Source organism: Faecalibacterium sp. Marseille-P9590 (assembly GCF_017377665.1).
In the GTDB taxonomy this organism is placed as follows: domain Bacteria; phylum Bacillota; class Clostridia; order Oscillospirales; family Ruminococcaceae; genus Faecalibacterium.
The window spans coordinates 1-113,379 of sequence record NZ_JAFREF010000009.1; the positions used below are offsets into that span (position 1 = coordinate 1).

A 113,379-nucleotide genomic window follows, 5' to 3' on the forward strand; every position below is an offset into this window, starting at 1 on the left:
TTCGATTTCGTTCTTATTGGCTACCTGTGCTATTGACTTTGCTTAATTGGTCTACAATGGTGTTGGTTCTGAGAAGTTCACAGCCAGTGAGCGATACAGATGACCAAGCCTATACTTCTTCAGACCGCTTGCCAGTGCTTCCGACATTGGCAGCAGTTGAACGTGTTTATTCTTTAGATTCCGAAATGTAATCGTTCGGTCATCAAAAGATATATCCTGCATCTGCATTTCACAGACTGTTGCTTCTCGTGCTGCTGTTCCCAAAATAAAGTTGATGATAGCCCAACTGCGCCAGACAACAAAGCTGTCCTCACGTTTCGGCGGCTGAATCAGTGCACAAAGTTCTTCCTGCGTGTAAACGTCCTTGATGGTTTCTTGTGCCTTTACCATCTTGATTTTGAACGGTGCTATTTCGTCCTGCTCCATGCACCAGTAAAGGAACACTTTCACCGAACGGATATAGTGGTTGACGCTGTTTGCAGTCATTCTGCTATCCGTCAAGTGAATAACATACCGCTTGAATCCTGCCTCATTCACGGCTAACCGTTCATCTGACAGAAACTTCAAAAACCGTGTAATATCATACCGATAGCCGTTCAACGTGGCTTCTGCCGTGCCAGAATACTTCTTATCGTCCAAAAAATCTTGCTTTAGATTATCAAACCGGACTGCATTCTTCTGAATCTTCTTCATTTTTGTACCTCTGACCTCTAAAATTTTTGAAAAAATCATAGGTACAAGCCCAAAAAGCCTATATAAAACAAAAAAGACAACGAACCGTTTCTCTCAACGATTTGTCGTCCTTTTGGTGCGCTCGAGGGAACTCGAATCCCTGGCCCTCTGATTAAAAGAGCCCACCGGGCAGAACACTCTGATTTTAGAAGTTTCGAGTTTACGTCGTTTTTGCGCAAAGCATCGTGATTTTCTGCCCGGCAATTTCTGCACCCTTTGTCGTATTTTGCAAGTCAGAGTGCCCCTTGCATCCCTTGAAACCGTGCAAAAACAGTGCAGAAACCGTGCACTTACTCTGGGACAAATAAAAAATGATGATTTTTGATCCATGACTTGGTGGCGATTTGAGTGACCGCAAGGGTAAGTCAGAAATACGGGAAGCATAATGCCCACTCGTCTGAGGAGTTCTCAGGGGAGTGGGCAGTTCTGTATAATGGCATTTTGTATATGTCACTTGCCACTTTTAGCATGGAGGTTGCCAGTTTTTGAGATGAAGTTGACTCTTTTAGCATAAAGGTTGCCATTTGGGGAAAGAAGTTTCTGCTTTTTTATATGGCAAGTTTCCGCACTTTCCACACTTTCCGTACCCCATGAGATATGAACACCTGCCAAACTTTTTCAGGGGTTGCTACTTTTTTGAGGTATGGTTGCTAAACCTTGCGCAAAGGATGCTACATCTTAGTCCAAGGTCGCTAAACATAGCGCACAGAAAATCCCGCAATAATATAATTAAACTTATGATAATTCGGATTATATTATTTCTTGTAAACTGCATCTTCCTGAATCAGAATCAGGTTGGAATTCTCCGCTGCCATTTCCACCAGTCGATCTGTAAAGCCGCTCTTGGAGAACAGCCCGTACACAATTTCGTAGCCCTTAAACGCCGTTGTAAGTTCTTTGGACTGCCCCTTTTCCTGCAAAGCAGAGTAGACCGCCACATCCACAGGTTTCGCATGGTACTTGCACTCACCGAGGAACAGCCGCTTATGCTGATTATCCACCGCAGCAACGTCGATCTCCGTATCGCCCTCATTATCATTTCGCCAGTAAGAGCCAATGCGTGAGGGCGCAAATTCGATCTGCCCCTTTCGGCACAGTTCCGCAAAGATATTCCGGCAGATGCTCTCATAAGCGAAAGCCACAAATTTTTGCTTGAAGTCTTTGCCCATCTCGTCCAGCACGATCTGTTGGTTATCCAGTTCCAACTCTCCCTTGAACGGGTACACATAGCGGAACCAGAAGCGGATGAAGTTGTCCGAAACATAGTACAGGCTTTTCCGGGAACGCTCTGGATTCTTTTCGGTGATGGGAACGTTCTTGATAACAAAACCAAGGTCGATCAGTGTTTTCAGGTACGGCGTAATAGCTGACGTGTCCTGCTCCATCGTCATACCGATCTTGCTCAGCTTGTGGTTGCCGTCCGAAATCGCTTTTAGCACGGAGAAATAGTTGATAGGCGTCTGCACTTCCTCGTTGAGCAAGAAATCCGGTTCTTCATACAAAAAGCCATTTTTCGACAGTACCACACGCCGAATCTGCTCCACCAGCGGCTCGTCCGTCTGGAAAAACTCCATATATTTCGGTACGCCGCCCGTGATGGCATACTGCTCCACAGCCTGCTCAAACGACAGGTTCTGCGCCGCATACACATCCGTAAATTGCAGCGGCATCAGCCGAATCTGTGCCGTTCTACGGCCATAGAGCGGGCTGTCGTATGCCAGAGCGTGTTTTTTCATCATGCTGATGAGGGAACCGCAGAGAACCAGCATCACGTTATGGTCTTTCAGCACTTCATCCCATGCGTTTTGCAAGATGGACGGGAAATCCGGGTTCGTCTTGACCAGATACGGAAATTCATCAATGACAAGCACCTTTTTCTCGTCCGGGTGGTCATCTGCTACCACTTGGAATAAATCCAGCCAGTCGGTGAATGTGACCTTGCTGAGCATGGGGTTCTTAGTAGTGCGGGAAAGCACTCCGGCAAACCGCTTCATGCTCTGGGCTTCACTTTCTGTGGTTGCCAAAAAGTAGAACGCGCGTTTATCTTTGATAAACTCTTTGATCAGCGTCGTTTTTCCAACACGCCGCCTGCCGTAAATCACCACAAAGCCGCTGCCGTGCTCTAGCTCCGCATTCAGCGTTGCCAGTTCGGATGTTCTGCCGATGAAGTCCATACCGTGTACCTCTCGCTTAATATAATTTGAATTATGATAATTTCAATTATATTATAGCTGCTCTGCACAAAACCGTCAATAGGACGAAACATCGAATTTTCAACATCAAATTCATACAATGTAGAAAACTCCGGGCTTCCCCCTTTTGCAGATTGAACCGATCCCGAAGAAACGGTATAATAACAGTATAACAAATTATTGTTTGTCGGGCTTATTTTCTCGACACGCAGGAGGAACATACATGGTAACCGGAGAACTGAAAAGCAAAATTGACAGCCTGTGGGAAATTTTCTGGACGGGCGGCCTGACGAATCCCTTGGATGTGATCGAGCAGATGACCTATCTGATGTTCATTCACGACCTCGATGAAAGCGACAACACCCACGCCAAAGAAGCCGCTATGCTGGGTCTGCCCTACAAGAGCATCTTTGCGGGCGAGGTGCAGGTCGGGGAGCGTACTGTGGACGGTACACAGCTCAAATGGAGCGTTTTCCACGATTTCCCGGCAGGCAAAATGTACTCCACCATGCAGGAGATGGTGTTCCCCTTCATCAAGAATCTGCACGGCGACAAGGACAGTGCCTACGCCAAGTACATGGGTGATGCCATTTTCAAAGTGCCCACGCCGCTGATGCTGGATAAAATCGTGACCGCCATGGACGGAATGTATGAGCAGGCGGCGCAGCTTTCCAACACTGACATTCGCGGCGATATCTACGAATACCTGCTTTCCAAGCTGGCAACGGCGGGTGTCAACGGTCAGTTCCGCACGCCGCGCCACATCATCCGCATGATGGTTGACCTGATGCAGCCCCGCGCTGATGATGTGATTTGCGACCCGGCCTGCGGCACGGCTGGCTTCCTTGTGGCCGCTGGCGAATATCTGCGTGAAAATCGCAAGCAGGAAGTGTTTTTTGACCGCAAAAACAAAGACCACTACATGAACCACATGTTCCACGGCTTCGATATGGACCGCACCATGCTGCGCATCGGTGCTATGAACATGATGACCCATGGCGTGGACAACCCGTTCATCGAGTACCGCGACAGCCTGAGCGACCAGAACCCCGACAAGGACAAATACAGCCTGATTCTGGCAAATCCCCCATTCAAGGGCAGTCTGGACTACGACATTGTTTCCACCGACCTGCTCAAGCTCTGCAAGACCAAAAAGACTGAGCTGCTGTTCCTCGCCCTGTTCCTGCGAATGCTGAAGGTCGGCGGACGCTGTGCCTGCATCGTCCCGGATGGAGTTCTGTTCGGCTCTTCCACTGCACACAAGGCGATTCGCAAGGAGATCATCGAGAACAACCGTCTGGAAGCCGTAATTTCCATGCCCTCCGGCGTGTTCAAGCCCTATGCGGGCGTTTCTACCGCTATCCTGATTTTCACCAAGACCGGCCACGGCGGTACGGATAATGTTTGGTTCTATGATATGAAGGCCGACGGCTTCTCTCTGGATGATAAGCGCAGTCCAACCACGGAAAACGACATCCCCGATATTATCGCTCGCTTCCACAACCGGGAGGCTGAAGCCACCCGTGAGCGCACGGAACAGAGCTTCTTTGTGCCGAAAGACGAGATTGCGGGCAACGACTATGATTTGTCCATCAACAAGTATAAAAAGACCGAGTATGTGCCGGTGGAGTATCCTTCCACACAGGAAATTATGGCACAGCTGCGTGATTTGCAAAAGAAGATTGACGCAGAGATGGACGCTTTGGAAGAACTTTTGAAATGAAACAATTCTAATTTGGTGAGGAAACGATGACCACAGTAAAAATGGTGAAACTCGGCACTTTGATAAAGCCTGCTAAGCTCCAAAAGTGCGGAAATGACGATTATCCAGTGCTTTCGATGACCATGCACAATGGCTTGGTTTTCCAGAGTGACAAGTTCAAGAAATCAGTTGCATCGCAGGATAAATCCACTTATAAAGTTGTGCATCGCAATCAGCTTGTTATCGGCTTTCCGATTGACGAGGGTGTTCTCGCAACGCAGCGGATCACAGATGCCGGAATTGTAAGCCCTGCCTATGGCATCTGGGATGTTGACCAGACAAAAATCATCCCTGAATTTTTGGAATATGCGTTACGCTGCAATCGTGCGATTGACTATTATAAGGCAAAATTGCGTGGTTCAACTGCGCGCAGAAGAAGTTTGCCAACCCCGACACTGTTGGAGTTAGACGTCCCACTTCCTGATATTGAGCAGCAAAGGTTGGCATTGACAACGATTCGCCATGCAAAAAATGCTTTGGATAGCCGTCAAGCGCAGCTTACCAAGCTAGATGAACTTATCAAAGCTCGATTTGTGGAGATGTTTGGTGACCCCGTAACCAATCCTTTTAATTGGCCAACTGTTGAACTTGGGCAACGGTGTGAAATAATAACTGGAAATACGCCATCTCGCGCAGAGCCAGAAAATTACGGGACATTTATTGAATGGATAAAGTCAGATAATATTAACACTCCATCAACATTCCTCACTCCGGCTCAAGAGTACTTATCAGAAGTTGGTTTCCAGAAATGTCGTTTTGTCGAATCAGGCAGCCTACTTATGACGTGCATTGCAGGAAGTCTTAACTGCATTGGAAATGTTGCGGTAACTAATCGAAGAGTTGCATTCAATCAGCAAATCAATGCGATTACCCCAACTTGCGATAATGTTTTATATCTTTATTGGCTAATGATTCTATCAAAACCTGCCATTCATAAAACCATCAACATGGCACTTAAAGGTATCTTGAGTAAAAGTCAACTTTCTTCAATTAAATTTCCATTTCCGTCAATCGAATGCCAAAACCAGTTTGCCGCCTTTGTAGCCGAGGTAGACAAATCAAAAGTTGAAGTGCAGAAAGCCCTTGACCAGACACAATTACTCTTTGACAGCCTGATGCAACAGTATTTTGGGTAACTCCCCCAGTCGCCTTACGGCGACAGCCCCCTCAAAGAGGGAGCCTTAAAACGTGGCGGTCAGACAAAAGCCTACCTCCTTGAGGGAGGTGGCACAGCGCAAGTTGTGACGGAAAGAGTGATTTCCAAGATGTCCTTGCCCTATCAGAAAAAGCTGATTCCCCGCGCACAAGAGTTGAGAAAAAAGGCAACAAAACAGGAAAGCCATCTACGGTATGACTTTCTACACAATTATCCCGTTCGATTTCAGCGGCAGAAAACGATTGATTCGTTCATCGCAGATTTTTACTGCCATGAAGCACGATTGGTTATAGAGCTAGATGGCTCCCAGCATTATGATGAGCAGGGATTGGCATACGATAAAGAACGGTCGGCAATTTTTGCAGAATACGGTGTAAAAGTCGTTCGTTTTTCCAATTTGGAAGTTGAGAAAAATTTTCAAGGTGTCTGTACGGCCATCGACCTAACCGTAAAAGCAAGAATGCAAGCCTTAATTTCCACTTGACGACAGAAAATCTCTTCAAAATCAGCAAAAAGCCGGTATATTTTATTGAACCATGTCGCCTTTTGTTCAAAATGTTGTATAACGATAAAATTCATGATATAATGATAAAAATCGAATTTATACAATATGAAAGGAGCCTTTACGATGAATCAATTTTGCAATCAGATGTTTAACCCAACTTATGTGAACCCGAATTACTATCAGTCGATTCAATCACAAGCAATGTGGCAGTACCAGCAGAATCAAGATGCACAAGTTCAAAAGGCTGTGAACGCAACACACGATTTGATTGAAGCAGCTCGTAATTTGGATTCAAAACATCAGCAACAAGCATTTTATGCTTGTTTAGCAGTATTAGCTTTTGAACTTGGGTGGAACAACTAAATCTCTATATAACTATATGAATTTTCTTTCTGATAATCTTCGGCAATTTTTGAATAAAACTTAGAGTTCAAATAAGTTGAGTGAGCATAAAATTTCACTGGGAGAGACGTAATCAATGGGTGAATTAAACATCAATGAAGTAAAGTTTATCAGAAATATAGTAAAAGAGAGTAAGCGAACAGCCAAAATGGAATCTTGTCCGATTTGCGGAAAAATACAAACGAGCTTTTGTAATTCACATTCAATTCCTCAATTTGTTCTGCAAAATATCGCATGTAATGGGATGTTGCTTCAACTGTACACTTTTTCTTCCAATATATGGATGCCTGTATCAGAATTGGAGGGTGGAGAAAGGGGTATCAAGAATTCGGGAACGTTCCAATTTATTTGTAGAGACTGTGACAGTAAATATTTTTCGGATTATGAAAATGCAATTCGTCTTTCAGAAAGACCTACAAATAAAATGATGGCTGAGATCGAAGTCAAGAATTTTTTGATGATGCTTTATAAGAGAAACTATGAGACTGTCCTTTGCAAAAAAGTTCATGAAATGTGGAATGGAGCGAATATATCATATACACAAGCGGCACAAAAACATGATATCGTCGACTATTCAACAATGTTAAATAGAGCAAAGCGGATAATCGAAGGAAAAAGCTCAGAAGGATATAAAATCATTTTCTGGAAAAAGATTCCACATAAAGTACCGTTTGCATGTCAATCATCTATTGTGCCTTATAGGTCAATAAGTGGAGCAATTGTAAATGACGTTTACAATATAGAGAAATCCAATTTAGTAAAAGATTTGCACCTATATATTTTTCCATTAAGAGACTATACTGTAGTTGGACTTTTCTGTATTGAAACTGCACAAAAGCGATACTCAACGTTCAAAAGAGAGTTTGAAAAATTGAATGCAACTGAAAAAGAACGATATTTATGCTATTTGGCTTTTGAGTATACCGAAAATATTTTTATGTCACCAGCTGTCAATAGTAGCGTTCTAAAAAATGAAACATTGAAAAAACTTGCATATGAAACAAATGGGATTCCAGCAATTGGAGTTCATACGCCAGAAATAGATTTTTATAATAGCATGATTTATAAAAAAGTGGACTGGGAAAAAGTTCCTAATCTATTGGACAAAAAATTTGCAATTCAATAATTAAGTTGTAAAAAGGAGCCCCCACCATGACCAACTTTGACTTTCTGAAGGATGACCCGCAATTTTCCGGCTTTGCGGATGCCGCGATTGCTGCGGAGAGGATTCTGCCCATTGATGCGGCCACCGCTGTGCTGGACTGCCGCCGTGCCATGGAATTTGCAGTCAAATGGATGTATTCGGTGGACAGCTCCCTCGTCAAGCCGTGGGATGATAAGCTCATCAGCCTGATGAGTACAGAAGAGTTTCACGACATTGTAGACGATGATTTGTGGCGGCGGATGGATTTTATTCGCAAGCGCGGCAATGATGCCGCCCACGGAAGCCGCAGCATCAGCCGGGAACAGGCGGAACTTTGCCTCGAAAACCTGTTTCTGTTCCTTGATTTCGTAGCGTACTGCTATGGAACAAGCTATCAGGAAAAGAAATTTGACGCTTCCCTGCTCACACAACAGCCTGCTGCACCCGTTGCACAGCCCGCCCTGCCGGATGTGGATTTGGATGCACTTATCAAAGAAAACGCTGAGCTCAAGGCGCAGCTGACCGCCCGCCGCGAAACGCAGCAGCCCACCTATGTACCCAAGCCGCTGGAACTTTCGGAATACAAGACCCGGAAACTGTATATCGACTCCATGCTCACCGATGCCGGGTGGGTCGAGGGCAAAAACTGGGTCAACGAGGTCCCTCTGCCCGGGATGCCCAACAAGAGCGGCACCGGCTATGCAGATTATGTCCTGTACGGCGATGATGGCCGTGCACTGGCTGTGATCGAAGCAAAGCGCACCTGTAAGGATGTTGCAGTAGGCCGTCAGCAGGCAAAGCTGTATGCAGATATTCTCGAAAAGCAGTTTGGCCGCCGCCCGGTGGTATTCCTGACCAACGGTTTCGACACCCGCATTGTGGACAATATCTATCCCGAGCGCAAGGTCGCTTCCATTTACTCCAAGCGCGACCTTGAAAAATGGTTCAATCTGCAAGCAATGCGCACTAGCCTTGCCAATGTGGATGTAAACAAAAACATTGCCGGACGGTACTATCAGGAGGGTGCCATCAAGGCTGTTTGTGACAGCTTTGGCCGCAAGAACCGCCGCAAGGCTCTGCTTGTTATGGCAACAGGCTCCGGCAAGACCCGTACCGTCATTGCACTGGTGGATGTATTATTGCAGCATGGCTGGGTCAAAAACGTGCTGTTTCTGGCTGACCGCAACAGCCTTGTGACCCAGGCAAAGCGCAGCTTTGTCAACCTCCTGCCGGAGCTTTCCGTAACGAATCTCTGCGAGGACAAAGACAACTTTACAGCACACTGCGTGTTCTCGACCTATCAGACCATGATGAACTGCATTGATTCCGTTCACGATGCAGAGGGCAAGCTGTTCACCTGTGGCCATTTTGATCTGATCATCTGCGATGAAGCACACCGTTCCATCTACAATAAATACCGCGACATCTTCCACTATTTTGATGCGCCGCTGGTTGGCCTGACCGCCACACCCAAGGATGAGATCGACAAAAACACCTACGAGATCTTTGACCTCGAAAACGGCGTGCCCACCTATGGTTATGAGCTGGCGCAGGCCGTCAAGGATGGCTTTCTGGTTGATTTCCTCTCGGTGGAAAGCGAAGTCAAGTTCATGAAGAACGGCATCACCTACGATGAGCTTTCGGACGAAGAACGGGAAGCCTACGAAAACACCTTTGAGGATGAAAACGGCAACCTGCCGGCCAGCATTGATGCATCTGCTCTGAACAGCTGGTTGTTCAACAAGGACACCATTCGGCAGGTCTTGAATGTCGTTATGCAGAACGCCTTGAAAATCGACTACGGCAGCAAAATTGGTAAGACGATTATTTTTGCCAAGAGCCACTACCACGCAGAAGAGATCCTCAAAGTGTTCAATCAGGAATATCCGCACATGAACGGCTATGCTATGGTGATCGACAATCGGCTCAATTATGCGCAGAGTGCCATTGACGAATTCTCTGACCCGAAGAAATTGCCGCAGATTGCCATCTCGGTGGATATGCTGGACACCGGCATCGATGTGCCGGAGGTACTGAATCTGGTCTTTTTCAAAAAGGTTCTGAGCAAGGCAAAATTTTGGCAGATGATCGGTCGCGGAACCCGCCTGTGTCCGGGGCTTCTGGATGGTGAGGACAAGAAGAAGTTTTACATTTTTGACTTCTGCGGAAATTTTGAGTTCTTCCGCATGAACAAAGGAAACGCTACCCCGAACATGATTGCCGTTCAGGGCGCGATTTTCGGCCTGCAGTTTGAAATTGCGTATAAATTGCAGGATATGCAGTTCCAGACCGAAGAACTGAAAGCGTTCCGGACTTCACTGGTGGAGCACATGGTCAGTCAGGTGCAGAAGCTGAATCGTGACAATTTTGCGGTCAAGCAACATTTGAAATATGTCGAGTTGTATGCGGACAAGAACAGTTACAATGCGCTGACCTATGCAGATACCTTGATTGCCCGGGAAGAACTTGCCCCCTTGATCGAACCGGAGCCGGACGACCCGAAAGCACTGCGTTTTGATACATTGCTGTATGGCATCGAGTTGGCATATCTTGCCGGGAAGCCGTATAATCGTGGCCGCAGTGAGTTGCTGAAAAAAGCAAAAGCGGTTGCGAGTGTGTCCAACATTCCGGAGATCGATCAGAAACGCACGCTGCTCAAAAAAATTATCCAGACCGACTATATCAAAACTGCCGATGTGAACGAGTTTGAGCACATCCGAAAAGAGTTGCGTGACCTGATCAAGTACATCCCCATCGAGCGTGTACGGTACACCACAGATTTCTCTGACGAAATTCTTTCGACAGAATGGAAAGAAGCCGAGCTGGAAAACGATGATCTGAAAAATTATAAGGCAAAAGCCGAATATTATGTACGGCAGCATCAGGATAATTCAGCTATCGCCAAACTGAAAGGCAACATCCCGCTCACTGCCGAAGATGTCAAAGAACTCGAAAAAATTCTTTGGAGTGAGGTCGGCACAAAAGAGGATTATGAAGCCGAATATGGCACAAAGCCTCTGGGCGAGTTCGTGCGGGAAATTGTTGGCCTTGATATGGCTGCGGCGAAAGCTGCATTTTCGCAATATCTGGATGGTGCTAACCTCGACAGCCGACAGATTTACTTTGTCAACCAGATTGTCGAGTACATCGTACACAATGGCACGATGAAGGACCTCTCTGTTTTGCAGGAGCCGCCTTTTACAGATCAGGGAAGCATCGTAGAGGTCTTTACAGATTTGAGTGTATGGCTTGGTATTCGCAAGACCATTGAACAGGTCAACGCCAACGCAATCGCAGCGTAATAGAATATCTTCTAAAACGGTAAAGTGGATTTTATCCGCTTTGCCGTTTTTCTTTTTGTCTAAAATTGTGAAATTTTCAAAACTGTATTCCAAAACGGTCCTGCGGATTCCTATTAGTGTAGAGGCTTTCAAAATCTTTTGTAAAACGGCTTTCCGCTAGTTCTATAAGTGGATAATGAACGAAATCTATATTCTAAAATTAGGCAGTTCAACAAAATTTGAAAATCTGTATGCCAAACACCCATTTTAGAATGTTATAGGTATAGGTGGTTGTTTGAAAAAGTGAAAATTTTCAGAATTTTCATAAGCCCCCTGTTTAAAAACACCCCTTTAAGTTTGTATAGGGTGTAGGGACTACTTTCAGAAACGAACCCCTTTGCATTTTGGAAAGTCCACAACTTCTTACAAAACCACACTGTACCTTGACAACAACATGATCGGCTGCAAGCTACTATGCTTTTTCGGAGAAGTGCCGCCACGACAAGAGCGCACCAAGAAGAAGCCGTACGCCGGAGGAAATCGGGCAGGAACAGCTTGCGGGCAGACCGACACCGAAGAAGAACCGGGCAAGCTGGCAGAGAGGACTTCACAAGTCTTGTCTGTCAGGTTGTTCGGCGCAAGAGTACAGAGATCGCAGATCTTTGCGCGGGTCAAGGGCGGCAGCCTTGCCCAGTGGATGTGATGCCCTGCGTCATATCCTACTGGGTATTATCTGGCGCATAGCAGGCGGCAGATTTGCAGCTCCGCTGCACCGCGTTGCCCCTACCCCGCGCACGGCACTCTCTGCGTGACCCCAGAAAGGAGAGATGGTCGCTGAAACTGACCCGACACAATGGCCGCGCCGGAAAGCACGGCACTTATAACCCAAAGCACAATGACCGCAGTTTTGAAATTGCCAACAGCGAGCATATCGACCCGGAACGTGTCCAGCAAAACATTTATTGGGATTGTTATAACGGCATCCGCTCTGCTCTGCAGCCCAAGAGTGAGGAAAGTCTGGCCGACACTTTTGAAGAAGTCGAAAAGCTCTACTACAAACTCCATTACACCAACTTCACCGAAAGACAGAATGAGCGCAACGCCAAAATCCGGCACACCGAGCGAAACCGCTCCACCGAAGATTTGCTCGCCAGCAAGAAAACCTGCCCCGAAGAAAGCATCTATCAGCTTGGAACTCTGGAGAGCCACGCTTCGCCCAAAGAACTTTTTCAAATCGCCACAGAATTTATGGATGAGTTCCATGAGCGTTTCGGCAAACACGTTCACATTCTGGATTGGGCCTTGCATCTGGATGAGGGGACTCCGCACATCCACGAACGCCATGTGTTTGACTGTGAAAATAAGTATGGCGAGATTGCTCCGCAGCAGGAAAAGGCATTGGAAGCACTGGGTTTTGAACTGCCAAAACCAGACAAGCCCCTTGGACGCTACAACAACCGCAAAATCACATTTGATGCAGCCTGCCGCACGATGCTGTTTGAGATTGCCAAACGCCATGGTCTGGAACTGGACGAAGTGCCGGAATACGGCGGACAGGCTTATCTGGAAAAGCAGGACTACATCCTGAAAAGGCAAAATGAACGGATTGCAGAACAAAAGAAAGAACTGCAGGAACAAAGTATTCAATACGTCGGATTGCTGGAAGACTGCCGTAACCAGCGAGATGAATATGCTGAACTATTCAATCAGGCGATAAGGCAATCTGAAGAGATTTTGAAAAACAATGAAAAAATTAAAAGCCAGGAGAACGAATTAGAAGAACTGTTTTCGCAATGGGTAGATGTAAATGATTTGTTTAATGATGCGGTAAATGGTTCTTATGACCAAGCGGTCCTTGCGGTTTCCGATGTTGGATTAAACAAAGCATTACAGGAAACTGTAAATGAAATTGATCAACATTTGGAATGGTTAATGGAACCAGAACGAATTGCAGACTTCCGCACCAGAAAATATGCAGAAGAACAAATACTCTGCCTGCGGAAAAATATCATTGGGGCAATCAAGAGCCTTCTTTCAAGAGGGACGCAGTTCTTCTATATCCCAGAGGTGAAAAAAGCGGCCATGGAGCAAATCAAAGAGGATTCCCGTCCGTCTGTTCTACAAAAGCTGCATCAGAGGCAGGAAGAAATCAATCAGCGTGAGCAGACATGCACCAAACTGAAGAAGCGCAGTCATGGCATGGAACTGTAAAGGAGGCCAACTTTCAAGAACAACAATTTATTTGAAATCGTAAAACGGAATATCACTACTCGACAGGCCGCAGAAGCCTATGGCTTTCAGTCCAACCGCAGCAGCATGATTTGCTGTCCATTCCATGCAGACCGCAATCCCAGCATGAAAGTGGACTCTCGGTTTCACTGCTTTGGCTGTGGAGCGGATGGCGATGTGATAGACTTCACCGCAAAACTGTTTCAACTGTCCCTGCTACAAGCGGCTGAAAAGCTGGCTATAGATTTTGGACTTTCTGCAACAGATAATTTTCAACCACTTCCCTGCAAGCCGGTGGAAAAACCGCTAAGTCCGAAAGAACAACTTTACAAAATCTTGTGCAGCTATCGTACCCTGCTGGCAGATTGGCGCATGGCCTATGCACCCAAAAATCAAGAAGCATCTCTGCATCCTTGTTTTGTAGCAAGTCTACACTATGCAGACCGTGTGCAATATCTGCTGGATATTCTTTTGCTGGGAAGTCTACCTGAAAAGCAACAATTACTCAACGGAAAGGAAGTGACTGCTCTTGGAAAAGCAATCGAACGATGCAAAGAAACCGAAAAAGCAGCATAGTGCACCCGCCCGAAACTGGGTGGGTGACAACGGGAAAATCATTGAACCATTGTTCGCAGATTACTTTTTGAGCCTGCACCCCATGCGCTGCTTTCAAGGCAGATTGTTCACGGTGGATGGCATGATCGAGGATGAAGCCTCATTGAAAAAGAAAATCTATGAGCAGATTCGCTATTATGCAACCACCAGCGTAGCGCGGCGCATTGAACATATCATGCAGGCCATCAAGCTGGCCTGCGCATCCGAACCGCCGGAGATTCAGACAGACCGCATCCATGTCCGAAACGGCACATACTTTGTGGACGGTCACTTTACCCCTGAAAAAGAATACTGCATGAACCGACTGCCCATCGCCTATGTGCCAGAAGCACCAGCACCGACACGCTGGCTGCAATTTCTGAATGAGTTGCTGTACGAAGAAGATATTCCGGCCCTGCAAGAGTATATCGGCTATTGTCTGCTGCCTGTCACCAAGGCACAGAAAATGCTGCTGATGGTCGGAAAGGGCGGCGAGGGAAAATCCAGAATCGGGCTGATTCTTCGAGAATTGTTCGGCAACAGTATGTACACGGGCAGTCTGCAAAAGGTAGAAACCAACCGCTTTGCCCGTGCAGACTTGGAATACAAACTGCTTTTGGTGGACGATGACATGAAAACTGGGGCCCTGCCGCAGACCAACAACATCAAGACCCTTGTTACACTGGAAGATAAAATCGACATTGAGCGCAAAGGACAGCAGAGTGTGCAGGGTACGCTGTATGTTCGGTTTGCCTGCTTCGGAAATGGCAGCTTACACGCACTCTATGACAAGTCTAACGGTTTCTATCGCCGCCAGCTGTTGCTCACCACTAAGGAAAAACCTGTTGGCCGGGTAGATGATCCTTTCCTCATTGACAAGATGCGGGGTGAAAAAGAGGGTATCCTGCTTTGGGCATTGGAGGGGCTGCATCGGCTGATTCGGAACAACTATCAGTTTACCATCAGTGAACGCACCGCCGCGAATCTGAAAGAAGCGATGGAGCAGGGCAACAACATTCTGGGCTTCCTCAAATCTGAGGGCTACTTTGAAATTCGGCAGGGGGCCAAGTGCAAATCCACGGATTTCTATAAAGTCTATGAACGCTGGTGTCTGGATAACCTGGAAAAGCCACTGGCAGCATCCACCTTTATTCACCATCTGAAAGACAACCAGAAAAGTCTGGGCATCGTTTATGACGATAAGTGCATCGGCACAAACAGGGGCTTTCACAATGTAGACGTTGACCTGTTTTTACCCGTTGATGTTCCCAGTCCGTGGGATTAAAAAATAGAATCAACTTGAAAAAGCCCTGCTCAGCCTGCTCACAGTGTGCAATAGGCGCAGGATGAGCAGCGTGAGCAGGTGATTTTGAATTTATATCAAAAATAAAACATGGAGGTTTTGCCTATGAACAAATCTCGGCCTGTTGCGACCGAAACTGTGAAATCTTTGAATTATACGAAAAATATCTTGCAGACCATTCCGAATAACGATAAAATGGAAGTGGTCACTCAAACCAATGCCGTCAAGTCTCCGACTGACAGCCTGAAAGCCACAACACTGGTGTACACGGTGGAAGAGATCGCACAGATGCTGTCCATCAGCCTGCGCTCTGCTTACAACCTGTGCAACAGCACTACCGAATTTCGTGTTCTTCGGGTCGGCGGAAGTATCCGCATCCCGAAAGACAGTTTCGATGCGTGGCTCCGGGCAGCTTGAAAAAGGAGATAACGTATGGCATATATTACGAAACGCGGCAGCTCCTATGGTGTCCGCTATACTTACCAAGACGAGCAGGGTAAAAACTGCAACAAATGGGAAAGTTTTTCTACGAAAGAGGAGGCAACAAATCGCAAAAAACAGATCGAACACGAACTTGCAAACGGAACGTTTCTGATTCCGTCCACCATCACCGTCAAGGAGTTTTTGATGGAGTGGCTTCCCAAGCAATGCAACAAGCACAAATGGGCACCCTGCACCTATCAATCCAATCTGGGTACCGTCCAGAATCTTATCATCCCGTACATCGGCGATATGCAGATGCAAAAGCTCAAGCCCTACCATCTTGAAGACCTGTATTCTACCCTCAGCAAAACGCCCTGCGGCCAGTATTATGAGGGCAAAAAGCAGGTTCTTTCGGAAAAACAACGGCAGCGGTTTCTCTCCGGCACAACCATCCACGAGGTACATCGCCTGCTGCGAACAGCGTTTCAGTATGCGGTGGAGTGGGGCATCCTCGTCAAAAGCCCCGTTCCGGTGGACAGCCCCAAAAAGTCAATTCAAGAGCGTGCTATCTGGGATGCAGACGAGATGTGGGCCGCACTTGCCAGCATGGAGGACCCGATTCTGCATCTGGCAGTCCATCTTACGCTGGTGGGCGCACTGCGAGAGGGCGAAGTCGCTGGCCTGACCCCGGAAGATCTTGATTTTGAGGGAGCAGACGGTACAGGCACGTTCCGCATCAACAAGTGTATGCAGCGCGTCCAGAAGGCATCGCTGGCAAAAACAGGCAAGGACTGCATCTTGCAGGAATTTGAGGATAAGCGTGAGGGCAGCACCACAACGCTGGTGCTCAAAAAGACAAAAACAGCATCCTCCAACCGCACCATCTTTATGACCGCCGTGCTGAAAGAGGAATTGAAGCACTGGCTAAAGCGTCTGGAAATGGACGAAGCTGTTAACCCGGAACGCTACCGCAACAGTGGGATGCTCCTGCGCTTGCCCAACGGTTTGGCGGTAGAGCCGATCCTCATCCGCAAGAAGTTCATCAAGTGGCAGGACGAGCACCCGGAGTTCACCCGCATTGTGTTTCACGGTCTGCGGCATTCCAGTGCCACCTATCAACTGATGATCTCCGGCGGTGATGTGAAAGCGGTGCAAGGCACAACAGGCCACGCCAGTGCCAATCTGCTGGTCAACACCTATGCACACATCCAGCAGGATTCCCGCAAGAAGCTGGGTAAAAGGTTCGAGGAAGGCTTCTACAAGCCGGGAGCAACACTTGTGCAGGCTGCTCCGGTTGAAGCAGAACCGACTATCTCCGTGTCGGCACTGTTGGAGCTTCTGAAAGACGCAGACCCCTCTGTAAAAGCGCAGCTCCGCTTGGCTCTGCTGACCTGAATTGCAAAAAATAGCACGAATTGCAGAGTAATTCACGGACTTACTCTATCTGACACGAAAAATACGGACCGTGCAAAAACCGTGCAGATACCGTGCAAATGGCGCATAAAAAGAAAATCCCACGAGGAATCTTGCGATTCCTCGTGGGATTTTGGTGCGCTCGAGGGAACTCGAATCCCTGGCCCTCTGATTAAAAGAATCCAAGGCGCATCATTCGTCAAATTTCAAAAGTTCGAAGAAACGTTGTTTTTATCGTATCATCGCAAAACGTTCCTTTGCACACACCGCATTATTTGCATACAGTGTAATGCTTTGCAACCGTTATTCAGCTATTCAGGTGTGCAAAAAGTGTGCAAAAATGTGCAGACGGGCAAAACAAAGCCCAATGGACAAATCAACCACCGGTTTTATGGCAGGGTTTAGGACATCCGAACAGACACCGTTTGATATAGAAATGAGGTTCACCATGAACAAACTGCTTTCCTGCCGCTTCAATATGGACACCAACCGGGTGGAAGCCCGGTTCGAGGATGGCACCACTCTTGCCATCGACTGCATCGCCGTGGAGGACGAGTATGGCAACACCCCGGCACAGCGGGCAGAGCTGGACTGGCTTCTGTGGAACAAGCCATTGGAGTATGCACAGCTTGTGCTGGGTGGTGAGATAGAGCATTATCTTTCCCTCAGTTGCGACCACGGCAGATTAGAAGATTAAATCTTCATCATTAAAATCCCCTGTTTTCCACAATGTGCTACGCCATGTGAAAAACAGGGGATTTTCTTTATTGCGCCAATTATTCGCACATTTTCTCTAATAGTTCTCGTAATTCTGTGCTTTTCAATTCTGGCACTCCACCGTATTCTCGATTCAAGTATTTATTACGGATATTGTTGGTTGCATAGGTACGCTTTTTATAATCTGTAATACACTTTATCTGTTTATCCCATGGAAATTCCGGATTCATTTGCAAAATATAAGTCGCAGTTCTTGCAAAGTCTGCCTCCATCAGCATGGTATTGTGAGTCGTCATAATTAGCTGTCCCTTAATCATAGGCTGAATCGTCTCTAACAGATTTTGAAACAACAAGTCATGAATATTCGCTTCTGCTTCATCTAAAATTACAGTTTTTCCCATGCACGCTACCAGCAAATAGCACAATATTCTTAGTAACTGTCGATTACCTGTTGATTCCCGTTTGAATTCTATGCGGCGATAGCTATTGGCAATATATTTTTCTTCCATCAACTTATAGTAAATCAGCTCACCCACATACTCTTTTTCGTAGGTGACACAACGAATACTTGGATCATACATTGCAAAGAAATGTGAAAAAAATGCTTCTACTTGATCAAGTTCATGTTCTCGTTTGAGAGAGATTTTACCCGACAATGGCTGATTCAAAACCTTCAATTGTGCGTGTAGACCTTCCCAACTTTTGTCTCCCATAGATACCGTGCAAGATAAATTTCGGAATTCATTCAGAACCACATTGAAATTCTCTGTTATGTTATCACGTCCGAACGAATTGGATTTATCCTTCATCTCGTAAATTAAAATTGCCAGGAGCGAATGTTTTCCCCAATAGCGTTTTGCCATTTCTTTTACATCTGTCAAAAATTCCTTTCCCTGCTCTTTTTCGACAATTGAATCATTTATATTGATGCCTGTAACGCTACAATCAAAATACAGTCCGCGGCGACGGTTAAGAACAAATTCCAGCCGTTCATGAAGAATTTCATCTTGCCCAAACTCCACTCGATAGCAGCCGTTATTTCCATCAATATTAAATTCGTATTCGGCAATAATAGGATTTTCACAATCAGCCATTTGGTAATCTTTAATGATGGCAGACATATCACGTAACCTTTGTCGTATGTGCTCCCGCATTTCCTTTTCCATATTTTCATCTTGGAAAATAGCACCTTGCGCTAAAATGCGTTCATAGGCCGCTCTCGCATCCATTGTGCGTGTCAGTTCTGGCAGCAGAACAAAAGCAGACATTAAGTTGGACTTGCCCGCACCATTTTCTCCGTAAAGAATAGCAAGATGCTTGGCCGTATTTCCTTTTTCCGTTAAATCCAACTCAATGTGGTCAAATGATCGAAAGTTCTCCAGTGTTATCTTCGTAAACATTGTTCTCTCTCCTTTGCCACCAGTATCTCACACCTTGCCCGAAATTTCAAGTCTTAATCTTGCTTTGTGTGAATTTAACTCGTCATTTCGATGAGCATATTCTCATTTTTACTAATTATTTTCCGAAAAGCCTTGACAATCATTTCTTTTGGAGGTACAATGCAGACAAGGGGTTAGCACTTGGGCTCTCCAAGTGCCAATCTTCCGTTTCGGGCATGAAAAAAGACGCCTGCCAGGGCGTCTTCTTTCCCAGCTATTCCAACGGATTGCCGGCTTGATACTTCTATATCATTGGCATTATACCATAAATCAAGCCTTCCTGCAATCGGAATTTTCTGGCAAGTCATGCTCGGTTGCGGCATTGCACCGTTTTTCGTGCCGTTGCCATCACTGCACCTGAGGAATTCCTTTTAGGTGCCCGGACAACTATTTATAAGGAGCTTAATTTATGGTTGTAAGATTTTTTAGCGCACGCAATTATTCCGATTCCAGTAAAAACAATGGCGACTGCATCCTTCTGGATAGCGGCACCGAACTAGTCATCTACGACTGTGGTTGCGAAGAACACGCACGCCGGGTTGTTCAGTATATGGATACTCACGGCTTCAAAAAAGCAAAGTTAGTACTATCTCATAACGATGCCGATCACTTCGATGGAATCCCCTACCTAATTGAACATGGTGTTCTTTCGGAAGTCTACACTCTTCTCTTGCTAAAGTACAAAGATGAGCTTTTGGATCGGGTCAACGATAAACGTCGCACGCGGGAATCCATCGCCAATCGGATTGCGGAAATTTATAACAATATCTATTCGCTGTCTGCACAAGTGGAGCTTAAAGACATTTTTACCGATACTGCGGTATCTGCAGGAGTTTCTATTCCAGGTCCAGGAAAAGAATACTCTTTAAATGCCGTTGCTAAAAGGATTGATAGTCGAGAAAGTGACCTTATCGACAAGGAAACAATTGTAAATGCTGTCAGCACTCAGCTATCTGTCGATTTTGGCTCCGGTAATCGTTTATTGCTCACCGGCGACAGTAGTTTTACTGCGATTGAAGATTCAGTAAAGTCACATTCTGCTATTCAGCTTCCTCATCATGGAAAACTAGAACAAGCCGAGAAGATTTTTGCCTGCAAAAATAATAGTACTATTTACTATGTTTCTGATAATACTGGAAACTCAAACGGTGGTTCTGATAATTTGAAAGCCATGCATCCTCGTGGACATGTGATTTTCTATACGGAAAACGGAGACCAGACTTGCACAGCTTCCTCCTTTGGCACCACTTATCCTGTTCGTTCCTATTTCTACGGGTTTTGATTATGAGGTATTTACTACATCAGAGCCAGTTCAAAGAACTGCATGCTCGTCAAACCTATTTGTATGACATCTTCCATCTGTATTTTGTTCCAACAAAATCAGAGGGAAACTTTATTGTCCTTGTTCCGCTAGGAAGGAATTATTCCAATATACTTTTCATCACCGGACATACAAACTTTGTTTGGGAGTACATGCTTTCGCATATCCATCAGCTCCCTGAACGTCGTGTTGTTATCACTAGCTGTTTTGGGAACATTTTCAGAAAATTTGCTCGTGACTGTGAAATATATGTTCCTAATTTTTGTCAGGATTTGTGTCCGCTACGAAGCGGCATTCCTTATGGATTTCAATTTGATATTTCCGATGCCGAGCTTTGTTTCTACAACACACCTGGGGCCATAGAAAAACGCATTCACGCAGCGTATAAGCAGCTCTTATAAGGAGAGTATATGAAATTAGATTTATTTGACTCTTATAATATTCGTGTACGTCTAAGCAGTAGCATTATAATTTTTGCTCCCCTTGTGCTTACCGTATTTCTATGCTTTGATGAATTGTTCTCATTTATCTCATCCTCTGTTTTGGTTGCAATTCTTTTGGCGTTTACCAACTGCCTTCCAATTTTTCAAAGATATATTTGTCAGAAGAGAGTTGCTTTCAAAAACTATGCTGTAGAGTTTCTCCTACCTCATGACAATACACTTAACCCTGTCACAAAAAAGCGCTACTATAACATCCTCGTTAAAACAAATGTGGCATTTGCAGCTTTTCAATCCCCTAATGATAGTGAAGGTTTTCGTCAATGCTGCGAAAGTGCGGTTCGGTATTTAAGGGAAAAAACCAGGAATTCCCCTCTAGTCATAGAAGAAAATATCAACTACGGGTTCTATAAGACTCTTGTTTCATGCAAACCACTTGGAATTGTTTCATGCATAGTATTGGGTCTTTTTGTCGCCATATATTCATTACTTTACTTTAAAAATCTTTCCTTAATACCAATGAGGAATTATCTCGCATTCTCTTTCAACATTATCTTGCTTATATTCTGGATTTTTGGGATCAGGCAAAGTATTTTGGAAGACACCGCAAAGCAGTACGCCAAAACACTGCTTTCAGCTATTGATTCTCTTTAACAAAATCATCTTTATACCACCATATTGTATCTTTAAAACGCCTAACCATTGCAAAGCACCTGCCATGGTTAGGCATTTTTATTTAGTCAAACTTATTCCCCTGCCTTCGACAAGCGGTCATACAGAACCACCGTGTCCTGTGTTTCGATATGTACACGCTCCTTCTTCAGGAGGGTTCGGGGACGTTGGTTTGCGCGGTAGTCGCGACCGCTCTCTTCAAAAGCAGAACAACACAGAAAGTCACATATCGCATTGCCGGAAAGGGATTCACGGATAATGAATACAAAGGCAGTTGGTTCAATCTGGCTGGAAATCAAGTAATCCGCTTTGATTTTGGTCACGAACGGATAGAACTGGGGCATATAGGAAAACAAATCGAACTCCTGTTCCAGTGTTTCTTTCAACCGCACCAGTGCCAGCAGACGCGGTTTCACATACTCCTGATAGAGTGTACCCTTCTTTACCTTGTCGTAGGTGATCTTGCCGGATAGAATCATATCCACTGTTTTGCGCGGGCTATACCGGGGAAGGGCAATATCTTTCAGGTAGTGGAATCCAGCAAGGTGAGGGAAGTCCTCTGGTGAAAATGTCAGCTTGATCTCGTGCAGTTCACCCTTATAGCCGTAGGTGAAAACATAGTGGTACTCAGTCAGTTCTTTCCAGACTTCTGCTGCCCGATACAAAATATCTTGCTGTTCGTCCTGCACGTTTTCACCTTCCCTCAAAAAAATAGAAGCCCTGCCGAAAGGCAAGGCTCCTATTAAGCGTTTTCTTTCGATTCATCGAATCTATTCGGCTTGTGGTTATCGCTTAACCCACGGTCTGGCTCCACAATCGGCTGATACCGAACCAGTCTACTGTTTCATCGCCACCGATAGCTGGTCAATGCCGCTATCCTCTAGCTTTATTATACCACAAAAGGACGTAAGTTCAAGCACTTAAATTCAAAAAACACTCAATCGTATTATATGCAAGTTATACTAGATGGTTCCTTATGGTATCGGTTCATCTAATTTCGACTGTAGCGCCAACTGCTTCAATTTTTCGTTTGATTTCCTCGGCTTCACCCTTGGAAACCTTCTCCTTGATAGCCTTTGGAGTGCCATCAACAATGGCCTTTACCTCTTTCAAATCCAGATTAGTAATATCCTTCACCAGCTTGATGACTTGCATTTTGGTAGTACCCGCCCGCACAAGGATTACATCGAATTTTTCTTCGCATTGGGGTGTTGGCTGTACGACAGGCATCGAGGATTGCTCAAGCAAATCTGATTGCTCCGTTTCTTCACTTTCAGACGTTGCAAAAATCGCAGCTCCCGCTTTAAGTTTTATAATTTTATTTGTCAGTTCAGAAATTTCACCATTCAACTGGTCAAGTTGCATATTCAGTGGTTTGAGTTCCTTTTCCGCTTCAAATTTCTCTGAAGCAACTACCTTTGTCAACTGCTCCATTTCCCCGGACAGTTCTTTTAGCTGTTTCTGAAGCCGTTTTTTCTCTTTTCCTTGGAAGAAGCCGAGTTTTTGAATACGCTCTTTCAGCTGCTCTGCTTCACTGTGTTTTTGCTCGCGCAGTGCAAAAGAGGGAAGGTTATTGAGACTTTCCTTCTTGCTGTTAAGTTCACTTTGGACTTCACAATGTCTTCTTGTAAGCTCATCTCTTTGAGCTTCCAGTTCTTCAATTTGTGATTTCACTTCAGGGTGAGCTACCCAATACTCGGCAATTTTTTTCTGCTCGGCCTTCCGTCTGGCTTCTTCGACTTTTTGAGCAATTTCTTTTTCGGCCGTTCTTACTTCGGAAATGCCACGATTCCATTCGTCAATTTCATTTTGACGAAGCTTCTTAGCACCATCTGCAAGATACAGATTTCGATTATAGTGTTTATAGCCACCGTCAAAGCTCACTTCGTAAGATTGACCATTCATGAGCTCAGTCTGAATATGAATAAGATTATTATAAATCTGTACTTTCAGATCATCTACTACCTTATTGCCATTTTCGCTACCACATAATACAAGCGCAAGTTTGAGTGCATCTATCAAGCAATTGCCCTCTTCAAGAAAATTTTTGAACTCGTAATCGGTGGGATAGCCTTCATCGCCTTTGTAGTTACTATATACATCATTCCATGCATCGCAGATTCCATTGTTGACGATTCGTGCATAGTTTACATTCCCGATAGCATCCACTTTGATATTCGCTTTAGCTAAGAAGTTCAAAGTTGTTGTAATAATTGAGGATACATCACTCTTCAAACCTTCCACATCGTGTACACTCGGATGAGGCTTAAAACATTTGATTCGGGTCATGAGCATCGCCGCTTGTAGCTCGCCCAAACGCAATTTGCATTGTTCACCCAATGTGTCTTTCATATCTTCTGGACAATTCTCAAGTGCCTTAGAAAATGCGTTGATTGTTTCTCCAACGCGATTGTTACCAAGCGTGGATTGCCATCCGACAGCCCTTCCTTTAATAAGCCAAGCCTCCCAGTTGGCCGTATCCATCTCAATGATTTTATTGCAATATTCATCAGCTTCCTTGTTATTGCCTGCGTCGATTGCATTTCGAGCCATGTCCAGATAATTTTCGATTGCCGCCGAGTTATCAACCTTGACTGTACCGGTAACTTCTACGGTACCTTCCACCATCATCTTTTTGGCTTCTTCAATGGAGTATTTGCAACCGCAGGTCTGGCAGACAAAAACACCATCCTGCTTGATTAAATCCGTGCTTCCGCACATTTCACAAGTCAACCGCTTCATTTACATATCCTCCAATTATTTCAGAATTTTGCATTTCCTGTTTCGTTCATCAAGCAGCAAATTAAGATCTTCTATGATTTTCATTTTATCATCCGAAGATTTCAGATTTTCAACTGCAAGCGATATTTTATCTTCCAAAACAGCCAACTGTTCATTGCTCATAGGATCAGAGAAACGTATCTTTTCAGCAAGCTGCTCTAGTTGCTCTTTGGTTTTTGTATCTTTCTCTGCACTTGCAAGAATTTCAATATCAACTTGAAGATTTTTGATATAGAAAACTTTTCCTTGAACTTTCTGCTCAACTTTTTCAATCTCTGTTCGCCCCACATCAGCTGCAATCATAAAAATTGCAGCCATGGCGGCGATAACAGTGCAAATCACAAGAGCAGACCATGTTGGAAGTTTCTCCGCAAACACAAATATGAAAAGAACAGCAATCTGAACAACAAGGTACACAATGCCAATATGGACAATGGGAAAACCTAGGAACTTGCTTTTCAGTTCTTTATGACCAAAAGCCCTTTTCCATAAGACAATCTGTGCCGCAAGCGCAACTACCGTAAAAATATATGCAATCCAAAAGGCTGCGCTTTTAGAAGTAGGAATCGCCAGCGAAACAACGGTTATAAGGATGAAAATGATTCCTATGAGCGCATATCCTTTTACACTGTTCTTTTTCATTTTCAACCCTCTCTCTTTGCTCCACATTTCGGGCAGAACTTTCCGGGCTTTATAAACTTGAACCCACATTGAGGACAAGTATCTGGCGATGTTTGAGGTGCTCCGCAGTTATCGCAGAATCGTGCGCCCGGTGTTAATTCCGCTCCACATTGGTCACAAAAGCGATTACCTTCACTTGGCGGCGGACTTCCGGCCTGAGAAGGTGTCGCTCCAAAGGCATTTTGAATCGAATCTCCAACGATTCCTCCTACCACGCCGCCTACACCAGCCATCGTACCAAGCCCGACACCCATATTCGTGAACTGACCCACTGCTTCATTTGATGCGACCTTCTCAGCCACATCAAATCCACGCTCTTGCTGATAGGTGTATCCTTCAATCTTCCGCTTTTGCGCAATACCCTGCGCTTCTATCACCATTCGCTGGGAAGCCGTCTGCTGATCAATCACCCCGACCTGTTGACGCAGCTTTGCGTCCATGATATCCGCATACTGGCGGAAATGCAGATTTTTGAATTTTTCGTATTGTGGTTCTCCGTCTGGCTTTACGATCGTGGTAACAAGGAACTTGTTCAGATTGATACCATAGTCAGCAAAATCCGGAATAAGCCGCTTGTGCAGCTCTTCCGAAAACTCCGTAAGATGAGCATCCGCTTCAAAGATATTGATTGCATTTGCTGCCATTGTTTGGGCAATGTATGTTTTTACCCTCGTCATAAGGAATGCCCGGAAGAACTGAATCAGCTTTGCCTGTCCTAAAAAGGCTTCCGTGCCAACCAGTTTAATGAGCAATTTTCTGGAATCGGACACACTAAGCGACATTTCACCGCTGGCACCAATCGAGATAGGAAATTTGTATGTAGGTTCGAGGTACTGGACTTTGCTATCTGTACCCCACCGAATTGCCATTTGCTCCGTCTTATTTATAAAATAGACTTCACAATGGAAAGGTGTCTGTCCTCCTGTTGGAAGATTGGCGACTTTACGGATAAGAGGGATGTTTTCGGTTTCAAGGGTATACCGACCAGCACCAAACAAGTCCAGTGCCTGACCGTTCATAAAGAAAATGGCTTCCTGCGATTCATGAACGATCAACTGTGTAGACGTATTGAAATCTTCACTGGGGTGCTTCCATACGAAGGTGCTGTTATCACCTTCGTATTTAATGATCTGCGCGATTGACAATTCCATTCACCTCCGCTGGCATCTTAGCTTTCCAGAACTGTTCTGTCGTTTCAACTAGTTCTTTTTCATTTTACCACATTGTATCTGTATTATCAATCTAGGTTCCGGGCAAAATAAGGTTTTGTATATGGAACCTTCTTCTTTGTTTCCATGTATGATTTTTCATGAGGTGAACAAAGTGGATTATGCCCTGTACATTCGTCAACACATTACGGAACTCCGCATGAAACGAAATGTTTCAGAATACCAGATGAGCCTTGACTTAGGCCAAAACAAAAATTATATCCAAGGTATCAGTTCTGGAAAAGCATTGCCTTCCATGTCACAATTCTTCAATATCTGTGACTATTTCAATATTACGCCGATGCAATTTTTTGATACCGAGAGCCTGCATCCCGAACTCATTAGTTCAATCTTATCTGAAATGCGTACTTTAGACGAAGAAGACCTGACTCTTTTACTTAGCTTTGCACATCGGATGAGCCATAGCAAAGGCTGATTCTGCATGACCGCCATGCAACAAGAAGTCACACTTCTACCGCTTCACTGCAATAAAACTTGCAAAACCATCTTGACGCACTCCGCAATCCATGATACTCTTTATCGCAAATCCCACCAATTTTGTAGAAAAGTACAGAGCGGCGAGGATTTATTCCCCATGAAGATTTTTACCGCCCCGCAACACACCCGATTCATTTTGCCGCCGATTCACCCGACAAAATTTTTCGCTTGTCTTGCAGGGCGGTTCTTTTCTTTTATAGGACAGGAACTGCGAACCTTTCAACAAACCATGACAAGGAGGCGACCCGAAGCGTGATCTATCGAGACAATTTGTTTCTCAACGCCAGATTCCAAGAGGCTGTTCAAGCTGCCCATGACCAAGATTGGCAAACCTTTGAAAAATATTCCTTCTACGATGCCAAGATGATGGAAGACCTGCTGTACAAATGCGAACATCTGATGCCTCTTGAAATCAAATGTCGGTACGCCTTACAACATTATTACAGTCACGGCGATCATTCTCCCATCATTCGGAAGTATGTCCGCCGAGCCAAAATCATTCGTCCTGACAACTGGCGCGATGCTCTGCCGGAGAGCGTAAGAGACATTGAGATGTTTACCGTATATCGCGGCGGCATCGGCAGCATTGAGCGCGCACCGCTTTCTATTTCATGGTCGCTCTCTTACGATGTTGCTGAATGGTTTGCACACCGCAGTGAACTTTTTTACCGCTGCCCCTGCCATGTATATCAAGGAACAATTCACGCCGACAAGGTGATTGCATATCTTCCAGAGCGCAGTGAGTTTGAAATTATCCAGCATCGGAATGTCAAAGACGTGCAGGAAATCACGCCGCTGAGAGGGTACAGTCCTCCATTCAATGCCTTCAAATCATCAAAAAAATGGGTTCACAATGAAGAGGAAAGCAACCGCTATTTCAATGAATGGTATCAATCGCAGAACTGCTGAATTTTATGTTGCTTCAAATAATAAGTCCTACTATCACCGCTTTACCACAATAAATTTTGCAAAACCATCTTGACGCGCCCTGCAATCCATGATACCCTCTATCGCAAATCCCACCAAATTTGTAGAAAAGTACAGAACGGTGAGGGTTTATTCCCCATGAAGATTTTTACCGCCCCGCAACACACCCGATTTGTTTTGCCGCCGTTTCACCCGACAAAATTTTTCGCCTGTCTTGCAGGGCGGTATTTTTCTTTTGGGAAGCTGCACCTTGAATTTTTCATAAGCCGTCTGAACGAGATACTGCGCCATGACCTCACGCTTTCTGTGGGCGAGCCGGACAACGCCGCTGCAAAACAGGGGCAGGAACTGCGTTCGGTGTGAACGGTGACCATGAGCAGGGGCTTTGCCTTTTCACACGTTTTGCTCTGCAAAATTTTCAACGTGCATTGCGGTTCGACTTCTGAAATTTTCAGTGTTGCACGGAAAGGGCGAAAGCAAGTATCGACCTGTGGCCACAAATTTTCAATGCTTGAAAATGTTCTGTCACATGGTCTGCCACTTGTTGGGGAGTGCCTTCCCCAAACCCTGCTCCAGCATTGCGCTGGTTTCAGCGCAAAAGCGGCGTGTCGCATTACATAGCCCTCTCCATCCCGGAGCGGGCATTTATCATTTTCACAGGAGGTCGAATATGGCTGAAATGAAAAGTCCGAACGTACACGCAAAGAAGAACCGCAATGATACGCCGCGAAAACGAAAGACACACATCATCAAAGTCCGAGTGACCGCAGAAGAAAAACTGCGGATCGCATACGCCTGCAAAAAACTCCACCTCACCCAATCCGAACTCGTCCGCCGCGTCCTGTACGGCGTGAACGTCAAGCACACCGTTGTGGTGGCGCAGGGCGGCGAGGATGCACTGGCGGCGCTTGCCGCCTTGTCTGCCCAGTGCAGCAAGGTGGGAAGCAACCTCAACCAGCTTGCACGGCACTTTAACTCCGGCGGCAAAGACACCGAGCAGCTCCGGGCGCAAATACTGGAGGAACTGTCCGCGCTCACGAACTTTCGGCTGAAAGCCGAAGAAACGGTTGGTGAACTGTATGGCAACCATCAAGCATTTGACCTCGAAAAACTCTAACTATGCCGCCGCCGAAAGCTATCTCACCTTTCAGCACAACGAGTACACCGGTCTGCCCATTCTGGACGAGAAAGGCAGACCCAAGCTGCGGGATTCGTACCTGCTCGACACCCTTGAGTGCGGCGAATCTTCGTTTGCTATGGCCTGCCTGATTGCCAACCGCAAGTACGGCAAGAACGGCGGGCGGGAGGACGTGAAGACCCATCACTACATTGTGAGCTTCGACCCGAAGGACGCAGTGGAGAACGGCCTGACCATGGAATGGGCGCAAGCCCTTGGCTTGCAGTTCTGCAAGGACAACTTCCCCGGTCATCCCGCCATCGTCTGCACCCACCCGGACGGTCACAACAGTGCGGGAAACATCCACGTCCACATCGTCATCGGCAGCTTGCGTGTCCGCACCGTGGAACGGCAGCCCTTCATGGACAAGCCATGCGACTGGGAAGCGGGCAAGAAGCACCGCTGCACTTCTGCCATGCTCCGGCACCTCCGTGTCGCAGTCATGGAGATGTGCGAGCAAGCCGATCTGAACCAGATCAATCTGCTGGAAGCCCAAGGCGACCATGTTTCGGAGCGCGAGTATTGGGCGCAGCGGCGCGGACAACGCCGTCTCGACCATGCCAACGCCAAACTTGCCGCCGAAGGGCAGCAGCCCACCCAGACCGTCTACCAGACCGAGCTGGACAAACTGCGAAAGCAGATCTACTCCGTGCTGAACAAGACCACCACCTTCGAGGAATTTTCTGCATTGCTCATGCAGGAATACGGCATCGCCGTGAATGAGAGCCGAGGCCGGTTGAGCTACTGCCCGCCCGGTCGGACAAAGTTCATCACTGCCAAGAAACTGAGCAAGAAACTGGAAAAAGAGCAGGTGCTGACCGCCCTCTCCCAGAACATCAAGCTTGCCGCCATCATCCAGCCCAGCAGCGAGAAGAAGCCGGATAAGATCAGGAAACTGGTTGACATTCAGGCGAACGTTGCTGCAGGCAAGGGCATCGGCTATGAGCGTTGGGCGAAAAAGTTCAACCTCAAACGCTGGTCGCAGACCTTGTGTCTCCTGCAGGAGAAAAAGCTGCTCAGCGAAGATGCCCTGCACCAGCGCATTGCCGAACTGCAAACCCAGCACGACGATGCACTGGCGGTGGTCAAAGACTTGGATGCCCGCGTGGTCTCCCTCAAGGAGCTGCGCGGGCATCTTGTGGTCTATCGGCAGTACAAGCCTCTTGCACAGAAGCTCCAGACTGTGCGGAATCCCGCCAAGTTCAAAGAGCAGCACCGTGCAGAGCTTGCTGTGTACGAGGCCGCTTGCGCCTATTTCAAGGCCAACGGGCTCAGGACGCTGCCGGACCTCAAAAAGCTGGATGCCGAATACCAGACCCTTTCCTCGGAGAAAAACAGGTTCTACACCCGCTACAAGAAAGCGCAGATCGAACTGCGTGAACTCCGCACCGCACAACAGAACGTGGAAGCCTTCTTCCGCAAGGAGGAGCGCGGCCACGCCGTACCGCAGCAGGAGGTCAAATGAACAACACTCTGACGGATCGATGTGTGAATAAACCCAACCTCACCCACGCCCCTCACCGGGCTTCGTCCTTTCGCCTGTACCCCACCCATTGGGACGGAGGGTAGCACCTCTGTCTTTTCGGACGTAAAAAACGCTATCTCGACCCGGCAGGCAGCGGAGCTATACGGCTTCGCCGTAAACCGGAACGGTATGATGTGCTGCCCCTTCCACGGGGATAAACACCCCAGCATGAAGGTGGACAGCCGTTTCCACTGTTTCGCCTGTCAGGCAGATGGCGATGTGATCGATTTTGTCGGCAGACTTTTTCAACTTTCTCCCTACAAGGCTGTGGAAAAGTTGAAGGATGACTTCGGCATGGCACTTGCCGACGGCAAGGTGCGGCTTGCTCCCCGCAGACCGCCCACCGTCCGGCAGCAGCTGCTGGACTATTACCGCTGTCTGCAGCGTTGGCGGGTCCGATACTCACCGCAGTCACCCACAGAAGAACTTCACCCCTGCTTTCTTGAAGCGATAAAGAACCTTGACATCGTTGAATATTATCTGGACTGTTCGGTGCTCCCGGACCCGCAGACCGAAAACGAGCTACGGAAGTATTGGGAGGGATTGCATGAGCGACTGGAAAAAGAGGAACGAAGATTGGCGTGATGAGGACGAACTGGAAGAAGAGGAAGAATGCGAATGCCCTTGGGTAGACAGTAAGGGCAAAGTGCGTGAAACCGCTTACTGCCAGTACCTTTTAGAGAAACACCCCATGATGTGCCTGAAACAGAAGCTGTTCGACCAGAACGGCGAGGTAGACGAGGACGCACTGCTCTACGAAGTCCACAGCGACCTCCGTGACTTTGTGCTCGACAACCTTGCCAAGAAGGAAAAGCAGGTTCTGGACGCACTCCGTATCGAAACCTATACCCCTGAATGGAAACCCCAGCTTGACCGCATCCATCTCCAGAACGGAACCTACTTTCTGGACGAGCGGGGATTTGTGCCGGAAAAGGAACTCTGCCTGAACCGGCTCCCCGTGGAATACCAGCCCGATGCCCCCGCACCGACCAAGTGGCTGGAATTTCTGGACGGTCTGCTCATCCCGGAGGACATTCTGACCTTGCAGGAATATCTCGGCTATCTCCTGATCCCGTCTACCAAGGCGCAGAAGATGCTGGTCATGACCGGCAAGGGCGGCGAGGGAAAATCCCGCATCGGCTTGCTGCTGAAGAAGCTGTTCGGGGAAGCCTCTCACTCCGAATCCATCCTCCGCATCGAAACGAACCGCTTTGCCAGTGCAAATCTGGAGTACAAGTTGGTCATGGTCGATGACGACCTGAACATGGTGGCTTTGCCCGAAACACGGAACATCAAGTCCATCGTCACCGCCGAGGACCGTTTGTGCATCGAGCGGAAAAACAAGCAGGCTGTCCAAGGCCTGCTGTACGTTCGTTTCATCTGCTTCGGCAATGGCAACCTTGTGGCCGCTCACGATGACAGCGACGGCTTCTGGCGCAGACAGATCCTCATCACGGTGAAAGACCGTGACCCTGCCCGGGTGGATAATCCCTTCCTCATCGAAGAGTTGTCCGAGGAGCGTCCCGGCATCCTGCTGTGGATGCTGGAGGGGCTGCACCGTCTGATGGCGAACCGCTATCAGTTCACCATCAGCGAGCGCTCCATCCAGAACCTTGAAGCAGCTATGGCGGACAGCGACAACCTGACCCAGTTCATGCAGGCCAGTGCGTATGTCCGCTTCAAGCCCGACACCGAGGAACGCTCCACCTATCTCTACCGCGCCTACACCAAGTGGTGCGAGGATAATCTGGAATCGCCTGTTCCGCAAAAGAAGTTCAGCCAGTTCCTGCTGAAAAATGCAGGGAAGTATGGTCTGACCTTTTCCAAGCACATCGAGGGAAAGTACCGCGGCTTCCGGGGCGTATGCGTCCACCCCGCTTTTGCTGCGGCATAAAACACACGAAAAGTGAAATTCTCCCGCCCTACGCGCCCCAAATCAGTAGTTTTGACTTGTTATCGCTGTTTTCTCCGGGCGCGTATCTGCCCTTTTCGGGCGGATGTGGGGCGGCAACACGCCCTTCGGGGCGGGAGAGAAGGCAAGATGCGCCCCAAAAGGGCGCATACAATTCAGCCATGCGCCCTATAAAATCAACACAGGAAGGTACTTTTGTGCGGTTTGGGGCGCGTGGGGCGCGTAAATTCAAGTTCTCGCACTTTTTTGGGCTGCTGCTTCGGGTCAGGAGCGGCAGGCCCTTACATATTTACCGGCCCACAGGGTGCAGCTCAACCGGAACTGCGCCGGGTCTGGAGAAGTGCAAAGGAGACATGCCTATGACGAATGTCCGCAAAAATTCCACCAAACTGACCTGTGAGGACTTGAAAATCGCGCCCGAATCCCCTACAATGAAATTGTCCGAAACCCCTGCCGTAGAACCTTCTGACCAGACCAGCAAAACCGTCCGACATGCCCCGCTCGTTTACCGGGTGGAGGAGATCGCCCAACTGTTGGCGATCTCCAACCGTGCTGCGTACAATCTGTGCAACACCACGAAAGATTTCAAGGTGATCCGCCTCGGTACCAGCATCCGGGTGAGCAAGCAGAGCTTTGACGATTGGTTTGCAGCGGTCTGAGGGAGGGAACATCTATGGCATCTATTCTCAGGCGCGGAGATTCCTACTCCGTTCGTTTCAAATACAAAGACCATGCTGGCCGGATCTGTGAAGGCTGGGAGAGCTTCAAAACCAAGAAGGAAGCGCAAGACCGCAAGATCTCGGTAGAGAAAGAACTCTTGGACGGTACGTTCCTCATACCCGATGCAATGACGGTAGCGGAAATGCTGTACAAGTGGCTTCCCATTCAGTCCAGCAAGCACAAGTGGGCACCCAAGACCTACACCCACACGGTAGCCATGATCCAGAATCTTGTCATACCCTATCTCGGCAAGAAACAGATTCAGAAGGTTCAGACGTATGACCTCGAACAGTTTTACGCTACGCTGAGCCGGACACCGCGCGGACTGTATAAGCAGGGTGTCAAGCAAACGCTCACCGACAAGCAGAAGCGGCAGTTTCTGACGGGTGCTTCCATCCGGGAAGTCCACGCCATGCTCAAGACTGCTTTTTCCTATGCCGTTGAGTGGGGTCTGCTCCTCAAGTCACCGATTCCGAGAGAAGCCCCGAAATCGACCTCGGAAGAACGTGCCATCTGGGACGAAAAGACCATGCTTGCTGCGTTGCAGACCATGACCGACCCTACGCTCCACCTTGCTGTTCATCTGAGCATGATCCTCTCGCTGCGTGTCGGAGAGATCCTCGGCTTGCAGCCGGGAGACATCGACTTCGATGCAGCGGATGGACGTGGGACCATCACGGTCGGCAGGAGCTTACAGCGCACCGAAAAGGCTGCACTGGAAAAGACCGATCCGAACCAGATCTACCACATCTTCCCCGACCAGCGTGAGGGCAGCAGCTCCGCACTGGTGCTGAAGAAGCCGAAAACCAAGAAATCCAGCCGCACCCTTTATCTGACGAGACCCTTGAAAGATGAACTGCTGGCTTGGCTGGAAAAGCTCCGGCAGGAAGAGCTTGCCATGGATGGCAGATATCGCAACTGTGGCCAGCTCTTCCGCCTGCCCAACGGTATGCCTGTTGCCCCGGAAGCCCTTTCTAAATGGTACCGCGCATGGCGTGCGGAGCACCCGGAGTTTGAGAAGATCGTGTTCCATGGTCTGCGCCACTCCAGTGCCACTTACCAGTTGATTGAATCCGGCGGCAACATTAAAGCCGTGCAGGGCAACACCGGTCACGCCACCACCGGCATCCTGATGGACACCTACGCCCACACGCAGGACAAGCCCCGGTTGGAGCTGGCTGAGAAGCTGGAAGCAGACTTCTATTCACAGGACATCGGTTCCCCCAAATCCGGCTCTGTGCCGGTAAAAGAAAATCTGCCGGACAGCATCCAGATCACCCCGGAAGGGATGCTGAAAGTTGTCCGACAGATGAACCCCGAGCAGCGGCGTGAGTTTACCCGCCTGCTGTTCGCCTGAAAAAAGTATGGAAAAAACGCTCACAATGCACAGAATGCAGACAATGCAAGGAAAAACACGGCTTTCCCGCCGGTGTGCAAAAAGTGTGCAAAAGTGTGCAGAGCCCCAGAAAATGGAAAATCCCACGAAGAATCTTACGATTCTTCGTGGGATTTTGGTGCGCTCGAGGGAACTCGAATCCCTGGCCCTCTGATTAAAAGTCAGATGCTCTACCGGCTGAGCTACGAGCGCATATTTTCAGATTTACAGATACTGCCGAATAATATTACCACACCCGCGCCAAAAAAGCAAGAGGAAAGCGCAAAAAAGTGCCTTTCCGCAGCACACAGACCCCCGCCGGGAAAGCACCCGTTCCTTTTATAAAAGCCAGTTTTACTGTCACCTCTCTGGGACGCGAATATTCTGGCGGCAACTTCCTCTTTACAAATGGGGCGCGAACCAGTACAATCAAAGCAGAACGCACGGTCCCGGCTCGTATGCGGCGGGGCTTTTTGATAGGAGGCTGTTTTATCATGAAAATCTCTCGTCGGTCTGTCCTTCATATTTCCGGGCTGGCAGCGGCAGCGCTGGCCCTGACCGGCTGCTCTGCGGCTGGAAGCGCCGCGCTGGGCGGCAAGCTGCCCGGCCTGCTTAAGGGTCTGGCAAAAAAAGGGGAGACCGCTGCTTCGTCGGAAGCTGCCAGCGACATGGCCGTCACCCCGCCGCCCGAGGGCGAACAGCTTGACCCGGCCGTCGGCGTCATGCCCGAGTACGACGCCGACATCCTCACCGGCGACGAGCGCAGCACCAACAGCCGCCCGGTGGCTGTGATGGTGAACAACATCGCCAACTCCCAGCGCCAGAATGCCCGCCCCCAGCGGGGCATCGGCAGCGCCGACCTGCTCATCGAGGCCAAGGTCGAGGGCGGCATCACCCGCCTGTGCGCCGTGTTCAGCGACGCCGACAGCATCCCCGAGGTCGGCCCCATCCGCTCAGGCCGCGACCAGTTCCTGCAGCTGCTCATGCCCTGGGACATCCTCTACTACCACGACGGCGAGAGCATCTTCTGCACCCAGTTCGTCAGCGTGTACGGCTACTCCGGGCTGAACATCGGCGGCAAGAATTATTTCAAGACCCCGATCCACCCCATCGTCTCCCACCGCAATAACCGCGGCCGCGATGTGGCCTACGAGCACACCGAGTTCACCTCCGGCAAGGAGATCTGCAAAGCCGCTTCTGATGCCGGCATCAGCCTTTACGCTCCCAGCGAGGGGACTTTCTTCCACTTCGCCGACTACCGCACCGACGAGGTCAACAAACTCAAGGGTGAACCCTCGGCCAAAAAAATCACCATCGTACATTCGGAGAGCTACCGCACCTCGTTCAGCTACTCCGCACTCAGCCACACCTACGCGATGCAGATGTACAACTCCTCCAAGAAGGCCACCGAGAACACCGTCGATGAGCTGACCGGTGAGCAGCTCACCTTCGAGAACGTCGTGGTCTGCTTCGCCGACATGGACGCCTACGCAGGCGACTCCCATGACGTGCAGGAGGTGCAGTACATCAAGGGCGGCGACGCCTACCTCTTCACCCGCGGCGGCGTGCAGGTGGGCCGCTGGGAAAAGACCTATCCCACCAACCCCCTCAAGCTTTACACCAAGTCCGGCGAAGAGATGACCCTCAACCGGGGCAAGACCTACTTTGCACTGGTGGACAACGACGAGCTGAGCAATTTCAGCTACCAGTAAGCCCATGAGGGACATGACAATGAAACGCATTCGAACTGCGCTCTGCCTCATTTTGGCCGCCGCGCTGCTGGCAGGCTGCGCCTTTCTGCCCAGCGACAGTGAGCCGGAAACGCCCGCTCCCACCGACCCGCTCACCGGCCTTGCCCTCGAGTGGCAGGGCCAGCGTCCGGTGGCCGTGGCCATTGAGAACAGCACTGCCTCCACCACTCAGTGGGGCCTTTCCTCGGCGTCGGTGGTGCTGGAAGCCCTCACCGAGGTAGGTACGTCCACTGAGCTCTGCCTCGTCTATCCGGCGCTGGCCGCGACCCCGAAGGTCGGACCGGTGGCCGCCGGTCAGGACATCTACTGGCGGCTTCTGGTGGGTCAGCAGCCCATTCCGGTACAGCGGGGCGGGGGACAGTTCGACCAGAACTTCCTCGATTACTATTCCATCCGGGCCGTGGATGCTCTGGAAGCCGGGCGCACCGCCTTCGACTGCGGCAGTGAGTGGAGCAACGCACCGCTGTGGTACACCAGCGGCGAGGCCATCTCTAATGTCTTGGACGAGCTGAGTATCTCCTCTGTTCTGACGGAATCCCGGGTGACGAACGTCGTATCTGCTGCGTCGGACAGTGCTTCCTCCGGGGCCGACGCAGTGCTGTCCCTCCCTGCACTTCTTCCGCAGGAAGCAGACGGCAAACTGCCGGACGCCACCGCGCCGGACGCGGTGAATGTCCGGGTCTGCTTTGACGACGACAACGCCACCGGCTTTTCCTACGACGCCGACAGCGGGCTTTACCGGATGCTCCACGCCGACGGCACGCCCCAGCTGGACGCCAACAACGGCCAGCAGGCCGGGTTCGATAATCTGCTGGTGCTGTTCAGCGCCTCCGAGCTGCGGGACGACGGCAGGACCTACGACTACGATTTGAGCATGGGCGGCGGCGTCTGGCTCAACGGCGGGCATCTGTGGACCATCACCTGGACGCAGGGCCGGGACAACACGCTGCTGCTTTACGACGCCGATGGCCGCACCATGAACATCGAAGCTGGGACGAGCTATACCGCTCTTGTCACCAGTCTGACCGGACAGGAGCTGACGGTCACAAATTCCAGCGGAGAAGAGATTCTTGGATAAACAAAAAGACTTCTGCATTTCACCGTGCAGAAGTCTTTTTTGCATCTTCTCGCTTGCCGCGAGGGGCAAATTGATTTTCCGTCAAGTTACGTTCTCTTTTGCGTGCCAAAAGAGAACCAGAAAAGCACCCGCTACTTTCGAAGCGCGGGAGGCACGAGAAAGGGGCTGCTCGCCCCTTTCAGACCCCGAAGGAGAAGTCGAAGTGGAAAAATGCTAGCCGCTTCGCTAAACGCATTTTTCTCACTTCTCCGATTTGCTGCTCCGCAGCTGGTGTTACGTCCTACTGAACTTATAAATCTACAACGCTTCCGACTTCCGCAGGCGTCGCCGGCACCGGTCCGAGGCGGACGGCGTCGGCGTCCCGGCGCACCACGAACTCCACCGGCTGTCCGGCGGCAAAGGCGGGGCGATAGCTCAGCTCCAGCGTCTCCCAATCCTCCGGGACAGCGCAGAAGCAATGGAGCATCGCGCCGCGCCCGGCGGCGAGGTTGAGCGTAAAGGCCGAGGCATCGGCGGCGTTCTCCGCGTAGAGCGGTGCCGCAAAGCTGCCGCAGGGGATGCTCTCGCCTCCGCAGCGAGCGGTCACACCGCTGTCCAGACTGTAAAGCTCCTTCAGGGTCGAGACATCCCGGCTGTGGAGGTAGCTTGCGCCCACCGGCAGGGTGCGGGCCGAGAGGTTCTCCACCGAGAGGTAGACCAACACGCCGCCCAGCCCGGGTGCAGGCGCATAGCCTAGCAGCTCCACCGCCGCCTTGCCGTCCAGCAGAGCAGGCTGGCCCATCACGCGGGGCTGTGCCGCAGCCGCCGAAACGCCTGTGAGCAGGGCAGCAGCCAGACTGACCGCACCCGAACCGGCGCATTTCAGGAACGACCGGCGGGAAAGAGACTGAGACATCGGGGACTCCTCCTTGCAGCGAGAAAAATCATTCACTTTATAGAGTATCGGTTTCTTTGCCCCCTGTCAAGGGTTTGAAAGCGTTCTGCCGCAGGTTTTGCGTTTTCTTTGCTGATTTTGTACCAAAAGAGTACAAAAATGCCGCCCGGCGGCAAAATCGCAGGGCGGCAGAGCGTTCTTTCTTATTCGAATGCTTCATTCTCCTCGGCTTCCGCCTGACCCCGCAGGGTGTCGGCATAGCCAAAGGGGACGATGTCGATGGCCTCCACCAGACGGTCGCGCATCCAGAGCTGAATGTCGGTCTGGACGGTGTAGCCGCAGCCGGGGTCAGCCATCCACTGCTCGGGGTGGCGGGAGGGGAGGGCGCGCTGACTCAGCATACTCATGATGACGCCGCCGTGGGTCACGCAGGCGGCCTCGGTGACGTCCATCCGGATCATATACTCGAACAGTTTGAGCAGCGTCTCCGAGCAGCGGGCATGGAACTGCTCCGTGGGCTCTGCGCCCTCCGGCACAAAGCCGGAGCCCGGAGTGATCCACTTCTTGAAGTCCTCGTTCTTCACCAGCTCCTTGACGGGATGGTTCTCAAAGACGCCGAAACCGGCCTCCCGCAGGTCATGCACCGAGAACTGGTGGGTCGCATTCGGGAACAGGATGTTGGCCGTCTCCACGGCGCGCATGAGCGGGGAAGAGAAGACGGTATCCACCTGCGGATACTCGAACCGCTCTTTCAGCTCGGCCAGCTGGGCGCGGCCCTCGTCACACAGGGGGATGTCCGTGCCGCTGCCGATGTAAAGGCCCTGTAAGTTGCCGGAAGTCAGGCCGTGGCGGATGAGATGGAGCTTAAAGGTTTTCATGTAAAAACACCTCTTATGAGCTATCTATTCCTGTGCTGATTCGCACAAATCTTGCTTTTCTGCTGATTTTTCCGGCATCATCAGACACTAAATATATGCCGGTAAGGTTTATTTTAACATAGATATGGTAGAAAGAGCAACCCCTTTGACAAAAACGCCGAATTTCCGGCGGAAAAACCGTCACTTTTTCGCTTTACAAGTCGTTTTCCATTGTGTATAATCAACGTGCTGTAAACCAAAAATCAAGGAAGTCCTATTTTTATCTGAGGAGCCAAACATCATGGAGTTCAATCGTATCATCAAACTGCTGCGCAAGGAGCGCGGCATCACCCAGAAACAGGCGGCAGAGGATCTGGGCGTTTCGCAGGCCCTGCTTTCCCACTACGAAAAAGGCATCCGGGAGTGCGGCCTGGATTTTGTGGTACGGGTGGCAGACTATTATAATGTCTCCTGCGACTATCTGCTGGGCCGCTCGGCAGAGCGCAACGGCATGATGCTCTCGGCAGAGGACATCCCCAACCCCGACAAGATGAAGGACAACATCTACCACGGCAGCGTCCTGCCCACGATGAACAAAAAGCTCATCTCCAACAGCCTGAACGTGCTCTACGCCAAGATAGGCGAGTGCCACAGCAAGGCCCTGACCACCGAGGTGAGCGCCTACCTGATGACCGCCGTGGCCAAGATGTTCCGTCTGCTCTATTCCGCCGAGTCCCACAATGCCCCCAGCATGTTCAGCGTGGACGCCCGGCGCTGGCCCGGCTACTCCGACGCTGTGATGCACTCGGCTCAGGCCAATGTGGAGGCCCTGCTGGCCGGCGAAGCGCTGCCCGGCGGCGAGGGCGTGGCCGACCCGTCCTGCCTCGCCATGACCACCGAGAGCCTGACCCGGGAATACCCGCTGTATACTCCCAGCCTGCTCAATCTGGTCAAGACCAGCGAGACCCGCGCCCGGGAACTGACCGGAGAGGACCGCACTTAAGTCTCTGTGAAACTAGTGTAAATTCTGCCGTTTTTTGCTTGCATCTGCGTGCAAAAGATGTTATAAACAAGATAGAACATTTTCATCGTACTTCATAATAAAGCGAATTCAAGGAGGGACACATCCATGTCCAATAAAATTTCCCGCCGCACCTTCCTCAAGTGTACCGGTGCCTCCGCAGCAGCTCTGGGCGCTGCTGCCATGTTGGGCGGCTGCGGTTCCAGCACCAGCAACGCCATCGAAGTCAAGGTCGGCGACAAGGTCAGCAACTGGAACAATCTGGGTGTCCAGCTCACCAGTGTCTTTACCATGACCAACACTCCCGACCTGCCCGACCACGAGTATGTCGCTGTGCTCGTCACCGCTGTGAACCGCTCCGGCGCTACCACGTTTGAGATCGGCGCACAGAACCTCGCCGAACTGGATGCCGCCTATCCGCTGGACGATGAGGCTACCAAGCTTGATGTCGCCCGTCAGTACTTCCACGCTCTGGCCGCCTCCACCACCGATTTCACCGCTGTCTGCGACGGCGCTGAGGCCGAGGTCGGCGCTTACATCCAGCTCTATGATGCCGCCGCTCAGAGCTTCTCTGAGTCCACCAATCTGCCCCCGCAGGGCGCAGGCTACATCCAGCTGATCTGCTGTGTCCCCACCGGCTGGCAGAAGCTGAGCGTCACCTTCACCCCGACCTTCGTGGCAAACAAGAGCCTCACCTTCTCTCTGAACTCTTCTGACCTGACGCAGGTCTAAGGCATTTTTCTGAGACGAAATTCCGTCATAAAGGGCAGAGCTTCCCCACAAAATTTTTGTGAAAAGCATTGACATCTGCTCATTTTTCGCCTATTGTATAGGCAAGACGCCCTTCGGGGCAGTACAATGATTTCTGTGTTTCTACATAAAGGAGGAACGATCATGTCCTTAGAATTCAACCGCCGCTCTTTCCTGAAGTACAGCGCCGCCGCTGCCGTGGCTGTGGCTGGTTCCAGCCTGCTGACCGGCTGTGGTGAGGATGAGTATCAGAAGACCGGTAAAATCGGCAGCACCCTGAAGCTGATGGGTACCTTCAAGACCTATAAGAGCACGGACGCTCCCACCAAGGCACCTGCTTATACTGGCACTACGTTCACCTGCACCGTCAACATCAAGTGTACCACCAAAAAGGTTCCTCTGTATGTGACCAATGAGTGCTTTGAGCTTACTGTGACCCGCGGTAAGAATGAGAAGAACTACGCCAAGCAGTATATCACGATTACCGACCCTGAATTTGATCTGAAAGAGAGTGAGGGTGCAAAGGACTTCAAGCTCACCATCACCCCTGTCGATATTCAGGATGGCGACAAGGTCGAGCTGAAGTACTGGCCCCGCATTCAGGCCAGCAGCGGCAACAGCGGCTACACCCGTGCTTTCTGCACTTGGAAGATGACTGCCAAGAAGGATAGCGTCACTGGTAAAATCACCCTTGAATAATCTATTTTCTGCACTCTGCGCCCAAGGCTCACGCCTTGGGCGTTTTTGTTTGCCCCTCTCCGTCATTCTGCCAAAACGCAAGCAAGGATTTTTAGTGGTTTTGTGTCTTGTGCATAAGGTGCTTTTCCTGCTACAATAAGAGCATACCAACCGGGGAGCGCAGCGGCCGGACAGATGTGCCGCCGCGCTGTTTCCTTTTGAGGGATGGGCGTCCTGCCTGATTTCACAAGAACAGGAGTGTGCAGTTATGATCAATATGGTAAAGCTTCCCACCAACAAAAGCAGTCTGTTCCTGCGCGTGGCAAAGGGCCACTTCGCCACCAGCCACAGCCACATCAACTACTACATCGACGTCACCACCCAGAAAGCCCGCCTCTCGGAGGCGAAGGCTGTCGCCAAGGAGCTGGTAGCTGCCTATCAGCACAGCACCATCGTGGACACCGTGCTCTGTCTGGACGGTACACAGGTCATCGGCACCTGTCTGGCCAACGAGCTGACCAAAGACGGCTTTGCCAACATGAATGCCCACCAGACGATTTACGTCATCACCCCCGAGTACACCAGCGGCAGCCAGATCATCCTTCGCGACAACCTCGCCCCGATGGTCAGGGGCAAGCACGTCCTCATCCTGTCGGCCTCCATCACCACCGGCTACACCGTGCAGGCGGCCATCGAGGCGGTCAACTACTACGGCGGCACCGTGGCGGGCCTGTCGGCCATCTTCGCCACCACCCACGAGTGTCTGGGCATCCCGGTCACCTCCATCTTCGACCCCTCCAGCCTGCCCGACTACGCCAGCTTCGACAGCCGCGACTGCCCCATGTGCAAGGCCGGCCAGCACATCGACGCGCTGGTGAACAGCTTCGGCTATTCGGCCCTCTGAATCTGAAATTTTCCTCCCTCTTTCTCCCCGCCGTGCAGCTGCATGGCGGGGAGTTCTTTTATTTTTTCATCTTCGGAAACACGAAGGAATTATGCCGGTATGCTATAAGCAGTTCTATGGTCATGAAGCACCAGATGACCGGCTCGCAGAGGATGACCGCGTTATACTCAAAGCGGGGGATGAAGAGCAGGACGAAGACGATCTTGCCCAGAAACTCGATGACGCTGGACAGCAGGGGCAGCACCTTCTCGCCCATGCTCTGCAGAGCGTAGCGGGTGGAGAGCAGCATTCCCAGCACGGCGTAGAAGGGTGCGTTCCAGACCAGATACCGCGCGCCGTTTTCCAGCACCACCGGTTCCGAAGAGCCGGACACCAGCTTTACCATCCACTCCGCACCCACACTCATAAGCAGGATAGCCGCCACAGCCACCACGACACCGTAGAGATAGATGTCCCGCATTCCGCGGCGGACGCGGTCGGGATGGTTCGCGCCGTAGTTCTGGGAGACGTAGGTCGAGCAGGCAGAGGCCATCGCCGTCAGAGGCATATCCGTAAAAGCGAAGAGCTTTCGGGCCGCGGTGTGGCCCGCGATGACCAGCGTACCGAGGCCGTTGATGCCGTACTGCAAAACGACGGAGCCCGCCGAGACGATGCTGCTCATGAGGCCCATGGAGATGCTCTGGCTGAACAGCTCCCAATAGAGGCGGCTCTCCACATGGAAGTGCTTTTTCTCAGGCAGGAGCAGCCGGGCGCTGCGGAAGACATACAGGATGCAGAGCGCCACCGACACGCCCTGAGAGATGACCGTCGCCACACCGGCACCGGCCACGCCCATGCCCAGCGCAGCGATGAACCAGAGGTCGAGGATGACGTTGAGCACCGACGAGAGGATGAGGAAGACCAGCGGCATGAAGCTGTTGCCGATGGCCCGCAGCAGGCCGGCGCAGAGGTTATAGGCAAACATGACGATGACGCCGAAGTCGATGATGATGATATAGCCGTAGGCGTCCTCTAAAATTTCCGCCGGGGTGTCCAGCAGTTCCAGCAGCGGATGCAGGCCCACCGCACCCGCCAGCGTGATGACCGCCGACGCGATGATGCCGATGACGATGGAACCCGCCACGGTCTGTTTGAGCTGGTCATCGTCTCCAGCCCCGTAGGCGCGCGCTGCGACGATGGCGAGGCCGTTGCCGATACCGATACCAAATCCAACCAGAAGCTCGTAGATGGCCCCGCAGGCGCCAATGGCGGCAAGGGCGGTATCGCCCAGCACATTGCCGACGATCATGGTATCCACGGTATTATAGAGCTGCTGGAAGAGGCACGACACCAGAATGGGCAGCATAAAGATGAGCAAGCTCTTGAAGATGGGGCCGTTCATCAAATCGACGTTCCGGTTGAAGAATGATTTTTTCGCAGGGGACTGGGTCATAAGCGTTCCTCCATAGTCACAAAAAGGAGCTGCTGTACAGGTACGACCTCTCAGGCAGCGCGTCAGCGCTGACGGAGAGGTTGATTCCGCTGTACAACAGCCCTTTTCAATATTTTCAGATCATTACAGCTCCTGCGTCTCGAAGCCGTTGACGGTCAGCACTTCCACACTCTTGAAGCCTGCGGCCTTGACGGCAGCAGCAGCCTCGTCGAAGCCGAAGGTCAGGCTGTCCACATCGTGGGCGTCGGAGGTGATGATGACCTTGCCGCCCATCTTCTGCCACTCGCCCAGAAGCCATGCGCCGGGGTAGAAGTCCTTGCGGTAGCCGCGGTAGACGCCGCCGGTGTTCACTTCCAGCAGGCAGCCGTGCTCTTTGGCAGCATTCAGCGCCTTGAGGGCTGCGGCCTTATAGCGGGGCGACTCTTCGTCGAAGAACTCACCGGCAGCGTTCAGCTTCTTGATGAGGTCGATGTGGGCGAGGATGTCGGGGCCCATGGCCGCCACCTTCTCCACCTCGGCGAAGTATGCTTCCACAGCGGCTAGAGGGTCGCCGTCGAAGTCGTCGTAGATGCAGTCGTGGAGATCCTGGGGACGGAAGTCGATCTCGTAGTATTTGCCGGTGTTCTTACCGTAGAGGTGGTGCGCAGAACCGATCCAGTAGTCGTAGCCGGTGCGCTTGTCCTCGCTCAGCAGGTCCCACTCGATGCCGCAGAGGATGTCCACCTTGCCCTTGTACTCGGTCTTGAGCTTGGCAATGGTGGCCTTGTACTGGGCCGTGCGGCTGGGGCTCATGCAGTATTCACGGTCGCGCTGGGTATAGCTATGGCCCGTGAAGCCCAGTGTGGTCAGCCCCTGCGCACACGCAGCGGAGGCCATCTCCTGCAAGGTGTTTTTGCCGTCGCACATCGTCGAGTGACAATGGACACTGGACTTCTTATAATCTGCCATAGTGAATCACTGCATCCTTTCCTGTTTGACCTTGTGGTCGATAACGTGTCGTTTTTCCAGCTCGCGGGTGATGTCCTCCACCGTGATGCCGGCCTGCACCATCAGCACCAGCACATGGTATGCCAAATCGCTGATCTCGTAGACCGTCTCGGCCTTGTCTTCCTTTTCGCCCGCGATGATGACCTCAGTACACTCTTCGCCCACCTTCTTGAGGATCTTTTCTTTGCCCTTCTCGAACAGATAGGTGGTGTAGCTGCCCTCTTTGGGGCTGGTCTTGCGGCCCTTGATGAGGTCATACAGCCCCTGCCAGCTGAACTGCTTCAGCTCCGGGGAAACATACACTTCGTTGAAAAAGCAGCTCTCGGCACCGGTGTGGCAGGCGGGGCCGCTCTTGACGACCTCAACCACCAGCGCGTCGGCGTCGCAGTCGGCGGTGATGGACACCACACGCTGGACGTTGCCGCTGGTCTCGCCCTTGCGCCATATCTCCTGACGGCTGCGGCTCCAGAACACCGTCCGGCCCTCCGCGATGGTCAGCGCCAGCGTCTCGGCGTTCATGTAGGCGAGGGTCAGCACCTCTTTGGTGTAGTGGTCCTGCACGATGGCCGGGATGAGGCCCTTTTCGTCAAATTTCAGATCCATAATGTTTCTCCTTCCCCGCAGGGGGACAGCTATAGTTTAGCGTATTCGGCGGGCAAACGCAAGGGCTCAGAGCCGCATTTCCACGCCATTTTCGTTTAAGTATTCCTTTAGCTCCCGGATGGTGAGCAGCTTCTGGTGGAAGATGCCCGCCGCAAGGCCCGCGTCGATGCCTTTATGATGGAACAGCTCGAGGAAGTCTTCCTTTTTGCCCGCGCCGCCGCTGGCGATGATGGGGACGTTCACCCGGGCCGCCACGGCGTCCAGCATCTCGAGGTCGAAGCCGTTCCGGACACCGTCAGTGTCGATGCTGTTGAGGCACACTTCGCCTGCACCGTTGTCCACGCACCATTTGATCCATTCCAGCGCGTCCCGGCCAGTGTCTTCGCGCCCGCCCTTGGCAAAGACGCGGAACTGGCCGTCCACCCGCTTGACGTCGGCGGAGAGGACCACGCACTGGTCGCCGTACCGCTTGGCCGCTGCCGGGATGAGGCCGGGGTCTCTCAGTGCGCCCGAGTTGACGCTGACTTTATCGGCACCACACTTGAGCACCCGGTCGAAATCGTCCAGCGTGTTGACGCCGCCGCCCACCGTGAGGGGGATGAAGATCTCGCTGGCCACCCGGGTGAGGATGTCGGTGAAGAGGGCGCGGCCCTCGGCGCTGGCCGTGATGTCGTAGAACACCAGCTCGTCGGCACCCGCCGCGTTGTACATCCGGGCCATCTCCACCGGGTCGGCCACATCCTTGATGCCCTCGAAGTTCGTTCCCTTGACGACCCGTCCGTTCCGGACGTCCAGACAGGGGATGATGCGTTTCGTTATCATGGTCTTGCTCCTTACTTCTGCACCAGCGCGACGCAGCGCCCAAGATCCAGCGCACCGGTGTACAGGCTCTTGCCGAGGATGGCGGCGGCAGTCCCCATCTCTTCCAGTTCCAGCAGCTCCTTTTCCGAGGAAATACCGCCGCTGGCCGTGATGGCCACGCCTGGCACTTCTTTTGCAAGTTGGCGGTAGAGGGCAAGGTTGGTGCCTTTCATCGCGCCGTCGCAGGCAATGTCGGTGTAGATGATGGCCTTGCATCCAGCCTCAGCCAGACGCTGACAGAAGGCCACGCCCGGCTCAGCGCTGACGTCCTTCCAGCCGTGGATCGCCACATAGCCTTCCTTGGCGTCCACGCCCACGGCAATTTTTTCGCCGTACTTTTTCAGCATCCGGGCCGTGAAGTCAAAGTTCGTCACGGCCACACTTCCAAGGATGCACCGGCCCACGCCCAAAGAGAGATATTTTTCAATGCGCTCTTCGGTGCGGATGCCGCCGCCTACTTCGATATACAGGCCGCCCTGCTTTGCCAGCGCGGCGATGGTGTCGTAATTGGAAAGGGTTCCGTCCTTTGCGCCGTCCAGATCGACGACGTGGAGGTTTTTTGCCCCGGCTTCGAGAAAAGCCCGTGCCTGGGCGCAGGGGTCTTCGCCGTAGACGGTCATCCGGTCGTAATCGCCCTGCATCAGGCGCACGACTTTGCCGCCCCGCAGGTCAATGGCTGGGAATAGCTGCATTTTCGTTTCTCCTTATAATTCCGCAAATGCTTTCAGCAGCCGCAGCCCTGCGTCACCGCTTTTCTCCGGGTGGAACTGCGTTCCGTACACCTTGCCCGCCTTCACCACGCCGGTGACGGGCAGGGAATAGTCGCTGACGGCCAGTGTGTTGGCGGCGCAGTTTTTTCCGTAGTAGCTGTGGACGTAGTAGAAATACTCGCCGTCCCTGACGTACTTGAACAGCGGGTCGTCCCGCAGGATGTGGACGGCGTTCCAGCCGATCTGCGGCACTTTCAGGCTCTTGTCGCCGAGGTCGGGAGCCAGCGGGCATACCTGCCCCGGCACGAAGCCAAGGCCGTCGTGTTCGCCGTACTCGTAGCTCTTTTCAAACAGCAGCTGCATCCCGAGGCAGATGCCGAGGAGGGGCTTCTTCGCCGCTTCTTCCTTGATGACCGGTACAAGGCCGGTGGCCTCAAGTTTTGCCATCGCGTCCCCGAAGGCGCCCACGCCCGGCAGGATGAGCCGGTCAGCGGCGCGGATGTCGGCGGCGTCCGCGCTGACCTTCGCTTCCAGCCCCAGATGGGCCAGACTCGATTTCAGGCTGAACAGGTTGCCCACGCCGTAGTCGATGATGCATATCATACCAGCAGTCCTTTCGTGGAAGGAATTTCGTCCCGATGGGCCGCATCGATGCGGACGGCATCGGCCAGCGCACGGCCAGCGCCCTTGAACGCGGCCTCAAGGATGTGGTGGCTGTTCTCGCCCGCGAACTGAACGAAGTGGACGGTAACCGGCACGCTGCGGGCAAAGCCCAGCCAGAATTCCTTGGCGCACTCCACGTCGAAGTCGCCGACTTTTTCGGTGTTGCAATGGATGTCCCAGTTCAGGGTGCAGCGGCCCGAGATGTCCACGGCGCAGAGGATGAGGGCTTCGTCCATGGGCAGATAGAAGCTGCCGTACCGGTGGATGCCCCGCATATCGCCCAGCGCCCGGGCGAACGCCTGCCCCAGCGCGATGCCCACATCCTCGGTGGTGTGGTGATAATCCACCTCCACGTCGCCGTGGCAGGTGAGCACCAGATCAAAGCGCCCGTGCCGCGCAAACAGCTCCAGCATATGGTTCAGAAAGCCGCAGCCGGTGTCCACCTGATACCGGCCTGCGCCGTCGAGGTTCAGGGTCAGCTCGATCTGGGTCTCGTTGGTGTTCCGCTCGATGGTCACTTCCCGCATGGCTCAGCCCTCCAAAATTTCATCCAGCGCCCGCAGAAGGGCGGTCATGTCGTCCGGCGTGCCGATGGTGATGCGCAGCCAGTTCGAAATACGGGGTGCGTCGAAGTGGCGCACCAGCACGCCTTTTTCTTTCAGTTTCAGGTAAAGTTCGCCGCCGCTCTTTTTGTCGGTGGAAGCAAACAGGAAATTGGAGCGGCTGTCCAGCACGGCAAACCCCCGCGCTTCCAGCTGCTGCTTTGTCCAGCCCCGCGTCTCCACGATAGCGGCGCGGGTCTTGTCGAAGTAGTCCGTATCTTCCAGCGCGGCCTTGCCCGCCTTCAGGGTCAGCCGGTTGATGTTGTAGGGGTTGAGGCTGAACTTGACCCGGTTGAGGTCAGCGATGAGCTTCGCATTGCCCATAGCGAGGCCCAGCCGCGCACCGGCCAGCTGACGAGACTTCGAGAAGGTCTGGACCACCAGCAGATTTTCGTACTCGTTGATGAGCGGCACACAGCTCTCGCCGCCGAAGTCCACATAGGCCTCGTCCACGATGACCACATGGTCGGGGTTCGCCTTCAGGATCTCCTCGATGGCGCTGCGGGGCAGGGCCAGACCGGTGGGGGCGTTGGGGTTAGCGATGACGATGGTCTCGTTCAGGCCGTAATAGTCTGCCGGGTCGAGGGTGAAATCTTCTTTCAGCGGGATGATGTGGCTGGGAATGTGCATCAGCCCGCACCAGACTCCGTAGCAGCCATAGGTGATGTCTGCATAGGCCAGCGGGTGGTTCTCGTCGCAGAAGGCCCGCAGGGCGAAGAACAGGTTCTCGTCGCTGCCGTTGCCGGGCATGATCTGGTCAGGCTGTAAGTCGAAATGTGCCGCCGCTGCCCGCAGCAGCTCGGCACACGCAGGGTCGGAGTAGAGGCGGAGCTTTTCCACCTCGGCCTCGCTCACCGCCCCCACCACGGCCGGAGAGGGGAGATAAGGGCTTTCGTTGGTGTTCAGCTTAATGTACTGCTGGTCCTGCGGCTGTTCGCCCGGGGTGTAGGGAGTGACAGCTTCCAGCGTGGGAGAAAGAAAACGGCTCATGTTTGCCAGCCTCCGTTTTTATTGCAATTTGACCTCTCTGCCAAAGGCTCCCCCATTAGGGGAGCTGGCGCGAAGCGCCTGAGAGGTTTATTCATATCTTATGGTCACACTGCGGGCGTGGGCGTGCAGGCCCTCCCGCTCAGCAAAGTCGGCGATGCGGGGCGCAGCCTTTTCCAGCGCCTCCCGGGTGTAGTAGATGAAGCTGGACTTCTTGACGAAGTCGTCCACGCCCAGAGGGCTGGAGAAACGTGCCGTGCCGCTGGTGGGCAGGGTGTGGTTCGGGCCGGCGAAGTAGTCGCCCAGTGCCTCGGGGACGTTCCGACCGAGGAAGATGCTGCCTGCATTTTTGATTTCATTCAGCACGCTGAAGGGGTCGTCCACACAGACTTCCAGATGTTCGGGTGCGATGATGTTGCAGGCTTCGATGGCCTTGCGTAAATCAGAGCAGACGATGATCTTGCCGTTGTCGTCCACGCTGGCGCGGGCGATGGCGGCGCGGGGCAGCTGGGGGATCTGCACTTCCAGCTCTGCCTGAACGGCCTTGGCCAGCTCAGCGCTGTCAGTGACGAGGACGGGGCTCGCCAGCCTGTCGTGCTCGGCCTGACTCAGCAGGTCGGCGGCCACCCAGGCGGGGTCACAGCCGCCGTCGGCCAGAACCAGGATCTCGCTGGGGCCTGCTATCATGTCGATGCCCACCTTGCCAAAGACCTTCCTCTTGGCAGTGGCGACATAGATATTGCCCGGGCCGACGATCTTATCCACCGCCGGGATGCTCTGGGTGCCGTAGGCCAGCGCGGCCACGGCCTGTGCGCCGCCGGTCTTGAAGATCCTGGTCACGCCTGCGGTGGCCGCAGCGGCGAGGATGACCGGATCGATCTTACCGTCCTTACCGGCGGGAGTCGTCATGACGATCTCCGAAACGCCCGCCACCTTGGCCGGGATGACGTCCATCAGGACGGTGGAAGGATACGCCGCCGTGCCGCCCGGAACGTAGACGCCCGCCTTCTCGATGGGGGTGTATTTCTGGCCCAGCACGATGCCGGGCTTGTCGTTCATCACAAAATTTTTATGCACCTGCTGGCGGTGGAAGGCCTCGATGTTGGCGGCGGCCTCCCGCAGCGTTTCGAGGAAATAGCCGTCCATATTCGCAAAGGCTTCTTCAATTTCCTCCTGCGTCACCTGGATGTTCTCCAGCTTGGCACCGTCGAACTTGAGGGCGTATTCTTTCAGGGCCTCGTCGCCCCGGGCGCGGACATCGGCAATGATGCCGTCCACCACGTCTTCCACATTCTTCTCCGCGCGGATGTCACGGTTCAATATCTCTTCGGGCTTCAGTTCATCGAAGTTATACAGCTTTATCATTTTTTCTCCTCCTTTGCGGCAAGGGCGGCACGCAGCTTTTCGAGCATCTCGTCCATTTCGCGGTGCTTGAACTGGTAGCTGGCCTTATTGGCGATGAAGCGGGCCGAGATGGGCATGAACTCCGTCACCACCCGCAAACCGTTTTCCCGCAGAGTCGTACCCGTCTCCACAATATCCACGATGACGTCGGACAGGCCCAGGATGGGGGCCAGCTCAATGGAGCCGTTCAGCTTGATGATGTCGATGTCCCGCCCGATGGATGCATAATAGCTCTTGGCGATGTTGACGAACTTGGTTGCCACCCGCACCGGGCGGCTGGGGTCGTCTTTGTAATCTGCCGGGGCGGCGACGCACATCCGGCACTTTCCGAGGCCGGTGTCCAGCAGCTCGTAGACATCGGCAGACGCTTCCGTCAGGATGTCCTTGCCCACGATGCCCACGTCTGCCGCGCCGTGCTCGACGTAGATCGCAACGTCGCTGGGCTTGACGAGGAAGTACCGGATGCCGGCGGCGGGGTTCTCCACCACCAGTTTGCGGGTGGCGTTGTAGTCTTCGGGGCAGCCGTAGCCGATACCAGCCAGCAGGTCATAGACCTTGTCACCGAGACGACCCTTCGGCAGAGCTACGTTCAGCATGGTCTTTTCGGTTTTCTGCTGCTGTACCGGCGGGAGCGGGGCGCTCAGGCGGTCCAGCTCGTCGAGATAGACCGCAAAGCCGATGGCCCCCGCGCCCGGGGTGAACTTCTGCATCAGCAGGTCATACCGCCCGCCCTTGAGCACCGGACGGGGAAGCGACTCCAGATAGCCCTGAAACACAAGGCCGTTGTAATATTCCATCTCACCGGCCAGCGTCATGTCCAGACGGATGCTGCCGCCTGCACCAGCCAGCTCTTCGGTGATGGCTTTCAGCTCGGCAGCGGCGGCTTCCATCCGCTCGTTCCGGCAGGCGGCTTCCACACGGGGAAGCACATCCTCACAGCTGCCGCAGAGGCTCATCAGCCCCGCCAGCGCGTCGGCGCCGGCCTCATCCATCCCGGCGGCGGACGCCGCCGCTTTCAGCTCGTGGAGGTTTTTCGCTTTCAGCTTTGCCAGCAGGGCGGCGCGGGAAGCTTCCGGCACGTCCAGCGCATCCAGCAGACCGAACAGGTAGCCCATGTGGCTCACTTCCAGCACCCACGGCTGGCCCAGCTGCTCGAGGGACTGTGCCGCCAGCGACACCGCCTGCCGCACCTGTCCTTCGCCCACATCGCCCAGCATCTCAAGGCCCATCTGGCCGATTTCCTTGAAGGTGTGGCTCTCCGCCGAGGGACGGTAGACATTTTCGTGATAGTAGTAGCGCAGTGTCTCGCCCGGCGCGGGCTGCGCCGTCTTGGCAATGGAGAGGGTCACGTCAGGTTTCAGTGCCAGCAGCCGCCCGTCCAGATCGGTGAAGGTGATGACCTGCTCCGATGAAAGGAAGCTGCGGTTCTCCTGATACAGCCCGTACTCCTCGAACCGGCCCATGTGATATTTGCGGCAGCCCGCCGCCTCGTACAGCGCCCGCAGCGCGAAAGAGGCCTGTTCCTTCGGCTGTAAGCAGGAGATGTCAAATTTCATACCTTTTCCCTCACTTTTCACCGGGCGCTTGCCCGCCCCGGCCCCTGCGCCCCGCCTTTTCCCGGGCGCTTTTGTCTTATGATAAGGTTATTTTACTTTATCCAGATAAAGTTGTAAAGTGTGAAAGTGACCGTGTTTTCATTTTTATGATACGATTTTTCTGTGCGTTTGTACAGAAAGGCGAAATGATTTCACGAAAGCCCGCTTTGAGATGATGCAGGCGCAAAAAAGGAGCCGCCGCACAGCGTTTTCCGTGCAGCGGCTCCTCGCCGTTTTATTCTCAGCCCAGCAGTTCCAGCACGCCGCTCTTAGGACGTGCGCCGACGGCCTGACGAACCAGCTTACCGTTCTCGAACAGCAGCAGGGTGGGGATGCTCATGACGCCGAACTCGGCGGCCAGATCGGGCTGCTCGTCCACATTGACCTTGCCCACCTTGACGTCGGTGCGCTCCTCGGCCACCTCGTCCACGATGGGGCTCAGCATCCGGCAGGGGCCGCACCAGGCGGCCCAGAAATCGAGCAGGACGGGCTGAGCGCTCTTCAGCACCTCGGCCTCAAAGTTTTCTTTCGTGATGGTGATGACTGCCATATCGTTTCCCTCCATAAAGAGTGTTTTTTCATCTGACAGAGACAGTATACCCCAAACTCCGGCGTTTTTCCGTGAGCAAGTCACATAAAAAGCCCGGGGCAGGCATTTTCTGCTCCGGGCTCTGGAAATTATTTTGCGATTTCAGGCTCAGATGTCCTTCAGGGCGTTCTTGCCGGCGACGTAGCCGTAGTACATGGCCATGGAGTGGCTGACGCCCTTCAGGCCGATAGGGTACTCGGTGGCAAAGCGGTTGCCCTGGATGTTGCCGGCGACGTACAGGCCGGGGATGACATTGCGGTCGGCGTCGAAGGTGTGGCAGTCCTCGTCGCTCTCGAGGCCTCCGATGCAGACCAGCAGCAGAGCAGTGGTGAACTTGTCGGCGTAGAAGGGGCCGTTCTCGACTGCCCACATACGAGAAGCGGGCTTGTGGAAGTCCTCATCGTAACCGGCCTTTGCCAGCTCGTTGTAGCGCTGGATGGAGTCCAGAGCGGTCTGCTGGGCGGCAGTATCGTCCGGGTAGATCTTTGCCACCAGCTCTTCCAGCGTGTCGGCCTTCACAGCGCGGCCATCGGCCACAGCAGCTTCCAGCTGATAGGGGCTCTTGTAGTTGCGGTAGGTGGTGTTGTTCTTGGGGCCTTCGTCCTCGCTGGCGTAGTCCTCATAGTAGCAGGCACCGCCGTGGGCTGCGGGCATATAGGGCAGCTGCTCAGGCCAGTTGGAGTCGAAGATCTGCCAGCTCTCGCGGTTCTTCTGCAGCTCGATCTGGTTTTCCAGCTGCTGGCCGGGCAGGTCCTCGTTCATGAAGCGCTTGCCGTTGAGGTCGAGGTTCAGGAAGCCTGCATTGCCCATGACGCCTACGCCGGCGAGGTCGGCGCCGCCGCCCATGTGGTGGATCATCGGGGCGTGGCTCTGCTGCACCTGAGCGCCGGCCCACATACCCAGCTGGATGCCGTCGCCCTGGTTGGTGAAGTTGCCCTCCACATCCACATTGGTGAACAGGCACTGGATGTTGTTCTCAATGACCTCGGGGCAGAAGTGCTTGAGCATCTTGGTGTTCTGGGAGTAGTCGCCAGTGGAGAGGATGACGCCCTTGGAGGCGTTGCACTTGATGTACTCGCCGGTAGCGGCATCGCGGGCGTAGAGGCCCACGCAGCGGCCATTATCCATGATGAGCTTCTCGACGAAGCAGCCGTAGAAGGTCTGGACATTGCCGGTGTCGATGGCTTTCTGCATATTGGCCTCGACGGTGACGTGCTGGTCGGGCTTGAACTCAACGGAAGTGGGGTAGCAGGGGAAGCGCTCCTGCTTCCAGTCGTAGTGCTCGGGCAGCGGGTAGAAGATGGGGATGATGAAGTTGTCCGCGCTCTCGTCGGGGATAGCGCTGCGGGTGGTCTCGGCGTAGTACAGGTCGGGGTTTGCCTCCACCCACCAGTCGAAGGCGTCGCCGATGTTGTGGGCCCACTTGCTCATGATGCTGCGCTTGCAGCGGTAGGTGCTCTCCACCATGTGGGAGTCGATGATGTCGTCGATCTGCTCGCGGGTCCAGGTGTCGCGGCCCCACTTGGCCTGCACCTTGCCGTTGATGACGGCGTACTCGCCGCTGCGGCACTGGGGGCCGTCGGCCTTCTCGAAAGCAGCCACCAGACCGCCGTCCTCAGCGACGCTGCGGCAGGCGGCAACGCCTGCGATGCCGCAGCCCACGACTGCCACATCCACGTCAACGGTCTTGGCGACCTTGCTCTCGTCGATCTCCGGCTCGGTACCCAGCCAGTCCTCATCGGAGGAAGATGCAGCAGTGTCGCCGCCTGCGGTGTGGACGCCCATTGCCTGCTCGATGCAGCTTGCGGCGGCCTTCTTGACGGCGTTGGTGGTGACGGTAGCGCCGGAGATGTTGTCGATCTCGGTGCTCTGAGCAGCCATCAGGGCGTCCTTCAGGGTGGGGGCTGCCACGCCGCCGATGCTCTCGGTCTCGTTGGAGGCGTCAATGACCACGTCGGTGATGGCGGTCTCGCTGAAGGTCATGGTGACCTTCACCTCACCGATGCCGGTGGCGGTGCCGGTGTAAGTGCCGGGGGTGTAGATGGCCTCGCCGGTGGAGGCGGCAGTGCTGCTGGAAGAGCCTGCGTTGCAGGCGGCCAGTGCGCTGGCGGTAACGCCGCTCATAGCGGCAGCGGCGGCAACCTTCAGGAAGCCTTTACGAGAGATCTTTTTCATCTGGAATGCTCCTTACTCTTTCTTCTTTCGACGTTTTCAGGTAGAAAATCGTTCTTCCGAGAGATAGTATAAAATATAACGAAGTAAAAGGGAATTAAAAAATCTTAAGCATCCTGATAAAAAAGCTTTATAAGTGTCCTATTTCCTGCTATACTGAGGCCGTAAGGATGTCCCGCCGCCGGAAAGGAGTTTTTTTGTCATGAACGAGCACCAGCTTCTCTGCTTTCTCACCGTGAGCCGGACGCTGAATTTCTCCGCCGCCGCGCGGGAACTCTACTGCACCCAGCCCGCCCTGAGCTACCAGATACGCAGCCTCGAAAAGGAGCTGGACGCCGCACTGTTCCGCCGCACGACGACGCAGGTGGCCCTCACCGAGGCAGGCCGCGCCCTGCTGCCCCATGCGGAAGACCTCTACCGCGGCATCCTCAACGCCCGCACGGCGCTGAAAGGCTTCGGCACCCACCACACCCTGACCCTCCGCCTGCCGCCGGTGCTTTTGCAGCGGGACCCCATCTACCCCATCCTGATGGCGAGGCTCCACGCCGCGCTGCCGGGCTATGAGTTCAAAGTGGACACCACGCCTGTCCCCTCCAGCTACCACCACATGCTCTGCACCGAGGCAGACGCGGCGCTCTACCTTCCCTTCGGCCCGCTGCCGCCAGAGATACGCTGTGAGACCATCATCGGCAACCGGTTTTACCTCATCGCCGCGCCGGAGCACCCATTCTCCGGCCAAAGCAGCGTCGAGCTTTCTGACCTTGCCGGACAGCAGATATTTTACGAGCCCCTCTATCAGGATATGGTGGATTTCGCCCAGAAGCAGCCGGGGATGCCCTATTCCACACCGGTCTGGCGGATGGTGGAAAACTACGAGTCGGTCTACGCCGAGCTTCTGGCCGGGCGGGGGATGTTCCTCTGCCCGATGATATACCCGGCTTTCCCTGCCGGGTGGCACATCCCGCTGCATCTGTCCATCCCGGACACCCGCCTGCTGACCCTGCGGGATGACCCCCGCCCCGAGATATGCACCCTGCGCAAAGTCTTCGCCGAGGTGTACGCCGAGAGGGAAAAGCTGATAAAAGCTCTGTGAGATGCAAAAACGCCGCCGTGCAATGCACAGCGGCGTTCGTTATTTCAGAGAAAGAGCTTACTTGCCCAGCATTTCCTTTGCGGTCTTGCAGATGGTGGCAGCGTCCAGACCATACTCCTTCAGCAGGTCCCATGCGGGGCCGGAGCAGCCGAACTTGTCCTGCACGCCGACGCGGCGGACAGGGGTGGGCAGCTTCTCGCTGAGCAGGGAGCAGACAGCCTCGCCCAGACCGCCGATGACGTTGTGCTCCTCGGCGGTGACGATCTTGCCGCACTCCCTGGCAGCCTTGAGGATGATGTCCTCATCCAGAGGCTTGATGGTGTGGATGTTGATGACGCGGGCGTGGATGCCCTCGGCGGCCAGGGTCTCGGCGGCCTTGCGGGCCTCGTTGACCATCAGGCCGGTGGCCACGATGGCGATGTCATTGCCCTCGGTGAGCTGCTCGCCCTTGCCGATCTCGAAGTGATAGTTGGCCTCGTCGTGGAACACGGGAACAGCCAGACGGCCAAAGCGGAGGTAGACAGGACCCTGCATCTCATAGGCGGCGCGGACAGCAGCGCGTGCTTCCACGTCGTCGGCGGGGCAGATGATGGTCATGCCGGGCAGGCTGCGCATGAGGGCGAAGTCCTCGCAGCACTGGTGAGAAGCGCCGTCCTCACCGACGGAGATACCGCCGTGGGTAGCGCCGATCTTCACGTTCAGGTGGGGGTAGGCCACGGAGTTCCGGATCTGCTCAAAGGCACGGCCCGCAGCGAACATCGCAAAGCTGGACACAAAGGGAACATAGCCCATGGTGGACAGGCCGGCGGCGACGCCCATCATGTTGGCCTCGGCGATGCCGCAGTCGAAGTGGCGGTCCGGGTAAGCCTTGCGGAACATACCGGTCTTGGTAGCGGCAGCGAGGTCGGCGTCCAGGACCACCAGGTCGTCGTGGCCCTCAGCGGCCAGTGCTTTCAGAGTATTGCCGTAGCTCTCGCGGGTAGCGATCATTTTTACATCTGCCATCTTACTTGTCCTCCTGTTCCAGCGCGGCGTAGGCTGCGTTCAGCTCCTGCATGGCCACAGCGTACTCCTCGTCGTTGGGGCCTTTGCCGTGCCAATCCACAGAGTTGGTCATAAAGGAGACGCCCGTACCCTTGACGGTGTCCAGAATGATGCAGGTGGGCTTGTCGTTCTCGGCGTGGAACGCCTTGATGGCAGACTCGATCTGGTCGTAGTCGTGGCCGTTGATGGTCAGGACGTTGAAGTTGAACGCCTTGAGCTTTTCTTCCAGCGGGGCGCTGTTCATGACCGTCTCGGTGGTGCCGTCGATCTGGAGGTGGTTGCGGTCCAGCATGACGCAGAGGTTGGAGAGTTTATAGTGGGCGGCAAACATGAAAGCCTCCCAGCACTCGCCCTCTTCCACCTCACCGTCACCGAGGATGGTGTAGACATTGATGGGCTTGCCGCTGTGCTTTGCGCCCAGAGCCATGCCGCAGGCGGCAGACACGCCCTGACCCAGACTGCCGGTGGACATATCCACGCCCGGAGTCTCATTCATGTTGGGGTGGCCCTGCAGGTAGCTGCCGATCTTGCGCAGGGTCTTGAGGTCTTCCACCGGGAAGAACCCGCGCTCGGCCAGCGTAGCGTAAAGTGCCGGAGCTGCATGGCCCTTGGACAGCACGAAGCGGTCGCGGTCCGGTTTTTTCGGCTCCTTGGGGTCGATATTCATATCCACGAAGTAGAGGTAAGACAGCACCTCGGCGATGTCCAGACTGCCGCCCGGATGGCCGCACTTGGCGCTGTGAGTTCCCTCGATCACGCCCATGCGGATGTGACAGGCGTGCTTGGCAAGGGTAAGCTTTTCTGCATTTGTCATGATGGTCCTCCCGTATGAACCTCAGAAGTTGCAAGTATACAGCCGCGCAAGGCACAGCTCCCGCCGCCCCATTGCGCTATAATTCAAGTTTATATTATCTATTCTGTGCAAAAAGGTCAAGCTTCTTTCAGCAAAATGTACACAGGCGGTCAAAAACTGCTCCAAACGCTTTCTTTTTTGGTCAATTTGCAGCCTGTCCGGGGGCTGTCTTGACAAATCCTGCGGCACTCTGCTATAATTTTCACGATTTCCGGCAGGAAGCCGGGCCTGCGGGCCGAAGCCCGCCTTACACTATTTTCAGCCGCCGCATTTTTGAAACAGACGCCATGAAGGGGTCTGCCGTTGGCTTGCAAGCCGACTGGCAGGCCCCTTTTTTGTTTTTCTGCGGCGCAGTCACAGGAGGAAACAGATGAAAACCAAAAACTCTTCTCCGGCCCGCAATGTCGTGCTGGCCGCACTCTTTCTGGCGCTGGCCTTCGTGCTGCCCATGGTGACGGGGCATCTGCCGCAGGTAGGCAATATGCTCTGCCCGATGCATTTCCCCATCCTGCTCTGCGGCTTCGTGCTGGGCGGGCCGTGGGGTCTGGCGGTGGGCTTTGCGGCCCCGCTGCTCCGCTCGGTGCTCTTCGGGATGCCCCCGATGTTCCCCATCGCCATTTCGATGGCTTTTGAGCTGGCAGCTTACGGTGCTGTGTCCGGCTGGCTCTACCGCCGGGTGAAGCACACCCTGCCCATGACCTACGCCACCCTCGCGGCGGCCATGGTGGCTGGCCGCCTCGTCTGGGGCGCGGTCCGCTTCGTGCTGGCGGGCCTGTCCGGCTCGAGCTTCCCGTTCTCGGCCTTCCTGTCCGGTGCGCTCTTCACCGCTGTGCCGGGCATCATCGCACAGCTGGTGCTCATCCCCCTCATCGTCACCGCTCTGCAGAAAGCAAAGCTCATGGACTGAGCTTATACAGAAAAATGGCTGGGGCCTCGCGGCCCCAGCCATTTTGTTTTGCATATTACTTGCGGAGGAAAGCCGGCAGGAGCTTGCCCTGCTTGAGCCACTGATGATACTCGGCGGTCGCGGCGAACTCCACGTCGCCGGCGGAGTTCAGCGCAGTCTCCACAGAGTCCTGGATCACGCCGATGATGAAGCCGACACCGACCATCTGCATGGCCACATCGTTGGAGATGCCAAACAGGGAGCAGGCCATGGGGATGAGCAGCAGAGAGCCGCCGGCCACGCCGGAAGCGCCGCAGGCACCCAGAGCGGACATGGCGCTCAGGACGATAGCAGCAGGCAGGGTCACGGGGATGCCCAGCGTGTTGGCCGCAGCCAGCGTCATGATGGTGATGGTGATAGCCGCACCATCCATATTGATGGTAGCGCCCAGAGGGATGGAAACGGAATACATATCCTTATCGAGGCCCAGCTTCTCGCACAGGGCCATGTTGACGGGGATGTTGGCCGCAGAGCTGCGGGTGAAGAAAGCGGTCAGGCCGGACTCCTTCAGGCAGCGGAACACCAGCGGATACGGGTTGCAGCGCAGATAGATGAACATGATAAAGGGCGAAACGATGAACGCCATGAAGAGCATGGTACCCACCAGCAGAGCCAGCAGCTTGCCGTACTGGGTAAAGATGGCCAGACCGTTACCGGCCACGTTGGTGTACACCAGACCCATGATGCCGAAGGGAGCCAGATTGATGATCCAGCGCACCACCTGCGACACAGCGTCGGCGGTATCGGCAAGGAACTTCTTGGTGGTGTCAGAGCCGATGTTCTTCATGGCAAGGCCGAACATGCAGGCCCAGAACAGGATGCCGATGTAGTTGCCGCTCATCAGAGAGCTGACAGGGTTGGCGACGAAGTTGGTGAGCAGGGTGCTCAGCACCTCGCCCAGACCCTGCGGCACCACGTCCGACTGGGCAGCGTCTGCCAGAACGACCGACACAGGGAACATGAAGCTGGTGATCGAAGCGATCGCAGCCGCAAGGAAGGTGGTGAGCATGTACAGCCAGATGACCGTACCGAAGCGGCGGTCCAGCTTGGAGCTGCCCTGTGCCAGCGCGCTCGTCACGATGACGAACACCAGCACCGGAGCGATGCCCTTCAGTGCGCCGACGAACAGGTTGCCCAGCTCGCCGACCCAGCCTGCACCCGGCACCGCAAGCGCCAGCACCGCGCCGATGACCAGACCGACGACGATGCGAAGGATGAGGCTGACCTCATTGTACTTCTTCGCAATGGCTTTTGCACCATTCATCATATAAAACACTCCTCTGTATTTGTGCGTCCTCGACGCACACTTTTCCTGTCTCTTACCCAAAGACAGTTGTTATTATAGCACACACGGAAGAAAAGTCAAAGGTTTTCAGTGAATTTTTCGGGCTGTTTCGGCAGATTTTTCGTTTTCGGCCTTCCTCCGCGCCGCCTTATATGTGCGCCACAGGAATACACAGCTAAAATATTTCACCGCTTAGGGCAGAAAAATCCCCCGGCAGAGTTTGTCTGCCAGGGGTAGTCATTCTTATTTATTTTTTCTGATTTTTCAGTCGTCCAGATAGGTCACTTTGCCGGGGACGAAACCCTGGATACCCATGCCGGGTGCATCCGAGACTGTGATATTCTTCTCGTCGAAGACCGCGCCGCCGAGGATGTGGTCCTCGCTGCAGAGCACCGGGCCGTCCAGGTCCACTTTAGTGATGATCTTCTTGGCGCAGGCCAGCTCCACGGCTGCGTTGACCGAGATCTTGGCTTCCAGCATACAGCCGATCATGCACTCCACGCCGTAGACCTCTGCCGCCGAGGCAATGCGGAGGGCGTTGGTGATGCCGCCGCACTTCATCAGCTTGATGTTCACAAAGTCGGCTGCGCCGGTCTGCATGATGCGCAGGGCGTCCGCCGGGCTGAACACGCTCTCATCGGCCAGTACCGGCACGCTGGCGTGGCGGGTGACGTACTGCATCCCCTCGAGGTCAGCCGCAGGCACAGGCTGCTCGACGAACTCGATGTCCAGGCCCTTCTCCTGCATCTGGTCGAGGATGCGGACAGCCTGCTTTGCATTCCACGCCTGATTGGCGTCGATGCGGAGCTTGACGTCCTTGCCCACGGCCTCGCGGACGGCGGCCAGACGGGCCACGTCCAGCTCCGGGTCGATGCCCACCTTGACCTTCAGGCAGTCATAACCGCGCTGGATGGCGGTGCGGGCGTCCCGGGCCATCTCCTCGGGCGGGTTGACGCTGATGGTGATGTCCGTCACGATATTGCTGCGCGCGCCGCCCAGCATCCGGTAAACCGGGGCGCTGTACTTCTGGCCCAGCAGGTCCCACAGGGCCATATCCACAGCAGCCTTGGCGCTGGTGTTGTGGACGAGGGCCTTCTGCACGGCGGCGGTCAGATCCTCGAACTCGTCGAGGTCGCGGCCCAGGATGGCCGGGGCGATGTGGTCGCGGATGGCGCCGATGATGGCACCGGTGGTGTCGCCGGTGATGACGCCGGTGGGAGGTGCCTCACCGTAGCCCACCGCGCCGGTGTCGGTGTGCAGCTCAACGATGACGTCCTCCACGCTGCTCACGGTGCGCAGCGCTGTCTTGAAGGGGACGCGGAGCGGGGTCGAGATACGGCCCAGCTTTACCTGTGTGATCTTCATGCCAGTCCCTCCTTATTCTTCCTGCATGTGTACGGTGGCCGACAGCTTCTGATAGGCGACGCGGGGCGTGCCGTCTTCCACATGGATGATGCCGCAGCGGACAAAACCGTTCTTCTCGAGAAGATGCTGCATGATCTTGTTGTCGGCGTGGGTGTCGGCCCGCAGGCTCTCACAGTGCTCGAGGCACCATGCGATGACCTCAGACGCCACGCCCCTGCGGTCACCCGCCGAGGCCAGCCGGTGGATGGTGCCGTAAGGCACCTCATCGTTGAGCCACTGGCCGTCTTCGATTTTCGCGTAGGTGGGGTCCGGCCCGAGGATGAAGGCAAACACCGCCTCGAGACGGCCGTTCACCGTATAGACGAACAGCCGGTTGGAGTCGATGTCTTCTTCCAGCATCTCCTGCGGCGGATAGCTGTCGCCCCACTGGGTCGGGTTGCCCGAATCCGCCATTGCTTTCCGGGCATGGGCATAGATCTCTAAAATTTGCTCCAGATCAGAGCGCCGTGCTCCACGAAACATTCCGTTTCCACCTTCTCTTTCCGTGCGCCGCAGCGCACTCCCGCATTTTTGCAGGTCTGGCTTTTATTGTAACACACTCTGCATCGTTTTTCCATCTTAAGACATCAAAAGACGTCCCGCAGACACGGGACGTCTTTTTTCGCAGTGTGCTCAAAGGTCAGGCCGGTGTGCGGGTGCGGGCCGCGCGGCTCTGACGGTACTCACGGGGGCTCTGGCCGTACCGCTCGTGGAACAGGCGGTAGAAATAGCTGGTGTTCTCGTAGCCTACGTAGGTGATGATCTGCTGGATGTTCCAGTCGCTGCGGCGCAGCAGGCGGGCGGCAGTCTCCATCCGGTGCTTCTGGAGCAATTCCTTATAAGTACGGCCTGTCTGCGCCCGGACGCACTCGCTGACATAGGCCAGAGAGACGCCGTAACTGCGGGCCACATTGGAGAGGCTGGCCTCACGGTAATTCTTGGTGATCTCATCCAAAGCCGCCTGCACCAGCTCTTCGCGGCTGACGGCCGCGCCGTAAGCTTCCAGCGGGAATTTCTTGATGCTCATAGGTATCCTCCGTTGCGGCGCAGCCGGGGACATGGGGGGATGTCGGAGCCGGGCCGCGCTCAGGTCTCATAAGCGTCCCTCTGTTGGGAGGCTTCTGCTTATAATACGGCGCATCCGGGCCGGAAATTGCATAAGACAAGAAAAAACTCCAAAATTTTTCAGACGGGGTTTCGACAAAGCAAAAGCTGCCACCCACATGGGGCAGCAGCTTTTCAGGAAAAGAAAAAGAGGAAAACAGAACTCAGAACATCTTCTCGTGGTGATACCGGCCCGTGCGCAGGAACTCCACCCACTCGGCGATGTTCACGGCGTGGTCGCCGATGCGCTCGAGGTACTTGATGACCATCAGCACATCCAGCGCGGCGTCCACTTTGCCGGGGTCGGCGGCGATCTCCGCCGCCAGCATCCGCTTGATGGTGTTGAAGTCGTAGTCCACGGCGTCGTCGGCGTCGATGACGGCTTTTGCCGCCGCCTCATCTTCTGCCGCAAAGGCGCTCATGGCGTCCTGCAGCATCTTGTGGGCTTTACGGCCCATCTCAATGCTCCTGCTCACGGCGGGGTCGCCCGCCTTGCGGACGCCGGCCAGATGGGGGACGATCTCCGCGATGTCGGCGGCATGGTCACCGATGCGCTCCACGTCTGTCACCACTTTCATGGCAGCAGAGATAAAGCGCAGATCACTTGCCACCGGCTGCTGACGCAGCAGCAGGGTCATGCAGCGGTGCTCGATGTCCCGCTCCATCCGGTTGACCTCGGTGTCGCCCTTGATGATGCCCTTTGCTTCCTCGGCGTCCGCCGTGCAGAGGGCTTCCAGCGCATCTTCCACCGCGTCGGCAGAGAGCTGGCTCATCTTGGCCAGCGATCCCTTCAGGGCCGCGAGGTCGGCTTCGTACTGTGTGCGTGTGCTCATATCGCAAACCCTCCTTTTTAACCGAAGCGGCCCGAGATATAGTCCTCGGTGCGCTTATCCTTCGGGGTGCTAAAAATCTCGCTCGTGGGGCCGCACTCCACCAGCTCACCCAGCAGGAAGAAGGCCGTGCGGTCGCTGATACGGGCCGCCTGCTGCATGTTGTGGGTGACGATGACGACGGTGTAGTTCTTTTTCAGCTCGCTCATCAGCTCTTCCACCTTCATGGTGGAGCCGGGGTCGAGGGCGCTGGTGGGTTCGTCCATCAGCAGGACTTCGGGCTTGACAGCCAGAGCCCGGGCGATGCACAGGCGCTGCTGCTGGCCGCCGGAGAGGCCCAGCGCGCTCTTTTTCAGGCGGTCTTTCACCTCGTCCCAGAGGGCAGCGCCCCGCAGGGAGCTTTCCACCAGCTCATCCAGCTCCGCCTTATTGCGGACGCCGTGGAGCTTGGGACCATAAGTAATATTGTCGTAGATGCTCATGGGGAAGGGGTTCGCCTTCTGGAAGACCATGCCCACGCGGCGGCGCAGGTCGGTCAGCTGCATCTCCTTTGAGAAAATATCCTCGCCCCGGAGGCGGACGTCGCCCTCGATGCGGACGTTCGGCACAAGGTCGTTCATCCGGTTCAGGGTCTTGAGAAAGGTGGATTTGCCGCAGCCCGAGGGGCCGATGAGGGCAGTGATCTCCCGTTCGCCCACGTCCAGCGAGATGCCCTTGAGGGCCTTGAAGTCGCCGTACCAGAGGTTCAGGTCATGGGCCGTAATAATTGATGCCATACAGACTCCTTTATTGGTTGACTGCTCCTTCATCCAACCTCTCAGTCGGGCTTGCGCCCGCCAGCTCCCCTTGTAGGGAAGCCTCTGGCGAAGAGGCTGACTTTTCCGATATGCCAAGGCCTCCCCTCGATAGGAGCAACAACGACGACCGCCGCCAGTGGCGGAAACAGGGAGTCGCTGTTGGGGCCGCGGCCAGCAAGACGCAAGCAAAGCGCTGCGGATGCTGGGTGCCGCAACCCGGGCAGTGGCATCGCGTCAGCGATGACGGAGAGGTTTACTGTTTCTGTTTGAGTTTTGTTTTTGCCAGACGGGCTGCAAGGTCGATGAGAAGCACCAGAACCAGCAGCACTGCGCCGATGCCCCAGGCGGAGGCGAAGTCGCCGTCCTCGAAGGCCCGCAGATAGAGCAGGACGGAGAGGGTCGCGCCGTTGGATGTGTAAGCCTTGGCGATGCTGCCTGCAATAACTTCCGCCGCACCGGCGGTGAAGAGCAGGGCCGCACTCTCACCCACGATACGGCCCACGGCCAGGATGCAGCCGGTGACGATGCCGTCGATGCTGCAGGGCAGCACGATGGTGCGGATGATGTGCCACTTGCCTGCGCCGAGGCCCAAAGCGCCCTCCCGGTAGCCCTGCGGCACCGTTTTGAGGGACTCCTGCGTGGTACGGATGATGGTGGGCAGGTTCATGACCACCAGCGTCAGGCTGCCGGAGAGCAGGCAGGTCTTGAAGCCCATTGTCTGGGCGAAGACCAGCATACCCACGAGGCCGTAGATGATGCTGGGGATGCCCGCCAGCGTCTCATTCGTGAACTCGATGACCTCAATGAGCTTCCGGTTGGAGGCGTACTCTGTGAGGTAAACTGCCGCACCCACGCCCAGCGGAAGGACGATGAGCAGGGTGAGCAGGATGACATATAACGTGTTGAGGATAGCGGGCAGGATGCCGTCCGTGCCTTTGAGGACGCTGGCGGTGGTGGAAAGGAATTCCCAGCTGACGTGGGGGATGCCCCGCACCAGCACCAGCCCGATGACACCCACCGTGAGGGCGATGACCAGCACTGCCGCCGCCCAGACCACAGCGGTCATGATGACGTTCCATGCGCGGCGGGAGGGGGAGAAGTCACTTTTCATCCTTGTTTCCTCCCTTCAGCACAGCGTTGAGCAGCACATTGATGACCATGATGAAGACGAACAGCACCAGCGCGATGCTGAACAGCGCCTGCTTCTGCAGGCCGCTGGCGTAGCTCATCTCCTTGGCGATGGCCGTGGTCAGGAAGGTGACGCTGCGGAAGAGGCTGTCCGGCATATTGGGGCTGTTGCCTGCCACCATCATGACGGCCATTGCCTCGCCGATGGCGCGGCCAATGCCCAGAACGATACCGGCTGCAATGCCGCTCCTGGCCGCCGGGATGCTGATCTTGAACCACGTTTCCGTATCGGTCGCACCCAGTGCCAGACTGCCCTGCTCATACTCGGGCGGCACGGCGTTGAGGGCCGTCACCGACACCGACACGATGCTGGGCAGTATCATGATGGACAGCACCACGATGGCCGACAGCAGGCAGGCGCCCGACGCCTTGCCAAACACCTTCGCCACCGCAGGCACCAGCACCTGCATACCCAGCAGACCGAACACCACGCTGGGGATGCCGCTCAGCAGCTCCACCGCCGTGACGACCACATTGCGCACGCCGGGAGCTGCCGCTTTCGAGAGGAACACTGCTGTCAGCAGGCCCACCGGCACGCCGATGAGGGACGCGCCCAGGGTGCCATAAATACTCGAAAGCACGAAGGGCAGGATGCCGTACTTCGGCTCGGACGCCGTGGAAGCCCACTCGGTGCCGAAGAGGAATTTCAGCGGGCCGATCTTTCCGATAGCGGGCAGGCCCGACAGGAACATATAGATGGTAATGACAGCCACGCAGCCCACAGCAAGGATGCCGCAGAGGAAGAAGATGGCGTTCATGACAGCTTCCAGCCATTGGGCCGGGGTGCGGGGCAGCTCGAATTTTTTCATAAAAACACCTGAGGGATCCCTCACAAAGTTACTCGTTCACCGGTACAGCGCCTGCGGTGCGGATGAGGTCGGCAGCGTCGGTGCTGGTAGCAAAGTCGAAGAACGCCTGAGCCTGAGCGGAGAGGGTGACGGAGTCGTTGGTGACGAACACGAAGGGACGCTGCACCTCATAGCTGCCGTCCTTGACGGTCTCCTCGCTGCACTCCACGCCACCGACGGTCACAGCCTTGACGGTGTCGCCGATGGCAGACAGAGAAGCGTAACCAATGGCCAGAGGATTGGCCTCCACAGCGCTGATGACAGCGCCGGTAGCCGTCAGCTCCTGCGCGTACTTGCAGGAATCCTTGACGTCCACGATGCTCTCGAAGCCATCGCGGGTGCCGGAGCCAGCCTCGCGGCCCACCAGAACGATCTCGCCGTCGCCGCCGCCGACCTCGGACCAGTTGGTGATCTCGCCGGTGAACATCTGCTTGAGCTGGTCAACGGTCAGGTCCTCGACCTTGCTGTCCTTGTTGACGATGATGGCGATGCCGTCCAGAGCTACGATCGTGCCGGTGACGCCGGTCTCGTCAGCCTTCAGGGCGCGGGAAGAAAGACCGATGTCCAGAGTCTTATCGGTAGCGCCGGTGATGCCTGCGCCGGAACCGGTGGGGTCATAGCTGATGGTGACATCCGGCTCGATCTCAGCGAAGCCCTCGGTCAGGGCGGCGATGACGTTCTTCATAGAGGTGGAACCGCCGGTGGCGACATTGCCGGACAGCGCAGCCGTAGAAGAAGCGGAAGCTGCGGTGCTGGATGCGGCGGCAGAAGAGGCAGCAGTGGAAGAAGCTGCACCGCCGCAGGCGGTCAGGGCAGCAGCAGCGGCAGCAGCGCCGCAGATGGACAGGAACGAACGACGAGTGATCTTTTTCATCATAATATCTCCTTCAACTGGGCCGGCCCTTTTGTTCTGGCCGGGCTGTTTTCCTTTTCCTTGTTGTGTCTCTCTTGGGACGCCTTTATTGTAGCGCACCGCCCATCCAGCTGCGACCATGGCAGCGCAAAATGCAGGTAAAGCTTTGTGTGGTGTTTTTGCGCTGCTGTCATCCTCTGGTAAAGTCGGTGTGGAAAATAGGACACTCGATTTTACATTTCCGGTCAAACTGTCAAAAATCTGCACGTTCGTTTGTGCATCCCGCCCGCTGATGGGTGCAAAAAAGGCTGCTTCACAGAACGTAAAGCAGCCTTTCAGACCCTATGATCGAATCAGAATTTCTCTTCCGTGCCGTCCGGGCGGTAGAGCTGGACATATCTGCGCCACTTGTCCGCGCCCATCACCCGGCTGTAGCAGTCGGCCAGCTCTTTGTTGGCCGTCTCCGCCTCCAGTGTCTCCCCCTCGGCAGGCAGGACCAGCACCCGGAACCATGCGTCGAAAAGATGCTCCGTCCAGCCGGTGTCAACGGCCCCGCAGCGGGCATAAAAGCCCAGACGCCGGACGGCCATGGCCTCGTCGTCAGCCTTCTCGGGACACTCGGCCTCGATGAGGATGGCCTTTGCGCCCTCCTCGTGGGCGGGCAGAGCGGCCAGCAGACGTGCGCCAATGCCGGTGCTGCGGTAGGCGGGCAGGACGGAGAAATAGTCCAGCTGGCTCACTTCACAGCCCATAGGCCGCACCATCAGCAGATAGGACACCAGCGTCTCCCCCTCGAACACGCCCCAGGTGTGGGCCATACCGGCGGCTTCACTGTTCAGTATCATGCTCAGGGGTTTCAGCTCGCTGGACGGGAAGTCGCGGCGCATCTCGTCCAGATACACCCGCGTCAACTCGTCGGCGGTGAATTTCTTCCACGTAAAGGTCTGGGGCTTCATATCAAAATTCCTTTCCGATAAAAATACCGCCGGGCCGGGCGCAGCGGCCCGTTCCCGGCGGTGCTCGAGAAGCTGTTTTCGTGAGAAAACGGCTTCTTAGTTACAGCTGCTTGCGCAGGGCATCGTACACGGCCTGCACATCGCCCTTGATGACCACCTGACAGGCGTTCTTGGCCGGGCGGATGACGCCCTCTGCGCCTGCGGCCTTGGCAGCGGCCTCGTCCACGGAGGCGTAGCTGTGTACCTCAAAGCGGAGGCGGGTGGCGCAGTAGTCCACCTTGATGATATTATTCTTGCCGCCGAGGGCTTTCAGGATGCCGGAGGCCAGTGCCTCGCTCTCGGCAGAGCTCATGCTGGGCGTTTCGGCCCCGCCGTTCTTATGGTTGTGATAATACTTGCGTCCAAAGTAGAAGCAGGCCATGGCTACCATGGCGAGAACGATCTTGAACGGCAGCGTGATCGGAAGGAATGTGACGATGAGCGCGATGACGATAGCAGCGATCCAGCTGTAAATATCCATTCCCAAAAACATACGATAATTCCTCCTTTGGGGAACGATGCGGCGGGCGCTTCCGGCAGGAAGCCGCCCGGACCCAGTCCGGGTACAACACCATATTAACATACTGCCAGGAAAAAAGAAAGCCTTTTCGGGTATCTTTCGGCCCGAGAGCTTGCATCCCGGGCCGGAATCGGGTACTATAAAGACAGTATATCCCCAATACACGGAAGGAGCATCCTTATGGAATGGACTGATATTCGCCTGACCGTATCCAAAGCCGACGCCGAGGCCGCTGAGGCCGTGGCCACCATGATCGCGGAGGGCGGCATTTATATCGAAGACTACAGCGACATCGAGGAACAGGTGGAGCAGATCGCCCACGTGGACCTCATCGAGCAGGAGCTGCTGGACAAGCCCCGGGACACCGTCATCATCCACATGTACCTCGAGCCGGGCGCTTCGCCGGTGGAGACGCTGGCCCTCATCGCGGCCCGGATGGAGGCCGCAGGCATCCCCTACACCTCCGAGACCGAGGGCGTGGAGCAGGAGGACTGGCAGAACGGCTGGCGCAAGTATTACCACCCGATGGACGTGGGCCAGCGCCTCGCCATCGTGCCGTCCTGGCAGGACTACGACACCGACCGCGTCAAGCTCATCCTCGACCCGGGCCTTGCTTTCGGCACCGGCGGCCATGAGACCACCAACCTCTGCCTCGAAGTGCTGGACGAGCGGGTCAAGGGCGGCGAGCGGGTGCTGGACATCGGCACCGGCAGCGGCATCCTCGCCATCGCAGCCCTCAAGCTGGGCGCAGCCGTGGCTGAGGGCGTGGACATCGACCCCGTGGCCGTCCGCACCGCCGGCGAGAACGCCGCCCTCAACGGCGTGGCCGACAAGCTGACCGTCCTCGTGGGCGATCTGTCCGACAAGGCCAGCGGCAAGTACGACATCATCACGGCCAACATCGTGGCCAACGCCATCATGTCGCTGGCCCCCGCCGTCCCCGGCCTGATGGCCGACGACGCCGTCTTCATCGCCAGCGGCATCATCGACAGCCGGAAGGATGAGGTCATCGCCGCGCTGGAAGCCGCCGGCCTCGCCGTGCTGGAAGTGAAGGAGAAGCGCGGCTGGGAGTGCATCGTCTGCAAGAAGGCATAAGGCCAACCTCTCAGTCAGTGCTTCGCACTGCCATTGCCGGGTTGCGGCTCCCAGCATTCGCTTCGTGCTTGAAAAGCACTTGCGCCTTGCTGGCCGCGGCCCCAACAACGACTCCCTGCTTCCGCCACTGGCGGCAGTCGTCGTTATTGCCCCTGTGAGGGGAGCCTAAGATGTAAAGGATCAAAAAATATGCCGCACCGTTATTTTACCACTGAAATTTCCGACGGCACCGCCGTGCTGCGAGGGGCCGACGCCCACCATCTCTCCCGCGTGATGCGGGGCAAACTGGGGGACACCGTCATCCTCTGCGACGGCAGCGCCGTCGAGTATACTGCCACCATCACCGGTTTCGGCGATGAGACGGTGGAGTTCAGCGTGGAGCCGGGCTACCCCAGTGCCGCAGAGCCCACCGTAGACGTCACCCTGCTGGTGGGCTACCCCAAGCAGGACAAGCTGGAGCAGGTCATCCGCCACGGCGTCGAGCTGGGCTGTGACCACTTCATCCCATTTTTCAGCCGCTACTGCGTGGCCGCGCCCAAGAAGGAAGAGCAGAAAAACGAGCGCTACAACCGCATCGCCTTTGAAGCCGCCAAGCAGTGCGGCCGGGGCATCCTGCCGGATGTGGCCCTTCCGCTGCCCAACTTCGGGGCCGTCTGCCGCAGCCTCGACCAGTATGACCTCGTGCTCTTCTGCTACGAGTGCGGCGGCGCACCCCTGCGCCAGCTTCTGGCTGAGGCCACGCCCGCCGATGGCGAAAAGCTGAAGATCGCCATCATCACCGGCGCAGAGGGCGGTTTCGCCGCCGAGGAAGCTGAGATGGCCGCAAAAGCCGGCGCAAAGACCGTCGGCCTCGGCCCCCGCATCCTCCGCTGTGAGACGGCCCCGCTGGCCGTTGTCTCTGCCGTCATGACCCTGACGGGGAATCTTGAATAAGTTCTGACATCAGAAACGGCGTCCCGCCGAGGTGGGACGCCGTTTCTCATTTATTCTGCATCTGCATCCCGCAGGGCCTTTTTGATGGTCAACAGGTTCTGCGGGCTCATGGAGAAGCTGCGCAGGCCGAGGTGGAGATACTGGGTCGCGTTGACGGCATTGCCGACGGCGAGGCCGCAGATGGTGACGGGGATGTCCGCTTTCCTGGCGGCGTCCACCACCATGGCGATGAGCTTTTTCATGGCCGGGCTGGCGGGACGGTAGTAGTGCTCGGCAATGGCCAGTTCCCGGCTCACCGCGTGGGTGTACTGGGTCAAATCGTTGGTGCCGATGACGAAGAACCGGCAGCCGTGAGCCGTGAAGTCCTCTGCCGTCAGGCAGGCGGCGGGTACGCTGAGCATGACGCCGAAGGGGACATCCGGCTCGAACTCCACGCCCCGCTCGGTGAGCTTGCGGCGGCAGTGGTCTACCACCTGCATGGCGGAATCCCAGTCCTCGATGTCTGTCACCATGGGGAACATGACCCGCAGCGGGCCTTTTGTGGCGGCACGCATGAGGGCGCAGATCTGTACTGCCATCTGGGGCAGATTGCGCAGACTGCTGCGGATGCCCCGCAGGCCCAGCTTGGAGGACTGGACGCCCTGATAGGCGTCGGCCATGGTGCGGTCAGCACCGAAGTCGAAGGTGCGCACCGTCACCGTCCTGCCCCTGGCGGCGGCGAGACAGGAGGTGTAGAACAGATACTGCTCCTGCTCGTCCATGGCGTGGCCGGGCATCATCATGTAGCTGCTGCGCAGCAGGCCCACGCCGGACGCGCCGGACTCCATCGCGGTCCCCACGTCCTCGGGGCCGAAGCAGTTGGCCAGAAGTTCGAATTCTTCGCCGTCCCGGGTGCGGTTGGGCAGCTCAAGCTGGGCGTTCAGCTCCTCGTTCTGGCGCTGCATCTCGCAGATGCAGGTGATGGCTCTCTGCCGGGCGGCGGCATCCGGGTCAAGGATGCACTCACCCTCGGTGGCGTTCAGGATGACCTCGCGGCCGTCGCAGTCTTTCAGGAAATCTTCGCCCACCTGGGTGATGCCCGGGATGTTCAGCGAGCGGGCGATGATGGCCGCATGGCTCTGGCCGCTGCCCTCGGCGGTGATGAGGCCGAGGATGCGGCCCGCCGGGACGCTGAACAGATCGGTGGGCATGAGCAGGTCAGACGCAAGGATGACCGGGTGGTCGAGGGCCAGCCAGCTGCGGAGCCGGTGGCAGAGGATGTTGGTGATGCGCTGGGTCACGTCGAGGATGTCCACGCTCCGCAGCTGCATGTAGGTGTTGTCCTTCATGGCGGCCAGCTGGGCGGCGTAGCGGCGGCCCACACGGTCCATCGCCTCGGCGGCACCAACGCCGGCTTTTATCTGGAAAGCCACCTCATTCATGAAGCCCTCGTCTTCCAGCATCATGCTCTGGAACAGGAAGATGGCCTGCTCCGAGGGCGCGGCGCGGCCGGCCATCTCGTCCAGCTCCTGCTGAGCGACCTTGATGGCGTCTTCCAGCGCCTGCTTTTCCTGTTCGGGGTGGAAAGGCCCCTCGCCGAACACCAGCGGCGGGCGGTCCAGCCGGCTGACCTGACCCAGCACGAGGCCGGGCGATGCGGTAAAGCCCTTATATACCTTCATGTTTCCATCTCCTCCGGCGGCACTCTGCCGGTCAGCGCCCGGCAGACCAGTGCCTGCAAAAAGGTGTTGGGCAGCAGAGCGGCCCGTGCGGCCTGCGCCGGACCTGCTTCACCCTCGAACAGCGGCTCGAAGCTCCTGAGGCGCTCGAAGTCGCATTTTGCAAGGAAAGCTTCTCCCAAAGTACGGGTGGTGTAGTAGGGGGCGGGGTCTACGCCCACGTCCTCAGCCGCGGCTTCCAGCGGGGCAAGCTCTGCATCCGAGAGTTTTGCCAGCAGGAGAGCAGCGTCTGCCGTCAGGGTGGAGGGGTGCTTTTCCCGCACGTCCTTCTGGACGGCCTCGAAGGCCGCATGAAATGCGGCAGCATCCGCGCTGCTCTCAGCCCCGCTGTCCACAGCGTAGGCGCAGCCCCGCAGCCGCCCGAAGGCCCGCAATGTATCGTGGTAGCCCAGCTCGATGTTCCGCCGGGCGGTGGCGGGGTCGAAGTGGAGGATGTCGCCCAGCTCCCAGTAGCTTCGGATGAGGGTGGTGGGCAGGCCGGTGCGGTTGGGGCGGGTGATGCCCACACCCTCCAGGTCTACACAGACCAGCTCTTCTGCGCCCATCTTCTGGGCCAGCGCGGTGGGCATATTGTCCCGGTAGCCGCCGTCGAGGTAAGACACCCCGTCGATGGTGTGGGCCCGCAGGGCGGGGAAGCAGGCTGCAGAGGCCAGCAGGTAGTCTTTCACCTTGCCCTCGGGGATGTCTTCCAGCGGAAGCTCCCGGGCCTTGAGGGTCTTCTGCTCCACGGTCACAAGGCCCAGCCGGATGGGGCTTTTGCGGAGTTTATCTTCGTCCAGCACCCGCTCGACGATCTCTTCCAGCGGAGTGACGTCCATGCCGCCCTGAGTCACAGCGTCTTTGAGGAATGCGTGCAGCTCGGAAAGCGGCGCATCCTCGGCGGGCAGCTCCATCACATCCTGGCTGCGGATGGTCAGCCACATGTCCCGGGCCGTCTCGTAGAGGTCGAGGGCGAACATGGCGCCGTTCAGGCTGCCGACGCTGGTACCCGTAATGATCTGGGGCCGCCAGCCCAGCTCGATCAGCGCCCGCCAGACGCCCACCTGATAGCTGCCGCGGGCGCCCCCGCCCGCCAGCACCAGCGCCTTTACGGGGGTGTTGTTCTGCGCCATGTTTTCTGCCTCCTTTGATGTGTTCCGGTTTTGCCTAGATTATAGCATATTTCCCGGGAGATTTCTCTCTGTTTTTGTAACAAAAAATGTGCTATAATAAATTCACTTTGCCAGAACGATTCAGGAGGACGACAGATGCACCGCAAGCAATGGATTTTCGACATGGACGGCACCCTCACCGACAGCATGACTGTGGTGTGGCAGGGCGCACCGCTGGAGCTGCTGCGCCGCTATGGCCGCACCGCAAGACCCGGCATCCACGATGTTCTTCTGAGCATGGGGATGGTGGAGGGCGCGGAATATCTCATCCGCACCTACGATCTGCCCCTGACCCTCCGGAATTACGAGCCTGCCATGCGGCAGGTCATCCGGGACCTGTACAAAAAAGTTGAGCTGAAGCCCGGCGTCCGGGAGATGCTGGCCCGGCTGAAAGCCGAGGGCGTGCGGATGTGCATCTGCTCCAACACCTGGGCAGAGCAGTGCGAAGAGGTGCTCACCCGGCTGGGCGTCGCAGACTATTTCGAGTTCTTCTACACCGCACAGGGCGCGAAGAGCAAGGCCCACCCCGAGGTGTTCCACGAAGTCCTCGAGCGGCTGGGCGGCAGCGAACCCGCCGACGCCGTTGTCTGCGAGGACGCTGTCTACGCCACCCGTACGGCCAGGCAGTGCGGCTTTTACCTCATCGACATCGAGGACGAGACCAGCGCTGCCGATAAGCCCGAATTGCAGTGCCTTGCCGACCAGTACATAACGGATTGGACGCAGCTGGACTGGACAAAATTATAAAGCAATGGGGAGGCTCTTCCGGGCCTCCCCATTGCTTTATCGGAACTGCTTTTCCAGATAATCTTTCAGCGCCGTGCGGGCCGCAGGCTCCCGCCCGCGGGGGACAGGGACCCGTGCGCCGCTCTGCATCCAGAACTCGCCCGCCGCCAGCTGGGACACCGCCGCCAGATTGACCACATAGGAGCGGTGGAGCTGGACGAAGCGCTCATCCGTTAAAAGCGGCTGGGCCACCTGCGCGAACGGCACCCGGACGGACAGGGACGGCACATCCTCGCCGCTGGCGAGATGGAAATGCACCACATGGTGGGTACACTCGAGGTATTCGATGTCCGCGAAGGGCAGCACCCGCAGACCCGACGCCGTGGCTACCGGGATGGCCGGGCCGTACTCCGGCTCGGTGGCCCGGGCCAGCAGAGCGTCCAGTTGTTCCGGCGGGACAGGCAGCAATAAATACTGCATGGCGTCCACCCGGTAGGCGCTGTAGGCGTGGGCGGGCGTATGGGCCAGAAAAGCCAGCGGGCTACGCCGCCCCCGGCTGCGGAGTGCAGCCGCTGCCCGCAGCGACGCGGCGGCTGCCGTGGACGGCAGCTCGATGAGATACAGCTCGTACCGCTCCCCGGCGTCGTCCCGGGCCAGCAGGGCCTCCGGGCTGTCCAGCTGCTCGATGATGCAGGCGTCGTCCCGCCGGGCATAATAGTCGAGACACTGCCGCTCCACCCGGCTGCGGAGGACGCTGTCCGGGCTGCACACCGCGATATGAAATATCATTCCGAAGCCCCCTTTCGGGCCTGCCGCCGGCGCTTGCTTTTTCGGCCCGGCGGGAGTATCATTGCTCTGAGAAGCCGTTTTCATAAGCATTGCGCACCCCGCTCACGAAAACAGCTTCTGAAAAACAGAAGAAAGCAAAAGGAGAAACTGCTATGGAAATGCCTTTCGTCAGCATCATCGTCCCTGTGTACAATGCCCAGAGCCACCTGAGCCGCTGCCTCGAAAGCATCTGCGGGCAGGAGTACAAGAACCTCGAGCTCATCGTCATCAACGACGGCTCCAAAGATAAGAGCCTGCCCGTCTGCGAGGAGTTCCGCAAAAAGGACAGCCGCATCCTGCTGGTGGACAAGGCAAACTCCGGCGTGTCCGACACCCGGAACCTCGGCCTGAAGCTTGCCAGCGGTAAGTACGTCCAGTTCGTGGACAGCGATGACTACATCGCCCCGGACTACACCGCCCGGCTGGTGGAGGCGGCAGAGAAGACCGGTGCCGACCTCGTCATCTCGCCCTACACCATGGTCATCCCCGCCGGGGCGTCGAAGCCGGAACAGGTGCTGGAAAAAATCCAGGACGACCTCGGCGTCATGCATGTTGCACGCCCGCCGGAGAACCGGGAATACGGTTTCCTGCCCGAGGGCGTCTACGACAAGGACACCTTCGCCCGCCGCCTGATGGACAAGCCTGCCTCTTACTTTTACAGCGTGCTCTGGAACAAGCTCTACCGCCGCGACATCCTCACCCGGCACGACATCCGCTTTACCAGCGAGATGCGCTGGGCCGAAGACCTCGTGTTCAACATGCAGTATATCCAGTACGCCGAAGTCTTTGCGTCCATCCCGCAGCCCGGCTACTACTACGTCCAGAACCCTCAGAGCATCTGCCACACCCAGATAAAGCCCGCCACTCTGGTGCAGAACAAGATCCAGGTGTTCCACTACTACAAGGACCTCTACACCCGGCTTGGGATGTATGAGCAGGTGCGGCCCCAGCTCTACAAATTCCTCATCGACATTGCCGAGAGCACTTACCCCTCCGGCCCCTTCAAGAAGGTCATCGATGAGGCGAAAGCCTACTGGAAAGAGCACAAGGCAGAGATCTCATCTTAAAGAAAAGCGGGAGGCCCCTGCGGGGCCTCCCGCTTTTGTTGAAATTCAACCTCTCACCGCTCCATCCCGCTGACACGGGCATGTCGCGGAGCTCCCCTAATAGGGGAGCCTTTTAGAGGAATTTTACGCTCCGATGGCGGCACACTTCTTAGCCAACCAGTCGCGCTCGTCCTCGGTCAGGCGGGGAGCCAGCTTCTCGAAGACCTCGCGGTGGTAGGCGTTCAGCCAATCCAGCTCGTCGCGGCTCAGAACGCCCGGGACGATGGGGGAGGTGGCGATCGGCACGAACGTGATGGGGCGGAATGCCAGGAACTCGCCGTACTGGTTGGATGCCTTGTGGTAGCACTCCAGCTCATTCTCGATGCGGATGCCGACGACGCCGCCCTCATAGACGCCCGGCTCGTCGGTGACGATCATGCCCGGCTTGAAAACGGTGGTGTTGCGGCCGTTCAGGGCGTGGGGGCCTTCGTGGACGTTGCCCACGTGGCTGACGCTGTGGCCGGTGCCGCAGCGGTAGTTGATGAGGTGGCGCCACAGCGGCTCACGGGCGATGGTGTCCAGCATATGGCCGTCGCAGTAGTCCAGCCAGACAGCCCGGGCGATGTCGATGTGGCACTGTAAAGTCCAGGTGTAGAACAGGCGCTCGTCCTCCGTCAGCTCACCCAGCGGGTAGGTGCGGGTGATGTCGGTGGTGCCGTCCATATAGGTTGCGCCGCTGTCCACCAGCAAGAAGCCCTTCTTCTCGAGCTTTGCGTGGTCTTCCTCGGTGGCGTGATAGTGCATCATGGCGGCGTTGGGGCCGTAAGCTGCAATGGTGCCGAAGCTCTCAGTCAGGAACTTGTCCTGTGCGCTGCGGTACTTGTGGAGAATCTCGTCGATGGTCAGCTCGGTCAGCTCTTCGCCGGCGGCCAGACGGTTCTCCAGCTCGATCTGGAAGCGCACCATAGCCACGCCGTCGCGGATGTGAGCTTCGCGGGTGTGAGCCAGCTCGACTTCGTTCTTGACGCCCTTCATGGGCAGCAGGGGGTCGGCCTCGTCCTTGACGGTCAGAGCCGGGTTGGCCTGCAGGGTCTGGTAAACAGCATAGTTGACGGAAGCGGGGTCGGCCAGAACGGTCTGCTCTTCGGCCTGGGCGGCGAGGAAGGTAAGCACATCGTCGTACTCAGCCAGCTCCACGCCGTTCTCCTTCAGCTCCGCAGCAGCCTCGGCGCTGACGCGGGCGGTGTCGATGAAGAGCGTCGCCTTATCGGGGGTCACATAGCAGTAAGCCATTGCGTAAGGGGTGCATTGAATGTCCATCGCACGCAGATTGAGCAGCCATGCCAGATTGTCCAGCTTGCCCACCAGCTGTGCGGTGCAGCCCAGCTCAGAGAGCTTCGCGCGCAGCTGGCCCAGCTTCTCGGCAGGGGAGAAGCCTGCGTACTCTTTCGGCAGGAGCCATGCCGGGGTAGCGGGCAGGGCGGGACGGCCCTCCGTCCACAGCTCGTCCTCGAGATTCAGCAGCTTGATGGTGCCTTTCTTAGCGTCCAGTTCTTTCTGCAGGCTGCGCACCAGACCGCAGGAGGCAGTCAGGCCGCAGAGGCCCAGCTTGCCGCCCTCGGGCAGGACTTTGCCGCAGTACTGCTCGGCGGTCGGCACGCCCGGCTCGCCCATCCTCATCAGCTGGATCTCGGTGCCAGCGATCTCCTTCTCGGCCTGCACGAAGTAACGGCCATCGGCCCAGACAGCGCTCTCGGTCATGGTGACGACGAAGTTGGAGTTCTCGCCGTGAAAGCCGGAGAAGTAGGTCAGGGCAGTGTAGTGGTCGGGCATATACTCGCTGGCGTGCGGGTCTCCCACCGGGATGAGGTAGACGTCCACGCCGTTTGCCTTCATAGCCTCGCGCAGGGCGGCCAGACGCTCGGGAACGGTATTCATGCTCATGTCAAAAAGCCTTCTTTCTTTATTATGCCGGAAAAACGTCCGGCGGCGATGGTTTGCTGTACCTTATTGTATCATTCCGGGGCGCAGAATGCAATTCGCAGGTATCATTTTGGTCCTGCCGCCCGAAAACGCAAGCAAATTGCAAAAAATGTTACAAATTTCTCATCAAAAAGGCCGGTTTGCCATTGACAGCCTTGTTATAATAGGAGTGTAGGAATTTTACGGGTCAGCACTCAGCGGCCCGGACTGCTTGTAAGGCCCGACGGGCCTGCTGGGCAGCGCCTTTGCGGCGTCTGCATAAAAGAAAGAGGCATTTCAGACTATGACCAAAATCGATATTTTCTCCGGCTTCCTTGGCGCCGGTAAGACCACCCTTATCAAGAAGCTCATCAAAGAGTCCTTTGCCGGCCAGAAGGTCGTGCTCATCGAGAACGAGTTCGGCGAGATCGGCATCGACGGCGGCTTTTTGAAGGAGTCCGGCATCCAGATCAATGAGCTGAACGCCGGCTGCATCTGCTGCTCTCTGGTGGGCGATTTCCGCGCCGCTCTGCAGCAGGTGGTGGAGCAGTACCACCCCGACCGCATCGTTATCGAGCCCTCCGGCGTCGGCAAGCTGTCCGACGTGACCCGCGCCGTCGAGGGCGTGGCCGAGCATCTGGATGTTCAGCTGAGCAGCTTCGTTACCGTGGCCGACGTCAACAAGGTCAAGATGTATATGAAGAACTTCGGTGAGTTCTACGACGACCAGATCAGCCACGCAAGCTGCATCATCCTGAGCCGCACCCAGAACGCCACCGAGGAAAAGATCGCCGCCGCTGTGGCCATGCTGCGTGAGAAGAACCCCACCGCTACCATCGTCACCACCGCCTGGGACGCCCTGACCGGCGAGCAGATCCTGAAGGCCATGTCCACCAAGGACGACTTTAAGGCTGAGCTGATCGCTATGGCTGCCAAGGCCAACGAGGAGCACGCCCACGAGGACGAGGAAGAGGAGCACGAACACCATCATCACCACGACCACGATGATGACCATGATGAGCATTGCTGCTGCGGCCATCATCATGATGACGACGACGATGATGAAGACGAGCATGAGCATCATCACCACCACGACCACGATGACCACGACGAGCATTGCTGCTGCGGCCATCACCATGATGACGACGACGATGATGAGGATGAGCACGAGCACCATCATCATCACGACCACGATGATGACCATGATGAGCATTGCTGCTGCGGCCATCATCACCATCATCATGACCACGACGCCGATGAGGTCTTCACCAGCTGGGGCGTCGAAACGGCCAGGAAGTTCTCCAAGGCTGACATTGAGCACGCCCTCACCGAGCTGGACACCGGCAATTACGGCATGATCCTCCGCTCCAAGGGCATCGTGGACGGCGGCGCAGACGGCTGGCTGGAGTTCGACTACGTTCCCGGCGAGTGGGAAGTCCGCGCACGCGGCGCAGACGTCGGCGGCAAGCTGGTGGTCATCGGCTCCAAGCTGGATGAAAAGGCCATCGCTGCACTGTTCGGCTGCTGATCGACCCTGAAAGGATAAAAGATTATGGCAAATGAGATCCCGGTTTACCTGTTTGTGGGCTTCCTCGAGAGCGGCAAGACCAAGTTCATTCAGGAGACTTTTGAAGACCCCAACTTCGACTCCGGCGACAAGACCCTTCTGCTGGTCTGCGAGGAGGGCGAAGAAGAGTACAATGAGAAGAAGTTCGCCTTCCCCGGCGTGACGCTCTACAACCTCGAGGACAAGGCTGAGCTGAACCCCCAGAACCTCGCAAAGCTGGCCAAGGAGGCCGACGCAGGCCGCGTGGTCATCGAGTACAACGGTATGTGGATGCTGCAGGACCTGGCAAACAATCTGCCTGAGAACTGGATCGTCTACCAGTGCATCGCCACCGCCGACGGCACCACCGCGCTGACCTACGCCCGCGACAACTCCATGCGCGCGCTGATGCTGGACAAGATCGCCCGCAGTGAGCTCATCGTCTTCAACCGCGCCGAGGCCGTCAACAACGACGCCGCCCGTCAGGAGCTGCACAAGCTGGTGCGTCAGGCATCCCGCAAGTGCGACATCGCCTACGAGTTCAAGGACGGCAGCGTGGCTTACGACGACATCCCCGACCCGCTGCCCTTCGACATCAACGCCCCGGTCATCGACATCCCGGACGACGATTACGGCATCTGGTATATGGACTGTCAGGACGAGCCCCAGAAGTACGCGGGCAAGACCGTCAAGTTCCTCGCACAGGTCTGCCAGACCAACCGCGCCGGCAAGAACAGTTTCGTGCCGGGCCGGTTCGCCATGACCTGCTGCGTGCAGGACATCCAGTTCGTGGGCTTCCCCTGCAGCTACGACGGCTATAAGGCCCTCGAGCAGCGGGCATGGGTCAAAGTGACCGCAAAGGTCGGCTATAAGTTCCATAACATCTACCGCGGCAAAGGCCCGGTGCTCACCGCACTGTCGGTGGAGCCTGCCGAGAAGCCGCTGAACGATGTTGTCACCTTCTCCTAACTGCAACATAACTAAGGAGGTCATGGCATGAAAGCAATCTTCCGCATTCTGGGTACTGCCGCCGCTGTGGCGGCCACCGGTGCCGCCATCGTCATCATGGACAAGTTCCTGAACGAGAAGGCCGCACCCATCATCGAATCCATCGAGTTCCCCGAGGAAGCCGAAAAGGACGACGCAGAGGCCGCCAAGACCGCCGAGGCATACGCCGAGGGTGAGGCCAAGGCGGAGGCCGAAGCCGCCGCACCGGCAGAAGAGACCGCTCCCGCTGAGGAGCCCGCTGCCCCTGAGACGGAGGCAGCGCCCGCTGAGGCCGCAGAGCCTGTGACTCTGCCCGACCTGAGCGAAGAGCGCCCGGTCTGTGACCCCGAGGCTCCGAACCCGAACCCCGTGGAGGCCGGCCCCGCCGTCGCCCCCAAGGACGAAAACGGTAAGTTCGACCCGACTAAAATCGCCGACGTCTCTGACTTCGGCGACTGGGAAGAGCAGGGGTGCAAAGGGTAATTCCCTTTGATAGCAAAAATGCCATCGTGCCTAGGCACGATGGCATTTTTTATCGCTCGTAGTGAGTCCAAAGACTCAGAATTTTGATGGTCTTTTCTTCCTCATAGATCTGATAGCCCAGTCTGTGCTGTAAATTGATGCGGCGGCTGTATGCGCCGTTCAAATCTCCGACCAGTTTTTCAAATGTCAAGCAGTTTCAACGACTCTCTGCGATTTTTATATGGTTCACCACATTCTCAGAACTTCTACGCAGAGTTCCAACGCTTTCCGCAGCGAATCCTTTCCCCAATCACGGTCATCATGCTGCTCTGCATTTGCAAGGGAATCCGCTGTGTACAGAATTTGTCCAAAAGCTGCTCCGCGCTTTTTGGCGCAGGCCGCAAGGGCAGCACATTCCATTTCTACCGTTGCGCAGCCTTCGGCTTTCCGGTACGCCACCATATCCCTTGTTTCTCGGAAAAAGCCGTCTGTCGTCCATGTGATGCACTCACGGAAGGGAAGACCCAGCGCACGGAAGGTCTTTTCTATGGCCTGCACCGCTTCCGAGGCCGGTTCTGCATACCGGGCGGCAGGAAGATAGTGATAGGATGTGCCCTCATCCCGCAGCGCTTTGGTCGGGATAAGAAATTCGTTCTCTGCCATTTCGGTCAACACGCCGCACGAGCCTGCCGTAACAATTTTCCTGCACCCGCAAGCAATGAGACAATCCATAAACTGCGCCGCAGCGGGCGCTCCCAGTGGGGCTTGACAGAGGCAGAATTCTTCGCCGTCATTTTTTACAACATAAATCGGGTAGGTCTTTGTGACAGTCTCAAAATGCTCTGCAACTGCCGCGCCCGTCTCGGCGGCATAGGAGTCGATGGTGTCCCCCAGAAAAGCAAAGACGCATTTCTCCGGTAGAGTTAGCTGCTCCGCCCCGTGGTTGGGCTTTAATATCTCTGTCGAGTCGAAATCGTATTCCAAAATGGGAAATTCATTTTTCTGTATCATGCTTCACCTCTCGCGATCCGGTTCAGTCTTTCCTTGTCCAATACCTCTACCCCGCCGCGGTAGAGCTTCACGATGCCCTCACCGGCGAAGTATTTCAGCAGGCGGCTCACCACCTCGCGGGCAGAACCCATGTACTTTGCCATCTGGTCCTGGGTCAGGCGGACATCGTCGCCGCCGGTCTTGGCAAGCTCGTCCGCGAGGAAGATGGCCAGCCGCCGGTCGGCGCTCATGAAGAGGATCTGCTGCATCGTCCACATGGTGTCGGAGAAGCGCTCAGCGGTCATCTGGTAGGCGAAGCACCGCACCTCCACGTTCTGCTGCATGAGACTGCGGAAGACGCCTGCGCTGATGCAGTAGGCCTCGGCGTCCTCCTCGGCGTCGATGTAGAGGTCAAAGTTCACCGAGTCCATAACGCAGGAGGCGGAGAGGATGCAGATCTCGCCGCCAAAGAGGCGGTAGAGGGTCACATCCCGGCCATCGTCGGAGAGAAGATACGCCCGGAACTGGCCGGTGCGCAGCAGCAGGATGCCCACGCAGTTCTCCACCGGGCTGTGGACCCGCTCGCCCTTGCGATAGCGCACCGGGCGGGTGGTTCGGCAGAGTATATCCTGCTGCTCGGCGGTCAGCTTGTCCCAGAAGGGGAAGGCACAGGCGAGACATTGGCGGTGCTCGCCGCATTTAGGGATAGGCAGGATTTCCGGCATTTTAAATCACCCCTTCCGCAGCGCTTTGGCGGCTTCGGTGCCTGCCAGAGCGCCCTCATAGACGGCCTTCGCCACCTGCAAAAGCCCGCCGGTGCAGTCTCCGGCGGCGTAGAGGCCGGGGACGGTGGTCTGCATTTTTTCATCTGTCACGATGCGGTCGTTCTCCACAGCGGCACCGATTTTCCGGGCCAGCGCCGTACTGCCCGCAACGCCCAGAGCCACAAACACACCCGCCAGCTCCACCACATCGCCGCCGGACAGCTGGACGCCGGTGACTTTCTGCTCGCCGAGGATCGCATCGATTTTTTCAGGCCGGACAGTCACCTCCGGCGGAAACTCTGCCGCCAGCGGCGCACCATTCAGCAGGAGGGTGACGCTGGCCGCCACCGGCAAAAGCGCCTGCACCTCATGCAGGGCGTATTCGCCGCTGCCTACCACGGCCACATCTTTGCCGCGATAGAAAAAGGCATCGCAGGTGGCGCAGTAGCTGACGCCGTGGCCCTCGAGGCCCGCCAGCCCCGGGATGCGGGGCGTCGCCCGCGAAGCACCTGTGGCGAGGACAACAGCGTCCGCTGGGTAATCTCCATCGAGGGTTTCTACAGTGAGTTTATCGGTATAGGTCAGACCCACGGCCTCGGTGGTCACAAATTTAACGCCCACAGCCTTGGCCCCCTCGATGCCCTGACGCTCCAATTCCGCACCCGATATGGGGGCGGCAAAGCCGTAGTAGTTCTGGATAAGCTCTGCACGGTCAAGCGCACCCGGCCCCCGAGTGAGGACGGTGGTGTCCACCCCCGCACGGGCAGTGTACAGCGCGGCGGATACCCCCGCCGGGCCGGAGCCGATGATGACGATGTTGGACATAGTGGGCCTCCTTGTACTTCTTGTATTATCGTAAAATCAGTTACTTTCTTTGCGCGCCGACGGCGCGGGGTTAGAGCGCTTTTACGCTGGGCTAAGTTCTCTTTTGCGCACCAAAAGAGAACCAGAAAAGTGCCCGCTACTTTCGAGGCGCGGGAGGCACGAACTAGGGGCTGCTCGCCCCTAGTAACCCCGAAGAGGTGGGCTCCAACTCAAAATGCTGGAGATTCACGCCATTCGGCGTGAAGATCTCTTAACCGCATTTTGAGCCTCCGCCGATTTGCTGCTCCGCAGCAGACTTCACGCTTTTGCTGGACGTAAAGTCCTGCTGAAACGTAACACCCTCGGCGAAGCCGTAAATCGGAGAAGTGAGAAAAATGCGTTTAGCGAAGCGGCTAGCATTTTTCCACTTCGACTTCTCCTTCGGGGTCTGAAAGGGGCGAGCAGCCCCTTTCTCGTGGATCCAGCGCGTCGAAATCGCTGGTGCTTTTCTGGTTCTCTTTTGACATCAAAAGAGAACAATTCCACTTAACGTAAAAGCGCTCTGCCCCGTGCACCAAAAGAGAACTTAACCCCGCATAACAGCGCTCTACTCTATTATACACCAAATCCCCCTAATTTCTGTGACCAAGTCCCAAAAGCCTCCATTTTCCGCCCGAGCGCCACTTTGCAAGGGCGGGCGAGTGTGTTATACTTTTTATGAATGCGATTCAATCTTCCTGATGGAGGCTTTTTCTATGTCCACAAAGCAGCGTCTGCTTTTTATCACCACCGGCGGCACCATCGCCAGCGTCCGCACCCAGCAGGGCCTCAAGCCCGTGCTCACCAGCGAAGAGCTTCTGGCTCATCTGCCTGAGCTGAACGAGCTCTGCTGCCCCGACACGCTGGCCCTGTGCAGCATCGACAGCACCGACCTCGGCCCGGAGCACTGGCTGATGATGGCGAAGGCCGTGCAGGAGAACTATGCCCTCTACGACGGCTTCATCATCTGCCACGGCACCGACACGCTGGCCTACTCGGCGGCGGCTCTGTCCTACCTCATCCAGAACGCCGACAAACCCGTCATCCTCACCGGCGCACAGCAGCCCATCTCCAACGAGATCACCGACGCCAAGAAAAACCTTCGCGACAGCGTCATCTGCGCCCTCGACCCCGGCAGCCGGGGCGTCATGGTGGTGTTTGGCGGCCATGTCATCGCAGGCACCCGCGCCAAGAAGAACAAGACCATCAGCTATGACGCCTTTGCCTCGGTGAATTTCCCGGCGCTGGCACTGGTACAGGGCGACCGTCTGGTGCGGTATGTGCCTTCGCCCTGGCCCACCGGCCCTGTGGAGTTTGGACGCTCGCTCAGCCCCCGCGTCTTCCTGCTCAAGCTGACGCCCGGCCTCAGCCCCGATTTGATCCCCGAAATTTTCCGCCTCTACGACTGCGTCATCGTGGAGAGCTTCGGCGTAGGCGGCATCCCCCAGCGGCTGATGGACGCCTTCGCCGAGGGCCTCGGCGACTACGACAAGACCCACAAAGTGCTCATCCTCACCACCCAGGTCACTTACGAGGGCAGCGACGTGGGCATCTATGAGGTGGGCAAGCGGGTCAAGAACCGCTTCCGCTTCCTTGAGGCCCACGACATGACCATTGAGGCCGTCGTGACGAAGATCATGTGGCTGCTGGCGCAGGACTGCGACAGCTTCGACCAGCTGCAGCAGCGGTTCTACCGGCAGGTCAATTTTGATACGTTCTACCATTGAGGAGCGTGCAATGAAAAACGAACGTGAAAAAGCCTTATTTTTAGCACAACTAAAAGACTTTGCAAATACTCTGTCCGATAAGATTGCAGTAAACGATGAATGGACCATCAAGGGCTTTATCGATATTTTCAAAAACATTTATACGATTTCTTCCGACACTAAAATCGTCTCCAAAATATTAGAGTTGCACTTATTCCCTCAGTTTCTAGCCTTTGCCGAACAGACTGGAAAATAGCAAGTGACAAGGGTGGCAGTGGAAACACGGCAAATATCGGCAGTATCCATAATATTCAAGATATTTTAAATGGTAATGGTGTGTTTGCCAAAGCTAGTGAAGAATTGTTTGATGATTATTGGGCAAACTTTGGCAAAATAGAAATTCTTTCTGCGAACAAGCGAAAAAAGCTTTCCTCTTTTTCGGAATATCTGCAATACAGAGGACTGCCTTCCGAGTTGAATAATTGCAGAGCCTCTAAAAGGAGCACAAAATGAGCGAAAAAATATTCGTTCCTCCTCTTAAAATCCAGGGCATCAAGACAAAACTCGTTCCTCTGATCCGGGAAAATGTGGTTCTGAGCAAGGATACCGTGTGGTATGAGCCATTTATGGGGTCTGGTGTTGTTGGCTTTAATGTTGAGCCGGAACGTGCCGTATTTGCAGACGTCAACCCTCACATCATCAACTTTTATAACAGAATAAAAGATGGCTCTATCACCAGTGGAAAAGTCCGTGCATTTCTCGAAGCGGAAGGGAAGAAACTCGAGAATGGCGATGCCGATTATTACTATGAGGTTCGTGACCGATTCAACCAGCATCACGAACCTCTGGACTTTCTCTTTCTGAACCGTGCCTGCTTTAACGGGATGATGCGCTTCAATAAGGACTACAACTTCAATGTTCCATATGGACACAAACCTCAGCGGTTTGCAAAGGCTTATATCACAAAAATCGTAAACCAGGTCGCCCACATCGAAGAGCTTCTGAAAACCCATGAATGGGAGTTTTTGTGTCAATCCTTTGAGGATACGATAAGTTCAGCGACCCATTCCGATTTCATATACTGCGACCCTCCGTATATTGGCCGTCATGTCGATTACTATGACAGTTGGGATGAAGAACTCGAAGTTGCTCTGCACAGCGCACTCGTTAAATCACAGTCCAATTTTATGCTGTCAACATGGCATCATAATGATTACCGTTCAAACGAATATATCGAGCAGGTGTGGAATGACTGCCAAATCATCACACGGGAACATTTTTATCATGTAGGTGCAAAGGAAAAGAACCGCAATCCTGTCGTAGAGGCACTTCTTACAAACTATGTCATTACCGGCACTCAAAATCAGCTCCGGCTTGAAAATGAACAGTTGTCTCTATTTAGCACTTCCGATACACTTCCAGAAAAAATAGCAAATTAAAAACGTCCTGTATTGCTGCAAAATCAATACAGGACGTTTTACATTTCTCAAAACACCATTTGCACCAGCAGCACATAGCACAGCGTGCCGCCGGCGATGGAAACCAGCGTCTGATGCTTCCACTTATGGAGGGCGACGGTCACACCGATGGCGATGGCCTCCGGGATGCCGTGGCTGCCCGAGGTGAGGCTGACGCCCTTGAGGCAGTAGACGATGAGCATTCCGAAGATGGCGGCGGGCAGCACATGGCCCAGATACTCCACCACCTCAGGCACCTTGCCGCCCCGGGAGCCGAACACCAGAAAAGGCAGAAAGCGGGTGAGCATGGTCGCCGCCGCGCAGACAGCGATGGTCAGGATGAACTGGATATTGCTCATTTTGCCGCCTCGCTTTCTTTGGCCTCGATGGGGCGGCGGAGCAGCAGCAGTGCCACAAGGATGCAGACCATCGAGGGGATGAGGAAGCTGCCTGAGCCGAAGATGCGCAGGCAGACCAGCGGCGCGGCAATGCCGATGATGGCGCTGGCGTGCTGTTTTTCCTTTTCCCACTGGTTGAGGAAGATGACCACGAACATGGCCGTCATGACGAAATCGACGCCCTCAGTGCTGAAGGGCAGGACAGAGCCGAGGGCCGCACCCATGGCCGCGCTGGCGACCCAGTAGATCTGGTCCAGCAGGGTGATGAAGAACATGAACCAGCCCTTATCCACGCCCTCGGGCGGCTCTGCCGAGCAGGTGATGGAAAAGGTCTCGTCGCTCATGGCGAAGATCATGTAGGCGCTGCGCAGGCCGTAGCCGCGGTAGCGCTGCAGCATGGTCAGGCCGTAGAAAAGATGCCGCGCCTGGATCATCAGCGCCATCAGAAAGGCCGACACCGGCGCAAAGCTGCCCAGAAGCAGCGATGCCAGCACGAATTCCAGCGAGCCGCCGTACACTACCGTACCCATCAGGGGCGGCAGCCAGACCGGCAGGCCCAGCGACTGCACATAGATGCCGTAGCCGAGGCCCAGCACCAAATATCCGGCAAACACCGGCAGCGTCTGAGGCGCTGCGGCCCGGAACGCGCGCCATACCGGTGCGCGGTTCAAATTTGTTTCGTTTTGTTCCTGCATTCATTTCAACCCTCCAATATAGTAGTATAACAGGTTTATCTGCATTTGCAAGAACTATTTATAAGGCAAAGAGGGTTCTGTGCGGCCGCACAGAACCCTCTTTGCCTTATATCTTTTATTTTTTGGTGAGGTCTTTCGTGTAGAGGGCGCGGGTGGCATTCAGGACAGCGAGGACCATGACGCCGACGTCGGCAAAGATGGCCGCCCACATATTGGCGATACCCAGAGCACCCAGCAGCAGGCAGGCCGCCTTGATGGCCAGAGCAAAGACGATGTTCTGGTAGACGATGCTCTTGGTGCGGCGGGCAATGCGCATGGCGAGGGCGATCTTGGCCGGGTCGTCATCCATCAGGACGACGTCGGCGGCCTCAATGGCGGCGTCAGAGCCCAGAGCACCCATGGCGATGCCCACATCCACACGGGAGAGGACAGGGGCGTCGTTGATGCCGTCACCCACGAAGGCCAGCATCTCTTTGGGGTTCTTGGCGGCCAGGAGCTTCTCGATCTGGTCCACCTTATCGCCGGGCAGCAGGCCGGCGTGGTACTCGTCGATGCCCAGCTCTGCCGAGACAGCCTTTGCCACCGGCTCTGCGTCGCCGGTAAGCATGACGGTCTTGCGGACGCCAGCCTGCTTGAGGCCCCTGATGGCCTGTGCGCTGTGGGGCTTCACCACGTCGGAGATGAGCAGATAGCCCGCATACTTGCCGTCGATGGCCACATGGACGATGGTGCCGGTCTGGGGGACATCGGGGACGGTGAGGCCCAGCTTTGCCATCAGGCGGGCATTACCGGCAGCGACCGGCTTGCCGTCCACCTTGGCGGTGACGCCGTGGCCGCCCAGCTCCTCCACATCGGTGACGCGGGCAGAGTCGATGTCCTTGCCGTAAGCAGCCTTGATGCTCAGGGAGATGGGGTGCTTCGACCAGCTCTCGGCCAGCGCAGCGGCTTCCACAAGGCTGTCTTCGGTACCGCCCTCTACGGGGCAGACCTTGACGACCTTGAAGGTACCCTGGGTCAGGGTGCCGGTCTTATCGAAGACGACGACGCGGGTATCGGCCAGCTCTTCCAGATAGGTCGAGCCCTTGACGAGGATGCCGCAGGCGGAAGCGCCGCCGATGCCGCCGAAGAAGCTCAGCGGGATAGAGATGACCAGAGCGCAGGGGCAGCTGATGACGAGGAAGGTGAGGGCGCGGTAGACCCAGTCGCCGAAGCGGGCGGGCTGGCCCATCAGCAGCAGAACGATGGGGGGAATGAAGGCCAGCGCCAGCGCGCCGTAACAGACCGCCGGGGTATACACCCGGGCAAAGCGGGTGATAAAGTTCTCGGCGCGGGCCTTCTTCATGCTGGAATTTTCCACGAGGTCGAGAATTTTAGAGACGGTGGATTCGCCGAACTCCTTGGTGGTCCTGACCTTGAGCAGGCCGCTCATGTTGACACAGCCGCTGATGACCTCATCGCCGGACCGGACATCCCGGGGCAGGCTCTCGCCGGTGAGGGCGGCGGTGTTGAGGGTGGAAGCGCCCTCGACGATAACGCCGTCGATAGGCACACGCTCACCAGGCTGGACCACGATAATGGTGCCGATCTCGACCTCATCGGGGTCCACCTGCTCCAGCTTGCCGTCCTCGCCCTCGATGTTGGCGTAGTCGGGCCGGATATCCATCAGGGCCGAGATGCTGCGGCGGCTCTTGCCGACGGCAACGCCCTGGAACAGCTCGCCGATCTGGTAGAAGATAATAACGGCACAGCCCTCGACGTAATCGCCCAGCGCAAAGGCACCCACGGTGGCGACGGCCATCAGGAAGCATTCATCAAAGGGCTGACGGTTCTTGATGCCCAGAAGGGCCTTGCGGAGCACATCCCAGCCCACCACGAGGTAGGGGATACAGTAGAGCAGCAGCTCCACCGACGCGGGCAGAGGCGGCAGCAGCTTGAGCACCAGCACCAGCGCCAGAGCGGCGATGATGCGGTACAGCATTTTCTTTTGTTTTTTCGTCACGGGTACCAGCCTCCTTTTGGGGCAGTTTTCTCAGATTCAACAGGTTTTCCCCACAAGGGGCTTGTTTTCCACGCTTTCCCCCGGCTTTTCCACGAGTTTTTCCCGCAAAAAGCCGCAAATACGCGTTCATTTTTCTATTTTTGCGTCCAGGATGTTGAAAACGCCGTGGAAATTGTTGAAAGCTGATTTATTTTTCCACATTTTCCACGCGCATCCCGGCAGTATAAGTCGAAACTCAGATGCCAAAGATCTCGCAGTCGTCCTCGACCTTCTTGCAGGCGGAGAGGACATTCTGCATAGTAGCCTTGACGTCCGCGCCCTCATCGAACTCGACGTTCATCTTCTGGGTCATGAAGCTGACGGTAGCCTTTGCGACGCCGGCGACCGTGTTGGCGGCATCCTCCATCTTCTGGGCGCAGTTTGCGCAGTCAACTTCGATCTTGTAGCTCTTTTTCATAATAAGTACCAGCCTTTCTTTCTATATCTCCGCTCCGCCGCAGGGTGCGGCAGAGCTTGCAGCGTTTTGGGGGCATCACTCTTCGATGTGGTCCATGCCCATGGAGAGGATGCTGCGCACATGGTCATCGTCCAGTGCATAGTAAATGGTCTTGCCGTCGCGGCGGAAGCGGACGAGCTTTGAGTCCTTGAGCACCCGCAGCTGATGGCTCACCGCCGACTGGCTGAGCTGGACGGCATTTGCAATGTCCTGCACGCACAGCTCATCGTCGTGGAGGGCGTAGAGTATCTTGATGCGGGTGGAATCGCCGAACACCCGGAACAAATCGGCCAGCTCGTAGAGCACCTCATCGTCCGGCAGCACCGGCGGGGCCTTGGGCAGCTTCTGTTCTGGGGCAAGAGCATTCTCAGCCATCGTTGTCATCCTTTCGTTTCAATATATGAACACCTGTTCATGTGTTCATGATAACACGCTGTATGGCTCCTGTCAAGGAGTTTTGTATAAAAAATCAGCATTCTCTTAAAATTGATAAAACAGACCGCAAAACGCAAGAAATTTGCAGATTTATTTTGCAGGAAGGGTGCAATTTAGGGCGAAAGAAAAGGCAGTCCTGACCGAACTGCCTTTTTCTAAAGCACTGCATTCATGCCCGCTTCTTCTTTTTATAGTCCGCCGCCCACGGCAGATACATGAGGAACAGCGCCAGCGCGGTGGCAGGCAGGAAGCCCAGGATATAATATTTTTCGCCCAGCAGGGCCGTGAAGGTGCTGGTGATGATGTTCCCGTAGGGATTATTGAGGAAATAGAAGTTGGTGTTAAGGGACTTATTCAGAAAGTAGATAGGCAGGGCAGAGCCGAACAGGAACGCCAGCACCTGCGGCACCCGCCGGGGACTGGGACGGTAGCCGCCCGCCACCAGCAGGACTGGATAGAGTACCAGCAGGGCATGGATACTGACGGAGTGCAGATTGATGAGCGTCCACCAAGAGGGGACATCCAGCCAGCTGGGGCAGAGCAGTGCCAGCATTGCACCCGGGATACAGAGGGCATACAGCTCCTCTTTGCACCAGTTTCTGTCCGTGATCGTGTTGTACAGACAGACGAAGACGTTGATATTGCACAGGTGCAGGGGCAGATAGCTCCAATTCCACTGGCCGGTCAGGGCCATCCCCAGCAGAAGGGCAGCTTCGTCCAGCAGGAGCAAAGCGGTGACTCCGACTAAAATGCGCCGCCGGGTGCGGGCAGAACTGCGGCGATACCACAGGGCCGCCCCCACGATAAAGGCAAGCGAAACGGCCAGCTCCATGAGGTGAACAGTGCCATACAGCGGGTAGCATCGGTAATCGGCCCCGTATTCGGCGTGGGTGATGTCGTAGGATTTCCAGAAATCGTTCATCTTCTTTCCCTCCTTGTCCAGCTTATGATACCGCGTTTGGCCTCAAACGGAAAGAGTTTTGAAGGAAAATCCCGAAAACAGGTGCAATGGTGTGAGTTTTGTGGTATCCTTACAAATGTGAAATTATCTGCCGCAAACCGCGGCATCACGACAAATTAAGAAAGAGGGAATTTTTATATGTTAGAAACTGGAATCCGCGGCAAGCAGAGCGTCGCCGTCACCCCCGAGAACACCGCCAAGACCATGGGCAGCGGCACGCTGAATGTCTTCGCCACTCCCGCACTGGTGGCGCTGGCCGAAAAGACCTGCTGGATGAGCGTCGCCGACGCTTTGGATGAGGGCTGCGGCTCTGTGGGCACCAAGCTGGAGCTGGAGCACACCGCCCCCACCCCCGTGGGCATGACCGTCACCTGCGAGAGTGAGCTGACCGCTGTGGAAGGCCGCAAGCTGGTGTTCAAAGTCTCCCTGTACGACGAGAAAGGCCCCGTGGGCGGCGGCGTCCACGAGCGCTTTGTGGTCAACGACGCAAAGTTTGCCGCCAAGGCCGAGAGCAAGAAGGGCTAAGACTCTTTTTTCTCGGCAAGCTCGATGGGCGGCGGGTCGGCAGCCAGCAGCTGCTGCTCGGCCCGGGCCTGAGCTTCCTGTAAAAGCCGTGCCGCCTGTTCGCTGGCACGGAACAGCTCTAAATACATCGCTTTATAGTCCGGCGCAGCCAACACCCCCTTCCGTGTCCCATCACGTTAGAAGCTGTTTTTGTAAGCAGGGTGCATCGAACGACGAGAATTTTTGCTCGCAGACAAGGCGATTTTCCGCAGCAATCCTGAGCGGATTGCAAGGGAAAGCAACGCAGTATGCGGGCAAAAAGGCCGTTCGGGCGGTGTGCAATGCTTATGAAAACGGCTTCTAAAGGGTTAGTCTGCCCGGCAGGCTGCAAAAAAATCAACCGAGGAGTTTATCATGAAAAAAACCAATCTCTCGTGGGTGGGTGCGTTGCTGGTGTTTGCCCTGCTGCTGTGGTGTACCGCCGCAACGCCTGGCAAAATCGACGACCCTTCCACCTACACCTGCGCCGTGTACAGCTCGGCGCTGTCCCTGCTGCCCCCTGTGATAGCCATCGTGCTGGCCCTGAACACCAAAGAGGTCTACACCTCGCTGCTGGTGGGCATCGCCACCGGCGCACTGCTCTACGCCAACGGCAATCTTGAGCTGGCGCTGACCACCCTCTTCTTCAACGAAGACGGCGGCATGGTGTCCAAGCTGTCCGATTCCAGCAACGTCGGCATCCTCGTCTTTCTGGTGATGCTGGGCATTCTGGTGGCCCTGATGAACAAGGCCGGCGGCAGCGCCGCCTTTGGCCGCTGGGCCTCCACCCACATCCACACCCGGGCGGGCGCGCAGTTCGCCACCCTGCTGCTGGGCATCCTCATCTTTGTGGACGACTACTTCAACTGCCTGACCGTCGGCTCCGTCATGCGCCCGGTCACTGACCGGCAGAAGGTCTCCCGCGCAAAGCTGGCCTACCTCATCGACGCCACCGCAGCACCCGTCTGCATCATCGCGCCGGTGTCCAGCTGGGCCGCCGCCGTCACGTCCTCTGTGCCGGAAGGCTCGGGCATCAACGGCTTTACCATGTTCCTGCGCACCATCCCTTATAACTACTACGCCATCCTCACCATGGTGATGAGCCTCTTCCTCATCTTCAGCGGCCTCGACTACGGCCCTATGAAGAAGCACGAGGATAACGCCCTGCTGGGCGACCTCTTCACCACCGACGACCGCCCCTACGGCGACGACGCGGACGACGGCAGCGACACCCGCGGCCATGTGGTGGACCTCATCGCGCCGGTGCTGGTGCTCATCGCGGCCTGCATCTTCGGCATGGTGTACACCGGCGGCTTCTTTGAGGGCGTGGACTTCGTCACCGCTTTTGCCAACTGCAGCGCCTCCATGGGCCTCGTGCTGGGCAGCGCCATTGCGCTGATGTTCACCTTCGTGTTTTACCGGGTGCGGGGCGTCATGACCTTTCAGGACTTCGCCGCCTGCATCCCCGAGGGCTTCAAGGCCATGGTCAGCCCCATGCTCATTCTGACGCTGGCATGGACGCTTTCCGGCATGACCGGCCTGCTGGGCGCAAAATACTACGTCGCAAGCCTGCTCAGCGGCTCTGCAGCGGCTCTGCAGTACCTGCTGCCCATCATCATCTTTGTGGTGGCGGTCTTCCTCGCCTTTGCCACCGGCACGTCCTGGGGTACTTTCTCGATTCTGGTCCCCATCGTCTGCCATGCGTTCCCGGAGGGTGAGATGCTGGTGGTCTCCATCGCCGCCTGCCTGTCCGGCGCGGTCTGCGGCGACCACTGCTCGCCCATCTCCGACACCACCATCATGGCCTCTGCCGGCGCGCATTGCAGCCACGTGAACCATGTCTCCACCCAGCTGCCCTACGCCATGACCGCCGCCGCCATCTCGGCGGGCTGCTATCTGCTCTGCGGCGCAGCACAGGCTGTCCTCGGCGATGCCGCCAACACCCTGACCTCCTTCGTGCTGCTGGCCTGTGCCATCGTCATCGAACTCGTCGTGCTCAGCATCGTCAAGGCGCGGATGGGCCATACTGGGAAGGAAGAAGTCACAAAATCTTAACGGAATCGTAGATTTTTGTCTTCCCCTCCGGCGCAAATCATGGTATACTTATCAAAAGAGTAAATTTTTTGAGCTATTTGCTCACTGGAGGAAAACCCCATGCTGGAAGAAGTCTTTCAGGACGTCTATACAAAGTTCAAGCTGCATTTTTATCAGAATGTATTTCAGCGCTTTGCCACCCGCGAAGCCACGCTGACTACGGTGGAGTCCTTCTGCATGGAGGGCATCATGGCGATGGGGGAGCCCACCATTGCGGAGTTTTCCCGCATGATGGGCATCTCCACCCCCAACGCGGCTTATAAAATCGGCAGCCTCGTCAAAAAGGGCTATGTGGAGAAGATCCAGTCCACCACCGACCGCCGCGAATACTTCCTGCGCCCCACCCAGAAATACATCGATTACTACAGCATCAGCTATTCTTACCTGCACACGGTCATCGAGCGTGTGCGCAAGCGCTTCCCGGCTGAGGACTGCGACAAGATGGAGCAGATGCTCTCGGTCATCAGCACCGAGCTGATGCCGGAGCTGGATATGCTGGCCAAGTGCCGCCACCCTGAGGCTCCGGCAGAAGATACCACCCACTGACAAGCACAAAAGGCCCTCCCAGGCAAACCCGGGAGGGCCTTTTGTTTGCAGGGAGCTTACCCTCTTACAGCACCATAAACAGGGTGCCGGCGGCGACGAGGGCGCAGCCCACCATACTTTTGGCGGTAAAGGGCTCGTGGAGGAACACAAAGGCCAGCACCAGGGTGATCACCACGCTGAGCTTGTCGATGGACACCACCTGAGAGGCCCGGCCAAGCTGCAGGGCCCGGTAGTAGCACAGCCAGGACGCCCCGGTGGCCAGCCCCGATAGGATGAGGAAGAGCCAACTCCGGCGGCTGATCTCCCCCATGCCCCCCTGGGCCCGGGTGAGGAACACCATGCCCCAGCTCATGGCCAGCACCACCACGGTGCGGATGGCGGTGGCCAGAGTGGAGTTGACCCCCTCGATGCCCACCTTGGCCAGGATCGAGGTAAGGGCCGCAAACAGGGCCGAGCCCAGTGCAAATACAAACCACATAAACAGACCTCCGTTTTTGCTGCCCAAAGCGAAGTGCGGCCGCCCCGACGGAACGGGACAGCCGCAGCTTCATGGGAATGTAACAGACAGAGCTTGTCAGGATGTTGAGCTTATGCCTTCTCCTGTGCAGCGTTTGCAGCGGCACGCTTGTTGATCTTGCTCTGGTTGTAGACAGAGTAGACGATGACCAGAATAGCGACCGTTGCAAAGACCATTGCGATGGGAGAAGTGGTGATGGCGAAGAAGTTGCCGCGCTGGATGTTCATGTAGCGCACGAAGTTCTTCTCGCACATGGGTCCCAGAATGAGGGCCAGCAGGATGGGAGAAAGCGGGAACTCGTACTTGTTCATCAGCCAGCCGATGATGCCGAAGGCGACACAGACGCCCACATCAAAGGCATTCTTGTTGATGGAGAAAGCACCCAGCAGGGAGATGACGAGGATGATGGGGTAGAGCATCTTCTTCTCGACGGAGACGATCTTTGCAAAGAAGCGGACGCCCAGGCAGCCGACGACCAGCATGCAGAGGTTTGCCAGCATCAGAGCTGCGAAGACGCGGTAGACGGTGGGCAGCTCAGTGACGTACATCATGGGGCCGGGGGTGATTCCCTTCATGATGAAGGCACCCAGCAGGATGGCGGTGACGGAGTCGCCGGGGACGCCCAGAGACAGCAGGGGGATCATAGCGCCGCCGGAGCAGCCGTTGTTGGCGGACTCGGTAGCAGCAACGCCGTTGGGGATGCCGGTGCCGTACAGCTCGGGGTGCTTACTTGCAGACTTGCTGGCGCCGTAGGAGACGAAGACTGCGATGTCGCCGCCTGCGCCGGGGATGGCGCCGATGAAGGTGCCGATGAGGCCGCCGGAGAGGATGTTGGGCCAGATCCGCTTGATGGTCTTCCAATCGGGCAGGACGTTGGTGATCTTCTCGTTGGACTTCTGCTCATGCTCTTCGCCGCGGATGATGCGCTCAACGCCGGCGATGACTTCAGAGACAGCGAACAGACCGATCAGAGTGGGGATGAACTGGAAGCCATCCAGCAGGCCGGTCTGCTTGGTGGTGATGAAGCGGGGGATGCCGTTGGTGGGGTCGAGGCCGACGGTGCAGAGCAGCATACCGAAGAAGGCGCTGATGAGGCCCTTGGCCACAGACTTGCCGGAAATTGCGACGATGACAGACAGACCGAAGACGGCCAGCATGAACATCTCGCCGGGGCCGAAGTTCATGGCCATATCAGCGACCAGCGGAGACAGGAAGGTCATGACCAGTGCGCCGATGACGCCGCCGCAGAAGGAGGCGAACATGGCAACGGACAGTGCCTTGCCAGCCTGACCTTTCTTACACATGGGGTAGCCGTCCAGCAGGGTGGCGGCTGCGGCGGGCGTGCCGGGGGCGTGGATGAGGATAGCGGAAATGGAACCGCCGTACATACCGCCGCAGTAGATGCCCAGCAGCAGGCCGATGGACGGGATGAGGTCCATGCCGAAGGAGAAGGGGATGAGCAGCGCCACGCCCATGGTGGCGGTCATGCCCGGGATCGCGCCCAGCAGAACGCCGCCCAGTGCGCCGATGAAGGTCATCAGAAGGACCTCGGGGTTGGACCAGACAGTAGCATAGCTGGAAAGAAGCAGACTAAAATCCATAACTGTGCTCCCTCCTTATATCATGTCCACGAGGGTGCGCAGGAAGTTCAGCGGACCCAGCGGAATATTGACGGTAAGCACCTTGTAGAACACCAGCCACATCAGCAGCGGCACCAGAATGCTCACAAGGACCATCTGCACCCAGTTGCGCTTGCCGATGAGGAACATGATGATCATCGAGAGCACCACAGCGCACAGGATGTAGCCGCAGCTCTTGAACAGAGCAGCGAACAGCACACAGAGGAGCATAACGAGGTAAGCAGCGGCCACGCCCTTATCCTTGAGGGGATTCAGGGTGCCGACTTCGACAGCAACGGGGTCGGTGGGCTTCATGGTACCCATCAGCTTGAAGATGGACTGGATGAGCAGGACCACCGAGAAGATGAGCATACCCACGATCATGACGCGGGGGAAGGTAGAAGCCTGCACATAGGTGTTGGCCACCTCAGGGAAATTATCGGTCTGGAGCCACGCCCAGATGCCGATCGCGAGGAAAATGATGGAGCCTACCAGATTGGAGAAGGCCATCGTTTTCATTTTGTCTTTGTTCAAAAGGGGTTCCTCCTCTCTATATCTTCTCATAAAAAAGGGCAGGCATGAACTGCCTGCCCCAGCAAATACTCAGAGAGACAAATCAGAGGCCGACAGCGTCCATAGCAGCTGCGACATCGACAGCAGCCTGCTTCAGGTAGTCAGCATAGCCCTGTGCATCCAGATAGGAGATTGCCTGACCGTTGTTGTTCATGAAGGTCACGAAGTCAGGGTCCTCGATGGCAGCGGCGCAGGCCTCTTCCAGACGGGTCATGATGGCATCATCAACGCCCAGAGGAGCGGCCATACCGCGCTGGGTGTAGTAGGTGATGTCGTAGCCCTGCTCCTTACAGGTAGGAACATCGGGGAAGACGGGGTTGCGCTCTTCGTCCATGACGCCCAGGCAGATCAGGTCACCGGACTCGATGAAGCTGCGAGCTTCGGCCAGAGAGACGGTAACGCCCTGAATGAAGCCGCCGGCTGCGTTCTGGACAGCGGTAGCAGCGCCTTCCTGATAGGTGATCATCTGGATGTCGATGCCGGTAGCGCTCATCAGGTAGCCGCCAGCGATGTGCCAGACAGAAGCGTTGGAAGAACCGCCCATCTGCACCTCACCGGGGTGAGCCTTGCAGTAATCAATGAAACCGGGCAGGTCGGTGATGCCGTTGTCAGCAGCCCACTTTGCGCCGACGGTGATGGCAGCTGCGTCGGTGTTGACGCGGCACAGGGGAGCGTAATTCTCCCAGGTCAGTTCACTGGTGCCCAGCTTCTTATAGGTAGCCAGCTCGAAGGTGATCATACCAATGGTGTAGCCGTCGGTGTTGGCATCTGCGATAGCCTGATGGCCCAGGATGCCGCCGCCGCCAGTCTGGTTATCGACGGTCAGGGTGACGCCCAGGTTCTTGCCCATAGCCTCGCAGAATGCGCGCAGGCAGGAGTCCGTGCCGCCGCCTGCAGACCAGGGGCAGATGACGGAAATACCCTTGGTGGGGTAGTCGGTGGACTTGCCGCCAGCAGCGGTGCTGGCAGCAGTGGAAGCTGCAGTAGAGGTGGCAGTGCTGCTGGAAGAACCGCCGCAGGCGGTCAGAACGCCAGCTGCACCCACAGCAGCAGAAGCTGCGAGGAAGTCACGACGAGAGATCTTTTTCATTTCTTGTTACCTCCGATTCACGTTGCGTTTATCCGTATTATGGCAGCGCCGTGCTTTGCTCACGGCAACATTCCTTCCGCATACGGGTCGCCTTTGGATATTATGATAACGCATATTTTCTCATCCCGCAATTAGATTCAAGCACAAATTTTTCAGGCAATGTTTGTACAAAGTGACCCGTTTGATTAGTTTTTGAAGCCTTCCGCAAGCCTTCCTTTCGATTCCTAGCTCTTATACCCAAAATTCTTTGCTGATGTATTTTTGATGCATACAGTCATTCTGAAATTCCATCTGTTCATCGTCCAGATTTCGTTGTATAATAAAAATATTGTAATATAAGATACAGCAGCCAGCCGCCCGCGCGGCCCGTTCGGAGGCGACATTTTCATGCTTTACCGCATCTGGCCCCTTCTCAAGGAAGTATATCATTACGAAAAGCATTCTACGCTGGACTCAGACTACCTGCGCCAGGTGCTGACGCTGGCTGTCGTCGTGCTTTTTGCGCTGAATTTCAGCTGCAACGGCCTCGACAAGCCCGTCGTCTTCGTCCTCACCGGGCTCACCAGCCTTGTGCTGCTGATGGTGGAGTGGCTGCTGCCCCGGGCGAAAAACGAAAAGCATCTGGTCATGTTCTCAAACACGGCCCTTATCTTCATAGGCCTGCTGCTTCTGGTCTGGAACGAGAACGACGGCTTCCAGAACCTGTGGTTCTTCCTGATGCCGGCTACTCTTTTCGTGCAGTCGGGGCTGCCCATCGGCCTGCCGTTCTGCACGGCCTACGGCCTCGCGGCCACCTGTTTTTTGTGGCTGGGTCCCCTCGTCGGCAGCACACTCTACCGCCGGGACTATGCGCTTTTCTACCCCGCAGCCTACTGGTCGTTCTGTCTGCTGATGATAACAGCGGACATCTTTTACAAACACTACCGCATCCAGCAGGAACAGAGCGAAAAAGAGATGGAACGTGAGGTCCATGCCACCATCTGCGAGGCCCGGCAGCTGATGGTGAGCTCTGTGGCCGCCATCAGCCAGATGATAGACGAAAAAGACCGCTACACCAGCGAGCACTCCCACCGGGTGGCCGAATATGCCCGCCTCATCGGGGCGCATATGGGCTTCGCCGGCGAGGAGCTGGACAGCCTCTACCGGAGCGCCCTGCTCCATGACATCGGAAAGATCGCCGTGCCGGACGCCATCCTCAACAAACCCTCCCGGCTGACGGACGAGGAGTTCGACATCATGAAGCAGCACACCGTCTGGGGCCGAAAAATTCTCGAGGGGCTGGAATTTCTGCCTCAGGCCGACTGCGGTGCCAGCTACCACCACGAGCGGTTCGACGGCAAAGGCTACCCCGCCGGGCTGAAAGGCGGGCAGCTGCCGGAGATGGTCTGGATCATCAGCGTCGCCGATGCGCTGGACGCCATGGGCTCCGACCGGTGCTACCGCGGCCACTGCGACAGGGACTACATCATCGGAGAGTTCCGGAAATTGAGCGGGACGCAGTTCGAGCCTGCGGCGGTCAAGGCCGTGGTGGAGCTGCTGGAAAGCGGAGAGATAGCGGTGCCGTGACGCGCCAAAAGGATGTTTTATGAACAAGGATACGCTTGAACGACTGCGCGAGACGGTACTCGTCCCCCATGGCGACCCGCAGCTGGTCCTCTACACCAAGCTCGTCGTGGGTCTGCTCTGGCTGGTACATCTGCCGCTGGGGTTTCTGTACGGCGCGCCGCTGCCGTTTTATCTTCTGCTGGGCGGCATGATGCTTCTGGACGGCGTCAACCTCTTTCTGTCCCGCCGCAGTGCCAGCCGGGCGCGGGAGCTGGGTGCAGCGCTGGCGTTTCTGGCCGGCAGCGCCCTGCTTTTCCAGAAGGCTTATGTGGGGTATTTCAGCTGGTTTTTCCTGCTGATATTCTCCTTTTCCTGCACCTTCGCGCTGGGCCTCGTGGACGGCACTTTTATCAACCTTCTGGGCTTTCTCTGGGTGATGGCCTGCCTGCGCGGCGGGCTCATCCCCGACCCCGCCGCCCTCTACGGCGAGAGCTTCGTGCGCCGTTTCCCGTTCCTTTATATCTGCATCCTCGGGGTGGCCTACATCATCATGTTCTCCATCCAGCGCTACTGGGTGGACAAGGCCAAACGCCATCTTTTATTGCAGCAGCGCATCGACGCGGAGAAGGGCAAACTCTCGGAGATGTCGCTGAAGGTCATCACGGCCATGTACAGCGCCCTCAGCTCCAAGATCCCCGAAATCGACCTCCACTGCCAGCAGACTGCGGAGCTGACGCAGGAGATGGCCCGCCGGATGGGTCTGGATGAGGCCGCCTGCCGGGACGGCTACTATGCGGGCCTTCTGCACGAGGTCGGCACCGTGGGCCTGCCCGATGATGTGGTATTGCAGCGGAACATCACCGAGGAGCAGTACCAGCTCTACAAGACCTATGTAGAGCGGGGCTGCCGCATCATTCAGGAACTCCAAATCGTAGACCGGGTGGCCGAGACCGTGCGGTATCACCGCGAAAATTACGACGGCACCGGCTACCTTGAGGGGCTGCAGGGCGAGGCCATCCCGCTGCTGTCCCGCATCCTCGCTGTGGCCGACTTCACCGACCGCCACCGCCGCCGGGGCGAGACGGACGCCCAAATCGCCGCGGCCCTCCGCGAGTGTGCCGGACATGCGTTCGACCCACAGTGCGTGGAAGTCATGTGCGGAATGCTCACTGAAAGGACGTAAAAAGGAGGATGCTCCATGCCGGACGAAAAGATGAAATATCCACTGCTGGAATTCGAATATGATAAAAAGCTTTATGAGGAGCTTTTGACGCTGAATCCGCATCCGGAGTTTATGGATAGGGTCAGCATCGTGACAGAGGATTATGAGCACGATGATTTCGGGAGTCTTCCCGGTGATGAGAAAAATGCTCTCGGCCACGCAGCAGGTGTTTTATGGAAGATTCAAAAATACGGGCTGTCCTTTTCGGATGAAGAAAGCAAAACCATCCGAACGAGAAAACGCTCACATACAAAAAAGCCAGACCTGTTGTTATTCGTAAACGATTTGGAAAATGATTTTTATAATTACTGTGCTTGCATCAAACATGGCCTCGGAAACAAAGCTGACCTGTGTGCGCTAACGGAGGCTTTGCTCTGCTACGGCTGCGAAGATACTGTATGGGAAGAAGTCACAGAATGGCATACCGCTGTGAGCGAGAATAAAAACTTTGCCAAATCAACATTTCTTCCCAACTTTGACAGACTCTATATCCGACAGGCAGACCGTTTTTTGTTTCTGGAGCTCAATACTGAGGAAGCCCTGAAGTTTTACGGGCTGGCGGCCCTGTCGTGGAAGATCGACCCTGCCGGAAAGCCGGCGAAAGACTTCAATGACAGCTATTTCATTTCTTTTTCACGCCAGTATGAGCTTTACACCCGTATCCTGAAGGGCGCCCCCTATCCCTACAGCGTTTCTTCCGATTCGCCGACCTATTTTCAACGGTACAATCGTATCATCGACCCGGAAGCTTCGGCTGCTTCCCGCGCGAAAAATCTGGATGCATTTCTTGCGGCCATTAAGGAAGTGCTGGACACACCCAACCCTCGGCGGCTCCACCGGAACCGTCTGGCACTGCTGATGTTCATCGTCATAACGAGAAAGCGTCTCCTCCCTGAGCTTGCCCGTCTTTATGATGACCCTGACAGGGAGCGCTGGGAAGTCGCTATCATGGAAAAATCCCGCCTGCTTGAGGATACCGGTTACTCTATTCTTTCTCGCTATGCAGCGCATATGACATGGAAGTCGGGGATATGGTGCTTCGACTCTTATCTGAGGCTGGCAAAAGCTGCATATCTTTCGGAACTTCTTTTAGATGAACTGAACGCTGAGGAGGATGCGGAGGAAATCGCTTATTATACATCGGCAGAAGTTTTTTCTTATATGCTCCCCGAAAAATGTACCGAAGAGGACGACACCGCTGACCGGCTGGGGAAGCTGACGGTGATGCATCTCTCCTACATGAATGACCCAAACGAAGGTAAAACTCTGCAAAAAGCAATTTACGGCCCATCGTATGGAGCACTTCAAAAAGGCCGCAAACCTCTGGATGTTCCCTTTGTATTTGTAAAATGCTTCAGCCCCCGCATCGACTACCTGCCCATGTGGGAAATGTATGGCGACCACGCCAGAGGCTGCTGTCTTGTCATCGACTGGAAAGCATCAAAATGGATGGAAGAAGAAGCCGAGCCTGTTCTCTATCACGTCTGTTACCTTCGGAAACAGGGAAACTCGTATGTAGTCTTGAACGAAGACAATGAAAAGCTTTCCCGCTCCTGCCGCGCCATAAATTCACAGCTCCAGGAACTGCACAATGTCGCCGAGGAAATCGCAGAACAGGACCGCCGTTATCTCGATGATGTCCTAGGGAAAGTCCTCTACCTCTTCAAAGACAGCAGCTACAGCTACGAGCAGGAGCTGCGGGTCATCTACCAGACGAAGGACAACATCCTCCATACCGACAGCGACAAACCGTGGCTTTTCGTGCAGACACCTTTTCCTCTCCAATTAGACGAAGTCATTCTGGGACCGAAGTTCCCGGACGTCAGCACCCGGGTGCCTTACCTGCAGGAGCAGCTCGACCTGATGTGCGAAAAGACCGGCACGGAAAAGCCACGCATCACTCTTTCTGAAATCGACTACCGTTGACACAAAAACAGCCCGCAGGCCGGATTTTTGTCCGTCCGCGGGCTGTTTTTATTTCCTGCGAATCATACCTTCCCGGCACCCTTGTCCAGTATCTTGTCGAAGCGGGAAAAGAAGGTGATGGCTGTAATGGTCGCTGCCAGAATATCACTGACCGGCTCGGCGAGAAAGACGCCGAGGCACTTATCTGCCGTGAAGCAGGGCAGGATAAAAATCAGCGGGATAAGTAGGATGATCTTCCGCAGACAGGCCAGCAGGAGGCTGACCTTGGCCTGACCCAGCGCCATAAAACTCTGCTGGCAGGCGATCTGAACGCCCATGGCGAGGATGCCCGCCATGTAGATGCGCATGGCCCATGTGGTGTATTCGATGAGGGCGGCATCCGAGGTAAAGATGCCCGCCACCACGCCGGGGACCAGCATCATGAGCAGCCAGAACAGGGTGGTATAACCGAAGCAGAGGGTGAGCTGGAAGCGGAACGCCTCCTTGACGCGGGGCTTTTTGCCTGCGCCGAAGTTGAAGCTCATGACCGGCTGGCCGCCCTGACAGATGCCCTGAATAGGCATGGTGCAGAGCTGGGACACGCTGGTGATGACGGTCATCGCGCCCACAGCCACATCGCCGCCGTAGCGGGCGAGGCTGGAGCTGAAACTGATGGAGAGCAAACTCTCCGTCGAGAGCATGACGAAGGACGAGATGCCCAGCCCCAGCACCGGCAGGATGATGTTCCGCTCCACTTTGAGGTTTTCTTTCCGCAGCTTGAGGATGGTCTTGGGGCCGGTGAGGAACTTCAATATCCAGCAGGCACCCACGGCCTGACTGAGCACCGTCGCCACTGCCGCACCCCGGACGCCCCAGCCAAGACCAAAAATCAGGATGGGGTCGAGGATGATGTTGATGACTGCGCCGATGACCGTCGTGAGCATACTGATCTTCGCAAAGCCCTGGGTCGTGATGAAGGGGTTCATGCCCATGACCAGCAGCACGAACACCGAGCCGAGGATGTAGATGCGGCCATAGGCCACCGCATAGGGGAGAGTGGCGTCGCTGGCACCGAAGAGCCGCAGCAGGGCGGGCGCACCGGCATAGAAGCCCGCCGTCAGCACCACAGCGAAAAACAGCAGCATGGTAAAGCTGTTGCCGATGATTTTTTCGGCCTCGTCTTTATTGTCCTGTCCCAGCGCGATGGCCGTGCGGGGCGCACCGCCCGCGCCGATGAGCATGGCGAAGGCGTTCAGGAGCATAAGGATCGGCGCAAACAGACCCACGCCCGTCAGCGCCGCCGCACCGATGCCCTCGATGTGGCCGATGTAAATGCGGTCTACGATGTTATAGAGCAGATTGACCACCTGCGCCACCACGGCGGGTATCATCAACTGCAAAAGCAGGGGCTTGACTGGCCCGCTGCCCATATCCTGTCGATTCTGTGCCATAGGTTCTCCTTTGAGTGTATACTTCAAATTTGAAATAAATATAGCACACCCCGTTCTGCCTGTCAAGCACAAGGGAAAGGGCTTTTTGTATTTCCAGTTGACGGAAAGGCGGGATTTTGCTATAATAATTAAGCCGTATTGTGAATATGGAGCATTACTCAAGTGGTCGTAAGAGGTCGCACTCGAAATGCGATAGGCCGGGAGACCGGTGCCAGGGTTCGACTCCCTGATGCTCCGCCAAATCGAATGGACAGATGAATTTTATTCGTCTGTCCATTCTTTTTTGCCGGAACATCGCCCATCCCCCCCTGTCTTTGGGGCGTATGGCATCATGCTGACGCATTGCCATAGCCCAGCCCCTCCATCATCGCCTGTGCAGACGAAAGCTTTCAGAATATCCTGTGCACACTGTGCATACCTGCTTGCTTCGGCAGGGTCAGCCTTTTTCTCAGTCTCTTTGTTTCATGGCAGTCATGGGCCTTGGCATCAAGCAGGGCGAAACCATCACCGTTACGGTTGAGGGTGATGATGAAACTGCCCGGAACGATAGGAGAAGGTCGTTCCGAGCAGTTTTTTTGTGTTATGCAATAAAAATGACAGCAACACGCCCGTTGACTCATCTGATTCAAGGCATTATAATCGAAGTATGGCAAAGTTTGTCGAAGAGCAGGAGCGAAAAAAGTATGGATCACAGTCACCCCGATCGCACCTACAAAAAGAGCCGCTTTCAGCAGGAGCTGGAGCAGAGCGTCTCCCGTAAGCTGATCTCAAGCTTGCTGCTGGGATGTCTTTTGTTCTGCATTGCAATCGCTGCTGTGAATGCTCTCAACCAGAACGCCCGGCGGGAAGACCATCTGGAGAGTGTCGCCGCCACCTTCCATGAGGTGTACAATAACACGTCAGCCTTTCTGCTGGACGCTGGACACACTGAGCTGTTCCTCTCCGAGCTGCGGAATGATCAGGACAACCTGCGTTATCTTATCAGCCATTACAACGTCTCGGCTCTTGTGGAGATACAGCTCATCCTTACCGACTCCAAGGGAAATGTTCGGTTCACAACCTTTTCGGAGGGAGAGATGAATCTCCATCGGCAGGAATTTAACGGCATCGCCGTGGACAACGCCTGCCATCTTATGCGGACCGTCTACACCACGGTCTACCACTTCCGAGCCAACAGCTCAGAATACGTTATGATACATCCGCTCTACCGGGATGGCGAATATCAGGGTGCTGCGGCAGTCTATCTGAATGAGAACGACTGGACAAAACTGTTCAGCCAGTACCAGTACGATGCCATCCTCACCAAATCCAACGGTGATGTCATTACCTGTTCAAACTCCTCCTTCCTCTCCCAGAAGAACGCTAACAAGTATCTGCCCGCCGATGCGGCGCAGTATGTGCGAGTGAACGGGAACCGCTATCTGCGCAGCAGCCGCTCGCTGGAAAACGGCACGGTGTTGGCTTACTCCTTCATCTACTCGCCCACGAATTACAGTTATCTTTTCGTGGGGCTGCTCCTGATCGTACTGCTGGGACTGAGTTGGGCGGCAATGTTCGCCCGTATCATGCACGCTATGACTGAGCAGATGGTAAAGTCGGTGGACACCCTCGTGCGGGAGATCCGCATCATCCGCAAGGAGGACCCTGATCACATCATCGAGATCGACACCGGCGATGAGATCGAGGAGATCGCCCGTCAGGTCAACAAGATGGTTCGCAGCATTCAAGAGCTGAGCCAGCGCAACATCGCTCTTGCCGAAGTGAACAACCGGATGGAGATGCAGAATCTTCAGGCGCAGATCAATCCCCACTTTATTTATAATACGCTGGACAATATCCGCTATCTTATCCCGACAGACCCCCAGCGAGCCCAGCAGCTGATCGGACGGTTTATCGGCATCCTGCGCTACAGCATCAACAACACAAAGCACAATGTCCCTGTTAAAGATGATCTGAAATATCTGCAGGATTACCTTGTGATCCAGTCCACCCGCTTCGGTGCAAATTTCTCCTACGAGATCGACATCGACGACGCCTGCATGGAGTTCATCATCCCGAAGCTGCTTTTACAGCCCTTGCTGGAAAACAGCATCAAATATGGATTCCAGAAGAAGCCACGTATCCATATAAGGGTACGGGGCTGGCTGGGGGAGGATGCGCTCTATTTCACGGTAGAGGATAACGGCGGAGGCGTGGACGAGACAATGCTGGAACAGCTGCGAGACATCCTGCGCTCGGATGAAGTGAACATCGAGCACAATGGTCTGCAGAACATCAACCGTCGCATCTGGCTGGGCTACGGCGGTGACAGCGGACTGACCATCGACAGCACCGAGGGCGAAGGCTTCACTGTGAAACTCAAGCTCCGGCTGGGAGGAATGTAAACCATGTATCGCGTTCTACTGGTAGAAGATGAAGAGATCATCCGCAAGGGCATTCGTTACTCGGTACCGTGGGAGGAGTGCGGCTGCTCGGTGGTGGGCGAGGCAGAGAATGGGGCAGTAGGTGAAGAAAAGATCGCTGAACTGCAGCCTGACATTGTCATTACCGACATTACCATGCCGGTAAAAAACGGTCTTGAGATGATCGCCGACACCCGGGAGAAATTCAACTATATTGCCATCATCCTGACAGGCTACTCGGAGTTCGAGTACGCCCAGCAGGCTATCCGGAACGGCGTATCGGATTATGTGCTCAAACCCCTCGACATGGACGAGATGCGTACTGCGCTGGAGAAGGCTGTCCGCCTTGCAGGGGATAACCAGTACCTCCAACAGCGGGAGGACGAGGCAGAGGCCGTCCGCAGCCGGACAGCTCTGCCGCCATTAAGCGAAGATAAGGTCACTGACCCGCTGGTGCTGCGCATCGTAGCCTATCTGAAAGAGAATTACCAAAGCAAGATAACACTTGCTGACCTTCAGGAACAGTTCCACTACTCGGAACGGTACATCAACCAGAAGTTTCAAAAAGAGCTTGGCACAACGGTCATTGACTACCTCAACCGCTGCCGTATTCAGAACGCTCTGGAACTTATCCGGAAAGGAAAACTGCCCATCTCCCAAATCGGCTGGGAGTGCGGCATTGGTGAGTACAAATATTTTAACCACGTTTTCAAAAAATACATAGGCTGCTCGGTGCGGGAGTACCAGAGCACCTTGAAATAAGTGTCTAGGAAAAAATACCGAACAGCCGCTGTTCGGTATTTTTTCCATTTGTTCTGCAATTTGAGTATTATTTTTGTGCTATAAGCATTAAAATGGGACTATCGAAAGGTTTCAGGTAAAAAATGGAGGTTTTTACTATGAAAAAGATTTCTCGTCGTTCGTTCCTGATGGCTACCGGTGTTATCGCAGCTTCTGCTGCTCTGAGCGCTTGCGGCGGCTCCTCCGCCAGCACCTCTTCTGCCGGTTCTACCGCTGCTTCCACTGCCGCTTCTGGTACTGCTGCACAGGGCGGCGGCGACCTCGTGATCTACTCGCCCAACTCTGAGGGCCTGCTGAACGCCACCATTCCTCTGTTTGAGGAGAAATACGGCGTCAACGTCGAGCTGATTCAGGCCGGCACCGGCGAACTGGTCAAGCGTATCCAGTCCGAGAAGAACGATCCCTACGCAGATGTCCTGTTCGGCGGCTCCTGGTCGCTGATGTACACCAACGAGGATCTGTGGGAGCCGTATGTTTCCGCCAATGATGCAAACGTCATCGACGCCTACAAGAACAAGTGCGGCTTCATCACCGGCAATGTGCTGGACGGCAGCGTCCTCATCGTCAACACCGACCTCATCGGTGACATCAAGATCGAGGGCTACGAAGATCTGCTGAACCCGGCCCTGAAGGGTAAAATCGCCACTGCCGACCCCGCCAACTCCTCTTCCGCTTTCGCACACCTGACCAATATGCTGCTTGCAATGGGCGGCTACGAGGACGATAAGGCATGGCAGTACGTCCACGACCTGTTTGAGAATGTGGACGGCAAGATCTGCGAAAGCTCCAGCGGCGTTTACAAGGGAGTTGCCGATGGCGAGTATGTGGTGGGTCTGTCCTATGAGGATCCCTGTGCTCAGCTGGTTCTGGACGGCGCACCTGTCAAGATCGTTTACATGAAGGAAGGTACTGTCTTCCTTCCTGCTTCCGCCACCATCATCAAGGGCGCAAAGAACATGGACAATGCCAAACTGTTCATTGACTTCATCCTGAGCGAGGAAGTCCAGAACATCTGGGGCAGCACCCTGACCAACCGTCCTGTTATGAAGGATGCTGCCACCAACGATGCCATGACCCCGATGGCAGACATCAATGTCATCGAGGAGGACATTCCCTACGTCAGCGCCCACAAGTCAGAGCTGGTGGACAAGTACACTGAGATCTTCACCGATCTGCAGAGCAAGTAATTCAAAGGGCAGCAGGAGGCTAGTATGAGCAGAATATCAGTCAAAGACGCAGTAAAGCGCTACGGGAATAATACGGTCATCCCGGACCTGAATCTGGAGATCGGAGATGGTGAGCTGTTCACCCTGCTGGGTCCCTCCGGCTGCGGCAAGACCACCCTTCTCCGTATGATCGCAGGCTTCAACTCCATTGAGGGCGGCGACATCTTCTTCAACGAGAAGCGCATCAACGATATGGACCCCAGCAAGCGCAACATCGGCATGGTGTTCCAGAACTATGCCATCTTCCCGAACCTCTCCGTCCGGGACAATGTGGCATTCGGTCTGAAAAACCGCAAGGTGGACAAGGCCGAGATCAAGAAGCGGACGGATGAGTTTCTGAACCTGATGCAGATCATGCAGTATGCCGACCGGATGCCCAACCAGCTTTCCGGCGGTCAGCAGCAGCGTATTGCACTGGCTCGCGCACTGGTTATCTCGCCGGATGTGCTGCTGATGGACGAGCCGCTTTCCAATCTGGACGCAAAGCTCCGTGTCGAAATGCGCAGCGTCATCCGCCACACCCAGAAGAGCGTTGGCATCACCACCGTGTATGTCACCCACGATCAGGAAGAGGCAATGGCCATCAGCGACCGTATCGCCGTTATGAAGGACGGCGTCATCCAGCACGTTGGCACTCCCCGCGACATCTACCAGCGCCCGAAGAATGTCTTCGTTGCCACCTTTATCGGTCGCACCAACATCGTGAATGCCCACGTCAAGGACGGCATCATCACCTTTGCCGACGGCTACCATGAGCACATCGACGCTCTGGACAAGGCTGCCGAGCAGGATGTGCGCTGTTCCATCCGCCCGGAGGAATTCATTATCTGCAAGGACGGCACCGATGGCATCCACGGCACCGTGCAGGAATGCACCTACCTCGGTCTCAACACCCACTACACCATTGACACCGATCAGGGCGACTCGGTGGAGATCGTAGAGGAGTCCTCCATTGGCGAGGGTCTCAAGAAGGGCGAGAAGGTGCTGCTGAAGGTCAAGAAAGAGAAGATCAACGTCTTTACCAAGGACGGCGATACCAATCTCATCAGGAGCGACGCTTATGAAAAACAATAATAAGTTCCGTCTTGATGTCTGGGGAGCCATTACGCTGGGGACCATCGCACTCTATGCACTGTTCCTGCTTTACCCGATGGCATACCTGATCCGCCAGTCTGTACTGGACCCCGACACCGGCAGCTTCACGCTGGCTTATTTCACGAAGTTCTTTTCCAAGAGCTACTATTTCGATACCCTGATCAACAGCTTCAAGGTGTCCATCACAGCGACGGTGCTCTCCATCGCCATTGGCACCCCACTGGCATACCTGTTCACGATTTTTAAGATCAAGGGCAAGTCAGTGCTGAATATCCTCATTGTGGTGGCATCTATGTCGGCTCCCTTCATCGGTGCCTACTCATGGATCCTGCTGCTGGGTCGCAGCGGTATCATTACCACCTTCTTCAAAAACCTCGGCATCGCCATCCCGGACATCTACGGCTTCGGCGGCATCGTGCTGGTCATGACGCTCCAGCTGTTCCCGCTGGTGTTCCTCTACGCCAAGGGTGCACTGAAGAACATCGACAACTCCCTCATCGAGGCGGCTGAAAACCTCGGATGCTCTGGCATTGCCTGCTTCTTCAAAGTGGTCGTGCCCCTGATCATGCCCACCCTGCTGGCTGCGGCTCTGCTGGTGTTCATGCGATCCTTTGCAGACTTCGGCACCCCGATGCTGATCGGTGAGGGCTACCGTACCTTCCCTGTTGTCCTTTACACCGAGTTCATCAACGAGGTGGGCGGCAGCGACGGCTTTGCAGCCGCTATCGCCGTCATCGCTATCGTCATCACCACGCTGGTGTTCCTCGTCCAGAAGTACGTTTCCAACAAGAACGCCTTCGCTCTGAACAGTATGCACCCCGTGGAGGAGCGGGAGGCTCGCAAGGGCATCAACGCTCTGGTGCATCTGGTCGTCTACCTTGTAGTGGGCATCGCCATCATGCCGCAGGCCTACGTCATCTACACCTCGTTCAAGAACACGCAGGGTAAGATCTTCGTGGACGGCTACTCGCTGCAGAGCTACCAGACCGCCATCGGCAAGCTGGGTCGCAGCATTCAGAATACCATCATCATCCCCCTGTTGGCACTGGTCGTCATCGTGCTGCTGGCTGTTCTCATCGCTTATCTGGTGGTGCGCCGCCGCAATGCCCTGACCAACGTGGTGGACATCCTCTCGATGATCCCCTACATCGTGCCCGGCACGGTCCTTGGCATCGCACTGCTCATCGGCTTCAATAAGCCCCCGCTCCTCATCAGCGGCACCATGCTCATCATGGTAGTAGCCCTCATCATCCGGCGTCTGCCCTATACCATCCGCTCGTCGGTGGCTATCCTGCAGCAGATCCCCATGAGCATTGAGGAAGCTGCTATCTCGCTGGGCGCTTCCAAGATGACGGCATTCTTCCGCATCACGGTTCCCATGATGGCTTCCGGCATCATCTCTGGTGCTATCCTGAGCTGGGTCACCATGATCAGTGAACTGTCCACCGCCATCATCCTGTATACTGGCAAGACCAAGACCCTGACGGTAGCAATCTATACCGAGGTCATCCGCGGCAACTACGGCACTGCAGCCGCATTGTCCACCATTATGACCATCCTCACCGTCATTTCTCTGCTGGCTTTCAGCAAGCTCAATGGCGGAAAGGATATCAGCCTTTAAGTAATCCCTCGTTCTCCTTCAATCACTGAGTTTCCAAACCGGGCTGTTTCTCAGCAATGCAAATAGCCCCCAACGGAAAAATGAGACAGGCTTCCCGAAAGGTGGGTCGCCTGTCTCATTTTTGTTGTAAGTTGGACGCTTGGGGACTTTAGACCTTTGCAGTCCCGAAAAACCGTGCCGATCCTGTACGGTTTAGAACATTTTGATGACCCACAGGATCAGGATAACAGGAACATCAAACTGCTTTGCGATCTGCAATGTCAGGTCCACCACCGGGCAGCCGTCTGCATCAATCAAAATGGTCCTGTATGTTCCTCCATCGCCCAGCGAAATGCTTTCGCCGTGCGCAGGTCAGCGTTTTTGAAATGCCCGCCGCTGTTCCATTCAAGGGTGCAGTTTGCGCCACGCTCTGTAAGCCGGCTGTGCAGGGCGCGGATTCCATCGCCCACCGCAGCCATGACGGTGTTTTTCGTGCGCTCTTCCTTGTCACCAAGGCTCAGATAAACGTGCTGTGCCTGCATCGGGTGCTGCTGTTCAAACTCCATCCAACCCGGAAACCACACAGAGGGAGAAGCGGCGGCGACACCGTAGAACAAATCGGTCTGGGTGGATGCCCACAAAGCAAACAGCCCGGCCAGCGAGTAGCCGCCCAGAATGATTTTGACGTTTTCCGGGAGAGGATACCGCTGCTCCAGTGTGGGGATGACCTGCTCCGTCAGAAAGCGCAGGGTGTCCCCAGCATTGCCGCCGAAACCCTGCTTTCCCCACACAGCAGGGGCTTCCCACGGAGAAAGTGCATCGTTCCAGTTTTCCACCGGAATGGCTGCAAACAGATACTTTCGGTTGCTTTGTGCAATAGCAGCCACTTCGTCATCCATGCTTTGCAACTCGTGTTCGCCGGTCATTTGGAGCAGCAGGTATTCTGCATGAGCTTCGCCGTAAATGCGGCAAGGTCGGTTCCTGATCAGCATTGTCTGTGCGCTCATTGCGGCATCCTCCCGAAAAGATTTTGATAAGTCCAGTATAGCAACCGAAAAATCATTTTGCAATTCAAAAGGCGTTCATAGCCGTAGACCAATTAAGCAAAGTCAATAGCACAGGTAGCCAATAAGAACGAAATCGAA

Annotated in this window: 110 protein-coding genes and 2 tRNA genes; 55 read left to right on the plus strand and 57 right to left on the minus strand. The window is 55.4% G+C overall.

The annotated features are described in order from the left end of the window. Positions 1–51: 51 nt before the first annotated feature. Positions 52–693 (minus strand): tyrosine-type recombinase/integrase, encoded by a 642-nt coding sequence (locus J3349_RS10085; RefSeq protein ID WP_207677327.1) that lies wholly within the window; start codon positions 691–693, stop codon positions 52–54. A 794-nt stretch (positions 694–1,487) separates the two neighbouring features. Further along, complete coding sequence (locus tag J3349_RS10090; RefSeq protein WP_207677328.1) at positions 1,488–2,906, minus strand: ATP-binding protein; 1,419 nt, start codon at positions 2,904–2,906, stop codon at positions 1,488–1,490. A gap of 241 nt (positions 2,907–3,147) precedes the next feature. On the opposite strand from J3349_RS10090, the gene J3349_RS10095 reads away from it, so the two are divergent. The 12 genes from J3349_RS10095 to J3349_RS10150 all read left to right on the plus strand — a co-directional run bounded on the left by J3349_RS10095 (position 3,148) and on the right by J3349_RS10150 (position 17,833). Next, a complete protein-coding gene (locus tag J3349_RS10095; RefSeq protein WP_207677329.1) occupies positions 3,148–4,647 on the plus strand; it encodes a class I SAM-dependent DNA methyltransferase in 1,500 nt (499 codons plus the stop codon). A 26-nt stretch (positions 4,648–4,673) separates the two neighbouring features. Further along, positions 4,674–5,822, plus strand: coding sequence for a restriction endonuclease subunit S (locus tag J3349_RS10100; RefSeq protein ID WP_242699614.1), 1,149 nt, complete (start codon positions 4,674–4,676; stop codon positions 5,820–5,822). 117 nt (positions 5,823–5,939) lie between these two features. After that, the gene (locus tag J3349_RS10105; RefSeq protein ID WP_347565005.1) at positions 5,940–6,326 is read left to right on the plus strand and encodes an endonuclease domain-containing protein; all 387 of its coding nucleotides are present in this window, start codon (positions 5,940–5,942) and stop codon (positions 6,324–6,326) included. A gap of 144 nt (positions 6,327–6,470) precedes the next feature. Beyond that, the gene (locus J3349_RS10110) at positions 6,471–6,710 is read left to right on the plus strand and encodes a hypothetical protein (RefSeq protein WP_207677330.1); all 240 of its coding nucleotides are present in this window, start codon (positions 6,471–6,473) and stop codon (positions 6,708–6,710) included. Between the two features lie 115 nt (positions 6,711–6,825). Next, positions 6,826–7,875, plus strand: coding sequence for a hypothetical protein (locus J3349_RS10115; RefSeq protein WP_207677331.1), 1,050 nt, complete (start codon positions 6,826–6,828; stop codon positions 7,873–7,875). 26 nt (positions 7,876–7,901) lie between these two features. Then, positions 7,902–11,195 (plus strand): DEAD/DEAH box helicase family protein, encoded by a 3,294-nt coding sequence (locus J3349_RS10120; RefSeq protein ID WP_207677332.1) that lies wholly within the window; start codon positions 7,902–7,904, stop codon positions 11,193–11,195. 735 nt (positions 11,196–11,930) lie between these two features. Then, the gene (locus tag J3349_RS10125; RefSeq protein WP_207677333.1) at positions 11,931–13,385 is read left to right on the plus strand and encodes a hypothetical protein; all 1,455 of its coding nucleotides are present in this window, start codon (positions 11,931–11,933) and stop codon (positions 13,383–13,385) included. 105 nt (positions 13,386–13,490) lie between these two features. Beyond that, positions 13,491–13,979 (plus strand): CHC2 zinc finger domain-containing protein, encoded by a 489-nt coding sequence (locus tag J3349_RS10130; RefSeq protein ID WP_207677334.1) that lies wholly within the window; start codon positions 13,491–13,493, stop codon positions 13,977–13,979. Positions 13,980–13,998: 19 nt separating this feature from the next. After that, a complete protein-coding gene (locus tag J3349_RS10135) occupies positions 13,999–15,282 on the plus strand; it encodes a DNA primase family protein (RefSeq protein WP_207677335.1) in 1,284 nt (427 codons plus the stop codon). 123 nt (positions 15,283–15,405) lie between these two features. Further along, on the plus strand, positions 15,406–15,717 hold the full coding sequence (locus J3349_RS10140; RefSeq protein WP_207677336.1) for a helix-turn-helix domain-containing protein: 312 nt from the start codon (positions 15,406–15,408) through the stop codon (positions 15,715–15,717). A gap of 15 nt (positions 15,718–15,732) precedes the next feature. Then, entirely contained in the window at positions 15,733–17,118 is a 1,386-nt protein-coding gene (locus J3349_RS10145) for a site-specific integrase (RefSeq protein ID WP_207677337.1), read from the plus strand. Between the two features lie 466 nt (positions 17,119–17,584). Next, the gene (locus J3349_RS10150) at positions 17,585–17,833 is read left to right on the plus strand and encodes a DUF6061 family protein (RefSeq protein ID WP_207677338.1); all 249 of its coding nucleotides are present in this window, start codon (positions 17,585–17,587) and stop codon (positions 17,831–17,833) included. Positions 17,834–17,912: 79 nt separating this feature from the next. On the opposite strand, the gene J3349_RS10155 is transcribed toward J3349_RS10150, so the two are convergent. After that, on the minus strand, positions 17,913–19,253 hold the full coding sequence (locus J3349_RS10155) for an AAA family ATPase (RefSeq protein ID WP_207677339.1): 1,341 nt from the start codon (positions 19,251–19,253) through the stop codon (positions 17,913–17,915). 448 nt (positions 19,254–19,701) lie between these two features. Here J3349_RS10155 and J3349_RS10160 point away from each other — a divergent pair, with 448 nt between their 5' ends. The 3 genes from J3349_RS10160 to J3349_RS10170 are packed head-to-tail and all read left to right on the plus strand — an operon-like array spanning position 19,702 to position 21,707. Then, positions 19,702–20,574, plus strand: a complete 873-nt coding sequence (locus tag J3349_RS10160) for an MBL fold metallo-hydrolase (RefSeq protein WP_207677340.1) — start codon at positions 19,702–19,704, stop codon at positions 20,572–20,574. 2 nt (positions 20,575–20,576) lie between these two features. Continuing rightward, a complete protein-coding gene (locus J3349_RS10165; protein ID WP_207677341.1) occupies positions 20,577–21,014 on the plus strand; it encodes a hypothetical protein in 438 nt (145 codons plus the stop codon). A gap of 9 nt (positions 21,015–21,023) precedes the next feature. After that, positions 21,024–21,707, plus strand: a complete 684-nt coding sequence (locus tag J3349_RS10170; RefSeq protein ID WP_207677342.1) for a hypothetical protein — start codon at positions 21,024–21,026, stop codon at positions 21,705–21,707. Positions 21,708–21,799: 92 nt separating this feature from the next. On the opposite strand, the gene J3349_RS10175 is transcribed toward J3349_RS10170, so the two are convergent. The 4 genes from J3349_RS10175 to J3349_RS10190 all read right to left on the minus strand — a co-directional run bounded on the left by J3349_RS10175 (position 21,800) and on the right by J3349_RS10190 (position 26,338). Then, positions 21,800–22,414, minus strand: a complete 615-nt coding sequence (locus J3349_RS10175) for a PBECR4 domain-containing protein (protein ID WP_347565006.1) — start codon at positions 22,412–22,414, stop codon at positions 21,800–21,802. Between the two features lie 298 nt (positions 22,415–22,712). After that, positions 22,713–23,075, minus strand: a complete 363-nt coding sequence (locus tag J3349_RS10180) for a ribosomal protein L7/L12 (RefSeq protein ID WP_242699624.1) — start codon at positions 23,073–23,075, stop codon at positions 22,713–22,715. Positions 23,076–24,482: 1,407 nt separating this feature from the next. Further along, on the minus strand, positions 24,483–25,148 hold the full coding sequence (locus J3349_RS10185) for a DUF308 domain-containing protein (protein ID WP_207677344.1): 666 nt from the start codon (positions 25,146–25,148) through the stop codon (positions 24,483–24,485). A 2-nt stretch (positions 25,149–25,150) separates the two neighbouring features. Then, positions 25,151–26,338, minus strand: a complete 1,188-nt coding sequence (locus J3349_RS10190; protein ID WP_242699616.1) for an SPFH domain-containing protein — start codon at positions 26,336–26,338, stop codon at positions 25,151–25,153. A gap of 217 nt (positions 26,339–26,555) precedes the next feature. Here J3349_RS10190 and J3349_RS10195 point away from each other — a divergent pair, with 217 nt between their 5' ends. From J3349_RS10195 to J3349_RS10235, 9 genes are all read left to right on the plus strand, one after another. Next, positions 26,556–26,831, plus strand: coding sequence for a helix-turn-helix transcriptional regulator (locus tag J3349_RS10195; RefSeq protein ID WP_097774240.1), 276 nt, complete (start codon positions 26,556–26,558; stop codon positions 26,829–26,831). Between the two features lie 314 nt (positions 26,832–27,145). Further along, positions 27,146–27,802: a hypothetical protein gene (locus tag J3349_RS10200; protein WP_207677345.1), complete on the plus strand. Its 657-nt coding sequence runs from the start codon at positions 27,146–27,148 to the stop codon at positions 27,800–27,802. A gap of 156 nt (positions 27,803–27,958) precedes the next feature. Then, a complete protein-coding gene (locus J3349_RS10205) occupies positions 27,959–28,183 on the plus strand; it encodes a hypothetical protein (RefSeq protein WP_238078076.1) in 225 nt (74 codons plus the stop codon). 307 nt (positions 28,184–28,490) lie between these two features. Beyond that, positions 28,491–28,937: a plasmid mobilization relaxosome protein MobC gene (mobC, locus tag J3349_RS10210; RefSeq protein WP_154256844.1), complete on the plus strand. Its 447-nt coding sequence runs from the start codon at positions 28,491–28,493 to the stop codon at positions 28,935–28,937. After that, positions 28,900–30,462 carry a relaxase/mobilization nuclease domain-containing protein gene (locus J3349_RS10215; RefSeq protein ID WP_154256846.1) on the plus strand — a complete coding sequence of 521 codons (1,563 nt, stop codon included), beginning with the start codon at positions 28,900–28,902 and terminating at the stop codon, positions 30,460–30,462. The genes mobC and J3349_RS10215 overlap by 38 nt, the downstream gene beginning before the upstream one ends. A 189-nt stretch (positions 30,463–30,651) precedes the next feature. After that, positions 30,652–31,107: a CHC2 zinc finger domain-containing protein gene (locus J3349_RS10220; protein ID WP_154256847.1), complete on the plus strand. Its 456-nt coding sequence runs from the start codon at positions 30,652–30,654 to the stop codon at positions 31,105–31,107. Next, positions 31,070–32,416 carry a phage/plasmid primase, P4 family gene (locus J3349_RS10225; RefSeq protein ID WP_207677346.1) on the plus strand — a complete coding sequence of 449 codons (1,347 nt, stop codon included), beginning with the start codon at positions 31,070–31,072 and terminating at the stop codon, positions 32,414–32,416. The genes J3349_RS10220 and J3349_RS10225 overlap by 38 nt, the downstream gene beginning before the upstream one ends. Before the next feature lie 371 nt (positions 32,417–32,787). Continuing rightward, entirely contained in the window at positions 32,788–33,093 is a 306-nt protein-coding gene (locus J3349_RS10230; protein WP_097774241.1) for a helix-turn-helix domain-containing protein, read from the plus strand. Positions 33,094–33,107: 14 nt separating this feature from the next. After that, positions 33,108–34,511: a site-specific integrase gene (locus J3349_RS10235; RefSeq protein WP_207677347.1), complete on the plus strand. Its 1,404-nt coding sequence runs from the start codon at positions 33,108–33,110 to the stop codon at positions 34,509–34,511. Positions 34,512–34,666: 155 nt separating this feature from the next. Here the strand turns inward: J3349_RS10235 and J3349_RS10240 are convergent. Continuing rightward, a tRNA-Lys gene (locus tag J3349_RS10240) sits at positions 34,667–34,742 on the minus strand. A gap of 281 nt (positions 34,743–35,023) precedes the next feature. On the opposite strand from J3349_RS10240, the gene J3349_RS10245 reads away from it, so the two are divergent. Further along, positions 35,024–36,241: a DUF3048 domain-containing protein gene (locus J3349_RS10245; protein WP_207677348.1), complete on the plus strand. Its 1,218-nt coding sequence runs from the start codon at positions 35,024–35,026 to the stop codon at positions 36,239–36,241. Positions 36,242–36,260: 19 nt separating this feature from the next. Next, the gene (locus J3349_RS10250; protein WP_207677349.1) at positions 36,261–37,358 is read left to right on the plus strand and encodes a DUF3048 domain-containing protein; all 1,098 of its coding nucleotides are present in this window, start codon (positions 36,261–36,263) and stop codon (positions 37,356–37,358) included. A 289-nt stretch (positions 37,359–37,647) separates the two neighbouring features. Here J3349_RS10250 and J3349_RS10255 read toward each other — a convergent pair whose 3' ends face one another. Genes J3349_RS10255 through J3349_RS10265 form a run of 3 tightly spaced genes read right to left on the minus strand, consistent with a single transcriptional unit; the run spans position 37,648 to position 39,110 of the window. Further along, positions 37,648–38,253, minus strand: a complete 606-nt coding sequence (locus J3349_RS10255; RefSeq protein ID WP_207677350.1) for a Tat pathway signal sequence — start codon at positions 38,251–38,253, stop codon at positions 37,648–37,650. Between the two features lie 37 nt (positions 38,254–38,290). After that, the gene (locus J3349_RS10260) at positions 38,291–38,452 is read right to left on the minus strand and encodes a hypothetical protein (protein WP_160141221.1); all 162 of its coding nucleotides are present in this window, start codon (positions 38,450–38,452) and stop codon (positions 38,291–38,293) included. Then, positions 38,436–39,110: a histidine phosphatase family protein gene (locus J3349_RS10265; RefSeq protein ID WP_207677351.1), complete on the minus strand. Its 675-nt coding sequence runs from the start codon at positions 39,108–39,110 to the stop codon at positions 38,436–38,438. Before J3349_RS10265 ends, J3349_RS10260 begins: the two co-directional genes overlap by 17 nt. A 280-nt stretch (positions 39,111–39,390) precedes the next feature. On the opposite strand from J3349_RS10265, the gene J3349_RS10270 reads away from it, so the two are divergent. From J3349_RS10270 to J3349_RS10285, 4 genes are all read left to right on the plus strand, one after another. Then, positions 39,391–40,092: a helix-turn-helix transcriptional regulator gene (locus J3349_RS10270; RefSeq protein ID WP_149795035.1), complete on the plus strand. Its 702-nt coding sequence runs from the start codon at positions 39,391–39,393 to the stop codon at positions 40,090–40,092. Positions 40,093–40,218: 126 nt separating this feature from the next. Beyond that, complete coding sequence (locus tag J3349_RS10275; protein ID WP_207677352.1) at positions 40,219–40,842, plus strand: twin-arginine translocation signal domain-containing protein; 624 nt, start codon at positions 40,219–40,221, stop codon at positions 40,840–40,842. 162 nt (positions 40,843–41,004) lie between these two features. After that, entirely contained in the window at positions 41,005–41,559 is a 555-nt protein-coding gene (locus tag J3349_RS10280) for a twin-arginine translocation signal domain-containing protein (protein ID WP_207677353.1), read from the plus strand. Positions 41,560–41,806: 247 nt separating this feature from the next. Further along, complete coding sequence (locus J3349_RS10285; protein ID WP_015566035.1) at positions 41,807–42,442, plus strand: phosphoribosyltransferase; 636 nt, start codon at positions 41,807–41,809, stop codon at positions 42,440–42,442. A gap of 58 nt (positions 42,443–42,500) precedes the next feature. Here the strand turns inward: J3349_RS10285 and J3349_RS10290 are convergent, their stop codons facing one another. The 12 genes from J3349_RS10290 to J3349_RS10345 form a co-directional block, all read right to left on the minus strand. Further along, positions 42,501–43,874 carry an MATE family efflux transporter gene (locus J3349_RS10290; protein ID WP_207677354.1) on the minus strand — a complete coding sequence of 458 codons (1,374 nt, stop codon included), beginning with the start codon at positions 43,872–43,874 and terminating at the stop codon, positions 42,501–42,503. A gap of 123 nt (positions 43,875–43,997) precedes the next feature. Further along, positions 43,998–44,822: a histidinol-phosphatase HisJ family protein gene (locus J3349_RS10295; RefSeq protein WP_207677355.1), complete on the minus strand. Its 825-nt coding sequence runs from the start codon at positions 44,820–44,822 to the stop codon at positions 43,998–44,000. Positions 44,823–44,828: 6 nt separating this feature from the next. Then, a complete protein-coding gene (gene hisIE, locus J3349_RS10300) occupies positions 44,829–45,464 on the minus strand; it encodes a bifunctional phosphoribosyl-AMP cyclohydrolase/phosphoribosyl-ATP diphosphatase HisIE (RefSeq protein ID WP_015566040.1) in 636 nt (211 codons plus the stop codon). A gap of 66 nt (positions 45,465–45,530) precedes the next feature. Beyond that, complete coding sequence (gene hisF / locus J3349_RS10305) at positions 45,531–46,286, minus strand: imidazole glycerol phosphate synthase subunit HisF (protein ID WP_158402897.1); 756 nt, start codon at positions 46,284–46,286, stop codon at positions 45,531–45,533. Between the two features lie 11 nt (positions 46,287–46,297). Then, positions 46,298–47,017: a 1-(5-phosphoribosyl)-5-[(5-phosphoribosylamino)methylideneamino]imidazole-4-carboxamide isomerase gene (gene hisA / locus J3349_RS10310; RefSeq protein ID WP_207677356.1), complete on the minus strand. Its 720-nt coding sequence runs from the start codon at positions 47,015–47,017 to the stop codon at positions 46,298–46,300. A gap of 12 nt (positions 47,018–47,029) precedes the next feature. After that, the gene (gene hisH / locus J3349_RS10315) at positions 47,030–47,638 is read right to left on the minus strand and encodes an imidazole glycerol phosphate synthase subunit HisH (RefSeq protein WP_207677357.1); all 609 of its coding nucleotides are present in this window, start codon (positions 47,636–47,638) and stop codon (positions 47,030–47,032) included. Further along, positions 47,635–48,225 carry an imidazoleglycerol-phosphate dehydratase HisB gene (hisB, locus tag J3349_RS10320; protein WP_207677358.1) on the minus strand — a complete coding sequence of 197 codons (591 nt, stop codon included), beginning with the start codon at positions 48,223–48,225 and terminating at the stop codon, positions 47,635–47,637. Before hisB ends, hisH begins: the two co-directional genes overlap by 4 nt. 3 nt (positions 48,226–48,228) lie before the next feature. Then, positions 48,229–49,290, minus strand: a complete 1,062-nt coding sequence (gene hisC / locus J3349_RS10325; protein WP_207677359.1) for a histidinol-phosphate transaminase — start codon at positions 49,288–49,290, stop codon at positions 48,229–48,231. 87 nt (positions 49,291–49,377) lie between these two features. Then, positions 49,378–50,652: a histidinol dehydrogenase gene (gene hisD / locus J3349_RS10330; RefSeq protein ID WP_207677360.1), complete on the minus strand. Its 1,275-nt coding sequence runs from the start codon at positions 50,650–50,652 to the stop codon at positions 49,378–49,380. Next, positions 50,649–52,247 carry an ATP phosphoribosyltransferase gene (gene hisG, locus J3349_RS10335; protein ID WP_207677361.1) on the minus strand — a complete coding sequence of 533 codons (1,599 nt, stop codon included), beginning with the start codon at positions 52,245–52,247 and terminating at the stop codon, positions 50,649–50,651. Before hisG ends, hisD begins: the two co-directional genes overlap by 4 nt. A gap of 280 nt (positions 52,248–52,527) precedes the next feature. Further along, positions 52,528–52,836, minus strand: a complete 309-nt coding sequence (gene trxA, locus J3349_RS10340; protein ID WP_149795096.1) for a thioredoxin — start codon at positions 52,834–52,836, stop codon at positions 52,528–52,530. Positions 52,837–52,983: 147 nt separating this feature from the next. Beyond that, positions 52,984–55,050: an FAD-binding protein gene (locus J3349_RS10345; RefSeq protein WP_242699618.1), complete on the minus strand. Its 2,067-nt coding sequence runs from the start codon at positions 55,048–55,050 to the stop codon at positions 52,984–52,986. A 199-nt stretch (positions 55,051–55,249) separates the two neighbouring features. On the opposite strand from J3349_RS10345, the gene J3349_RS10350 reads away from it, so the two are divergent. Beyond that, positions 55,250–56,140 (plus strand): LysR family transcriptional regulator, encoded by an 891-nt coding sequence (locus tag J3349_RS10350; RefSeq protein WP_207677362.1) that lies wholly within the window; start codon positions 55,250–55,252, stop codon positions 56,138–56,140. A 57-nt stretch (positions 56,141–56,197) separates the two neighbouring features. Here J3349_RS10350 and J3349_RS10355 read toward each other — a convergent pair whose 3' ends face one another. Both J3349_RS10355 and J3349_RS10360 read right to left on the minus strand, forming a co-directional pair. Beyond that, positions 56,198–57,145, minus strand: coding sequence for a transketolase family protein (locus J3349_RS10355; protein ID WP_207677363.1), 948 nt, complete (start codon positions 57,143–57,145; stop codon positions 56,198–56,200). Position 57,146: 1 nt separating this feature from the next. Beyond that, a complete protein-coding gene (locus J3349_RS10360) occupies positions 57,147–57,998 on the minus strand; it encodes a transketolase (RefSeq protein ID WP_158395802.1) in 852 nt (283 codons plus the stop codon). 409 nt (positions 57,999–58,407) lie between these two features. Here J3349_RS10360 and J3349_RS10365 point away from each other — a divergent pair, with 409 nt between their 5' ends. Then, on the plus strand, positions 58,408–58,944 hold the full coding sequence (locus tag J3349_RS10365; protein ID WP_207677364.1) for an ECF transporter S component: 537 nt from the start codon (positions 58,408–58,410) through the stop codon (positions 58,942–58,944). 55 nt (positions 58,945–58,999) lie between these two features. Here the strand turns inward: J3349_RS10365 and sstT are convergent, their stop codons facing one another. The 11 genes from sstT to J3349_RS10420 all read right to left on the minus strand — a co-directional run bounded on the left by sstT (position 59,000) and on the right by J3349_RS10420 (position 68,780). Further along, positions 59,000–60,247, minus strand: coding sequence for a serine/threonine transporter SstT (sstT, locus tag J3349_RS10370; RefSeq protein ID WP_207677403.1), 1,248 nt, complete (start codon positions 60,245–60,247; stop codon positions 59,000–59,002). A 285-nt stretch (positions 60,248–60,532) separates the two neighbouring features. Then, complete coding sequence (locus J3349_RS10375; RefSeq protein ID WP_158395798.1) at positions 60,533–61,633, minus strand: dipeptide epimerase; 1,101 nt, start codon at positions 61,631–61,633, stop codon at positions 60,533–60,535. Between the two features lie 12 nt (positions 61,634–61,645). Then, a complete protein-coding gene (locus J3349_RS10380; protein ID WP_207677365.1) occupies positions 61,646–62,155 on the minus strand; it encodes a GNAT family protein in 510 nt (169 codons plus the stop codon). A 157-nt stretch (positions 62,156–62,312) separates the two neighbouring features. Next, positions 62,313–62,699: a helix-turn-helix transcriptional regulator gene (locus tag J3349_RS10385; RefSeq protein WP_015566053.1), complete on the minus strand. Its 387-nt coding sequence runs from the start codon at positions 62,697–62,699 to the stop codon at positions 62,313–62,315. A gap of 241 nt (positions 62,700–62,940) precedes the next feature. Beyond that, positions 62,941–63,609 (minus strand): phosphate signaling complex protein PhoU, encoded by a 669-nt coding sequence (phoU, locus tag J3349_RS10390; RefSeq protein WP_158395793.1) that lies wholly within the window; start codon positions 63,607–63,609, stop codon positions 62,941–62,943. A 17-nt stretch (positions 63,610–63,626) separates the two neighbouring features. Further along, a complete protein-coding gene (gene pstB, locus J3349_RS10395) occupies positions 63,627–64,382 on the minus strand; it encodes a phosphate ABC transporter ATP-binding protein PstB (protein ID WP_242699619.1) in 756 nt (251 codons plus the stop codon). Positions 64,383–64,656: 274 nt separating this feature from the next. Beyond that, on the minus strand, positions 64,657–65,514 hold the full coding sequence (gene pstA, locus J3349_RS10400; protein ID WP_207677367.1) for a phosphate ABC transporter permease PstA: 858 nt from the start codon (positions 65,512–65,514) through the stop codon (positions 64,657–64,659). Then, positions 65,504–66,400, minus strand: coding sequence for a phosphate ABC transporter permease subunit PstC (gene pstC, locus J3349_RS10405; protein ID WP_149795062.1), 897 nt, complete (start codon positions 66,398–66,400; stop codon positions 65,504–65,506). The genes pstA and pstC overlap by 11 nt, the downstream gene beginning before the upstream one ends. Before the next feature lie 28 nt (positions 66,401–66,428). Continuing rightward, the gene (locus tag J3349_RS10410; protein ID WP_207677404.1) at positions 66,429–67,313 is read right to left on the minus strand and encodes a phosphate ABC transporter substrate-binding protein; all 885 of its coding nucleotides are present in this window, start codon (positions 67,311–67,313) and stop codon (positions 66,429–66,431) included. 332 nt (positions 67,314–67,645) lie between these two features. Beyond that, positions 67,646–68,248, minus strand: coding sequence for a GNAT family N-acetyltransferase (locus J3349_RS10415; protein ID WP_207677368.1), 603 nt, complete (start codon positions 68,246–68,248; stop codon positions 67,646–67,648). 100 nt (positions 68,249–68,348) lie between these two features. Further along, positions 68,349–68,780 (minus strand): glucose PTS transporter subunit EIIB, encoded by a 432-nt coding sequence (locus J3349_RS10420; protein WP_242699620.1) that lies wholly within the window; start codon positions 68,778–68,780, stop codon positions 68,349–68,351. Between the two features lie 207 nt (positions 68,781–68,987). Between J3349_RS10420 and prmA the strand changes: the two genes are divergently transcribed. Next, positions 68,988–69,902 (plus strand): 50S ribosomal protein L11 methyltransferase, encoded by a 915-nt coding sequence (gene prmA / locus J3349_RS10425; RefSeq protein ID WP_158395779.1) that lies wholly within the window; start codon positions 68,988–68,990, stop codon positions 69,900–69,902. Positions 69,903–70,091: 189 nt separating this feature from the next. Then, positions 70,092–70,835 (plus strand): RsmE family RNA methyltransferase, encoded by a 744-nt coding sequence (locus J3349_RS10430; protein ID WP_207677370.1) that lies wholly within the window; start codon positions 70,092–70,094, stop codon positions 70,833–70,835. A gap of 50 nt (positions 70,836–70,885) precedes the next feature. On the opposite strand, the gene J3349_RS10435 is transcribed toward J3349_RS10430, so the two are convergent. Both J3349_RS10435 and J3349_RS10440 read right to left on the minus strand, forming a co-directional pair. Further along, positions 70,886–72,496, minus strand: coding sequence for a putative PEP-binding protein (locus J3349_RS10435; protein WP_207677371.1), 1,611 nt, complete (start codon positions 72,494–72,496; stop codon positions 70,886–70,888). Continuing rightward, complete coding sequence (locus J3349_RS10440) at positions 72,493–73,665, minus strand: patatin-like phospholipase family protein (RefSeq protein ID WP_207677372.1); 1,173 nt, start codon at positions 73,663–73,665, stop codon at positions 72,493–72,495. The genes J3349_RS10435 and J3349_RS10440 overlap by 4 nt, the downstream gene beginning before the upstream one ends. A gap of 135 nt (positions 73,666–73,800) precedes the next feature. On the opposite strand from J3349_RS10440, the gene J3349_RS10445 reads away from it, so the two are divergent. Next, complete coding sequence (locus J3349_RS10445) at positions 73,801–74,451, plus strand: HAD family phosphatase (RefSeq protein ID WP_207677373.1); 651 nt, start codon at positions 73,801–73,803, stop codon at positions 74,449–74,451. Between the two features lie 36 nt (positions 74,452–74,487). Here J3349_RS10445 and J3349_RS10450 read toward each other — a convergent pair whose 3' ends face one another. Next, complete coding sequence (locus J3349_RS10450) at positions 74,488–75,219, minus strand: LytTR family transcriptional regulator DNA-binding domain-containing protein (protein ID WP_207677374.1); 732 nt, start codon at positions 75,217–75,219, stop codon at positions 74,488–74,490. Positions 75,220–75,371: 152 nt separating this feature from the next. Here J3349_RS10450 and J3349_RS10455 point away from each other — a divergent pair, with 152 nt between their 5' ends. Beyond that, positions 75,372–76,325, plus strand: coding sequence for a glycosyltransferase (locus J3349_RS10455; protein WP_207677375.1), 954 nt, complete (start codon positions 75,372–75,374; stop codon positions 76,323–76,325). A gap of 123 nt (positions 76,326–76,448) precedes the next feature. On the opposite strand, the gene J3349_RS10460 is transcribed toward J3349_RS10455, so the two are convergent. Then, entirely contained in the window at positions 76,449–78,248 is a 1,800-nt protein-coding gene (locus J3349_RS10460; RefSeq protein WP_207677376.1) for an aminopeptidase P family N-terminal domain-containing protein, read from the minus strand. Between the two features lie 322 nt (positions 78,249–78,570). Here J3349_RS10460 and J3349_RS10465 point away from each other — a divergent pair, with 322 nt between their 5' ends. Genes J3349_RS10465 through J3349_RS10475 form a run of 3 tightly spaced genes read left to right on the plus strand, consistent with a single transcriptional unit; the run spans position 78,571 to position 81,282 of the window. Continuing rightward, positions 78,571–79,794 carry a CobW family GTP-binding protein gene (locus J3349_RS10465; protein WP_207677377.1) on the plus strand — a complete coding sequence of 408 codons (1,224 nt, stop codon included), beginning with the start codon at positions 78,571–78,573 and terminating at the stop codon, positions 79,792–79,794. Between the two features lie 24 nt (positions 79,795–79,818). Next, positions 79,819–80,781: a GTP-binding protein gene (locus J3349_RS10470; protein WP_158395759.1), complete on the plus strand. Its 963-nt coding sequence runs from the start codon at positions 79,819–79,821 to the stop codon at positions 80,779–80,781. A 27-nt stretch (positions 80,782–80,808) separates the two neighbouring features. Further along, positions 80,809–81,282 (plus strand): hypothetical protein, encoded by a 474-nt coding sequence (locus tag J3349_RS10475; RefSeq protein WP_207677378.1) that lies wholly within the window; start codon positions 80,809–80,811, stop codon positions 81,280–81,282. A 49-nt stretch (positions 81,283–81,331) separates the two neighbouring features. Here the strand turns inward: J3349_RS10475 and J3349_RS10480 are convergent, their stop codons facing one another. From J3349_RS10480 to J3349_RS10495, 4 genes are read right to left on the minus strand one after another with little or no spacing between them, the layout of a single operon-like run. Then, positions 81,332–81,472, minus strand: a complete 141-nt coding sequence (locus J3349_RS10480; RefSeq protein ID WP_207677379.1) for a Txe/YoeB family addiction module toxin — start codon at positions 81,470–81,472, stop codon at positions 81,332–81,334. A 35-nt stretch (positions 81,473–81,507) separates the two neighbouring features. Continuing rightward, positions 81,508–82,272 carry a nucleoside phosphorylase gene (locus J3349_RS10485; RefSeq protein WP_207677380.1) on the minus strand — a complete coding sequence of 255 codons (765 nt, stop codon included), beginning with the start codon at positions 82,270–82,272 and terminating at the stop codon, positions 81,508–81,510. Continuing rightward, a complete protein-coding gene (locus J3349_RS10490) occupies positions 82,269–82,976 on the minus strand; it encodes a Crp/Fnr family transcriptional regulator (protein WP_207677381.1) in 708 nt (235 codons plus the stop codon). The genes J3349_RS10485 and J3349_RS10490 overlap by 4 nt, the downstream gene beginning before the upstream one ends. Before the next feature lie 6 nt (positions 82,977–82,982). Next, positions 82,983–83,840, minus strand: a complete 858-nt coding sequence (locus J3349_RS10495) for an NAD(P)/FAD-dependent oxidoreductase (RefSeq protein ID WP_158395749.1) — start codon at positions 83,838–83,840, stop codon at positions 82,983–82,985. 734 nt (positions 83,841–84,574) lie between these two features. Between J3349_RS10495 and J3349_RS10500 the strand changes: the two genes are divergently transcribed. From J3349_RS10500 to J3349_RS10510, 4 genes are read left to right on the plus strand one after another with little or no spacing between them, the layout of a single operon-like run. Next, on the plus strand, positions 84,575–85,585 hold the full coding sequence (locus tag J3349_RS10500) for an asparaginase (protein ID WP_207677382.1): 1,011 nt from the start codon (positions 84,575–84,577) through the stop codon (positions 85,583–85,585). Between the two features lie 10 nt (positions 85,586–85,595). Next, positions 85,596–85,820 carry an EcoRV family type II restriction endonuclease gene (locus J3349_RS14090; RefSeq protein WP_242699621.1) on the plus strand — a complete coding sequence of 75 codons (225 nt, stop codon included), beginning with the start codon at positions 85,596–85,598 and terminating at the stop codon, positions 85,818–85,820. Continuing rightward, complete coding sequence (locus tag J3349_RS14095) at positions 85,817–86,077, plus strand: type II restriction endonuclease (protein WP_347565009.1); 261 nt, start codon at positions 85,817–85,819, stop codon at positions 86,075–86,077. The genes J3349_RS14090 and J3349_RS14095 overlap by 4 nt, the downstream gene beginning before the upstream one ends. Beyond that, entirely contained in the window at positions 86,074–87,003 is a 930-nt protein-coding gene (locus J3349_RS10510; protein ID WP_207677383.1) for a Dam family site-specific DNA-(adenine-N6)-methyltransferase, read from the plus strand. The genes J3349_RS14095 and J3349_RS10510 overlap by 4 nt, the downstream gene beginning before the upstream one ends. Before the next feature lie 47 nt (positions 87,004–87,050). On the opposite strand, the gene J3349_RS10515 is transcribed toward J3349_RS10510, so the two are convergent. The 6 genes from J3349_RS10515 to J3349_RS10540 all read right to left on the minus strand — a co-directional run bounded on the left by J3349_RS10515 (position 87,051) and on the right by J3349_RS10540 (position 91,966). Beyond that, the gene (locus J3349_RS10515; protein ID WP_158395743.1) at positions 87,051–87,380 is read right to left on the minus strand and encodes a branched-chain amino acid transporter permease; all 330 of its coding nucleotides are present in this window, start codon (positions 87,378–87,380) and stop codon (positions 87,051–87,053) included. Next, positions 87,377–88,114, minus strand: a complete 738-nt coding sequence (locus J3349_RS10520) for an AzlC family ABC transporter permease (RefSeq protein ID WP_207677384.1) — start codon at positions 88,112–88,114, stop codon at positions 87,377–87,379. Before J3349_RS10520 ends, J3349_RS10515 begins: the two co-directional genes overlap by 4 nt. Positions 88,115–88,229: 115 nt before the next feature. Beyond that, on the minus strand, positions 88,230–90,113 hold the full coding sequence (locus tag J3349_RS10525; RefSeq protein ID WP_207677385.1) for a heavy metal translocating P-type ATPase: 1,884 nt from the start codon (positions 90,111–90,113) through the stop codon (positions 88,230–88,232). A gap of 235 nt (positions 90,114–90,348) precedes the next feature. Then, positions 90,349–90,570, minus strand: coding sequence for a cation transporter (locus tag J3349_RS10530; RefSeq protein ID WP_015566080.1), 222 nt, complete (start codon positions 90,568–90,570; stop codon positions 90,349–90,351). Between the two features lie 75 nt (positions 90,571–90,645). Next, positions 90,646–90,984 (minus strand): metalloregulator ArsR/SmtB family transcription factor, encoded by a 339-nt coding sequence (locus J3349_RS10535; protein ID WP_015566081.1) that lies wholly within the window; start codon positions 90,982–90,984, stop codon positions 90,646–90,648. A 229-nt stretch (positions 90,985–91,213) separates the two neighbouring features. Continuing rightward, positions 91,214–91,966, minus strand: coding sequence for a TIGR02206 family membrane protein (locus J3349_RS10540; RefSeq protein ID WP_207677386.1), 753 nt, complete (start codon positions 91,964–91,966; stop codon positions 91,214–91,216). Between the two features lie 177 nt (positions 91,967–92,143). Between J3349_RS10540 and J3349_RS10545 the strand changes: the two genes are divergently transcribed. Continuing rightward, the gene (locus J3349_RS10545) at positions 92,144–92,530 is read left to right on the plus strand and encodes a thioesterase family protein (protein WP_015566083.1); all 387 of its coding nucleotides are present in this window, start codon (positions 92,144–92,146) and stop codon (positions 92,528–92,530) included. Here J3349_RS10545 and J3349_RS14205 read toward each other — a convergent pair. Continuing rightward, entirely contained in the window at positions 92,527–92,658 is a 132-nt protein-coding gene (locus J3349_RS14205; protein ID WP_256275951.1) for a hypothetical protein, read from the minus strand. The genes J3349_RS10545 and J3349_RS14205 overlap by 4 nt on opposite strands. 265 nt (positions 92,659–92,923) lie before the next feature. Between J3349_RS14205 and J3349_RS10550 the strand changes: the two genes are divergently transcribed. Together J3349_RS10550 and J3349_RS10555 are read left to right on the plus strand one after the other, a co-directional pair. Next, positions 92,924–94,603, plus strand: a complete 1,680-nt coding sequence (locus J3349_RS10550; protein ID WP_207677387.1) for a Na+/H+ antiporter NhaC family protein — start codon at positions 92,924–92,926, stop codon at positions 94,601–94,603. Positions 94,604–94,702: 99 nt separating this feature from the next. Next, a complete protein-coding gene (locus tag J3349_RS10555; protein ID WP_158395732.1) occupies positions 94,703–95,188 on the plus strand; it encodes a MarR family transcriptional regulator in 486 nt (161 codons plus the stop codon). A 64-nt stretch (positions 95,189–95,252) separates the two neighbouring features. Here J3349_RS10555 and J3349_RS10560 read toward each other — a convergent pair whose 3' ends face one another. The 4 genes from J3349_RS10560 to J3349_RS10575 form a co-directional block, all read right to left on the minus strand. Next, a complete protein-coding gene (locus tag J3349_RS10560; protein ID WP_158395731.1) occupies positions 95,253–95,666 on the minus strand; it encodes an EamA family transporter in 414 nt (137 codons plus the stop codon). A gap of 110 nt (positions 95,667–95,776) precedes the next feature. Further along, positions 95,777–97,306: a tripartite tricarboxylate transporter permease gene (locus tag J3349_RS10565; protein WP_207677388.1), complete on the minus strand. Its 1,530-nt coding sequence runs from the start codon at positions 97,304–97,306 to the stop codon at positions 95,777–95,779. 15 nt (positions 97,307–97,321) lie between these two features. Next, positions 97,322–97,858 (minus strand): tripartite tricarboxylate transporter TctB family protein, encoded by a 537-nt coding sequence (locus J3349_RS10570; RefSeq protein ID WP_207677389.1) that lies wholly within the window; start codon positions 97,856–97,858, stop codon positions 97,322–97,324. A gap of 82 nt (positions 97,859–97,940) precedes the next feature. Beyond that, positions 97,941–98,987, minus strand: a complete 1,047-nt coding sequence (locus J3349_RS10575; RefSeq protein WP_158395725.1) for a tripartite tricarboxylate transporter substrate binding protein — start codon at positions 98,985–98,987, stop codon at positions 97,941–97,943. A 387-nt stretch (positions 98,988–99,374) separates the two neighbouring features. Here J3349_RS10575 and J3349_RS10580 point away from each other — a divergent pair, with 387 nt between their 5' ends. From J3349_RS10580 to J3349_RS10590, 3 genes are read left to right on the plus strand one after another with little or no spacing between them, the layout of a single operon-like run. Continuing rightward, positions 99,375–100,553, plus strand: coding sequence for an HD-GYP domain-containing protein (locus J3349_RS10580; protein WP_207677390.1), 1,179 nt, complete (start codon positions 99,375–99,377; stop codon positions 100,551–100,553). Between the two features lie 19 nt (positions 100,554–100,572). Next, complete coding sequence (locus tag J3349_RS10585; RefSeq protein ID WP_207677391.1) at positions 100,573–101,715, plus strand: HD domain-containing phosphohydrolase; 1,143 nt, start codon at positions 100,573–100,575, stop codon at positions 101,713–101,715. A 15-nt stretch (positions 101,716–101,730) separates the two neighbouring features. Continuing rightward, complete coding sequence (locus J3349_RS10590; protein WP_207677392.1) at positions 101,731–103,680, plus strand: DUF2971 domain-containing protein; 1,950 nt, start codon at positions 101,731–101,733, stop codon at positions 103,678–103,680. A 62-nt stretch (positions 103,681–103,742) separates the two neighbouring features. Here the strand turns inward: J3349_RS10590 and J3349_RS10595 are convergent, their stop codons facing one another. Then, positions 103,743–105,110: an MATE family efflux transporter gene (locus tag J3349_RS10595; RefSeq protein ID WP_207677393.1), complete on the minus strand. Its 1,368-nt coding sequence runs from the start codon at positions 105,108–105,110 to the stop codon at positions 103,743–103,745. 148 nt (positions 105,111–105,258) lie between these two features. Here J3349_RS10595 and J3349_RS10600 point away from each other — a divergent pair. The 6 genes from J3349_RS10600 (at position 105,259) to J3349_RS10625 (ending at position 112,255) form a co-directional block, all read left to right on the plus strand. Continuing rightward, positions 105,259–105,350: transfer RNA gene (locus J3349_RS10600), tRNA-Ser, on the plus strand. A 443-nt stretch (positions 105,351–105,793) separates the two neighbouring features. Further along, positions 105,794–107,494, plus strand: a complete 1,701-nt coding sequence (locus J3349_RS10605; protein WP_242699622.1) for a histidine kinase — start codon at positions 105,794–105,796, stop codon at positions 107,492–107,494. Positions 107,495–107,497: 3 nt separating this feature from the next. Beyond that, positions 107,498–108,274 carry a response regulator gene (locus J3349_RS10610; RefSeq protein ID WP_207677395.1) on the plus strand — a complete coding sequence of 259 codons (777 nt, stop codon included), beginning with the start codon at positions 107,498–107,500 and terminating at the stop codon, positions 108,272–108,274. Positions 108,275–108,411: 137 nt separating this feature from the next. Beyond that, positions 108,412–109,500 (plus strand): extracellular solute-binding protein, encoded by a 1,089-nt coding sequence (locus J3349_RS10615; protein ID WP_158402073.1) that lies wholly within the window; start codon positions 108,412–108,414, stop codon positions 109,498–109,500. Between the two features lie 24 nt (positions 109,501–109,524). Then, positions 109,525–110,613: an ABC transporter ATP-binding protein gene (locus J3349_RS10620; protein WP_207677396.1), complete on the plus strand. Its 1,089-nt coding sequence runs from the start codon at positions 109,525–109,527 to the stop codon at positions 110,611–110,613. After that, positions 110,600–112,255 carry an iron ABC transporter permease gene (locus J3349_RS10625; RefSeq protein ID WP_207677397.1) on the plus strand — a complete coding sequence of 552 codons (1,656 nt, stop codon included), beginning with the start codon at positions 110,600–110,602 and terminating at the stop codon, positions 112,253–112,255. The genes J3349_RS10620 and J3349_RS10625 overlap by 14 nt, the downstream gene beginning before the upstream one ends. Before the next feature lie 293 nt (positions 112,256–112,548). Here J3349_RS10625 and J3349_RS10630 read toward each other — a convergent pair whose 3' ends face one another. After that, complete coding sequence (locus J3349_RS10630) at positions 112,549–113,241, minus strand: alpha/beta hydrolase-fold protein (RefSeq protein ID WP_347565008.1); 693 nt, start codon at positions 113,239–113,241, stop codon at positions 112,549–112,551. Positions 113,242–113,379: the final 138 nt, after the last annotated feature.

Bases quoted from the DNA above. Each gene is read 5' to 3' on its own strand.
- J3349_RS10235 (WP_207677347.1), top strand. From the start codon at position 33,108: ATGGCATCTATTCTCAGGCGCGGAGATTCCTACTCCGTTCGTTTCAAA.
- J3349_RS10450 (WP_207677374.1), bottom strand. From the start codon at position 75,219: ATGATATTTCATATCGCGGTGTGCAGCCCGGACAGCGTCCTCCGCAGC.
- J3349_RS10100 (WP_242699614.1), top strand. From the start codon at position 4,674: ATGACCACAGTAAAAATGGTGAAACTCGGCACTTTGATAAAGCCTGCT.
- J3349_RS10630 (WP_347565008.1), bottom strand. From the start codon at position 113,241: ATGAGCGCACAGACAATGCTGATCAGGAACCGACCTTGCCGCATTTAC.
- J3349_RS10280 (WP_207677353.1), top strand. From the start codon at position 41,005: ATGTCCTTAGAATTCAACCGCCGCTCTTTCCTGAAGTACAGCGCCGCC.
- hisH (WP_207677357.1), bottom strand. From the start codon at position 47,638: ATGATATGCATCATCGACTACGGCGTGGGCAACCTGTTCAGCCTGAAA.
- hisC (WP_207677359.1), bottom strand. From the start codon at position 49,290: ATGAGCCGTTTTCTTTCTCCCACGCTGGAAGCTGTCACTCCCTACACC.
- J3349_RS10485 (WP_207677380.1), bottom strand. From the start codon at position 82,272: ATGATACAGAAAAATGAATTTCCCATTTTGGAATACGATTTCGACTCG.
- J3349_RS10575 (WP_158395725.1), bottom strand. From the start codon at position 98,987: ATGAAAAAGATCTCTCGTCGTGACTTCCTCGCAGCTTCTGCTGCTGTG.
- trxA (WP_149795096.1), bottom strand. From the start codon at position 52,836: ATGGCAGTCATCACCATCACGAAAGAAAACTTTGAGGCCGAGGTGCTG.
- pstC (WP_149795062.1), bottom strand. From the start codon at position 66,400: ATGAAAAAATTCGAGCTGCCCCGCACCCCGGCCCAATGGCTGGAAGCT.
- J3349_RS10285 (WP_015566035.1), top strand. From the start codon at position 41,807: ATGATCAATATGGTAAAGCTTCCCACCAACAAAAGCAGTCTGTTCCTG.
- J3349_RS10380 (WP_207677365.1), bottom strand. From the start codon at position 62,155: ATGTTTCGTGGAGCACGGCGCTCTGATCTGGAGCAAATTTTAGAGATC.
- J3349_RS10230 (WP_097774241.1), top strand. From the start codon at position 32,788: ATGCCTATGACGAATGTCCGCAAAAATTCCACCAAACTGACCTGTGAG.
- hisIE (WP_015566040.1), bottom strand. From the start codon at position 45,464: ATGGATCTGAAATTTGACGAAAAGGGCCTCATCCCGGCCATCGTGCAG.
- J3349_RS10435 (WP_207677371.1), bottom strand. From the start codon at position 72,496: ATGAAGGTATATAAGGGCTTTACCGCATCGCCCGGCCTCGTGCTGGGT.
- J3349_RS10460 (WP_207677376.1), bottom strand. From the start codon at position 78,248: ATGAGCATGAATACCGTTCCCGAGCGTCTGGCCGCCCTGCGCGAGGCT.
- J3349_RS10190 (WP_242699616.1), bottom strand. From the start codon at position 26,338: ATGGAATTGTCAATCGCGCAGATCATTAAATACGAAGGTGATAACAGC.
- J3349_RS10260 (WP_160141221.1), bottom strand. From the start codon at position 38,452: ATGAAGCATTCGAATAAGAAAGAACGCTCTGCCGCCCTGCGATTTTGC.
- J3349_RS10290 (WP_207677354.1), bottom strand. From the start codon at position 43,874: ATGACCCAGTCCCCTGCGAAAAAATCATTCTTCAACCGGAACGTCGAT.
- J3349_RS10535 (WP_015566081.1), bottom strand. From the start codon at position 90,984: ATGGCTGAGAATGCTCTTGCCCCAGAACAGAAGCTGCCCAAGGCCCCG.
- J3349_RS10420 (WP_242699620.1), bottom strand. From the start codon at position 68,780: ATGTTTTTGGGAATGGATATTTACAGCTGGATCGCTGCTATCGTCATC.
- J3349_RS10140 (WP_207677336.1), top strand. From the start codon at position 15,406: ATGAACAAATCTCGGCCTGTTGCGACCGAAACTGTGAAATCTTTGAAT.
- J3349_RS10415 (WP_207677368.1), bottom strand. From the start codon at position 68,248: ATGAAGCCCCAGACCTTTACGTGGAAGAAATTCACCGCCGACGAGTTG.
- J3349_RS10555 (WP_158395732.1), top strand. From the start codon at position 94,703: ATGCTGGAAGAAGTCTTTCAGGACGTCTATACAAAGTTCAAGCTGCAT.
- J3349_RS10110 (WP_207677330.1), top strand. From the start codon at position 6,471: ATGAATCAATTTTGCAATCAGATGTTTAACCCAACTTATGTGAACCCG.
- J3349_RS10540 (WP_207677386.1), bottom strand. From the start codon at position 91,966: ATGAACGATTTCTGGAAATCCTACGACATCACCCACGCCGAATACGGG.
- J3349_RS10145 (WP_207677337.1), top strand. From the start codon at position 15,733: ATGGCATATATTACGAAACGCGGCAGCTCCTATGGTGTCCGCTATACT.
- J3349_RS10215 (WP_154256846.1), top strand. From the start codon at position 28,900: ATGGCAACCATCAAGCATTTGACCTCGAAAAACTCTAACTATGCCGCC.
- J3349_RS10155 (WP_207677339.1), bottom strand. From the start codon at position 19,253: ATGTTTACGAAGATAACACTGGAGAACTTTCGATCATTTGACCACATT.
- J3349_RS10490 (WP_207677381.1), bottom strand. From the start codon at position 82,976: ATGCCGGAAATCCTGCCTATCCCTAAATGCGGCGAGCACCGCCAATGT.
- J3349_RS10160 (WP_207677340.1), top strand. From the start codon at position 19,702: ATGGTTGTAAGATTTTTTAGCGCACGCAATTATTCCGATTCCAGTAAA.
- J3349_RS10090 (WP_207677328.1), bottom strand. From the start codon at position 2,906: ATGGACTTCATCGGCAGAACATCCGAACTGGCAACGCTGAATGCGGAG.
- pstA (WP_207677367.1), bottom strand. From the start codon at position 65,514: ATGAAAAGTGACTTCTCCCCCTCCCGCCGCGCATGGAACGTCATCATG.
- J3349_RS10590 (WP_207677392.1), top strand. From the start codon at position 101,731: ATGCCGGACGAAAAGATGAAATATCCACTGCTGGAATTCGAATATGAT.
- J3349_RS10465 (WP_207677377.1), top strand. From the start codon at position 78,571: ATGACCAAAATCGATATTTTCTCCGGCTTCCTTGGCGCCGGTAAGACC.
- hisG (WP_207677361.1), bottom strand. From the start codon at position 52,247: ATGAAATTTGACATCTCCTGCTTACAGCCGAAGGAACAGGCCTCTTTC.
- J3349_RS10615 (WP_158402073.1), top strand. From the start codon at position 108,412: ATGAAAAAGATTTCTCGTCGTTCGTTCCTGATGGCTACCGGTGTTATC.
- J3349_RS10265 (WP_207677351.1), bottom strand. From the start codon at position 39,110: ATGAAAACCTTTAAGCTCCATCTCATCCGCCACGGCCTGACTTCCGGC.
- J3349_RS10610 (WP_207677395.1), top strand. From the start codon at position 107,498: ATGTATCGCGTTCTACTGGTAGAAGATGAAGAGATCATCCGCAAGGGC.
- J3349_RS10255 (WP_207677350.1), bottom strand. From the start codon at position 38,253: ATGTCTCAGTCTCTTTCCCGCCGGTCGTTCCTGAAATGCGCCGGTTCG.
- J3349_RS10355 (WP_207677363.1), bottom strand. From the start codon at position 57,145: ATGGCAGATGTAAAAATGATCGCTACCCGCGAGAGCTACGGCAATACT.
- J3349_RS10095 (WP_207677329.1), top strand. From the start codon at position 3,148: ATGGTAACCGGAGAACTGAAAAGCAAAATTGACAGCCTGTGGGAAATT.
- J3349_RS10500 (WP_207677382.1), top strand. From the start codon at position 84,575: ATGTCCACAAAGCAGCGTCTGCTTTTTATCACCACCGGCGGCACCATC.
- J3349_RS10375 (WP_158395798.1), bottom strand. From the start codon at position 61,633: ATGAAGATCACACAGGTAAAGCTGGGCCGTATCTCGACCCCGCTCCGC.
- J3349_RS10410 (WP_207677404.1), bottom strand. From the start codon at position 67,313: ATGAAAAAGATCACTCGTCGTTCGTTCCTGTCCATCTGCGGCGCTGCT.
- hisA (WP_207677356.1), bottom strand. From the start codon at position 47,017: ATGCAGCTATTCCCAGCCATTGACCTGCGGGGCGGCAAAGTCGTGCGC.
- J3349_RS10385 (WP_015566053.1), bottom strand. From the start codon at position 62,699: ATGAGCATCAAGAAATTCCCGCTGGAAGCTTACGGCGCGGCCGTCAGC.
- J3349_RS10120 (WP_207677332.1), top strand. From the start codon at position 7,902: ATGACCAACTTTGACTTTCTGAAGGATGACCCGCAATTTTCCGGCTTT.
- J3349_RS10585 (WP_207677391.1), top strand. From the start codon at position 100,573: ATGAACAAGGATACGCTTGAACGACTGCGCGAGACGGTACTCGTCCCC.
- J3349_RS14090 (WP_242699621.1), top strand. From the start codon at position 85,596: ATGAAAAACGAACGTGAAAAAGCCTTATTTTTAGCACAACTAAAAGAC.
- J3349_RS10580 (WP_207677390.1), top strand. From the start codon at position 99,375: ATGCTTTACCGCATCTGGCCCCTTCTCAAGGAAGTATATCATTACGAA.
- J3349_RS10565 (WP_207677388.1), bottom strand. From the start codon at position 97,306: ATGGATTTTAGTCTGCTTCTTTCCAGCTATGCTACTGTCTGGTCCAAC.
- hisF (WP_158402897.1), bottom strand. From the start codon at position 46,286: ATGATAACGAAACGCATCATCCCCTGTCTGGACGTCCGGAACGGACGG.
- J3349_RS10530 (WP_015566080.1), bottom strand. From the start codon at position 90,570: ATGAAAAAGAGCTACAAGATCGAAGTTGACTGCGCAAACTGCGCCCAG.
- J3349_RS10130 (WP_207677334.1), top strand. From the start codon at position 13,491: ATGATTTGCTGTCCATTCCATGCAGACCGCAATCCCAGCATGAAAGTG.
- J3349_RS10495 (WP_158395749.1), bottom strand. From the start codon at position 83,840: ATGTCCAACATCGTCATCATCGGCTCCGGCCCGGCGGGGGTATCCGCC.
- J3349_RS10185 (WP_207677344.1), bottom strand. From the start codon at position 25,148: ATGAAAAAGAACAGTGTAAAAGGATATGCGCTCATAGGAATCATTTTC.
- J3349_RS10510 (WP_207677383.1), top strand. From the start codon at position 86,074: ATGAGCGAAAAAATATTCGTTCCTCCTCTTAAAATCCAGGGCATCAAG.
- J3349_RS10365 (WP_207677364.1), top strand. From the start codon at position 58,408: ATGAAAACCAAAAACTCTTCTCCGGCCCGCAATGTCGTGCTGGCCGCA.
- J3349_RS10595 (WP_207677393.1), bottom strand. From the start codon at position 105,110: ATGGCACAGAATCGACAGGATATGGGCAGCGGGCCAGTCAAGCCCCTG.
- J3349_RS10245 (WP_207677348.1), top strand. From the start codon at position 35,024: ATGAAAATCTCTCGTCGGTCTGTCCTTCATATTTCCGGGCTGGCAGCG.
- hisD (WP_207677360.1), bottom strand. From the start codon at position 50,652: ATGATAAAGCTGTATAACTTCGATGAACTGAAGCCCGAAGAGATATTG.
- J3349_RS10205 (WP_238078076.1), top strand. From the start codon at position 27,959: ATGAAGATTTTTACCGCCCCGCAACACACCCGATTTGTTTTGCCGCCG.
- J3349_RS10515 (WP_158395743.1), bottom strand. From the start codon at position 87,380: ATGAGCAATATCCAGTTCATCCTGACCATCGCTGTCTGCGCGGCGGCG.
- phoU (WP_158395793.1), bottom strand. From the start codon at position 63,609: ATGAGCACACGCACACAGTACGAAGCCGACCTCGCGGCCCTGAAGGGA.
- J3349_RS10165 (WP_207677341.1), top strand. From the start codon at position 20,577: ATGAGGTATTTACTACATCAGAGCCAGTTCAAAGAACTGCATGCTCGT.
- J3349_RS10545 (WP_015566083.1), top strand. From the start codon at position 92,144: ATGTTAGAAACTGGAATCCGCGGCAAGCAGAGCGTCGCCGTCACCCCC.
- J3349_RS10275 (WP_207677352.1), top strand. From the start codon at position 40,219: ATGTCCAATAAAATTTCCCGCCGCACCTTCCTCAAGTGTACCGGTGCC.
- J3349_RS10085 (WP_207677327.1), bottom strand. From the start codon at position 693: ATGAAGAAGATTCAGAAGAATGCAGTCCGGTTTGATAATCTAAAGCAA.
- J3349_RS10470 (WP_158395759.1), top strand. From the start codon at position 79,819: ATGGCAAATGAGATCCCGGTTTACCTGTTTGTGGGCTTCCTCGAGAGC.
- J3349_RS10150 (WP_207677338.1), top strand. From the start codon at position 17,585: ATGAACAAACTGCTTTCCTGCCGCTTCAATATGGACACCAACCGGGTG.
- prmA (WP_158395779.1), top strand. From the start codon at position 68,988: ATGGAATGGACTGATATTCGCCTGACCGTATCCAAAGCCGACGCCGAG.
- J3349_RS10295 (WP_207677355.1), bottom strand. From the start codon at position 44,822: ATGGCAGATTATAAGAAGTCCAGTGTCCATTGTCACTCGACGATGTGC.
- J3349_RS10560 (WP_158395731.1), bottom strand. From the start codon at position 95,666: ATGTGGTTTGTATTTGCACTGGGCTCGGCCCTGTTTGCGGCCCTTACC.
- J3349_RS10220 (WP_154256847.1), top strand. From the start codon at position 30,652: ATGATGTGCTGCCCCTTCCACGGGGATAAACACCCCAGCATGAAGGTG.
- J3349_RS10115 (WP_207677331.1), top strand. From the start codon at position 6,826: ATGGGTGAATTAAACATCAATGAAGTAAAGTTTATCAGAAATATAGTA.
- pstB (WP_242699619.1), bottom strand. From the start codon at position 64,382: ATGGCATCAATTATTACGGCCCATGACCTGAACCTCTGGTACGGCGAC.
- J3349_RS10195 (WP_097774240.1), top strand. From the start codon at position 26,556: ATGAAACGAAATGTTTCAGAATACCAGATGAGCCTTGACTTAGGCCAA.
- J3349_RS10520 (WP_207677384.1), bottom strand. From the start codon at position 88,114: ATGCAGGAACAAAACGAAACAAATTTGAACCGCGCACCGGTATGGCGC.
- J3349_RS10250 (WP_207677349.1), top strand. From the start codon at position 36,261: ATGAAACGCATTCGAACTGCGCTCTGCCTCATTTTGGCCGCCGCGCTG.
- J3349_RS10350 (WP_207677362.1), top strand. From the start codon at position 55,250: ATGAACGAGCACCAGCTTCTCTGCTTTCTCACCGTGAGCCGGACGCTG.
- J3349_RS10455 (WP_207677375.1), top strand. From the start codon at position 75,372: ATGGAAATGCCTTTCGTCAGCATCATCGTCCCTGTGTACAATGCCCAG.
- J3349_RS10225 (WP_207677346.1), top strand. From the start codon at position 31,070: ATGAGCGACTGGAAAAAGAGGAACGAAGATTGGCGTGATGAGGACGAA.
- J3349_RS10625 (WP_207677397.1), top strand. From the start codon at position 110,600: ATGAAAAACAATAATAAGTTCCGTCTTGATGTCTGGGGAGCCATTACG.
- mobC (WP_154256844.1), top strand. From the start codon at position 28,491: ATGGCTGAAATGAAAAGTCCGAACGTACACGCAAAGAAGAACCGCAAT.
- J3349_RS14205 (WP_256275951.1), bottom strand. From the start codon at position 92,658: ATGTATTTAGAGCTGTTCCGTGCCAGCGAACAGGCGGCACGGCTTTTA.
- J3349_RS10345 (WP_242699618.1), bottom strand. From the start codon at position 55,050: ATGAAAAAGATCTCTCGTAAAGGCTTCCTGAAGGTTGCCGCCGCTGCC.
- J3349_RS10170 (WP_207677342.1), top strand. From the start codon at position 21,024: ATGAAATTAGATTTATTTGACTCTTATAATATTCGTGTACGTCTAAGC.
- J3349_RS10620 (WP_207677396.1), top strand. From the start codon at position 109,525: ATGAGCAGAATATCAGTCAAAGACGCAGTAAAGCGCTACGGGAATAAT.
- J3349_RS10605 (WP_242699622.1), top strand. From the start codon at position 105,794: ATGGATCACAGTCACCCCGATCGCACCTACAAAAAGAGCCGCTTTCAG.
- J3349_RS10360 (WP_158395802.1), bottom strand. From the start codon at position 57,998: ATGACAAATGCAGAAAAGCTTACCCTTGCCAAGCACGCCTGTCACATC.
- hisB (WP_207677358.1), bottom strand. From the start codon at position 48,225: ATGCGGGAAGTGACCATCGAGCGGAACACCAACGAGACCCAGATCGAG.
- J3349_RS10445 (WP_207677373.1), top strand. From the start codon at position 73,801: ATGCACCGCAAGCAATGGATTTTCGACATGGACGGCACCCTCACCGAC.
- J3349_RS10270 (WP_149795035.1), top strand. From the start codon at position 39,391: ATGGAGTTCAATCGTATCATCAAACTGCTGCGCAAGGAGCGCGGCATC.
- sstT (WP_207677403.1), bottom strand. From the start codon at position 60,247: ATGAATGGTGCAAAAGCCATTGCGAAGAAGTACAATGAGGTCAGCCTC.
- J3349_RS10550 (WP_207677387.1), top strand. From the start codon at position 92,924: ATGAAAAAAACCAATCTCTCGTGGGTGGGTGCGTTGCTGGTGTTTGCC.
- J3349_RS10475 (WP_207677378.1), top strand. From the start codon at position 80,809: ATGAAAGCAATCTTCCGCATTCTGGGTACTGCCGCCGCTGTGGCGGCC.
- J3349_RS10430 (WP_207677370.1), top strand. From the start codon at position 70,092: ATGCCGCACCGTTATTTTACCACTGAAATTTCCGACGGCACCGCCGTG.
- J3349_RS10440 (WP_207677372.1), bottom strand. From the start codon at position 73,665: ATGGCGCAGAACAACACCCCCGTAAAGGCGCTGGTGCTGGCGGGCGGG.